Below are 87,760 nucleotides of genomic sequence, written 5' to 3'. Positions count from 1 at the left end.
AAAAGTTCTATTTCGCTTTCAAATACAAAAAGATGTTTATAGTGTTTAGCTAAATTTTTAATCAGTAAAGCATTGCCTATACCATAAATACATATAAAAGGATATCTAGGAGTTTTTTCTAAAATACTTTGATAGAAAAAATTTAATTCTTCTTCTAAATTTTCATACATAAAAACATTATGAGTTTTATCATAGATATTTAAATTTTCATCTATATTAAAACGAGAACAAGTTTTATTTTGTATGAAATTTAAAAGTTTATTTCCTAAGGGTTCATTTACTCCACTTAATAAAGCTTGTATGTTTTTTTCTAGTATGGTCATTAGGTTTCCTTAAATTTTATCTATCTTTAACAATATTTTGTCATCTTTTTCGCTAAATTGATACAACAAATCCTCACAAGGATAAGAGATACATTTTTCTTTACAATCTTTTTTTGAATTTTGTTTTATTTTTTCTAGCATTAAAGGAAGTTCTTTCTTAATCAAAAGTTTTACCGGAATTCCCATGCCATGATTTAAGTTTTTAATAAATTTTCCATCAACTTGAGATTCTTTAGTAATAGAATGCAAAGTTGCATCAAAACCAAGTTTCTCAAGCTCTTTATAAAGCATAGTTTTTTCTTTTAAAGAAACATACTCATCATACAATGAATGATAACTTATAAAGCAAGTTTTTAAACATTTTGATTGTTCTAAAAGATGATCTTCCTCTAAAAGATTTCGAATTTTTCTTCTTGCGGGAGAAAAAAAATGAGGTGATGAAGAATTACTTGTCCAAAAAGTTTTTGTCGAACAATGTGTTTTAATATGATGAAAAAAATCAAAAGTAGCAAATTCGCTATACTGCATAAAATCTATTTCCTTTCCAAAACCGACAACTCTCCATAAAAACTTAGCATATGCAGAATTATCCAACACTCCATCTATTAGCCAAGGTGCAATTTTAGCGGCTAAATGTGCTAAATATCCCCCATGAGAACTACCTATCATAATAACTGGTATACCCCCCCCCATAGTGTCAAAAGGAGCATTTTTCTTAAGATAAAGTGCAACATTTAAAAGATCTTGAGCTTGCATGATCCCAAAATTTTGATATTCATTTTTTGCTGGTTGCAAACTTACATGTAAATTTAAAAAATAATTTGGTGTAAAATTACCTTTTTGCTTGCCTTCTATTATTTTATTATTTACAAAATGAAAAATTTCACTCATTTGTTCATAGTTTGAAATTTTATCAACATCATAAGGAAGCTTGATATCCGCAGCTTCACAACTTACTTTTAAAATAAGCTTGTCTATATCATCTAAATAAAAAGTTGATCCAGTTTGAGGACGATTACCAATACAATGATAATTTACTCCAACTACAGCAGTATTAAATTGTCTTACCATATAATCACCAACATATTGGATCGATGATATATCATCGCCCATACCTTGCACCACAAACACCAAAGCTTTGGGTGTTTTTTCATTATCATACCAAAGCTTAAATTCAAGCTTTGATTCTCTTTTTATACCAAGTTCTGCATCATCACAAGAATCAATCTCATAAGTTTTACTCACTATCATTACATTCCCCCTATTAAAAGATAAGTTTTGCTCGCTAGGTTTTTAAAATTTTCATTCTTACTTAAAATCACACAAGCTTTATTACTAGAAGAGCTTGTAAAGTCTATATTTTCTAAATCTTCATGAGTCTGATTGGCTGCGTTGATGATAGCATTTTTACTTGCCTCATTGCTTGAAATTCCCATGAGTATAAAATCAGCTTTATTTATAAAAACAAGTTTTAAGCATTCTTTATCATCGCCTACGCGAAAATTTACTTCTTTTGTGCCGTTAAAATTGCCAAGATCAGCATTTTCAACCCCGCTTACATTACTCATCGTTTTTATGGAGCTTAAATGATCATTTTTTAAAGTATAAATGCTTATATCATTGATCAAAGTTTTAAGGTTGTTTAAAGACTTGCTAACTTCAGCTTCATCCTTGCTTGAACTCATTTTTGGTAAAGCAATAGCAGCTAAAATTCCCAAAATAACAATCACAAAAACAAGTTCTAATATAGTAAAAGCTTTTCTCATCTATATCCTTGAAAAATTTTTATTTTTAGGGCTTAAAATATCTTCTTCTATACTTACAAATTCCTTTTTTTCATAAGCATCAACTGCGGCTCTTGCTATCATCAAAGCATTATCGGAGCAGAATTTTAAAGGAGCTAGTTTTAAATTTGCATTATATTTTTGACATAAATTTTGCAAACGCGAACGCAAGTGAAGGTTTGCACTAGCTCCACCTACAACGCCAAAATTTTTAAATTTATAAACATTAAAAATTTTTTCTAATTTATCCATGATATGATCACAAGCTGTATTTTCAAAGGCATAGGCTATTTCTGCTTTTGTGTCTTCATTTAAATTTTCATGCTTTAAAATTTCCAAACGCACTGCATTTTTAAGTCCTGAAAAACTGAAAGCAAGTTCTTTAGAATGCTTTAAAGGTATGTTAAAAGAGATATTTTTAAGTTTGGCATTTTTTGCTAAATTTTCTATGATGACCCCACCAGGATAACCTAAATTCATCATTTTGGCCACTTTATCAAAACTTTCTCCAAAGCTATCATCATTTGTGCTTGCTAAAAGCTCTAAGTTTGCATCATCTTTAAGATAAAGCACCATAGTATGCCCGCCACTAACAAGCAAAATTCCCATATCTAAAGAAATTTTTTCTTCTAAAAAAAGACTATAAATATGACCTTTAAGATGATTTATAGGGATTAAGGGTAAATTTAGAGCACTTGCTAAGGTTTTTGCCATAGAAATTCCACTGAGCAAAGAAACGCTAAGCCCAGGTTCATTTGTCACAGCTATGGCACAAAGATTTTTAAAATGCTCTTTGCATTGCCTAAGTATCTTTGGCAAAGCTTCGCTATGAAGTCTTGCAGCAAGTTCAGGCACCACTCCCCCATAGATACTATGATCTAATTCTTGGGAAATTTTTTTATGAAATTTACACTCTAAGGTATTTTTATCAATGATAGCTATAGAACTATCATCGCAAGAACTTTCTATAGCTAGGATAAGATTTTTCATTCAAATTCCACTAAAATAGAACCTAAGAATTTATCTTTTGATCTTGCCATTTTAAGAGTGTTTAAATCCAAATTTTTAGCATTTTTGATCAACTTGCTATTGGTATTTGCCTCTAAAAGTTGTTGCAAATTTACCCCTCTTAACTCATAAAATTCCACTCTATAAATTTTACCTGCCATATCTAAAGAGTATTGTGTTTGCATATTTTTTTTATGAACTAAAATACCACTTTCATCTTTTCCATGATCAAAGCCTATGATATTTACGCGTACATTAGCTATCTTTGGGATAAGAAAATTCTCTTTTACTTTTACCTTACTTCCAAAAGAAGCTGTGGTTTCATTACCATCAACTTGAAAAGTTATTTCATTAAAAGCATCGCTAAATTCTAAATACTCAGGATATAATCTTGTTTGAAAACGATTGCCATACTGGATATAAAAAGAATTTCCTTCTGCGATAACAGCGGTAAGTTCATTACTTGTATTATAATTTAACTCTTTATTTACCGGAAAAGGCACATAATTGATAACCTTTCTTGGATTTTTTAAAGAAAGTAAAATTCTATCATCAAAAAGTTTCACTTCAAGCTCTTTATTTATGGCTTTATCAACCCCTTGTGGAGTGAGTTCAAAATCTCTGCTAAATTCAATTCCTGCGGTTTTTAGATAATTTTCAATTGCCAAAAGATGATAATAAGCTCTTAAATTTACAGGCAGATTTTTACTCGCTTCATTTGCAAAAGCAGCTTTGTGATTTGAAATCACAAAATAAGTCAAAGCTTTAAGCATTTCCGTATCGCCAAGCTCTTGGGTTTTGGTATTTTTAAGATGATAAGCATGCTTTGGATCAGCAAGTGAAGAATTGACACTATTTACGGTTTGAGTAGCGATATTTTCAAGATCAGGGTATTTGCTTGCATTGATTTCGCTTGTGTCAATCACGCTTGAATTTCCCCAACGCTTAGGATTTTGCATCGCATCGATATAAGTGGGTTTATAAAAACCCCAACCATCGTGAAGATTGATCACCATACTAACTTCAGGAAGTAAAATAAGCTCTTTAATGCGTTGAACGGTTTTATAATCAGGATCTTTTGGGCTAATGCTTGCAAATTTACGGTTTAAATCCCCATTATTCCCACGAGAACGCTTTATAATGCTATCAAAAGCTAAATTTGGAGCCACTATAATCTTACCCTTAGTGATATTATAATCACTCAAAAGCAAACTTGCCGCATGAAATCCACCAGGCTCATCGCCTTGAATTCCACCAAAAATCAAAACTGTATTATTATCATCTAGGCTTTTTCCATTTTCTCCTACGCTAAAGTCTAGCTCTAAGGCAAAAATACTTGTTATAAAAAATAAAATTATTAAAAAAAATTTCATTTTAACTCCTTAAATACTCTCTTGTTTTAAAATCATACTCAAAAACTTCTTCTATACTTGAAATTTTAGGCACTCCAAAGTGATCAAGAGCTTTAAAAATGCATTTAGCAATGTCTAAAAATCTACTTTTATTTTCTAAAAAATTATAAACACCAACTTCATTAGCAGCATTGATGATAACACCTAAATTTGGCTCTTTTAAAAATGCATTTTTAAGCTTAAAAATAGGATATTTTTTTGTGCTAATTTTATGAAATTTTAAAGCGGGCATTTTGCTAAAATCAACAGCCTCTAAAATAGGCATATCTTGTTTTTCAAATATAGCATCTGAAATAGCTAATTTCATATCTGCTTTTGAAAAATACGCCGTGCTAGCTCCATTTTTAAATTCACACATTGCATGCACTAAAGATCTTGGTTCTATTAAAGCATCAATTTCTTTAAAATCATATAAATGATAAGCCTCTATAATCTCAAAAAGCTTATTTGCCATAGTCGCACTATCTATAGTGATCTTTGCCCCCATGTTCCAATTAGGATGTTTTAAAGCATCTTTGACACTGACTTGATTTAAATCTTTGATTTTATACCTATAAAAAGCTCCACCACTTGCTGTGATATAAAGTTTTGCTATATTTTTTTTGTCTTCGAGTAAAAATTTTAAAGCCGCATGCTCACTATCAACGGGTAAAAATTTAGCCCCTTTTAAAAAACTCCCAGCCACAACAAGACTTTCTTTGTTAGCTAAGGCTATGTTTTTGCCAAGTTCTTTAGCCTTTAAAGTGCTTTTAAGTCCTGCAAAACCTACAATAGCATTGAGTAAAAGCTTGTCTTGGCATTCTGTTAAAATTTGCTCTAAACCTTCTTGTCCTATAAAAACTCTATCGTGTTTAACTAAATACTTATTTTTTGAATCTTTTATGGCAACAAATTTGGGCTTAAATCTTGCGATTTGCTCATTTAAAAGAGTGATGTTATCCCCACAAGCTAAAGCAGAAATGGGAATGTTTTTTAAAGCAGCAAGTTTAAGAGCATTTACTCCTATACTACCCGTACTTCCAAAAAGTATCATAAAAGAGCAACCATCACAAAAGCAGCAATGATCACCGCATCGATCCTATCGAGCACACCCCCATGACCAGGGATAAGATCTCCACTATCTTTTACACCTGCTTCTCTTTTAAAATAACTCTCAAGCAAATCCCCAATCACTGCAAAAATCGCTACAAAAAACGAACAAAGCAAAGAAAGCCAAAAACTATAAACAAAAACTCCCAAAATAGTTCCAATAATACTCGCACAAATCAAGCCGCCTATAACACCTTCTAAGGTTTTGTTTGGACTTGTTGGAGAAAAAGGAGTTTTACCCATAAGTTTTCCGATAAAATACGCCCCACTATCACAAGCTGCAACAATAATGATAAGCCAAAAAAGTGCAAACATACCCTGATCTAAATACACTTGCCAAAGTGCTAAAATAGGCAAACTAGGATAAATATAAATAAGAGCTGGTTTTAAGGAAGCCTTTTTATAAACCAAATATCCAACGACTAATAACAAAGCTAAAATCCCAAAAAGCAAAGCTTTATGCGATAAACTTCCCAAAATAAAAGCTATAGCCAAAGGGATAATAGAAATATTTTCTAAAGCAAAAAGTTTTTTTGCTTCACTAAAAGATAGATACAATAAAACCGCAAAAACGATAAAATTGATAAAAAATTGATCAATCAACGCGATAATAATAATAGCCCCTATCATCACAAGAGCTGAAATAATTCTAGTTGTATTAAACATATTTTTCCTTATATACTAATATCTAAGCGATGAATGCTTTGTGCGTCTTTAAAATTTGGATCTTTAGACTCATCTTCTTCATTTTTCTCATCATCGCTGGTTTTAGCTTCTTGATTGTGTTTTTTCTTTTTTTCTTCTTGTTCGGCTTTTTCTTTGATCTCTTCTTTGATTTCATGAGTCTCATTGACTTTTTCAAGCTTGTTTAAAGTTTTTTCTTTTTCATTAAATTCAGCCATATTTAGCGTAGCTGCAAAACCTTCTTTTGCAAGCTCATTGCTTGCTTGTGTAGCTGGATAAGCCATATTTTGATTTATATAATTGACATTTCCTAATGGGCTAACTGGCATTTTAATCCTTCGTGATATTAATACTTTTAAAATTTGTATAATTTACAAACGCCTTTTGCTGAACCTTAACAAAATTTTTTAAGGTATAATCGACCCAATACGAACCTTTCTTTAACTTAGAAAAGCTTACACAAAGCCTTGCAGCAAATTCTATCACATCAAGGCTGATTTTTTGCTTGTTTGATACAATCAAAGTATGTGCACTAGGAATATCCCTTACATGAAGCCACAAATCATCTTTTTTAGCATTTTTAAGTAAAAATTCATTGCCTTTTTCATTTTTACCCACGCAAATTTTAAACTCATTAAAATAAAAATTTGCCACAAGATCTTCTTGTTTATGATCTTGATTTTTTTTGCTATTTTTTTTAGGTAGTAAAATTTCAAGCTCTATCTCACTCTTAGCTTGAAGCAATAATTCTTTTAAACTCAAGGTAAAATCTAACTTTTCTTTTAAATTTTGCCTTTGTATGTTTAAATTTTTAGCTTTTTGTTCTAATTTTTTGGCATTTTTATAGTATAAATTAGCACTTTGCTTAGGACTAAATTCAAGCTTAAATTCAAGCTCTTTGCCTTCAAAATCATCAAGCTTAAATTCCCTTTCATAATCTTTTAAAACACTCAAATTTGCAAACAATACATCAGCCCTTTTTCTGTATTCTAAAGCTTTTAAGAGTAAAGAATTTTCTTCATCTAAACTAGAAAAAAGTTCTTGTAAATTTTGTATTTTTTTATCCACTTGTGCAAGTTTTAAATTTTTTATTTGTTTGATTTTACTCTCATAAATGCTTGTAAATTTGCGAGAAAAATAATCTGCAAAGTCTTTAATTTCCTCAAAATTTTCATCCATTTTATAAGGCTTTAAAGACTCTAAAATCACATTAGGTTTTACAACACGATAACTTTTATCAATATGCCTTAAAGCCTCTATGATCAAATCTTTTTCATCTGTAAGAATAACATTGGTATTTTTACCCGTAAATTCAAAATAAATTTTGCTCTCATAGCTTTTATAAGCCTTATTAGCTTTTACACTAAAACATAAAATACGATTGCCTTCAAGGACTTTAACTTCCTTTATAAAAGCATTGCTAAAATACTTTTTAAGCATAAAATCAAAAGGTGCATTATAGTTTTTTGCATTAAATTTAGCTGTATAAATCGCACTCATTGCACGAGTGAGATCAAAAATAAATCTTTCTCTGTCAAAGCTTAATTCCAAAATATTGTCATTGATACGCTTGATAAAATCGATTTTTTTAAACTGAGAAAAAAAAGTTTGCAATTGTAAAAGTTCTGTGTATTTCATAAAAGAAATTATAAAATATTTTAGCGAATTTGTGGTAGAATTAAACTAAAAAAGGAAATTTGTGCAGCTTAATGAGCTAAATTGCGTGATTTTATGTGGTGGTAAATCTAGTCGTATGGGACAAGATAAAAGCAAATTGATTCTTAAAAATCAAAATTTAACTCAATTTCAAGTAAATAAATTTTCTAAAATTTTTAAAAATGTCTATGTGAGTGCAAAAGAAGACAAATTTGAAAACCATTTTAGCTTGATAAAAGATTCTTTAGAATTTGAAGTTTACTCTCCTATGCTTGCGCTTTACTCTATACTTTCAAATTTTAAAAATGAATTTGTTTTTGTTTTAAGTGTAGATAGTCCTAAAGTAGGTGAAAATGAGCTTTTAAAAATGCTTCCTTTTTTAGAGCAAAACTATAAAATAATCATAGCCAAAACTCCTTTACATAAACATCCCTTGTGTGGCTTTTATCACAGCTCTTTAGCTCAAACTTGTAAAAATTTCTTAGAAAAAAATGAACAAAAAATAGGACTTTTATTTTCTGAGATTAAAACCAAATTTGTAGAATTTGAAGATGAAGATGCTTTTTTAAATCTTAATTTTTATGAAGAATATGAAAAATTTAAAAGTGAGTTAAAATGAGAAAAATTGCTTTATTTTTAAGCTTATGTGTTTTTATATGGGCTAGTGATTTACAACAAGCTTTAGAGTATGAAAAACAAGGCGATTATAAAAAAGCTATGGAAATTTACAAAAAACTCGCTTTAAAAAATTCATCTGTTTTAATCCCTCAAGAACAAAATAAAACTAAACAAACTACTCAAAATGAAAAATCTATTATTGCAGCCAAAGAAGAAAGACAAGATTTTGCTCGTCTTGCCTTGGCAAATTATCTTGAAGAAGATGAATACTTTAACCCTCTTGGCATTAGTGCTTATAAAATGAATTATTTTCTACCTTTGGCTTATAGTTTTAACTCTCTAGAAGAAAATCACAATAAAAGTGAAGCTAAATTTCAACTTAGCATTAAAAAAAGGCTTTTTGAAAATTTGCTAGGATTGGATGAAAAATATTATATAGCCTATACTCAAACTTCTTGGTGGCAAATTTATGAACATTCTTCTCCTTTTAGAGAAACCAACTATCAGCCAGAATTTTTTATAGATTTTCCTTTGTATCTTAAAGATTATGAATTTTTTAACAACCTACGCGTAGGTATATTGCATGAAAGCAATGGTAAGGGAGATGAGAATTTGCAATCTCGCTCATGGAATAGAATTTATGTATCTACAACTATTTTATATAATAAATTTTTATTTGTCCCACGCCTTTGGTATAGAATTCCTGAAAGCAAAAAAGATGATGATAATCCTGCCATCTTGCATTATATGGGAAATTTTGATGTGAATTTAGCGTATTTAGGCGATGATTATTTTATCAATCTTATGCTAAGAAACAATCTTAAATTCCGCAATAACAAAGGCGCTATACAAGTTGATCTAGGATATGATATTTTTAATAACGGAATTTATTGGTATTTACAATACTTTAATGGCTATGGAGAAAGCCTTATAGACTATAACAAACACTTGCAAAGACTTTCCACTGGATTTTTGATTTCTTACTAAAATATCCTTTGTTGTTTTATCATTTCTTAAAACAAATTTCATTACAATTTCATTTTTGATAATTATTATTACTATAAGGAAAGATTTGTTTTTTAAGCATATATTGAGTTTAAAAGTGCTTATAGCTTTACTTTTATTCTTTGGAATGATAAGTTTATTTATAGGAGTTATCAGTATCAATGTAAAAGATATTCTTAATCTTGACTCCACTCAACTAGAAATCATAACTCTCACAAGAATTCCTAGACTTATAGCGATTTTACTCACGGGAATGAGTCTTAGTATATGCGGGCTTATCATGCAACAACTCACGCAAAATAAATTCGTTTCCCCAACTACAGCAGGAACTATGGATTGTGCTAAATTTGGCATACTTGTTTCTTTAATATTTTTTGCTGGAGCGTCTTTTTTCACTCAAGCTATCATTGCATCTGTATTTGCGCTTTTGGGTTCTTTTATATTTATCCAAATTTTAAGAAAAATCAAACTCAAAGATGTGATTTTTGTACCTTTGATAGGCTTGATGTTTGGAGGCATTATTAGTGCTATAACCACTTTTTTTGCCTATGCTTTAAATTATATACAAAATATCCAAGGCTGGTTACAAGGCAGTATGGCAAATGTTATGCAGGGAAATTATGAATTGCTCTACATTTCTTTACCACTTTTTATACTTGCTTATTTTTTAGCTCATAAAATCACCATAGTTGGCATGGGCGAAGATATAGCTTTAAATCTTGGAATTTCTTATAATGGTATATTATTTTTAGGCTTGATGATTGTAAGCATTATCACTAGTTTAGTGATTGTAAGCGTTGGGATTATCCCTTTTTTAGGGCTAATTATCCCAAATTTAGTAGCTCTTTATCTAGGTGATAATCTTAGAAAAAATCTTATCTATATAGCACTTTGTGGAGCTTTGTTTTTACTTGTTTGCGATATCATTTCAAGACTTGTCATCTTTCCTTTTGAAATGCCTTTAAGTATCACTACAGGTGTTTTAGGATCTTTAATCTTTATCTTTCTTTTGTTAAAAAGGAAAGTTTATGTGTAAAAAAATGCTGATTTTAAGCTTTTTAACACTTGGTATGATAGGGATTTTTATACTTGTGGGTTTAAACGGCTTTGATGAGTACGCCTTAAAAAGTCGTTTTTTACAAATTGCAGCTATTATCATAGTAGCTATTTGTATCGCTGTTTCAACAGTAATTTTTCAAACTTTATGCAATAACAAAATTCTAACCCCTGCTATCATAGGATTAGATTCTTTATATATGTTACTTCAAAGTGCTCTTATCTTTTCTTTTGGTGCGGCTAATTTAAGTGTTTATAAAAACGATATTAATTTTTTAGTTACTCTGGTTTGTATGGTAGTTTTTTCACTAGGACTTTATAAAATTTTATTTAGTAGCGACAGAAGCATTTATCTTATCATGCTTTTAGGCTTAGTTTTTGGAACACTTTTTAGCACTTTAAGCTCTTTTTTTGAAGTATTAATCGACCCTGATGAATTCATGGTAATACAAGGAAGAATGTTTGCTAACTTTGATAATATTGCTTTTGATGTTTTAATTCTTGCTTATATTATTAGCTTTTTAAGTTTTATATGGATTTTTCGCTATATGAAATTTTTGGATCCTTTAAATTTAGGCAAAGATTTAGCGATAAATTTAGGGATAAATTATCAAAAAATTTCAAAACAATTGATGATTATCATAGCTATTTTAACTTCTATTAGCACCGCACTTGTAGGTCCTATAACCTTTTTAGGACTTTTGGTAGTAAATATCACTTATGAGCTATTTAAAACTGCAAAGCATAGTATTTTGCTAAGTGCTTGTATACTCATTAGCATTTTAGCTTTGCTTGGAGGGGTATTTTTTGTCTCTAGAGTTTTTGATTATAATGCCACTATAAGCGTGGTTATTAATTTCTTAGGTGGGATATATTTTATCTATCTTGTATTAAAGGGTAATAAATTATGATTAAACTAAAAAATATCACCAAATTTTATGACAATAAAGCCATTATTTCAGATCTTAGCCTTGATTTTCATAAAGGCAAAATCACTTCTATAATAGGAGCCAACGGTGCTGGAAAATCCACTCTTTTAGCTCTAGCAAGTCGTTTGATAAAACCTAGTAGCGGAGAAATTTATATCGATGGAATGAATTTAAAAGACTATAAAGAGCAAATCTTAGCACAAAAAATTTCCATTCTCAAACAACAAAACAATATCAATTTAAGATTAAAAGTTGAAGAATTAGTCGCTTTTGGGCGTTTTCCGCATTCTCAAGGAAGACTTAATGCAAACGATAAAATCAAAATCAATGAAGCTTTAGAATACATGGGGCTTAGTAACTTAAGAAATGAATTTTTAGATACATTAAGCGGCGGACAAAAACAAAGAACTTTTATAGCCATGATCATCGCTCAAGATACTGAATTTATAATGTTTGATGAACCTTTAAACAATCTTGATATGAAGCATAGCGTACAAATCATGCAACTAATGAAAAATTTAGTCAAAGACTTTAACAAAAGTATAGCTGTTGTATTGCATGATATTAATTTTGCTTCGATTTATTCTGATGAAATCATAGCCTTAAAAGATGGGAAGCTTTTAAAACAAGGTTCAAAAGATGAAATCATCAATCAAGAAAATTTAAAACAAATTTATGATATGGATATACCCGTAAGTCAAATTGATGGTAAGAAAATTTGTATTTATTTTTAAAAAGGAGAAAATATGAAAAAATCTTTAGTTTTTGCATTTTTTGCATTTTTTTTAAGTCTATTCTTAACTGCTTGTAATTCAAACTCAAATGAAAACAACGCAAGCTCTACAACAAAAACCAACACTGCTACGGTGAAAATTTTGCCTATCAGCATGAGCGATGAAGGTGATAGTTTTTTAGTAAAGGATAGCCTAGGAGAAAATAAAATCCCTAAAAATCCTTCTAAGGTAGTGATCTTGGATCTTGGAATTTTAGATACTTTTGATGCTTTAAAATTAAACGATAAAGTCGCAGGCGTTCCTGCTAAAAATTTACCAAAATACCTACAACAATTTAAAAACAAACCTAGTGTAGGTGGAGTGCAACAAGTTGATTTTGAAGCCATTAATGCTTTAAAACCTGATCTTATCATCATTTCTGGACGCCAAAGTAAATTTTATGATAAGTTAAAAGAAATAGCTCCAACTTTATTTGTAGGTCTTGATAATGCAAATTTTTTAAGCTCTTTTGAAAATAATGTTTTAAGCATTGCAAAACTTTATGGTTTAGAAAAAGAAGCTTTAGAAAAAATTTCAGATATTAAAAATGAAATTGAAAAAGCCAAAAGCATAGTTAATGAAGATAAAAAAGCTCTTATCATTCTTACAAATTCTAACAAAATTTCAGCCTTTGGTCCTCAATCTCGCTTTGGGATTATTCACGATGTTTTAGGGATTAACGCAGTAGATGAGAATATAAAAGTAGGCACACATGGCAAAAGTATCAATTCTGAATTTATACTAGAAAAAAATCCTGATTATATTTTTGTTGTTGATAGAAATATCATTGTAGGCAACAAAGAACGCGCTCAAGGCATACTCGATAATGCGCTTGTCGCTAAAACCAAAGCAGCACAAAACAAAAAAATCATCTATCTTGATCCAGAATACTGGTATTTAGCAAGTGGAAATGGACTAGAGTCTTTAAAAACTATGATTTTAGAAATCAAAAACGCTGTAAAATAATACAATCTCGCAAGGGCTAGTCTCTTGCTTTGATGCTTAATAAAATACTTGGAATTTTCAAGAAAGTTTTAGTGGCGGACAGAGAGGGATTTGAACCCTTTTTTTAAATAAAAAATGTTTTTATGTTATAATAAATCTTTAAAAAAGAGTAACAAATGAACTTAGAATTTTCAAAAGAAACTCAACATTTTTTAACCAATTATTGTAAAGATAACAATTTAAGTGAAAAAGAAGTTTTAGAACTTGCTTTAAGTTATTTAGAACATAAAATAAGAATTGATGGTTATAAAAAGGATATAGAACTTTACAAGCAAGATAAATTAAAGACTTTAGATTTTGATGAAACTTTTAATGATATTAGAAAAGATTTAGAATAAATGAAAATTGTTCCAACTCCTAAATTTAAAAATGAGCTTAGGTATATTGTTAATTTTATAAAATTTAGATAGTTCTTTTTATGCTAAAGAATTTCTTAATGATATTAATTCAATTTGTAAAAATCTTTCTTTTATGCCTTATAAAAATAGAAAATCTTTGTCTTTTGATAATGAAAATATAAGAGATTTGATTTTTAAAGGTTATATTATCCCTTATCTTATCGATAAAAGTAAAAATGAAATTGTGATTTTAGGCATATATAAAAGTAATCTTTGGGATTGATTTTATATTTTATTTTTTTAGAATTCTTACTTCCATATTAGCATTCTTTTTCATCTAATTTCTTAAATAATTCCAAAATATCTTATTTTCTAATGGATTATTTTCCAATTTTAGAATAATATTTATTTATTATAGTTCTAGATTATTCTTTTTTTTCAAATATATAATGTTGATATATAAATACTTGGAATTTTCAAGAAAGTTTTAGTGGCGGACAGAGAGGGATTTGAACCCTCGAGACCCGTTAAGATCTGCACCCTTAGCAGGGGTGTGGTTTCAGCCACTCACCCATCTGTCCAATAAAGTAAAGTATGATTATACAAAAAAATAAATAATACCTAGCTTAAAAAGCTAGGAAAAATCAAAGGCTAAGATAAGCCAAAAGCAAAGTTACAACAACCCCTACTCCAAGAACTGCAAATTGTTTACTTCTATCTTTTTTATTTGCAAACAAAGTAATCATAAGCCCTGAAATATAAAGCATAAATAAAGTAATACCAAAGCCTACGCTAAGCACAGAAAAATACCAAGCACCCTTATCTTTATGAAGCATAATCATATCTCCAAGTAAAGATCTTGTTTTTAAGGTAATGTTGTATTCATTAGTAGAATTTTGAGTTATATTAGCACTATAATGAGTTCCGCCTATTGTTATGCCTTTATCTTTACTTTTAATGATATCTGTATTAGATGGCACTTTTAAACCATTTGTTTTTAAGTACTCTATTAAGGCTTCTCTTTCTTTACCACTTTCTATAACTTTTGACAATTGATACTGCTCAACTTTCAAACCCACATCTTGATTAATACCAAAAATATATGCTATACCCGTTAAAGCAAAAAGCAAAGCGCAAGGCAAGAAGAACAAACTAAGATAGATATGAACCTGTCTAAACAATTTATTTTTATTGATCATTTTAAATCCTTTTTGATTATCAAAATTTGTGATATTTTGACAAAACAAAGTGAAGTAAAAGTGAACTTCAAATAAAAAGTTTATATTTTTTAAAACAAATAAAAGAAAAAGCCCTATGATTTATAGGGCTTAAGAATTATTTTTTATCAATCACTTGATAATTATAAGGAACAAGCTCTTTATCATGCTCTAAAAGTTCTTTTGGAGGATTACCATTAACATCTTTTTCATCTGCATAGTAACGCTCTCCAGCTTTATGGCCATTAACATCTACTTTATAGTAAAGCTCTCCTGGATTAAATTTTTGAATATCTTCAAAACCTAAATTTGAAGTTTTAAAATCTTTAATTCCGTTTGCTGTCGCAATTTCTACAAGTTTAGTTTGTCCCATTCTTGCCATATCAACAGCTTGCAATAACATTCTTGAAGCTTCGCGAGGATTATGGAAACCAGTTGAGTTTTCAGCATTAACAAAATCCGCTCTCATTTGGGCTTTACGATGAAGTTCTAAAACTTCTTTTAGTTCTTCGCTAATTTTTTTCGCATCAGCTTTTCCATCGCTTTGGAATTTTTCCATATTGCCTAATTCATCGCGTAGTTTTTTAGTATCCATAATCAAACTAACAATTGCGTACTCTGCAGTTCTTTGATCATGTGCAACGCTATTTTGTATGTCAAGTACTTGAGCTTTTAAATAATCTTCGCTTTGTTTATGACAAGACTTACAAGCAGAGTTAATATCTCTTAAAGGAGAAGTGATATTGTGTTGAGTAACCTTTTTAGCCCCTTCTCTAACATAAGGCATATGACAATCCACGCAACTTACTCCATTTGCAGCATGCACACCGCCACTATAAAGTTCACTTTCTGGGTGTTGAATTTTAATAATTTGTGCCCCTGTTAATTTATGAGTAAAATCAGCTCCAAATACTCCACGAATTTTATCATAATAATCATCTAGCATTTCAATTCTAAATGGTTGTCCTTTTTTCCACTCACTCCAAGGAAAAGTTAAAACTATACCATCGGTTTCAATCTCTTTAGCTTTATTTCCATCTCTCCAAAATTCATACTCATCATAATTTTTCTGAGTTCCATTCCACCATTTTTTAGAACTATCATCTACAATAGTTTCACCCATTACTTTTACTTTTTCCCCTGTTGGTTTAAAATAGTATTCAACATGGCATTGAGAGCAAACTAAAGTTCTCATTTCTTCCCTTGTAGCTTTTACGCCTTGTACCGGATCTTTTTCATATCCCCTAGAAACTAAAGCATTAATAGCTGCTGGACGAGTAAGTCTTAAACTCATATCATTTGGATTGTGACAATCTGCACAAGTTACGCCCATTCTTTTACCACCATGTGGGCCTGCATGTTCAGGTGAATTTTCTACTATACCATCAACAGCTGGGATATTTTTAATCATAGTCCAATAATTTGTAGAATTAAAAGCAGTAAAATCCCCTTTAGCAACATTTTTTATAAGCCATGGAGTCCATCCACTATGACAATTCATACAAGCTGCAGGTTGACCTTTAAAAGCAGCAAGTCCATGGGCATTAAGAAAATCTTTGTTGTTTCTTGCTGTTTTCATTTGATCTACTTGAACCCAAAAATGCCCTCTTTCTTCATTGAAATCAAGGCTAAAAGGATATCCTGCCCAAAGTATGGTTAATTGAGGAAAGCGAATCAATTTTGAATAAGCTAAATTACCACCAAACTCAGTAGCCTTAGGCTCTTCTTTTTCAACTGTTAAATACATTTTTAGTTGCTCTGGGAAAACCTTACCCCATTTTTCAAAATTTGGATCATCATCGCTAAGCAAAGAAAAATCAGCATTTGCTGCAATAGCATTTTTATTTGCTTCATCTTCTTTTTTTTGATTGATATCATTATTTAGCCATAAAACTCCCGCTATAAGTAAAACCAAAACAACAATACCCAAGCGTAAAATATTTTTTTTCATTCATCTTCTCCTTATTAAATTCCGTGTTTATGTCCAACATCTTTATGACAAGAAGCACAATTTAATGACTTGTCTGCATGTGGATTTGTTGTAGCATTGATAGCTGTTTGAGCAAAATCTGCATGACAGCGTATGCAGTTTTCTTGCACCATTTTTCTGCTTTTTTCAGTCGCACTCAAATTTGTAGGCAACTCATCAAGTTTAAAAGTAAAAGCATAAGCATGCCCTAAACCACTTTGAGCTTTAGCTATCCATTTAGCTACAAAATTATGTGGCAAATGGCAATCCACGCAAGTTGCCCTAGGTTCGCCTTTGACTTTTTGAGAGTGCGGCCCTGCCATGTATTCATTATAAACTTCATTCATAATATGGCAGTTATTACAAGATTCGCTTGCATTGCTTAAATAAGATGTGCCCTTAGCGTTATAAAAAGTATAAAACCCAACCGCAAAGAAAACAAAAAGCAAAACAAGAAAAATAGTAAAAAGATTCGAAGTTTTCTTCAAAATTTTCCTCCTTAAAATTATCATTTCTTAAAATCTTCAATAGAACAATAATGTCACAGAATTTCCCAGAAATAAATTTTGTAATTTTAACATAGATGAATTTAATATAATTTTAAAGATATATTTACTCTTAATTAACCTAAAAAATTTGAAACTTTTATTCAATAATTTTAAAATAAATGATAAAATATAACAAAAAAAGGAAAAATTAATGCAAATAAGTCCTGATATGTTTATCAATCGCGAACTTTCTTGGCTTCGCTTTAATTCTCGTGTTTTAGACCAATGTTCTAAAAATTTACCCTTATTAGAAAAATTAAAATTTATAGCTATATATTGCACTAATTTAGATGAATTTTATATGATACGCGTTGCAGGCTTAAAACAACTTTTTTCAGCTGGAGTTAATGCAAGCAGTAGCGATGAAATGACCCCTTTACAACAATTAAAAGCCATACGCAAATATTTACACCAAGAAAAAGAGCTTTTGGAGCATTATTTTAATGAAATCACAAGTGAATTAGAAAAAGAAAATCTTTTCATAAAGCATTATGAGAATTTAGATGAAAATTTAAAACAAAAATGTGATGAGTATTTTTTCTCTAATATTTTTCCTGTTATTGTTCCAATAGCTGTTGATGCGACTCACCCTTTTCCGCATTTAAACAACTTATCTTTTTCACTAGCGGTTAAAATTTGTGATAAAGCACATCCTGAACTTGTAAAATTTGGAATGATTAGAATTCCAAGAGTTTTACCTCGTTTTTATGAAGTAAGTGCAAATATTTATGTTCCTATAGAAAGTATAGTCCATCAACACGCAGAAGAAATTTTTCCAGGCTATAAACTCTTAGCTTCAGCAGCATTTAGAGTGACTAGAAATGCAGATATAGTAATAGAAGAGGAAGAAGCTGATGATTTTATGATGATTTTAGAGCAAGGCTTGAAGCTTCGCAGAAAAGGAGCTTTTGTAAGATTGCAAATTCAAAAAGATGCAGATGAGCAAATCGTAGAATTTCTTAATACTCACATGAAAATTTTTCATAAAGATGTTTATGAATATTCTATTTTACTCAATCTCCCTAGCCTTTGGCAAATCGCAGGAAATAAAACCTTTACACATCTTTTAAGCCCACTTTACACGCCTAAAACTTTACCACCTTTTGATGAGAATTTATCTATTTTTGATGCTGTAGAAAAAGAAGATATACTCATCATACAACCTTTTGAAAGTTTTGATCCAGTTTATAAATTTATCAAAGAAGCAAGCAAAGATCCTGAAGTAATTTCCATAAGAATGACACTTTATAGAGTTGAAAAAAATTCCAATATAGTTCAAGCTTTAATTGATGCTGCAAGCGATGGAAAACAAGTAACTGTGATGGTAGAATTAAAAGCACGTTTTGATGAAGAAAATAATCTTCATTGGGCGAAAGCTTTAGAAAATGCCGGAGCTCATGTTATTTATGGCATTACAGGTTTTAAAGTCCACGCTAAGGTTTCTCAAGTCATACGCAAACAAGGGGATAAGCTTAAATTTTATATGCATTTAAGCACAGGAAATTACAATGCAAGCAGTGCTAAAATCTATACTGATGTGAGTTATTTTACAAGCAAAGTAGAATTTGCAAGAGATACGACAAAATTTTTTCATATCTTATCAGGCTTTAGTAAAAACCGTCGTCTTCAAACTCTTTCAATGAGTCCAAATCAAATCAAAGAAAAAGTTTTAGAAATGATACGCATTGAAACAAGCAAGAAAAATGAAGGTGTGATTGTAGCTAAAATGAACTCTCTTGTAGATAGTGATATCATACAAGCTCTTTATGAAGCAAGTATGGAAGGAGTGCAAATCGATCTTATCATACGCGGAATTTGTTGCTTAAAACCTGATGAAGAATACAGCAAAAACATACGCGTTAGAAGCATCATAGGAAAATACTTAGAACATGCTAGAGTATTTTATTTTAAACATAGTGAGCCAAATTATTTTATATCGAGTGCAGATTGGATGCCAAGAAATTTAGAGCGTCGCTTAGAACTTATGACTCCTATATATGATGAAAGAAGCAAAGCTAAATTAGCTCAATTTTTACGCTTACAGCTTAGCGATAATGTTTTAGCTTATGAGCTTAAAAACAATGGAGAATATGAAAAAATTCCTTCTTCTGAAAAAACCATAGATTCTCAACAAACCTTAGAAGAATATGTAAGTAAAATTTATAAAACACTTAAAAAAGATACAGATCAAAGTCGTGCAACGCACTTAGCTTCCAAACTTTTCAAAGAAAACTAAAAGTTTTTAGGGTTTTATACCTTAAAAACTTTAAACTATGAATTTTTATTAATCTTCAAATTTCAATAAATATTAATTTTAAAACTGGTGGAAGCGAGGGGAATCGAACCCCTGTCCAAAAATAATCCCACAAAGATCTCTACATGCTTAGCAAAGATGACTACTTCACCCTACTTCGCTCATCTTCCAAAACTCAAAAGCAAGGCTAAGACTTTATTTCACCTCAACGCTTGTCAAACGCAAGGCTACACTATCAAAAATGACCGAAAATTAAGCTAGATAGTATGACTTAAATTTCAGGCTCAACTGAACTTACGCAGCTTTAGCGTAAGCAGGAGCGAATTTAACGTTGTTTGCGTTTAATTTTATTTGGGCTTTTTACGCTTTGCCCAAAGCGACATGCCATCTAAGCAGACTTACTCCTGTCGAAGCCAAGTCGCTCCCTTATTTAGAAATAATATTTGGAACATTAACAATTAAAGGATTAAAAACCGCTAAAACAGAATCATCATTTTCATATGAACGACAATATTTTTCAAACTGATCGCTCATCAAAAGCATCCAATCCGTAAATTCATCACTAGCAGGTCCGTTAAAGCGATTTGCTTGCGCCATCATCTCTTCACAAAATACACAAAAATCAGTCACTTCTTCAAGATTTAAACGTCTTGCTGCCCAAGCGGTATTGTGTGCTAAAGTTTCAAGCTCTTTTATAGCTTCTTTATAACGCACACTATCGCTTCCAAGCTTGATGATTAAAGGTTCAAACCTATCGCACATGGTTCTAAAAAATTGTAAAAATTTTTCTATATCGTCAATTTCATAATCTAATTCTAATTTTGTTAAAATTCCCATTTTTAAACCATAATCATTAAAGTTTAATGTAAATTCTAGCAAATTTTAGCTAAAATCTTATTTTAATTTTTCCAAAATATAAGCAAAGATATGGATAGAATAGTAGAAATAGAAAAATACTCCTTTGATGAAACTTACGAAACTTCGTTGCGTCCTTCAAATTTTGATGGTTATATAGGTCAAGAAAGCATTAAAAAAAATTTAAATGTCTTTATAGCTGCAGCTAAAAAACGCAATGAATGTTTAGATCATATACTTTTTAGCGGTCCTGCAGGACTTGGAAAAACAACACTAGCTAATATCATCTCCTATGAAATGGGTGCAAATATCAAAACAACCGCCGCTCCTATGATAGAAAAAAGCGGGGATTTAGCCGCTATTTTAACTAATCTTAGTGAAGGAGATATACTTTTTATCGATGAAATTCATCGCTTAAGCCCTGCTATCGAAGAAGTGCTTTACCCTGCGATGGAGGATTACCGCCTTGATATTATCATAGGTAGTGGCCCAGCTGCTCAAACCATAAAAATCGATTTGCCAAAATTTACTCTTATAGGGGCTACAACACGTGCAGGTATGCTTAGTAATCCTTTGCGAGATCGTTTTGGCATGCAATTTAGATTAGAATTTTACAAAGATAGCGAACTTGCTCTCATCTTGCAAAAAGCAGCTTTAAAACTTAATAAAACTTGCGAAGAAAAAGCCGCACTTGAGATCGCTAAAAGAAGTCGTTCAACCCCTAGAATAGCTCTAAGGCTTTTAAAAAGGGTAAGAGATTTTGCTGATGTTAATGATGAAGAGATTATCACAGAAAAAAGGGCTAATGAGGCCTTAAATTCTTTAGGAGTTAATGAGCTTGGTTTTGATGCGATGGATTTAAGATATCTTGAACTTTTAACCGCTGCTAAGCAAAAACCTATCGGGCTTGCAAGTATTGCTGCGGCTTTAAGCGAAGATGAAAATACCATAGAAGATGTAATCGAGCCTTATTTGCTTGCTAATGGCTATATAGAACGCACTGCAAAAGGGCGTATAGCTAGCACAAAAAGCTATAGTGCTTTAAAATTAAACTATGAAAAAACTTTATTTGAGGAGTAAATTTTGCAAAATGGAAAAATCTTTCTTATAAGCTTTATTTTAGTTATTTTATTTCTTTTGCTTTATCTTTTTAAAGGTTTTTTACTTGTGATTATCATAGCTAGTTTAATGGCGGTAGCTACCTCAAACATCAATGCAAAATTTTTAAATCTTACTAAAGGACATAAATTTTTAGCTTCCATTTTTACAACAGCTTGCATGGTTTTGCTTTTCTTTGCACCTTTTGTTTATGCCATGATAGAACTTGCCAAAGCTTTAAAGAATTTTGATATCAATTTAGTCACACAAACACTTGATTATGTCAAAAACTATCAATTTACCTTGCCTGAAAGCTTTAATTTTTTAGAACCTAAAATCAAAGAATTTTTAGCTTCTATAGATTTAAATAGCATTTCTAAACAAATTCTAAGTTATGCTTCAAGTTTTACAAAATCAGGAGCTAAATTTCTTATAGATATGGTTTTAATTTGTGTGTTTTACTTCTTTGCAAATTTATATGGAACAGAACTTGTTATCTATCTTAAATCCATCATTCCTATTGATAAAAAAGAACTCGATGATGTTTTAAGTGAAGTGGGTAATGTTATGGCTGTTGTGCTTTACTCTATGGTGATTGTAGCGATATTTCAAGGTGCACTTTTTGGTTTAATCACAATGTTTTATGGTTATGATGGAATTTTAATGGGAGTAATTTTTGCTGTAAGTTCTCTCATACCTGCTATAGGAGGAGCTTTAATTTATGTGCCTGTAAGTCTTTATGAATTTGCCTCAAACAATCTTAACTCAGCTCTTGTTATTTTTATTTATTCTGTAATTGTAATTTCTTTTATAGCAGATACTTTAATCAAACCTTTAATCATCAAATGGATCAACAAAAAACTTGTAAAAACCCCAACCAAAATCAACGAACTTTTAATTTTCTTGGCTATGATAGCAGGAATTTCTACCTTTGGTTTTTGGGGTATTATACTAGGTCCTGCGATTTTAACCTTTTTTGTATCAACTTTAAGAATGTATGTGATTTTAAAAGATAAGAATTTAATTTAACTTGCCTTAAAAAAGGCAAGTTTTATGTTCTAAGCTTTTGGGCCTATCATTTTAGTAGGATCAACAAATTTATTGAAATCTTCTTCGCTAACCAAACCAAGCTCCATTGCACTTTCTTTTAAAGAAATACCTTTTTTATGGGCATTTTTGGCTACTTTAGCAGCATTTTCATAACCTATGTGTGGATTTAGAGCGGTAACTAGCATTAAAGAATTATGAAGATTATGATCGATTTTTGCACGATTTGGTTCTATACCTACAGCACAATGGATATTGAATGAATGCATAGAATCAGCCAACAAATCAAGACTTTGCAAGAAATTATAAATAATCACAGGCTTAAACACATTAAGTTCAAAATTTCCTTGACTTGCTGCAAATCCGATAGCTGCATCATTTCCCATCACTTGTACAGCAACCATAGTAACAGCTTCACACTGAGTAGGATTTACCTTACCTGGCATAATCGAACTTCCTGGCTCATTTTCAGGGATGATAAGCTCACCAAGACCGCATCTTGGACCTGAAGCTAACCATCTTATATCATTTGCAATTTTCATTAAATTTGCAGCCAAACCTTTCATAGCTCCATGAGTGAAATTGATCGCATCATGACTTGTTAAAGCATGAAATTTATTTGGACTTGAAACAAATTTCGTACCTATAAGTTGAGTTAGTTCTTCACTTACTTTTTGGCTTAATTCTGGATGCGCATTAAGTCCTGTTCCTACTGCGGTTCCTCCTATAGCAAGTTCTCTTAAAGTTGGTAAAGAAGCGATGATTTGCTCTTTTGAATGCAAAAGCATAGAAAGATATCCACTAAATTCTTGTGCTAGAGTAAGTGGCGTAGCATCTTGTAAATGCGTGCGTCCTATCTTGATAATACCATCAAATTCTTTTACTTTTTTTTCAAAAGTTGCAATAAGCTCATCAAGCGCAGGGATGAGCTTTTTCTCTACTTGCTCAACCGCAACGATACTCATAGCAGTTGGAAAAGTATCATTTGAACTTTGACTCATATTAACATGATCATTTGGATGTACAAGCTTTTCTTTTCGAAAATCTCCGCCCATGATTTCAGTGGCACGATTTGCAATAACTTCATTCATATTCATATTGCTTTGCGTACCTGAACCTGTTTGCCAAATCGCAAGTGGAAAATTATCATCAAATTTACCTGCGATAATCTCATCACAAGCTTGAACTATAGCATTTTTTTTAGCATCATCAAGTTTGCCAAGTTTGTTATTGACTAAAGCTAAAGATTTTTTAAGATTTGCAAAAGCATAGATTAAAACCTTTGGCATTTTCTCACAACCGATTTTGAAATTTTCAAAACTTCTTTCAGTTTGCGCTCCCCAATATTTGTCATTTGGGACCTTAACTTCACCCATGGTATCATGTTCAACTCTGTATTCCATAGTGTTTCCTTTCTAGAAATATTGTTAGAATTATTTAAGCAAAAATAAGCATAAAATTAGCTTATAATTTAAAATTTATTTATAATTTTTGAAGTATTTGAAAGTTATGTGCAGTTTCTTTAAACTGCACGGATTATTCGACTGTTACGCTTTTAGCCAAATTTCTTGGCATATCCACATCATTGCCAAGTCTTATAGAAATTTCCATTGCTAAAAGTTGAGTAATTACCATCATTTCAAAAAATTCACACATATAGTGATCTTGCTCATTGGTTTTTATAAAATCATCACTCAAATCAAATTCTAAAGGCGAAATGCTAAGCACTGTAGAATCCCTAGCTATAAGCTCTTCAACATTTGATTTTGTTTTTTCATAAAGCATATGCTTTGGCATTAAAGCTATAGTATAAAGTTTAGAATCAGCCAGAGCAATAGGGCCATGTTTCATCTCTCCTGCGGGATAACCCTCAGCATGAAGATAAGATAATTCTTTAAGTTTTAAAGCTCCTTCTAAGGCCAAAGGATAAAACACATCTCTACCTATAAAGAAAAAGCCATGTCCATCTAAATAACGCTTGGATAAACGATGAATTTTTTCATGTAAAGTTTGTTTTACACTCACACAATTTGGAGTATGCAAAAGCGCTTTAATTTCAGCAGAAACATTTAAATTTCTTTTTTGCGCCATAAAAATAGCAAGCATCCAAAGTGTTAAAACCTGAGTGGCAAAAGCTTTAGTTGAAGCAACTCCTTTTTCTATACCCGCACGAGTTAAAAGACTTAGATGTGCTAAACGCACTATATTAGAATTATCCACATTACAAATTGCAAAAGTCTTAGCACCCTGCTCTTTTGCAATCTTTAAAGCCTCTAAAGTGTCTGCTGTTTCTCCACTTTGAGAAATAACGATAAATAAAGAATCTTTTTTTATAATTGCTTCACGGTATCGAAATTCACTTGCAATTTCTACCTTAGCTTTAACTTTAGCAATTCTTTCAAACAAATAAGCACTTGCCATTGCAGCATGATAGCTTGTTCCACAAGCACAAAGCGTGATTTCATCTACTTGACTTAAATCTTCATTGTTTAGCTCATCAAAAACGACTTCATCGCCTTGAATACGTCCCATTAAAACTTCACTCATAACGCGACTTTGTTCATAAATTTCTTTTTCCATAAAAAAGCGGAAGCCATCTTTTTTTGCATAAGCCTTATCACCTGAAAGCTTAGAAAAACAAAGTGATTTTAAAACGTCATTTTCATAAACAACGAGCTCATCTTTACTCGCATAGCCTAAACTTAAATCTTCAAGATACATTACTTCATCACAACTTCCTATCAAAGGTGCATCACCCGAAGAAAAATACCATTCTTTATTTGCATTTTTACCGATAATCAAAGGAGCAGCATTTTTTGCAAAATACACATGATGGGGATCTTTTTTTGTTACTAACAAAGTAGCAAAAGCACCGCGAAGTTCTTTGATGGTTTTTTGCCAAGCTTCAAAAACTCCCAAATTTCTTGCATAAAATTCAAAAAGCTGGACAATAACTTCAGTATCTGTTTGGCTTAAAAAACTCACGCCTTCTTTTTCAAGTTTATCTTTGATTTCTTTATAATTTTCTATGATGCCATTGTGAATTACGCAAGAGTACTGTCCTAAATGAGGGTGTGCGTTGATTTCAGTAGGCTTACCATGAGTTGCCCATCTTGTATGACCTATAGCAAAACCATAACCTTGACTTTCAAAATCCATGCATTTATTCGCCAAATTTTCAAGTTTTCCTACAGCTTTAAAAAAACTAAGTTCGCCTTCTTGCATCACTGCCATACCCGCACTATCATAGCCACGATATTCTAATTCTTTAAGTCCATTTAGTATAATTTGTTTTTTTTCATTATTTCCTATATAGCCTACGATTCCACACATTTTTTACTCACTTATTAATAAATTAACTAGCTTTTGCTCGCTATGTTCTAATTTTTCATTCTTTTGAAAAATAAAAATATTGCGCGTCCTTTGTCTTATGGTTTGAATTTTTGCTGCGCATAAAACAAGTTCAAGTTCATTAAAAACATTCATCAAATACGCCATTAAACCCTGCTGATCTTTAGTATTAAGACCTAATTTGGCATACATTTTAGAATAATTTAAGTCTAATTTTAACTCATCTTTTTTAATGACTGGCTTTTTAATTTTTTTCAAATTAAAACCAGAAAGATTTGAATTTAAAAGCTCGCAAAGTTTTAGTTTTTGCTCATCACTGATAATATTATCATATTCAAACCTTAAATAAATTTTATCATCAAAAAGTTCAAAAAAATTCATGAAAATAAGATTTAAATTTGTTAAAGAACTTAAAATAATAGCGATATTAAAATGAAGTGGTGCAACAATTTGCAAACTAAGATTTGTTTCATTACTAAACCAAAATTTAAAATCATTTTCTTTGGCTAATTTAGAAATCATAACAATATCTTCAAAAGTATTTTTTATAATAAAAAGATTTGATTTGATATGTATGATTTTATCTTGCAAAATTTCATCTTGCTCTAAAAAAATCTTACTTCTTTTAAGTGTTAATTCTTTTTTTACTCTTCTTGCACTTTCTTCAAGTAGATTTTCATCTTCAAAACCTTGTTTTGCATTTTCTAAAAGTTTATCAAGAACCCTAAAATAAAAAGCATTGTAATTTAAAGCCTTAGCCTTTAGCCAAGTTAAAGTGTATAAAAGCTCTAAATTTTTTAAATTTTCTAGTTTAGAAACCAAGCTACTTACAACAATAGGATTATATATATCTTCTTTTTCTACAAGATCTTTTAAGGCATTATTGTTTTTAAATATTTTAAGACCCCATTCTAAAATTTCATTCTTTAAATCAAATTTGGAGCAATACGCTCTATATATGCCTGCTAAAGAAATTTCATTTTCACTTTCTATAGCGCTTAAAAGTATCACAAGCTTTAAAATCATTTTTTCATCGGTTTTAAGTTTTTGGAGTATCTCAAGCTCATCTTCGTATTTTTCAAATTCACTTAACATAAGAAAAACTTGCTCATCAAAACTATAATTTCCTTCTTCATCACTTAAAAAACGAACTGTCCAAAAAGGCTTGCATAAATCTTTTAAAATTCCACTATCAAGCAAAAGCTTTAAAACACAAAAACTATGCCTTTTATAAAAAATTTTCTCAAAAAGCATTAAAGCTTTTTCTATATCTTTTTTACCGTATTTCAATCTTCTTAGGGCAAAAACCAAGTTAAGATCGAAAATAACCTGTTTATCTTCAAGTTTTAATAAGTATTCTAAAACTTCCACAAGAGTTTTAAATTTATATTCTTGTTTAAGAGTATGATTTAATCCATCTTGAATTTGCTTTGCTAAAAAGTGTGTATAAAAACCTATAGTATGCATACTTTGCAAAGCCTTTTGAACCAACAACTCATTTGCTCCAAAATGTTTTTTAGCTTTTTTATACATTAATTCACTCAAGTCATGAACATTAATAAGTAAAAACTCATCCTCATCTTTAGCACTTAATAAATTCATCGCTGATTTTAAAGAAAGTAAAAAGTCTCCAGCTAAACGTAACTCGCTTAAATTTTTTTCATCTATAAAATTTAAAGCATAATTTTTTGGAGAAGTCTTAAAAAGAACAAGCAAACCCTCTAAGGATCTTAAATGATTTAATCCGCCAAAATCTTTTAAGATATTAAATTCTTGCTTTATAAATGGAATATCAAATTCTTTAAAATTTTCTAACAAAAGCTTGGCAAAATCATTTTTATTTTCTTCTAAAATACTCTCAAATTTCGTCTTAATCCCTTTAAATAAAATCCTAGAACCACATATAAAACGAGTTTGTATTATAGAAGTCTTAAGCTCATTGCTAGCATTATAAAGTCCATTAAATTCTAAGATAACAGAGTCAATTTGCAAATGCGCATCATTTAAAATTTCGATAAAAGCCTTAATCATAGGTTTTAAATGAAAAGCCTTAATATCTTTATAAACAAAAATCAAAGAAATACTTTCATTAAAACAAAGACTATTGTTTGCATATGCTTTGCTTGCTAAAACACAAAAAGGGATATTATCACTTGGAGGTGAAAAATCATCAAAATAATCTTTAAGAACTATATCATAAGCTTTTTTTATGAAATTATCCATATTTTTAGAATGATATAAGCTAAACGCCCCTTGCTTAAGAAAAAATTTTCTACAACTTTGGGTATAGGAACTAAGATTTTTTTTAAAAATTTCTAATTCTTTATTTAACAAAATTTCCACTCTCTTTAAATTTTAATATTTTAATAATAATCTTAACAAAAATATCTTTTATTTTGGCTTTTTCTATAAACTCTTTTTCAGTAAGCAAAAATTATAATGCTTTATTTAAAAACAGCAAAAGAGTAAAATTAAAATGAAAAATTTAATTACCAAACTAGAAAATGAAGAAAGATTAAACCAAGAAGAAGCCAATGCACTTTGGGATTTAGATCTTTTTACCCTAGGCAAATACGCTCACAAAAAACGCACCAAACTTCATGGAAAAAAAGTTTATTTTAATATTAATCGCCATATCAATCCAACCAATATCTGTGCAGATACCTGTAAATTTTGCGCCTTTTCAGCACACCGAAAAAATCCTAATCCTTATTTGATGACTCATGAAGAAATCATGAAAATTGTTGATGAAACCGTAAAACGAGAAACCAAAGAAGTGCATATCGTTTCAGCTCACAACAAAGATACAACTTGGCAATGGTACTTAGGAATTTTTAAAATGATAAAAGAAAAATATCCCAATCTTCATGTGAAAGCTATGACTGCTGCTGAGATTGATTTTTTACATCGTCGTTTTAAAATGAGCTATGAAGAAGTGATAGAAAAAATGCTTGAATACGGCGTTGATTCCATGCCAGGCGGTGGAGCTGAAATTTTTGATGAAGAAGTGCGTAAGAAAATTTGCCATGGAAAAGTTAGCAGTGAAAATTGGCTTAAAATTCATAAACTTTGGCATGAAAAAGGCAAGCAAAGTAATGCTACCATGCTTTTTGGGCATATAGAAGAAAGACTTCACAGGATCGATCATATGTTAAGACTGCGTGATCTTCAGGATCAAACTGGTGGTTTTAATGCTTTTATCCCTCTAGTTTGGCAAAGGAATAATAGCTTTATACAAATTGATAAAATCATGGATAGTGAAGAAATTTTAAAAACCATTGCCATTGCTCGTTTAGTGCTTGATAATATTAAAAATATCAAAGCTTACTGGGCAACAATGACTTTAAATTTAGCCATGGTAGCACAAGAATTTGGGGCTAATGATTTAGATGGCACTATAGAAAAAGAAAGCATACAAAGCGCAGGTGGTGCAAAATCTGCCAAAGGCACAAGTTTAAAAACTTTTATCGATATGATAAAAACTTCAAATCTTATTCCTGTAGAACGCGATAGTTTATATAACGAGCTAAAAACCTACTAAGGAGAAAAAATGGACTTTTTTAAACTCAAAGAAAACAATACGAGTTTTAAAACTGAAGTTATAGCAGGGCTTACTACTTTTTTGGCTATGGTTTATATTATCCCTGTAAATTCTAGCATAGTAGGAAATACAGGAATGCCTATAGAAGCTTTAATCACCGCAACAGCTTTAATCACCATAGTTGCAAGTGCTTTTAATGCTTTTTTCGCCAATACTCCTGTAGCTATGAGTGTGGGAATGGGTTTAAATGCTTATTTTACCTTTGCGGTTTGTTTAGGTCAAAACATAGCTTGGCAAAGTGCCTTAGGAGCTGTTTTTATTTCAAGTATTATTTTTCTCATACTTTCTTTTACACATTTTCGCCTTTGGGTAATCCGCAATATCCCAAAAGATTTACGCCTTGCAATTTGTGCGGGCATAGGTTGTTTTATTGCATTTTTAGGTTTAAGTCAAATGGGTGTGATAATGCATAATAAAGATACTTTAGTCAGCATAGGAAATTTCAAAAGCCCTCATGTGCTTTTTGGAATTTTTACCCTAGCTTTAATCATCTTTTTTTGGGCTATAAAACTTCGCGGAGCTTTTATTTTGGGGGTATTAGTAAGCTCTATTATCGCTTGGATTTTTCATTTAGATAATGCAAGTTTTCCTGTGCAAATCTTTTCTTTGCCAAATTTTAGCATGGAAAATGGTTTAGGAGCCATCTTTTTACAACTTGATATCAAAAGCGCCTTAAATATTACTATGATACCTATAATTCTTACTTTTTTCATCACTCAACTTTTTGATAGTATAGGAACTATCACAGGTGTGGGTGAAAGAGGAAAGATTTTTGATGATCCAAAAAATGGAGAAAAAAAACTAAGCAAAACCTTAATGGCAGATGCAACAGGATCAGCCTTAGGAGCTATGACAGGCACTTCTACAGTTACTGCTTTTGTAGAAAGCACTACAGGTGTTGAAAGTGGAGGAAGAACGGGGCTTACAGCTTTAGTTGTAGCTATTTGTTTTGCTTTTACACTTTTTTTACTGCCACTTTTTAAAGCCATTCCTGCAAATGCAATATACCCCGTACTTATAATGGTTGGAATTTTAATGTTTATGGAAGTTAAAAATATAGATTTTAAAGATAATGCTATAGCTGTAGCAAGCTTTTTTACTATTATCATGATGCCTTTTACTTACTCCATTACCACAGGTTTTGCTTTTGGTTTTCTTTCTTATTTACTTGTAAGAATTTTTAAACGCGAATGGGATAAAATCAATCTTGGCATTATAGTTTTAAGTTTATTATCTTTGGGTAATTTTTTACTTATGGCACTACAATAAATTAAGGATATATAATGATATTTTACTCCTATGAAGAATTTAAAGAAGATGTAAAAATTCTTGCTAAAGAAATTAAAAAAGATTTTAACCCTGATGCACTTTTAGCTATAGCAAGAGGAGGAATGAGTTTAGGACACTCTTTAGCAGTAGCTTTAAAAACACGTCAGCTTTTTGCTTTAAACTCAATTCATTACGATGATACAAAAAAACTTGATACTATTGAAATTTTTAATATTCCTGATTTAAGCAAGCACAAAAAAATTCTACTCATTGATGATATAGTAGATAGCGGAGAAAGTTTAGTAGAAATAAAAAAAGTTTTGCTTGAAAAATTTCCTCATATAGAACTTAAAATTGCAACCATTTTTTACAAAAAAACCGCTCTTTTGGAGCCTGATTTTAAAGTAAAAGAAGCTACTGAATGGGTGGATTTTTACTGGGATATAAATCTTGATTAAAAATTTGCTATAATCTTACTTTTAAAATTTTTAGGAGTTTTTGTTTGAGAATAAAATTTATATCTTTTATTTTAATTTTTTTTACTATTTTTGCTTTTGCTAAAGAACAAAATTTAGATGATTTTGAACAAGAATACCAAAACTATCAAGTAAACGATCCGCTTTCAGGATATAACAAAGCTATGACAAGCTTTAATGTGGCTTTATATGATTATGGTTTGCGTCCCGTTCTTAAGGGCTATAACGCCATCACCCCTGAATTTATAAGATTAGGAGTAAGAAATTTCTTTGATAATTTACTTGCTCCTTTGCGTTTTATAAGCAATGTTTTGCAGTTTAAATTTAAAGAAGCGGGAGAAGAATTTAAAAGATTTACCGCCAATACCATTATGGGCTTTGGTGGACTTATGGATGTGGCATCAAAAATGGGTCTTAAAAAACATCCCGCGGACTTAGGAACCGTTTTGGCTCACTGGGGCGTAGGAAGCGGTTTTCATATTGTCTTACCTATACTTGGCCCTAGTAATCTTAGAGACACTCTTGCTTTACCTGCAACTTGGTATGCAAGTTTTACCGCTTACATTGATCCTACTTGGGCAAGTATAGCTATAAGCGCTTATGGATTTGGCAATGAACTTAGTTTTAGACTTGATGAAATTGATGAAATTTATCACAACACGCCTAATTTATATCCATTCTTGCGTGATGCTTACGAGCAAAGACGCAATGAACTTAGCAAATAAAGGAAAATAATGAAAAAAATATTTCTAATCTTGGCTTTATTTTTTAATGCTTTTGCCTTACAGCTAGATGAAATTTCTAGTACTATGCAAAAAAACATTGATGCAAGCTTAAAACTTTTACAAGATAGCAAAGAAGATAAAAAACAAGCTGCTGATGGAATTTTTAAACTTTTTGATAGTATAATAGATTATAAACTCATGGCAAAACTCAGTCTTTCAAAAAATTATTCTAAATTAACCCCAAAAGAACAAGAAAAATTTACCACAGCCTTTGAAGCAAGTCTTAAAAAAAGTTTTACCGATAAACTCAGTCTTTATAAAGATCAGGTTTTAAAGGTCAAAAATGGTGAGTTAAAAAATGAAAAACGCTATTTTTTAACCACTTCTATGGTAGTAGATGGGGAAGAAAAAAATATCATTTTCAAATTTTACAATGATAATAACAACTGGCTTATTTATGATGTAGATGTTTTAGGTGTGAGTATAATACAAACTTATAGATCACAATTTGGAGATATTTTAGCCAACCAAGGCTTTGATGCCCTACTTCAAAAACTTGAAAGCATTGTCATAGAATAATGTTTGCAAAGCTTTTAAAGTTTTTTATTTCTCGTCCAAAAAGTACTTTTTTTGGAACCTTATTTATATGCCTGTTTTTAAGCTTTTTTGCTTTTAAGCTTAGCGTAGATGCAAGTGCTGAAAGTTTGCTTTTAGAAGATGATGCGGATTTAAAAACTTTTAGAGAAATTTCAAAACATTATAAAAGTGATAATTTTTTACTTTTAGCCTTCAAACCCTATGATGAAAAACCTTTTTCAAATGAAAATTTAGCCAAATTAAAAAAACTTCATGAAGAATTAGAAAAAGCCCCTTTAGTAGAACGCGTTTTTAGTATCATCAATGCCCCTTTGCTTCAAAGTTCGCAAAATACGGATTTAAAAGAACTTTTAAAAAATATCCCAAATATAGAAAGCCAAGATATAAACCGCACAAAAGCCCAAAATGAAATTTTAAATAGTCCCTTTTATAAAAATAATATCATCTCAAAAGATGGAAAAGTAACAGGGCTTATTATTTACTTAAAGCCTGATACAGTTTATAATAATCTTATAGAAAAACGCGATCTTGCTACCGATGAAAAAGAAAAAGATCAAATTCGTCTTGCCATAAAAGAACATCAAGACAAGCAAAAAGTTATCACGAAACAAAGTCTAGATACTATTAAAAGCATAGCTCGCACTTATGAAAAAAACAAAGATACGCTCTACCTTGGTGGCGTAAGCATGATCGCTGATGATATGATAGCTTATATAAAATCTGATCTTGTGCTTTATGGTGTTTCTCTTGTATTTTTACTAGGACTTGCACTTTATTATTTTTTCCGTTCATGGCGCTTTGTTTTTTTACCTCTTTTTATTTGTTTTATAAGCCTAAGTGCGGCTAGTGGAGTTTTTGCACTTTTAAATTTTCAAATCACGGTTATTTCATCAAATTATGTTGCTTTGGTTTTAATTATCACCTTAAGTGTAGTTGTTCATTTGATCACGCATTTTATCGAAAGCACCCAAAATCATCCCAAAGCTAAAGTTGAGCGCATAGTGCTTCAAACCTTACTAGCCAAAGCAAATCCTAGCCTTTATGCCATTGTTACAACGATGATAGGATTTTTTTCTTTAATCCTATCAAATATCGAACCTATCATAAAACTTGGCATTATGATGAGTATAGGTATAGGTTTAGCTCTTATCTTTAGTTATTTGTTTTTAGCAAGTATCTTAGTTCTTTTAAAACCAAAAAATTATCATAAAAAAGAGTTTAAATTTAATCTTTTAGCCTTTTGTGCTAAAACCGCTCTTGATCCTAAAAAGCGTCGCATGATTTATGGAATTTCAGTTCTTGCTATAATCTTAGCTTTAATAGGCATTTCAAAACTCAGAGTTGAAAATTCTTTTGTCAATTATTTCAAAGATGGTAGTGAAATCAAAAAAGGACTTTTGGTTATTGATAAAAATCTAGGTGGAACCTTGCCTTTAGAAGTAATCATTCGTTTTCAAAATAATAAAAACGATCAAAATACAAGCGATACTCTTGATAGTTTTGAAAGTGAATTTGAAAATTTAGCCACACAAGAAACTTATTGGTTTGACTCTAAAAAAACACGCATTGCAAAAAAAGTTCATGAATTTTTAGAAAACAAAGAATTTGTAGGTTCGGTTTTAAGTCTTAATAGTCTTTTAACCCTAGGGAAAAATATCAACGATGGAAAAGAGTTAAATGATTTTGCCCTTGCATTTTTAAATGAGAATTTACCTGCTAAATTTAAACAAGACTTGCTTTCGCCTTTTGTAAGTATAGAAAATAACGAGTTAAGATTTAGTATGCGTATTGTTGACTCTGATCCGAATTTAAGACGTAATGAGTTTTTAATAGATCTTAAAAAACAGCTCAACGAGCTTGTAAAAAACGATGGAGTAGAAGTACAAATCACAGGTATAATGGTGCTTTATAATAATATGCTTCAAAGTCTTTTTTCATCGCAATTTGATACTCTTATATTTGTAATTTTAACTATTTTTATACTTTTTATCATTGTTTTTAGAGATTTAAAATTTTCAGTTGCGGCTATATTAGTAAATGTTATTCCTTTAAGCGTGGTTTTTGCTCTTATGGGACTTTTAGGTATTCCTTTGGATATGATGAGTATTACTATAGCTGCTATTGCTATAGGCATAGGCGTTGATGATGCCCTGCACTATATTTATCGTTTTAGGGAAGAAATTAAAAACAAAAGCCTAGAAGAAGCCATTATGATTTCTCACCTTAGTATAGGTTCGGCACTTTATTATACCACAATTAGCATAGTTTTAGGTTTTAGCGTGATGATGAGTAGCAATTTCATTCCAACAATTTATTTTGGAATTTTAACCGTTTTTGTAATGATTTTGCTTTTAAGTGGAAGTTTGTTCTTGTTACCAAGCTTTTTAATTACTATTTATTCTAAGAAAACCAAGTTTCCAAACCAACATAAAGAGCATATATTAAAACAATAATAGCTATATATTTTAAAAAATTTTTCATTTTTATCCTTTATTTAAAATCTTTAAAATGATTTTTGCAAGCTCTAAGGCTTTAAAACGATGAGAGATATTATTCTTCTCATCCACGCTAAGTTGGGCTAAGGTTTTATCAAAACCCTTTGGAATAAAAAGACTATCATAACCAAAACCATTTTCACCTTTTTCTGTATCTATTACTTTTCCATGCATGCTTCCATGCGTGCTAAACTCCCCCATCAAACCCACCATAGCAATAGCAGCAACATAATGCGCCTTACTTTGTTTAAAACCTTTTTTTACCATTTCATTGACAAGTTTATCACGGTTATTTTTATCATCGCTTTTACCACTAAATCGAGCAGAATAAATTCCTGGATTTCCTTCTAAAACATCTACACAAATGCCACTATCATCACTTAAAGCGATAAAATCTTTTTTTTGTTTTTCATCTAAAGCATTAAAAACCGCTCTTGCTTTAATCAAGGCGTTTTCTTTAAAAGTTTTTCCATTTTCTTCAATCTCAAAAGGCATTAAAACTTCATCAAAAGCATAAATTTCAAAATCTTTTAAAATTTCTTTAAGTTCTAAAACTTTATGCTTATTGCTCGTAGCTAGGATAATCTTCATAACAAAAGCTCCAAAATAATATCAAAAACAAAAATATGATTTTATAAAATTTATCCTTGTGCGTAGCTTTTAAATATCAAATGATAAAACGATGTTAATCAACGCTTAATACATTTCATAGTAAAATTATCCTAATTTAAATTTCAAATTTAATAGGAAATTGATAATGCTAAATAATGTCTTACCCTTATCTTTCATAGTTGGAACAAGATTTTTTGGGCTGTTTATAGTTTTGCCAGTTCTAAGTCTTTATGCTTTAAAACTTGAAGGTGCTAATGAATTTTTAGTGGGACTTTTAGTTGGTGTTTACGCCTTAACCCAAATGATTTTACAAATGCCTTTTGGAATTTTAAGTGATAAAATTGGTCGTAAAAAAACCATGTTCATTGGACTGATTATTTTTATAATAGGCTCTTTAATCTGTTCTTTTGCGGAAAATATCTACATCATGCTTTTAGGAAGAATGCTCCAAGGTGCAGGAGCTATTGGAGCAGTAGCTACAGCAATGATAAGTGATTTTATCACAGAAGAAAATCGTGGTAAAGCCATGGCGGTAATGGGTTCTTTTATAGGACTTAGTTTTGCAGCTTCTATGGTGATCTCTCCTTTAATGAGTGCAAAATGGGGTTTATCTAGCCTTTTTGATCTTAGTGCAGCTTTGTCTCTTTTATGTATAATTTTACTTTATACCGTTATACCTAAAGAAAATAAAATCACTCATGAAAATGAAAAAACTCCTTTTTTCCATCTTATTAAACAAAAAAATTTAGCCCTTATGAATCTTACTAATTTCATGCAAAAAATGCTTATGAGTATAGCATTTTTAAGTATTCCTATTATTCTAGTAAAACATTTAGGCTTTGCTTCTGATAAACTTTGGATTGTTTATAGCGCTTCTATGGTAGCAGGTTTTATCGCTATGGGCTTTGCTGGAAGTTTAGGTGAAAAAAGAGGTTTAGCTAAACAAATTTTACTCTTAGGAATTGTTTTTTTCATACTTTCTTATCTTTTTTTTGCTTTTAGTAATTCTATGGATTTTTTTATCATAGCAGTTGTGATTTTTTTTATAGGTTTTAATTTACACGAACCTATTATGCAAAGTTGTGCATCAAAATTTTGTAAAGTTCATGAAAAAGGTGCGGCATTAGGGTTGTTTAATGCTTTTGGATATGGTGGAAGTTTTATAGGTGGTATTATCGGAGGGATATTTTTACATCTAGATGCCTTAAATCTTTTGGCTATTATTTTAGTAATTTTAGCCCTAATTTGGCTTGTGGCATTATTTTTCTTAAAAAATCCAGCTGATTTTAAAAACCTTTATCTACCTTTAGACACACCTTTAAATTTTAGTAGTTTTAGTGAAAATTTAGGGGTTGTAGATATTTATAAAAACTCTAAAAATCTTGTTGTTAAATTTGATAGCAAACTTACAAATAAAAAAGAATTAGAAGAAAAATTATGAAAAAAATATTATTTTTATTCTGTTCTTTTTTTCTAGCTTTTGCAAAACCAAGTCTAGAGATACCCAAGCTCTCAAAACAAGCAAAACAAAACTTTATTTTAGAAAATGTCAAATTTAATTATAATGACACAATATATAAAATTTTTATAGCTAAAAACAAGAATGAAAACTCAAATTATAAATATAAAATCATTTATTTACTCGATGGAAATGCTTTTTTTCCTCTTTTTTTAAATCTTTTCAACACTCCTGTCAAAGAAAATCTTTTAATTATTGGAATAGGTTATGATAATAATTTAGCTTTTGACACACAAAAACGCACTAAAGATTATACGCCTGCAACAAATTTAAATAAACAAGGTGGAGGTAGTAAAGAATTTAGAAATTTTTTAATAACCCAACTCATCCCTTATATCAACAAAATGTATCCTATTGATTTTAGCCATCGAATTCTCTTTGGACATTCTTTTGGAGGACTTTTTGCCATTGATACACTTCTTTATGATAGTAAGATTTTTAGTCATTATTTTATTATTTCTCCTTCTTTATGGTGGGATAATAGTGAGTTTTTACCTAACATCATAAAATTACAAACTTGCCCTAAAATTTACATCGGATTAGGTTCATTGGAAACAAATTCAAGTATTATCAAAGGTGTAGCTAAGCTCAATGCTCAAAAACTTAGCGAAAAAATATCCAAAGAAACTAATTGTAAAACTCATTTTAAACTTTTTAAAAATGAAACTCATGGAAGTATCATATCTAAAGCTATGCTGTGGATGAAAAAGCTTCTTGATCTTAATTAATCATTGCTTTTATCATCACTTTTGCCTTGCAATCTGCACAACAATAAAGTGTTTTGATTTTATTCTCATCATTACCAAATTTAGGTTTCATTAAATTGGCTATTTTTTCTACAGCTTTTTTGGTCGCAAATTCTTTACCGCATTCTATACAGGAAAAAAGCTCATCTTTTGCCATGGTTTGATATTCAAAATAAGAAGCTCTAAACTCCATTCCACTACGAAATAATTTTAAAGTATCTTTTTCAGCACAACTTAACTCACAATACCCACAAGTCGTACAAAGAGAAGCATTGAATTTCAAAGCATTTTCTTGTTTATCAGCGATTAAAGCTCCTACATTACAGGCACCCACACAAGAAAGACAAAGCGTACAGGTATTAGGATTGATTTCTACCTTACCATAACGCAACCATTCGCCACTTTCTATACTACCAAAATCTTCATTTTTTATCATTTCTTGCATTCTTTTGGCAAAATTTTCTCTTGTAGTTAAGGTGTTATTATGAAAATCATATTTTAAATCTTGTATGAATTCTTGCTCTTTTAAAACATTTTGCAATTCTTTTTCATCTTTAGCAACAAAAATAGCTTTTTTTTGAAATTTTCTCTCAAAAAAAGTATTTAAAAGCGTAATGGCTTCATTGCTACCACGAGATACAAAGTCCGTATAAAAAACCAAATTTGCACCACTATTTTGCAAAAGTGTTAAAAAATGCATAGAAGAAAGCCATTTTTCACCCTCTATCATAAAGGGTAAAACATCTTTTGGTAAAGCAAGATTTAAATTTTCTAAAGACATTTTTTTAGGAATGATTAAAATTTTTTTATCTTTATAAAACTCACAAAGGGTAAAAAAACTTTCTCTTGGCATAGGAGCATAATCAAGCGATCCGCTAGGACACACACTAATACATCCTCCACAACCCAAACAATCCACTTGAGAAAATTCTAAATGCTTTTTTTCATCATCTTTTAAAATCGCCACAGTAGGACAAATTTCAGCACATTTTGCACAATGCTCACTGCGTCTTTCGTGGTATTGACACACGCTAGCATTATAGCTAATATAAGTTTTATAGTGATATTTTGGACTTTTGCTTTGTAAAAACTCCAACAATACTTCAAGATTTTCAAAATTTAAAAGATTATAACATCCACTTTGTCTTGTAAAATCTTTACGCATAACGCTTAAATCCTCAGCTTTAAAAAGTAAAAAATCAAAATCTATTTCAACTTCTTCGCCTTGATTTTTAACCACAGCACAAAGCTCCCCTACACTTCCAAAAACAGCTAAAATTTCTGCACTACTTAAAGCAATAACCTTAAATCCATGTTCTTTTAAAAAATCTACAGTTTGAGTATCGCTATCTGCTAAAACCAAACGATTTTGCACTTCTTTGCTTTGTTCTAAATCAAGCCCTAAATCATAAACACTAGCTCTTGCTTCATAAAGCGTTAAAACATTTTTACTTTGCTCTAAAATTTCATCTTGAGAATTTTTAAGATAAAAATTAATCTCAGGGGCATAAATTTGTGCTTTTTGATTTTTATCATTGCAAATTAATGCTTCTTTATCATTTGCCTGATCTAAAATTTCAATAGCATCAGGCAAAGGGATTAAAACATCATTTTTTATATAAACAAAATCTTGCATTATCTTCCTTAATCTCTTTAAAACATCATTTTATAAATTCTATGTTAAAATAACCAAATATTTTCTTAAGGCTTAAGATGAACAAATTTAGAACTTTTCCACAGATTAACACTCTTATTGAAGATGAGAGTTTAAAATCCTATCCTTTTTATATCAAAGCATTTTTTTGTAAAAAAGTTGTCGCAAAACTAAAAGAAAATTTTTCCCAAGATGAAATTTCTAAAGATAAACTACTTTTAGAAATCAAAAAAGAAATCAAAACTTTTTACCGCAAAGATTTACAAAGTGTGATTAATGCAAGCGGAGTGGTTATACACACAAACCTTGGCAGAAGTGTAATCCATGAAGAACTTTATGAAGCGTGTAAAGATATCATTTGTAATTATTCTAATGTAGAGTTTGATTTAGAAAATGGAAAAAGAGGCTCTCGCTATGCTTTGGTGTTGGAAAAACTTAAAATGCTTTTTGAATGCGAAGATGCTTTAGTAGTCAATAACAACGCTGCGGCAGTTTTTTTAGTGCTTAATTCTCTTTGTTATGATAAAGAAGTCATAAGCTCAAGAGGAGAACTTGTAGAAATTGGCGGAAGTTTTCGTGTGCCTGAAGTGATAAAAGCTGCAGGTGTAAAGCTTTGCGAAGTTGGAACTAGCAACAAAACACACTTAAAAGACTATGAACAAGCTATCAGCGAAAATACCGCTCTAATTTTAAAAACCCACAAATCTAATTTCGCTCTTATGGGTTTTCACAGTGAAGTAAATATAAAAGATCTACATGAACTAGCAAAAGAAAAAGGACTTTTGAGTTATTATGATCTAGGTTCTGGCTGGTGTGAAAATTTAAATGAAAAACTGATTAAAAATGAACCTAAAATCAAAAAACTCGTGCAAGAATGTGATATTTTAAGTTTTAGTGGAGATAAACTTTTTGGTAGTGTGCAAGCGGGCATTATACTTGGAAAAAAAGAACTCATAGAAAAGCTTAAACAAAATCAACTTTTAAGAATGCTAAGAGTGGATAAATTAACTCTATCTTTTTTAAACGAAAGCTTAAAAGCTTATTTGCAAAAAGATTATGAAAAAATTATTACCTTAAAACTTTTAAATGATGACTTATCCTTTATAGAAAAAAAAGCTTTAAGAGTACAAAAAGAATTAAATTTTCAAACCCAGCTTAAAAAAAGCAAAAGTTTAGTAGGTGGAGGTTCTATGCCTGATAAAAGTTTAGATACTTATATACTAACTTTTCAAGGAGATGCTTTAAAACTACAAACTCGATTTAGAAAAGAAAATATCATAGGACGCATTGAAAATGATGAATTTGTTCTTGATTTTAGAACTATACAAGAAAGTGAACTTCAAAAACTTATTCTTACAATCAATCAAATGGAAAACTTATGAAATCTGTTATTATAGGAACTGCAGGACATATTGATCATGGAAAAACTTCACTCATTAAAGCTTTAAATGGTTTTGAAGGCGATAGTTTAAAAGAAGAACAAGAAAGACAAATCACCATTAATTTAAGTTTTTCAAATCTTAAATTAAAAGATAAAAACATTTCTTTTATCGATGTTCCAGGACATAAAGATTTGGTTAAAACTATGGTAAGTGGAGCTTTTGGCTTTAGTGTTTGTTTGTTTGTTGTAGATATTAACGAGGGTTTAAAAGAACAAAGTTTAGAACATTTAGAAATTTTAAAAATTCTTGATATTAAAAATATTATTTTAGTACTTAGCAAATGCGATCTTTGTGAAAATATAGAGCAAAAAAGTGTAGAAATTTTAGAAGAGTTAAAAAATTTAGATTATCCCATTTTAAAAGTATTTCACACCAGTATAAAAAATAATCAAGGCATAGAAGAATTAAAAAATTATCTTTATACCATAGAAAACAAAGAAAACGATGAAGAACTGATTTTTCATTATTATATCGATAGAGTTTTTTCTCTAAAAGGCATAGGAACTGTCGTTACAGGCAGTCTTAATGAAGGAAGCATCACTTTAAATGAAAAAATCATCTGTTTAGACACTCAAAAAGAACTCATTGTTAAAAATATACAAAACCACGATACTAATTTAGAGCAAATCAAAGCTTGTAACCGTGTGGCTTTAAGTTTAAATTGTGATTATAAAGAGTTAAAAAAAGGTTATTTACTAAGTAAAAAAGGTTATTTTAAAGCCTTTAAAGAATGCGATGCTTTAGTTAAAGCAAAAAATTTACAAAATAGCAAAATGATTTTTTGCGTGGGTTCAAGACAAATAGAATGCAAAATAAATATATTAAAAAAACTAGAAAATGATGAATTTTTTGTGCATTTTAGTTTTGATAAAAATGTATTTTTAAGTTTTGATGAGGCTTTTATTTTATTACAAAACAATCGTGTTATAGGTGGTGGTAAGGTTTTAAATCCTTTAAGCGAACCTTTAAAAAAAGAACAAAAAAATAAATTTTTAATGTTTTTGAAAAATAAAGATTTTAAAGCAGCTTTTTCTTTCTTAAAAGACGCACATAAATACGGCTTTGGTTTGCTTTCAAGCTATCAAAGATTTAAACTCTCTCATCAAAAAGCATTGAAATTAGCAAAAGAATTAAATCAAGTATTTGTTGATGAAAAAAATCTTAATGTATATCATTTACAAAGTCTAGAAGAAATTAAAAATTTCATCAAATTCATACTTGAAAAAAATCCTTATGCCATGCTTTCAGCACATTCTTTAGCTTTAAGGATTACTTGGGCAAGTGAAAATTTTTGCGAACTCGGACTTAAAGAAATGTCAAATTTATTGGATTTTCAAAATGGAATTTATTTTAAAAAAGGCATAGATTTTGAAAAACTTCAAGAAAAAAATAATAATCAATTATATGAAATTTTAAAAAAACAAGGTATTAAACCCGAAGCTCCTTATAATCTTTATGATTTTTTAGAACTTGATAGAAAAAGCGGAGATAATATACTCAAAAAACTTACCCAAAAAGGCTTGGTTGTAAGACTTTCACACAATCTTTTTATAGAAAAACAAGCTCTTGAAAAACTTATGCAAGAATGTTTAAATTTATTAAAAAATCAAAGTCTTGATGTGCAAAGTATGAAAGAATATTTCAATCTTTCAAGAAAATATGCTATTGCTTATTTAGAATACTTAGACAAATTTCCTCAAGTAAGCAAAGAAGCTGAAAAAAGATTTTTAACAAACATTTAGAAAATCATTATAGAATTAAACATAATTTATTTAAAGGATTTATAAACTATGAAAAAATTAAGTTTAATTCTTGCCTGTTCAGCATCTTTGTTTGCTGCAAGTAATTCAGAAATTAGTGATTTTTATTCAAAAAGCATTAAAGCACAATTTCCAAATGCTACCGTTAGTGTATCAAATCGTCAAAAGGTTGGTAATACGGGTTTTGAAAGTGTTATTGTAAGCGTTGAATTAAATGGACAAAAACAAGAAAACATTCTTTTTACAAAAGATAGTCTTATTACCCCTGATCTTATCGACTTGAAAACGGGAATTTCTTATGCTCAAGAATATGAAATGAAAAAATTTCAAGAAGCAAGAGAAAATTTTACAAAAAATGCTAAAGCTGTAGCACAAAAAGAAACCATGGTAATAGCTTTGGGAGATAAAAATAAACCTACAATTTATGTTTTTTCAGATCCTGAATGCCCTTATTGTAGAGAACATTTAGCTCAAATTGATGATGAACTTAAAAACTATCAAGTTAATTATATTTTAACTCCAGTACATGGAAAATCTGCTTTTGAAAAATCCGCTCTAATCTACAAAGAAGCAAAAAAAGCAAAAAATGATAAAGAAAAAATCGCAATTTTAAACAAATACTATGATGCAAATATCAAAAATTATCCAAAAGTAAGTGATGCAGAATTAAAAGAAGTTTTTTCCTTATATGAAAAATATCGCTCATTAGGTCTTAGCGCTACTCCAACTATTATTAAATAAACCTAATGTCTAAATTTGCTTTAATTTTAAGCTTTTTTATAGCACTCTTTATGAGTGCTTGCACCAATGCAACTTTCATACAAAGCTTTATTCAAACAAGCAATGAAGGCATTTTTATCAGATCGCAAAAACAACAAAGTTTTAAAATTTCCTTTCAAAATCCTAGCCAACTTCGAACTACTTTGGATAGAGATTTGGCTTTAAAACTTAAAAATTTAGGCTTAAAAGAAGTAAAAGAGAATGCAGATTATGAAATTTTAATCAATCTTGTAGATATGAAAAAGCGTTCTTATGCTCAAAAAATCACAACTTCAGCAAGATTTTTTTACGATTTTGATCCTTTCGAAAGTGATGGAGAATGGATGGTAGAAAACTACTATACTATGCAAGTTAATTTACAAATCAACTCTAAAAATTACAATTCTCAAAAAACAAGTCTTCTTGCAAGAACAGCTTATCTTGGAAATAAAGAACGCTGTCAATTATCTTTAGAAAATAAAATTATAAATCAAATAGTGAGTTTTTTTTATTTTTAAGAAAAGACAATCAAGAGTATAAAAACTCTTGATTTTAAGAATTATTAAGCAAAATAAGGTTTGATTTGTTCTACCCAAGCATCAATTCTTGATTCAGTTTGATCTTCTTGATTATCATTGTCAAGAGCAAGTCCAACAAATTTACCATCTACAACCGCATCGCTTGCTTCAAATGTATAACCATCAGTTGAAACTTCTCCTACCAAATTTGCACCTGCATCTTTTAAATTTTGAGCTAATTTACCCATGCCGCCACAAAAAGTGTCAGAATAACTTTCACTATCACCCATACCAAATACAGCTACAGTTTTTCCACCAAGACTAAGCCCTGAAAAATCAAAACCATCCCAATCATCTTGTAAATCACCACTTCCCCAAGTTGAAGTTCCACAAATTAATTTATCGTAAGAATTCATTTTAGCCGCATCAATATCTGAGATATTAAAAACATCGCTAATTCCAAGTTTTGAAGCAATTGTATTAGCCGCTCCTTCTGTATTTCCCATAGCACTACCATAGATTACTGCTACTGACATTATTTTCTCCTTATAATTTGATTTGATATTTTATACGGAACTAATTTTAACATAGTTTTGTTTAAATCACACAAAAAATGTTTTATTTCAATAAAATGTGTGAAATTTTTGTTACGCGGACAAACAATATAAAATTTTTCAAAATTATTTTCTTTTATTAAATCCAATAATCCATGAATTTCATTTTCAATTTTTAAATTATGTATATTAATCTCTTTGCAAAGTGGTAAAATTGCAAATTTCTTATCTATTATAATAAGATCACCATCTTGATCTATATTTTTTCCATTATTTTGAAAAGAAACCTTATCATAAACATAAGAGCTAAATAAAATTTGCGCATCAAAACAAATGCCATAAAGATAAATTCTTAAAAGTCTTAAAAGATCGATATTCTTAGATATTTTAGTATTAAAAATTAAGCTTTTTCTTTTTTGAAAATAGAAAGCGTATGTATTAAGCTTGATATTTATATTTTGAATCTTACCAAATGAAACATGCATTATATCATGTAAAAAATTTCCAAATATCATTTTTAAACTCTTGGTATTTTTTGCATATAAAAGAGGAATTTTTAGAGCGCTATCAACACTCGCATTATATTGAGTTAAAAAAGTCAACATAAGCTCTTGATTGTTTAAATAGCGATAAATTTGCGGTATAAATTCTTGCTTATCATCAAATCCAAATAACATCTTTAACCTTTATAGCAAGAAAATTCTTTATTAAGATTAAAAATTTTACAATATTCACAATACACACAACTTACACTTCTTTTTGCACAAACTAATGGAATTTTACGCTTTTTAGCTTCACTTTTGATTTTTTTCATAGTATTATGATTTAAAAAGCTTGTTAACATTACTATACATTCTGTATCACAAGGAATCGGCTTGCGATTAACTCTATTTTCATTACGCGCATCCCAGTGTTCTATTTTTTTAGCACCTAAATCATGTAAAACAGCTCTAATAGGAGTGATTTCATCTGCACCAATAACCAAAACTGACATAAATTCTCCTTTGTGATTTTTAAAATATATTTTGATAATTATTATTATAATATAAAAAAACTAAATTTATTTTGAAATTTATTATTAATAAAATGCAATTATTCAGTTAATTTTAATTTTTAATAGATATAATTTACTAATTAATAAATTTTATTATTTAGGAGAAAACAATGAAAAAATTGACTAACGATTTTGGAAACATTATAGCTGATAACCAAAATTCATTAAGCGCAGGCGCAAAAGGACCTTTACTTATGCAAGATTATCTTTTACTTGAAAAACTTGCTCATCAAAATAGAGAAAGAATTCCAGAAAGAACCGTTCATGCTAAGGGAAGTGGAGCTTATGGCGAAATAAAAATTACAGCAGACTTAAGTGCTTATACCAAAGCTAAAATTTTTCAAAAAGGCGAAGTTACTCCATTATTTTTACGCTTTTCAACAGTAGCAGGTGAAGCAGGTGCAGCAGATGCTGAACGCGATGTGAGAGGTTTTGCTATTAAATTTTACACCAAAGAAGGAAACTGGGACTTGGTAGGAAATAACACTCCGACATTCTTCATCCGTGATGCTTATAAATTCCCTGATTTTATCCATACTCAAAAAAGAGATCCAAGAACACATTTAAGAAGCAATAATGCTGCTTGGGATTTTTGGAGTTTATGTCCTGAAAGCTTACATCAAGTAACCATTCTTATGAGTGATAGAGGAATTCCTGCAAGTTATCGTCATATGCATGGATTTGGAAGCCATACTTATAGTTTTATTAATGATAAAAATGAAAGATTTTGGGTGAAATTCCATTTTAAAACCCAACAAGGGATTAAAAATCTTACCAACCAAGAAGCTGCTGAGCTTATAGCAAAAGACAGAGAAAGCCATCAAAGAGATCTCTATAATGCTATAGAAAATAAAGATTTTCCAAAATGGAAAGTTCAAGTTCAAATTCTTGCTGAAAAAGATATAGAAAAACTTGGATTTAATCCTTTTGATTTAACAAAAATTTGGCCTCATAGTCTTGTACCTTTGATGGATATAGGCGAAATGATTCTAAACAAAAATCCTCAAAATTATTTCAATGAAGTTGAACAAGCTGCCTTTAGTCCAAGCAATATCGTTCCTGGAATTGGCTTTAGCCCTGATAAAATGTTGCAAGCTAGAATTTTTTCATATCCTGATGCACAAAGATATAGAATAGGAACTAATTATCATCTTTTGCCCGTAAATCGTGCAAAAAGCGAAGTGAATACTTACAATGTCGCTGGTGCTATGAATTTTGATAGTTATAAAAATGATGCAGCTTATTATGAACCAAACAGCTATGATAATAGCCCAAAAGAAGACAAAAGCTATCTTGAACCTGATTTAGTCTTAGAAAGCGTAGCACAAAGATATGCTCCACTAGATAATGACTTTTATACTCAACCAAGAGCTTTATTTAATCTTATGAATGATGATCAAAAAACTCAACTTTTTCATAATATCGCCGCTTCTATGGAGGGAGTTGATGAAAAAATTATCACTAGAGCTTTAGAACATTTTGAAAAAATTTCACCTGATTATGCAATAGGAATTAAAAAAGCTTTAGAAAAATAATTTTTACTTGCCACTTTTGGTGGCAAACTAAAGATTATAATAATTAAGGAAAAACAATGACAACTCTTAGCTTAGAAGAAGAAAAAAGATTTGAAGAGCTTTGCAAAATGGCTTTTAATTTTGCAAGAAATAATGAATGCGAAAATCTTAAAATCATGATAGAAGCAGGTTTAAATGTAAATTTAAAAACTCATAAAGGAGATAGCTTGCTTATGCTTGCAGCTTATAATAATTCTTATGAAAGTGCTAAAATGCTTTTAGAAAAAGGTGCAAAAGTAGATGAAAAAAACGATCGTGGACAAACCCCATTAGCAGGAGTTTGTTTTAAAGGATATTTACCTATGTGTGAACTTTTAGTTAAATATGGAGCAAATATTGACGAAAACAATGGTTTAGGAATGACACCTTATACTTTTGCTATTATGTTTGGACGCAAAGATGTGGCAGAATTTTTACTCAAAAAATCTAAAAATAATTTTTTAAAGAAAATGAGCCTAAAAATACTAAAATTTATCAAAAAATTTTAGTATTTTTTAAATTTCTTCAGATACCTATAAACACTAGGTTCTGAAATTTTTAAAAATTTTGCTACGATAGGAACCGCTCCTTTTATATTAAAAATACCTTTTTCATATAGCTTTTCAGCAATTTCTTCTTTTTGAGTAATACTTAATTGATAATCAGAATTTAAATAACTAGAATCTACACTTTGAACTAAAATATCCTCTATCGAGTGACTTAATGTTTCTATGTTTGAATCATTTTGAGAAAAACTAATATTTCCTAAAATATCACCCATATCTCCAATTTTTTCTAAATCAATCATCTTGCATATTAAATCTCTCATAATGCTAGTATCATGATTGATACACAAAATACCTACTAATTTATCATGATTTTTAATAAAAAAAGTAGATCCTCTAATTAATTTTGATTTTCCAACAAGAGCCTTATAATCACATAAAAAATCTTTTTCTAAATATTTTTTATTTTGCATAAGCTCACTTGCAAAAGCAGTCAAGGGAGAATCTAAACTTCTCCCACTAATGTGATTATTAGCAATTGCCGCAATATAAGCTCCATCTTCAGTAATTACATGAAACACTATCTCATATTGCTCACCTAGGACTTCTCCTAAAAAATATGTCAACTTTATAAATTGTTGTTTTTGTCCCTCATCCATAAAACCGCCTTCAATAAAAATTAATATAATATTAAATTCTACTCTTTATACTTTAAAACATTTCTTAAAAATAAAATTTTATTATTATAATAATAAACTATTGACAAGTTATTATTGTAGTGATAAAATTCACTCTGCTTAATCTATATTCAACAAAGGAGAATTCATGTCAAACTATCCAAAAGCTATTGGTCCATACTCAGCTTACAGAGAAGCAAATGGACTTTTATTTATATCAGGACAACTTCCTATCAACCCTGATTCAGGCGAAATAGAAAGCCATGATATCAAAGAACAAACCAAACAATCTTTGAAAAATATCGGTGCTATTTTAGAAGAAAATGGTATCAGTTATGATAAAGTGATTAAAACCACTTGCTTTTTAGCTGATATTAATGATTTTATAGCATTTAATGAAATTTATGCTGAATTTTTTAAAGATCCTTATCCAGCAAGAAGTGCTTTTGCGGTAAAAGATCTGCCAAAAAAAGCTAAAGTAGAGATAGAGATTATCGCTCAAAAAGGCTAAAATATGCTAGGTATTGTTTTATCTCTATTTAGCATTTTTTTACTTGTTTTTATGCTTTATAAAAAAATCAATGCTCACATGGCATTGCTTTTAAGTGGCTTGCTTTTACTTTCCTTAGCTGCTATTTTTGGACTTTCTCCACACATTGTTACCAAAGATTCTTTAAATTTAGGTTTTTTTGATATTTTTCAAGTTTTTAATCAAACCATGTCAAGTACATTAGCAGGGCTTGGACTTACACTTATGACTATAGCAGGTTTTTCTGCTTATATGGATCATGTAGGGGCTTCTTATGCACTTTTTAAAGTTTTTGAAAAACCTTTAAAAGCCGTAAAATCTCCTTATGTTTTACTCATAGTTGCTTATTTTATCGTGCAATTTTTAGTTCTTTTCATCCCTTCTCACGCAGGCTTGGCACTTTTACTTATGGTTACTATGTATCCTATACTTGTACGCTCTGGTGTTTCAAAACTTTCTGCCTTAAGTGTGATTGCTATTTGTCAATATATCGATCATGGACCTGGAAGTGGAAATGTGATCATGGCCTCAGAAAAAGCTGAAGTTGATCCTGCAATTTATTTTGTTCATTATCAACTCCCTACAACCTTGCCTATCATTATAGCTGTAGGTATTGCAATATATCTTTGCAATAAATTTTTTGACAAAAAAGATAATTTTGTCTTCAATGCACAAGAAATTGAAAAAGAACTAAATGAAAATGAAGGCAAAGAAAAAGAACTTAAAAAGCCTCCTAGAATTTATGCGATTTTACCTATAATTCCTTTGGTTTTAATCCTAGGATTTAGCTCCGTGCTTGATAGCATCTTGGTTTTAATGGGAATAAGTAGCGCTGAAGAAGTTAAAGCAGCTGCTAGTACCGCAATTAAAATGAATGTTCCAGTAGCAATGGTGATTTCAACTTTTGTGGCTATTATTTTTGAAATGATACGCTATAAAAGTATAGTAGAAACTCTTAATTCTATTATGATTTTCTTTAAAGGAATGGGACATTTATTTGTTATCACAGTTTCACTCATCGTTTGTGGTCAAGTATTTGCAAGTGGTCTTTTATCTGTAGGTTTTGTAGATACTTTAATAGAATTTTGCAAAAATGCAGGATTTGGAGTTTTGGCTATTATTATCGTCGTTTCAATCTTGCTTGCAGTTTGTGCTTTCTTAATGGGTTCAGGAAATGCAGCATTTTTTAGTTTTGCTCCACTTATCCCAAATATAGCAAAACACTTTGGAGTTGAAACTATCACCATGATAGCACCAATTCAAATCATGACGGGCTTTGGAAGATGTGTTAGTCCTATTGCACCAGCGATCTTAGCTATCTCAGCTATTGCAAGAGTAAGTCCTTTTGCCGTGGTTAAAAGAACAGCTATTCCTATGCTTGTAGCAGCTATTGTAAATGTTATTATGACTTATATCTATCTTTAAAAAGGATAAAAAATGAACTCAAAAACTAAACTTATTCATTGTGGCAGAGGCGATCAAGGCGCTGAAGTAAGATCAGTCAATCCTACACTTATGCGTGCATCAACCATACTTTTTAAAGATCACGCAACTTGGCAAAAATACAGAGAATTAAGAAAAACAGATCGTGTTTTAAGTTATGGAGCTAGAGGAACAACAACTAATTTTGAACTTGAAAAACTTATTTGCACTCTAGAGGGTGGCTATAGAGCACAACTTTTCCCAACAGGACTTGCAGCATTAGCTATGGTGCTTTTAAACTATGCAAGCAAAGATGCACATTTTTTAATTACTGATGCAATTTATGGGCCTGTAAGAACGATTTGCGAATTATTTTTAAAAAAAATAGGTGTTGAAATTGATTTTTTAAAAGCTGATGCAAGTGATGTAGAAGAAAAAATCAAACCTAATACCAAGCTTATCTTATGTGAAAGTCCAGGTTCTATACTTTATGAAATCATAGATTTACCAAAACTTTGCAAAATTGCCCATGCGCATAATATCCCTGTAGCCATTGATAATACTTATTCTAGTGGATATTTTCTAAATCCTTTAGAACTTGGAGTGGATATTTCAGTTATCGCCGCTACAAAATATCTTAGCGGACACTCTGATGTAACCATGGGTATAGTAGTAATCAACGAAAAAGAATGGAAAAATTTTGACAAACTTCCAGAAGCTTTAGGCTTTACAACAAGTCCTGATGATGCTTACTTAGTACTTCGTGGTATGAGAACACTAGATGTGAGAATGAAAGCTCATGAAAAAAGTGCTGATGAAATTGTAGAGTTTTTACAAAACAGAAAAGAAATTAAAACAATTTTCTATCCAAAACTTAAATCCCACCTAAATCATGAAATTTTCATGCGTGATCATAAAGGTACAAATGGTATGATTACCATAGAATTTGCAGAAGGTTATAGCAAAGAGGATGCTATTAAATTTGTAGATAAACTAGAATACTTTTCAATTGGTGCTAGCTGGGGTGGATATGAAAGCTTAGCCACCGTAACTACTCCACCTAGAACTGCAACAAATTGGAATGCAAGAGGGCCATTTGTAAGATTTCATATAGGTCTTGAAGATACTAAAGATTTAATTGCTGATTTAACACAAGCTTTTGATAGTATTAAAAAATAAGGAGATAAGATGACAGGAATTAGCGTATTTGATCATAGATTACTAGCAGACTCATGGAGCACGCAGGAAATGCGTGCTATTTTTTGCGAACAAAACCGCATACAAAAATGGCTCGATGTTGAAGCAGCTTTAGCAAAAGCACAAGCAAAACTTAAAATTATCCCGAAAAAAGCAGCTGATGAGATCGCAAAAAAAGCTCATTATAAATTTATGGATATGGACTTTATCTTTGCTGAATTTAAAAAGACTAAACACCCTTTAGTTCCTACTGTAAGAGGATTAGAAAAAGCTTGCGATAATAATTTAGGAGAATATGTACATTTTGGAGTAACCACTCAAGATATCATCGATACAGGACTGGTTTTACAATTTAAAGAAGCAATGACTCTTATAAAAAGCGAATTAAAAGCTATCGCAAAAGCCCTAGCAAAACTAGCTAAAACCCATAAAAATACTGCTATGATGGGAAGAACTTTAGCACTTCAGGCTTTGCCTATTACTTTCGGACATAAAGTGGCTATTTGGTTAAGCGAACTTGAGCGTCATTTTGAAAGAATACTTGAGCTTGAAAAAAGACTTTATGTAGGCAGTATAGTAGGCGCTGTAGGAACTAAAGCAAGTTTAAGTGATGAGTGCAATGAGGTAGAAAAACTCACTTTAGAAAATTTAGGACTTGATGTGCCTAATATTTCTTGGCAGAGCGCACGTGATCGCTTTATAGAACTTGGTTTTGTACTAGGTAATATCAACGCAACCTTTAACAAAATCGCTCATGAAATTTTAATCCTTTCGCATAATGAAATTGATGAAGTTGCTGAACCTTTTGGTAAAGGACAAGTAGGATCAAGCACTATGCCACACAAAAGAAATCCTGCAGTAAGCGAAAATGCAGTTACAGTAAGCAATGCCTTTAAAGCAAATTTAGCCATTTTAAGCGATATTGAAAGACATGAACATGAAAGAGATGGTCAAGTTTGGAAAATGGAATGGAAGCTTTTACCTGAAATGTTTTTAATGCTTTCTGTGGTTTTAGCAAACATGAAATTCGCTTTTAGCGATTTAGAAGTAAAAAAAGATAAAATGCTTAAAAATTTAAATACTCTTAATGGTTTTGTTTTAGCAGAGCGTGTTATGTTTGCATTAAGCGATCATTATGGAAAACAACATGCCCATGAAATTGTTTATGAAAATGCTATGCTAGGTATCGAAAAACAAAAAACCTTTAAAGAAGTTTTACTTACAGATAAAAGAGTATCTAAGGTATTGAAAGAAAAAGAAATCGATGCTTTACTTGATGCAACAACCTATGTAGGATATGCACCAAAACTTGTAGATGAATTTTTGGCAAAAATCAAAAATAGCGCTATCTTAAAATAGGAAAAATCATGTTCTATAGTGAAATTTTAGCGGATTTTATTTTCAATCTTAAATATGAAAATATCCCTAATACAGTTGTTCAAAGGGCTAAAGAGCTTATGCTTGATAGCCTTGGAACAGCTATAGCAGCAAGCAAAGAAGAATGTGTTTTAAATGCTTTTAAAGCTTTTGAAAATTTAAGCACAGAAAAAAATACTCCTATTTGGGTAAATGATCAAAAATTAGATCCTATATACGCAGCCATGCTAGATGGCATTGCTTCTCATGCGTTAGATTTTGACGATACACATACAGAAGCGATTTTGCATGCAAGTGCAATTTTAACTCCACTTTGTTTAAGTTATGGTTTTCATGTTAGCAAAGATGCAAAAAAAATCATCAAAGCTTTTATAGTAGGCTGGGAAATTGCAGCTAGAGTAGGTATTGCAAGTAAAGGTACTTTTCATAAACGTGGTTTTCATACTACTGCTATTGCAGGAATTTTTGGAAGCGTGAGTGCAAGTGCAATCTTGCTAGATCTTAACAAAGAACAAATCATCAATGCTTTAGGACTTGCAGGAAGTTTTGCAAGTGGGGTTAATGAGTTTTTATCCAATGGATCCAATTCAAAAGTTTTACATATTGCCAATGCTATTAAAAACGGCATTATGGTAGCTCATTTTGCTAAAAACAATATGAGTGGACCTTTGAGTATTTTTGAAGGTAGGGATAATATCTTTAAATGTTTTGGTATAGAAGAAGAATGCGATAAAACAGAACTTAGCAAAGCCTTAGGAGAAATTTGGCAAACTATGCAAGTTTCAATCAAGCCTTATCCAAGTTGTCATTTTGCTCATGGGCTTATTGATTGTGCCATTGCTTTAAAAAATGATGGTTTAAAAGCTGATGAAATTAAAAGTATTCATTGTTTTGTAGATGAAGTTCCTATTTCTTTTATCTGCGATCCTTTGGAAGTAAAATACACTCCAAATAGTGCTTATGAAGCTAAATTTTCGATGCCTTTTTTAATGGCTCTAGGATTCTTTGATGGTAAAATCACTCTTGAATCTTATGAAAATTTAAAGCGTGAAGAAGTACTAGAATTTGCTAAAAAAATCAGTTACGAAAAAAGAAAATCTCAAGGCTTTCCAAAATATTTTCCAGGACATTTAGAAGCCAGTTTGCAAGATGGACGTATAATCCAAAAAGATGTTTTTATCAATAAAGGTAATTTTGATAATCCACTAAGTTTTGAAGAATTAAAAGCTAAATTTTTAGCCAATGCACAAATTTACCTTGATAATGCTAAAGCTAACAAAATTCTAGATCAAATCATCAATCTAGAAAATTTAAACCGCTTTTCTTTTTAAATATTAATCCTTCTTTTTACAAGAAGGATATTTCATTACACTTTTTTATTATAATATTTATTATTAATTTAGGAATTACAATGACTTTAAACGAGTTAAAAGATGGACAAAAGGCTATTATTGTCAATTTAAACGCTCACAAAGAACTCAAAAATAGACTTTTAAGCTTTGGATTTATTAAAAATAAAAACTTGAAAAAAATTCACTCCTCTTTAAAAAATGCCACCATAATGGTAGAACTTGATACAAGTTGTGTTATCCTAAGATCTGATGAAGCTAAAACCATAGAAGTGAATCTTATATGAAAAAAATCAAAATAGCCCTTGTAGGTCAGCCTAATGTAGGCAAAAGTCTTCTTATTAATGCGCTTTGCAAAGCTAATATGAAAGTAGGAAATTTTAGCGGAGTTACTATAGAAAAAGCAAGCGCAAAAACTTTTTACAAAAACTATGAATTTGAAGTCATTGATTTACCAGGAACTTATTCTTTAGATGGATATAGCGAAGAAGAAAAAATCACACGTCATTTTTTAAATCAAAATGACTATGATGTTATTGTTAATGTTTTAGATGCCACCAATTTAGAACGTAATCTTATCCTTAGTGCAGAACTTTTAAGCCTTAATAAAAAAATGCTTTTAGCTTTAAATATGTGCGATGAAGCCAAAAAAAGAAGGTATAGAGCTTGACACTTCTGTTTTAAGCCAAGAATTTCAAAGTCAAGTTGTTGAAATTTCAGCAAAAACAAAAGAAAATTTAGAACTTTTGCTGCAAAAAATTATTATTTTATTTGAAAATAAATTTATTCCAAGATCCCAATTTTATACTCCGCTTTGCGAAAAAAGTCCAGAAAAAGAAGATTTATTATATTTTATTAATGAACTTTCAAAAAAAATTATTACACACAAAAAAGAAGAAAGAAATTTAACCAAAAAAATCGATGCCTTACTTATCCATAAATTCTTTGGCTTGCCTATATTTTTATTTTTAATGTGGCTTTTATTTCAACTCACCTTTAGCTTAGGACAAATTCCTATGGATTATATAGAATCAGGCTTTAATGCCTTAGGTGAATTTGTTAAAAACAATATTTCTAATACCTTTATCGCTTCAGCTTTGGCTGATGGGATTATCGCAGGTGTTGGCGCTGTGATACTTTTTTTACCTAATATAATGATTTTATTTTTAGGCATAGCTCTTTTAGAAACCACAGGCTATATGTCAAGAGTAGCTTTTTTACTTGATGGGATTTTACATAAATTTGGTTTGCATGGTAAAAGTTTTATTCCACTAATCACTGGCTTTGGTTGTTCGGTACCTGCTTTTATGGCTACACGCACTCTTAAGAACAAAAGAGATAGGCTTTTAACTCTTTTTGTGATCAATTTTATGAGTTGCGGGGCAAGACTTCCTGTATATGTGCTTTTTATCGGTGCTTTTTTTCCAAGTGAAAAAGCAGGAAATTATCTTTTTGGAATTTATATTTTAGGTGCGATTTTAGGACTTTGTGCTGCAAAATTTTTAAGAATGACAGCATTTCGTGGACTTGATGAACCTTTTGTTATGGAAATGCCAAAATATCGTATGCCAAATTGGCATTTAGTTTGGTTTATGGTTTATAATAAAGCCAAAATGTATCTTAAAAAAGCAGGAACTTTCATACTTTTGGCCTCTTTGCTTATATGGTTTGCTAGTAATTTTCCAAAAAGTGAAGAAAATTTAAATGATTTTAATACTCAAGAAAGAGCTATAGAACAAAGCTATTTAGGACAATTTGGCAAAGGTATAGAACCTATTTTTAAACCCCTTGAGTTAGATTGGAAATTAAGCGTATCTTTAATCAGTGGTTTGGCTGCTAAAGAAGTGATGATTTCAACTATGGGAGTGCTTTATTCACTAGGAAAAGATGTAGATGAAACAAATAATGATTTAAAAGGAATTATCGCTAAAAACATACCTATACCAAGTGCAGTGGCTTTTATTTTATTTGTAATGATTTATAATCCCTGCTTTGCAGCAACTATAGTTTTTTCAAAAGAAAGTGGAAAGCTAAAATACACTCTCTTTCTCTTTCTTTTTACCTGCACAAGTGCTTATATAGTAGCTTTTATAGGGCTTCATATTGCTAAAATTTTATTAAATTAACTTGCTTTTAATGATGAAATTTTAGTAATATTATCTTCAAAAGCTTTTAAAATACTATAAGCAATACCTTCAAAATCAAGCCCACCGCAAAGATAGATTAAAGTCATACGAAAAGATTTACTCACATCAAGCTTTGGTTTTTCAGCGTTTATATTTAACTTAAAATCATAAGGACTTGCATGTTTAAAAGCATAATTTTTTGCCGCAATTAAAAAATCATTCTTATCTTTTAAAAATGCGCCTTTAACCAAAATAAAACTCATCTCAAGATATTTCCAAAAATCTTTTGAAGGCATAGGATTTTCATCAAAATTTTGTTCTATAAAAGCATAGTTTTTTTCAAAGGATTTTTTATAATTTTCTACAAGCAAAGCACCTAATTTATTTTTAGCTATATTTTGTAAAATAAGTTTTATATTGCTTTCAAATTCAAAATCTATTTGTTCTAAAATTTTAATTTGCTCTTCTAGAAAAAATTCTTGTTTTAACTCTTCATTGCAAAGTTTAGCGTAAGAAAAAATATTTGCCATAGGCTTTTCATAATTCCCAAACTCATCCCAAAAATTTTTCTCACTACAGGCTATACAACCATGTCCTGCAGCCACTGGCCAAGAAGTTTTAGCATTGAATTTCACTTTAGGACAGTTGTTGTAAGTATAAGGTCCTTTACAACCTATCTTAAATAAACAAGCTCCATTCTTTGCAGCTTCATCGTCAAAATGTTCAGCAAAAATCCCACTTTCAAATTTCGCCTTTCTTTCACACATATCATGCAAACATTTACCATAAGCCCACACAGGACGATTTTGCTCATCAAGTTCAGGCAAAACTCCAAATAAAGCAAAAAAACTTAAAGTCGCAATGATATTTACATCACTTGGAGGACAACCTGGGATATTTACTACTTTTTGACTTAAGACTTCACTAATACCACAGGTTTTACTAGGATTTGGATAAGCAGCCTGAATACCACCATAACTTGAACAAGTACCCACTGCAAAGATAGCCTTGGCTTTAGCAGCTAGTTTTTCTAAAATTTCATAGCCACTCTCTCCTTGTGCTCCTATAGTAAGAAAAAAGGTATCAATGGCTGCAACACCACCTTCAACCGCTAAAATAAAATCTTCTTCTAAAACATGCTCTAAAAGTTCTTCAGCCTTAGTGCCATTTGCCGCCATTAAAGTTTCATGATATTCTAAAGAAAAAAAATCAAAAATAAGCTCATCAAAACTTGGCAACTTAGAACGCAACAAACTCTCGCTACACCCTGTACATTCACAAAGATGAAGCCATACTAACTTTGTTTTAGGTGTGATTTGAAAAAATCTTTGAGCAAGAGCTGGAATTTCATTGCCTAAAGATAAATGCCTAGCAAGAATTTTTACACTTTCTTCATTGATAACCTTGTCCTCTTTTAAAGTAGAATTCTCAAGTTTTTTAATGCGATCTTCAAGTATATTTTTTAATTCTTCATTGCTAAGCTTTGCCATTTTTTATCCTTTTTGATTATCCCAACAAAGAACAGTTTGCCCTTCTTCATTTTTTTCAACATCACCCATGCCCATGATGTTGTATCCTGCATCAACATAATGTATTTCACCTGTAACACCATTTGCTAAATCGCTAAGTAAATACATAGCCGAATTTCCTACATCTTCTATACTAACATTGCGTTTTAAAGGAGAATTGATTTCATTGTATTTTAAAATCATTCTAAAATCCCCTATTCCACTTGCTGCCAAAGTTTTAATAGGACCTGCTGAAATAGCATTAACACGAATTCCTTTTACCCCTAAATCTCTTGCTAAATAACGCACAGAACTTTCAAGTGCAGCTTTTGCTACACCCATAACATTATAATGAGGCACATATTTAACCCCACCAAGATAACTTAAAGTCAAAATCGAACCCTTATCTTTTAAAATAGGTAAAACCGCACGTGTTAAAGAAAGTAAAGAATACACAGAAGTTTGCATAGCTATATCAAAAGCATCTTTTGAAGTTTCTAAAAAAGAATTTTCTAAAGCTTCTTTTGGAGCAAAAGCAACCGCATGTACTACAAAATCAATCTCACCTAAATCTTTTTTGATTTTTTCAGCGATAGAATCTAAATGCTCGTTATTATTTACATCAAGCTCATAAATAAAATCAGAATTAAACTCTTGTGCTATAGGTTCTACGCGTTTTTTTAAAGCATCATTTAAAAAAGTAAAAGCGAGCTGGGCTCCTTGATCAAAACATGCTTTTGCTATGCCATAAGCAATAGATTTATTATTTGCAACCCCTACAATAAGGCCTTTTTTACCCTTCATAATCATCTTTTATCCTTTGATTAATTTTATAAAATTTTCTACTTTTAACGCTGCAGAGCCTATTAAAACTCCACCACAATGTTTTACACTTAAAATTTCTTTGATATTATTTTCATTCACACTTCCACCATAAAGCAAAGGTGCCTTAGTTAAACTCGCTAAAAATTCAAGCACTTTAGCGATATCTGTACTTTGTGCACTCACTCCCGTTCCTATAGAATAAATAGGCTCATAAGCGATGATGAGTTTTTCATAATTTAAATCAATAATTTCAAGTTGTTTTTTTAAAAACTCTAAAGTCTTGCCTGAATTTTTTGTATCTAAATTTTCACCTATACAAAAAACAATTTTATAACCATGCTCTTTAGCAAAATCAAATTTAGCCTTAATAAATTCTTCATCTCCTAAAGCTCTTCTTTCAGAATGCCCAATTAAAACACATTTGATCCCAAATTCGTCCAAATGCTCTTTTCCAAGCTCTCCTGTAAAAGCACCATTAACACAAGGATAAAAATTTTGCGCTCCTTGTATGAAGTTATTTTCATTTTCTAAAAATGCTACACTAGGTGGGAAAACGATAATATCATCACATTTTGCTCCCATAGTTTTATTTAAAATTTCAGCATAAATTTTAAAGCTTGCTCTTGTGTGATTGCATTTTAAATTTGCAGCAAAGATCATTCATTTTCCTTAGATCTTAAAGCTTTTACGCCTGGAAGTTCTTTACCTTCTATAAGTTCAAGAGAAGCGCCACCTCCAGTGGAAATAAAAGTCATCTCATCTGCATCGCCTGCGCGCGCAACCACATCAGCCGTATCACCGCCTCCAACAACAGAAGTTGCATGTCCTTCGCTGATATAATGACTCATTTTAATACTGCCTTTTGAAAATTTATCAATTTCAAAAACACCCATAGGTCCATTCCACCAAATCGTTTGCGCATCAGAAATCACCTCTTTAAAAAGTCTCACACTTGCAGGTCCTATATCTAAACCCATCCAACCATTTGGAATTTCTTGCGCTGGAACAAATTTCATCGGCGCATCTTGTGAGCACGCAGGAGCGGCTACAACGTCTACTGGAAGATAAATTTTCACTCCTAAATTTTTACCCTTGGTAAGAATTTTATTAGCTTCTTCTAAAAGTTCTTCTTCTAAAAGCGAATTTCCTATATCATAACCTAAAGCTTTTAAAAAAGTAAATGCCATACCTCCGCCTATGATTAATTTATCTACCTTTGGTAATAAATTTGTCAATGCTTGAAGTTTTCCACTTACCTTTGAACCTCCAACAACAGCAACAAAAGGACGTGCTGGATGTTTGATAAGATTGCTTGCAAAATCAATTTCTTTTTGGAGTAAAAATCCTGCACCTTTGTGTTTTTCATCAAAGAATTTAGTAATAGCCTCCACACTAGAATGTGCTCTATGACATACTCCAAAAGCATCATTGACATAAACTTGAGCCATAGAGGCAAGTTCTTTGGCTAAATTTTCATCATTTTTAGTTTCGCCTTTTTCAAAACGCAAATTTTCAAGAAGTAAAATTTCACCCGCTTTTAAATTCATAGCTTTGGTTTTTGCATCTTCGCCGATAACATCTTTTGCCATAATAATTTCTTTATCTAAAAGTCTAGCAAGACGCTTAGCCACAGGTTCTAAAGAATATTTAGAGCTAATTTCTTTTGGACGCCCTAAATGAGAGGCTAAAATCACACTACAACCATTATCCAAACAGTATCTTATCGTAGGAATAGCTGATCTTATGCGTCTATCATCAGTGATGTTTAAAAAATCATCTTGAGGAACATTAAAATCACATCTTATAAAAACTTTTTTCTTAGCTAAATCAATATCTTTTATAGAAATAATATCACTCATGATTAAGCCCTATTTGCAATATATACTGCCATATCTACTAGACGACTTGAATAGCCCCATTCATTATCATACCAAGCAATTACCTTGATGAAATCATCCATAATCGCTTGAGTTAAATCACTTGCCACAATTGCTCCATAAGAACAAGTGATAAAATCACTTGAAACTCTTTCATCATCATCTACCATTAAAATGCCTTTTAAATTTGTAGTTGCAGCTTTTCTAAAAGCTTCATTGATTTCATCTTTGCTGACTTTGCGGCTTAGTTGCGCAGTTAAATCCACGCTTGATACATCAATCACTGGCACACGCATACTTTGTCCGTGAAGTTTGCCATTAAGTTCAGGCATAACAAGTTTCATAGCTTTTGCTGCACCTGTAGAAGTTGGAATGATATTTTGTGCTGCAGCACGAGAACGGCGTTTATCTTTAGCTTTAGCATCAATAATACTTTGTCCATTTGTATAAGCATGTATTGTTGTCATAAGTCCTTTTTCGATGCCAAAATTATCTTGTAAAACACGACAAACAGGACCTAAACAATTTGTTGTACAACTTGCATTAGAAATAATGCTTTCACCCTTGTAAAGTTCTGAATTTACTCCTAAAACATAAGTAGGTGTATCATCTTTTGCAGGAGCACTCATGATCACTTTTTGCACTCCCATATCTATAAATTCTTGACATTTTGCGATGGTTAAATGCGCCCCTGTGCATTCTAAAACAATTTGTGCCCCGTATTTTGCAAAGTCAAGATCTTTTACATTGCGACTTTTAAATACTTTGATTTTTTTACCATTTACCACTAAATCATCGCCTTCACTATCAACACTGCCTTTAAATTCACCATGTACTGTATCGTATTTAAAAAGGTATTTTGTAAGTTCAATATCCGTAGTATCATTTATCGCCACAAGCTCAATATCATTTCTTTCTAAGATGATTCTTGCAACACATCTGCCTATGCGTCCAAAACCATTTATAGCAACTTTTACAGCCATTTAATTTCCTTTTGCAAAATATAATGTTAATATTCTACAAAAAAAAGGTTAAAATTTTAATGAAGATAGCACTTTTTGGTGGCAGTTTTGATCCGCCGCATAATGGTCATAATAGCGTTGTTTTAGAGGCTTTGGAAAAATTAGATATTGATAAGCTTATTATTATGCCTACTTATATCAATCCTTTTAAACAAAGTTTTAGTGCTGATGAAAAGCAAAGATTCTTATGGGTTAAAAAACTTTGGGGGCATTTGCCAAAAGTTGAAATTTGTGATTTTGAAACCAAGCAAAAACGCCCTGTTCCTAGTATAGAAAGCGTTAAGTATCTTTATAAGCTTTATAATCCTAGTAAATTTTATCTTTTAATCGGAGCAGATCATTTAGAAAAACTTCATCTTTGGCATGATTTTGAAAAACTTAATTCTTTAGTAGAATTTGTTATTGCCAATCGCAATGATATAGAAATTCCTAAGAATTTCAAAGATTTAAAAACCGATAAAAAAATCGCTTCTTCTTTTATACGCAATACTTTAAATACAAATGAAGTTTGTGAAGAAATTAAAGATGAAGTAAAAAAATATTATGAAAAATTACAAAAAAATTGATACAATTTCAAAAATTAAAGGAAAAGAATGCAAGAAAGAATAGATTTAATCGTTAAAATTTTAGATGAAAAAAAAGCTGAAGATATCAAAACCATTGACATGAGTGAGCAAGAATACTTTGTAAAATATGTCATTATCGCAGCTACTTTAGGAGAAAGACACGCTCTATCTTTGATCGATGAGCTTAAAACACAACTTAAAACCAAAGGTGAGGAATTTTTAAACATAGATAGTAGTGAAGAATGGAGCGTGATTGATCTTGGTGATATTTTAATCCATCTTTTAACACCAGAACACAGAGGAATTTATAATATAGAAGAATTATTAGAAAATCTTAAAAAAGGTAGGGTTTAAAAAGGCTAAATTTAATTAGCCTTTTAATTTTTAGAGATTATCAATATATTCTTTAATTTCTTTTTTGATTTTCTCTTTTTGTTCTTTTAAAGCTTCTTTTTTAGCTTTATACTCGGTCTTACTCATATAATCTTTTTGTTCTTTTAAAGCATCAAGTTCTTTTTCGATTTTTTCCACTTCTTGTTCTTTAAGTTTTTTAGCTTCTAACTTTTTATCATAAAACATAGGATCTTTAGCACAATCATTTTGCACTTGTTTTAAAGCAAGCTCCAAGCTTAAAGTTCTAGCTGTATCATTATGCGCTTTAGAAAAACTGATTTCTTTATTAATACGATCAATTTTTTTATCGCATTCACTTACACCAAAAGCAAAGGCACATAGCGTAAGTAGAATAAGTATTTTTTTCATTTTTAATTCCTTTTTAAAATAAATTTAAATCGCGAAATATTATCTCATCAATTCTTAAGCCTAGCTTTTATCTCATTAAACAAACTGAATACCATACTTTCAAGCTCTTTTGCTCTTTCTAAAGAAGTTGCTTCAAAACGTGTGATAAGATAAGGGCTGGTATTAGATGCACGAAGCAAAGCCCATCCATCGCCAAAATCTATCCTAGCTCCATCAATTTCACAAAGACTTTTAACACCTTTTAAAGCTCCTTTTTCGATCTCTTTTTGAAATTCTTCCACAAGTTTAAATTTTTCTTCTTCATTTACAGGAATTTTAATTTCAAGCGTAGTATAAAGTTTTGGTAAAGCTTTAATCATACTTTCTAAATCAAAACCCTTATAAACAAGTTCTAAGGCTCTTAAAAATGCGTAAATTCCATCATCATAACCAAAATATCTATGTTTAAAGAAAATATGTCCGCTCACTTCAGCAGCTAAATCAATATCTTTTTCTTTCATCATTTTTTTGATATTAGAATGTCCTGTTTTTCCCATAAAAATAGTTCCAAATTTAGCCACTTCATCAAAAAGATTTTTAGAACATTTTACCTCACCTAAAATGCGTGGATTAGGAATATTTTTAGCAAACAAATAACAAAGCTCATCCCCACAAAATACATGAGTTTTACTCAAAGCAACCATTCTATCAGCATCCCCATCAAAAGCAAAAGCTAAAGAATAATCTTGATTTTGATTTAAAAACTCTCTAATCGCACTTAAGTTTTCTTCTTCTGTAGGATCTGGAGCATGGTTTGGAAACTGTCCATCAGGCTTTGCAAACATTACATGAGCTTTTAAATTTAAAGCCTTAATTAAAGGCTTTATCACCACTCCAGCCGCACCATTTGTGCAATCAACACCAAATTTATAATTAAAATCCTTTAAAAAGCTAAATTGCTCGCACATAAATTTCACATAAAGGTTTAAAATATCATATTTTTCTACTTCTAAATTTTCTTCAATCTCATCATCTAAATGCTTATAAACTTCTTTTGAAAACTCTTTTAATTCCACGCCAAAAAAACTTTCTTTATTGATAGTGATTTTAAAACCATTATAATCTTTTGGGTTATGAGAGCCTGTTATCATAACATTTGCATCAAATTTCAAGCCCTCATAAAGACTAAAATATCCCAATGGAGTTGGTACAAGCCCTATATCATAGATTTTTATTCCTGCTTTGTTAAGTCCACTCACTAGATAATTAAAAAGTTCATTTGCACTATATCTTGCATCATAGCCCACGCTTACATTTTTACAGCCTTTATTTAGCATGGTTTTTCCCAAGCAAAAACCTATAGCCTTAACACTTTTTTCATTTAGTTCTTTGCCATAAAGCCCTCTTATATCATATTCCCTAAAAATCACATCTAACATTTTTTTCCTTCAAATTCATCTCTTCTTTAACCTAAAATTTATCGTTTTTCTAAAGCAAATTTGGATAGAAAAGAAATTTTTGCTACAATTTTACATTAATTTCACTAAATGAAGGAAAATTTATGGATGAAGAATTAGAAAACGAAGAAACGAAAAAGAAAAAAGGCGGTTCACTTGTAATTATTATTGTTATTTTACTTTTTGTTTTACTTCTTAGTATTATGGGAGTGATTGCTTGGCTTATTTCAAGCAGTTCAAGTGATGAAAGTGAAGTCAAAGAAGCTCCAAAAGAAGAGGCAAAAGCCGATAAACCTAAAGTTTCAGCTCCTGCTCAGCGAGGTAGTGATTTTGCTAATATAGGTCCTATGTATCCACTTGATCCTTTTACCCTAAATTTACTTAGCGATAGCGGCTCAAGATATGTAAAATGCACTATAGAACTAGAACAAAATAGCGAACTTTTAAAACCTGAACTTGATAAAAAAGTCCCAGTCATTCGTGATATTATTATTCGTACATTAACAGCTAAAACTTTTGAAGAAGTAAGTACACAAAAAGGCAAAGAACGTTTAAAAGATGAGCTAGTTGGAAAAATCAATGAAATTTTAACCGATGGCTTTATTAAAAATGTTTATTTTACGGATTTTGTAGTTTCTTAATGCGTGTAGGCTGTGATATCATCGCCATTTCTAGAATAGAAAAAATTCATTCTAGACATGGCAAAAATTTTTTGGATAAATTTCTAAGCCCAAAAGAACAAATACTCATTAAAAATCCAGCAACTCTAGCAGGTCTTTGGGCTGCTAAAGAAGCCGCTAGCAAGGCTTTGGGTGTTGGAATTTGTGAATTATGCAGTTTTTTTGATATTGAAATATCAAAAGATGAAAAAAACGCGCCTAAATTAAAATATTCTCAAAAAATTACAAAAGATTTTAATATCACTCAAACTTCCCTAAGTATTTCTCATGATAATGGTTTTGCTATAGCCATAGTGGCTGTAGTTTGATTATTTTCCTATAGTTTGCTTGTCTAAATTTCTTGAAAGTATGAAATCCACCACAGGTTGTTCTCTTTTGTTTGCTCTTTTACAATGATCTTTTTGAAAAAAATCTGTGATTTTTATAACAATCCTTGCCCATTTTTTGCGATTTCTTTCACGCCACGCATGAGAAGAAACGCTCTCCCAAGCATAGCCATTAAACAAGCTTGCATTTACAAAATGATCTAAGGCTCTAACACCCTGTCTTGCTCGTGCGGTATTAAAAAAAGTTCCTATAATCACGATAAAAAGATATCCTAAAACTGCTAAAGGTACTATCGCACAAAGCAGAATAGTCCCTGCTAATTTTTCTTTTAAGCTTCCTTTTAAGGTGCGTTTTACACGACGACGAAAATTGGCGCGAATTTTAGTTCTAACTCTTTTCATAGCTTTCTTTTGCCAAATTTTATCCTCATACCATTAGCCGAACGCACTGTTAAACGCCCTACTACATCAGGTACAAAACCTTCTTCAAGTTCTAGTTTGTAAGTTTTTAAAATATTAGCCAAAATCAAAATCGCTTCTTGCATAGCAAAACCTTGTCCTATACAAATTCTTTCCCCTACCCCAAAAGGCAAATAAGCATCTTTTTTGTACTCTCCTTCAAAACGAGAAGGATTAAATCCATGCGGATTTGTCCAAAATTCTTCATGTCTGTGTATCAGCCAAGGAGCAATCACCACCCCAGAACCTTTTTTAATAAGCTTATCTCTAACTTGAGTATCTTTTTTTGCCTCTCTTGCAAAAAATCCAACAGGAGGATAAAGTCTTAAAGATTCTTTAAAAATATTTGTTAAGTATTTAAACTGTCTTAGATGCGAAATTTCAATGGCTCCACCCTGTAAAACCTGAGTAATCTCCTCATAAGCTTTTTCTTGCTCCTTAGGATAAAGACTAAGCAAATAAAGCGTCCATGTCAAAGAACTTGCTGTGGTTTCATGTCCTGCTAAAAAAAGCATAGCCACTTGATCTAAAATTTCCTCAAAAGAAAAACGCTTATTCGTATCCGCATCCACTACTAAAAGCAAAGATCCTAAAATATCTTCAAATTCTGCATTATCTGCCATATCATATCTTGGTTTTATGATGTCACTTAAAACCTGTCTGATCACATCTCCAGCCTTAGCACGCTTACGATCTCCTAATACATAAGAAAGCCATTTTGGAAAACGAAACATACGACGCATGGCTGTATGCACACTTTGCTCTTGAAAAGTCACAAAGGCATTTAAGATTTTTCTACCTTTTTCCTCATCGAGTTTTGAAGACATAATGGTGCGAAAAATCACATCAGCGGTAATAAAAGTCATAGCTTCATCTACTTCAATAACAGCATGATTTGGATACTTGCTAAAACGATCCATCATATCTGCCACAGCTTCACTCATAAGATTAAACACTTTATTGATACGAGTCATTTCAAAACTTGGACGCAAAAGCTCTCTTTGCTTTTTCCAAACTTCACCATTTGTAGTAAAAATACTCTCCCCTAAAAGCGGACTTAAAAGCTCATGCAAAAATGCACTTTTAGGAAATTCTCTAACCTCATCAACCATCATTCTTTTAACTTCTTTAGTGTCATTTATAACATAAAGATCAAAATTTGGCATCTTCACATAGCCTGTTTGCATTTTATAACTACGCTCATAAAGCCCATCAAGCCAAGATCTACGCTTTAACAAAAAAGTTAAAAGTGTAGAAGCCTTATTTTTATAAGGTTTTGGAAAAAAGGGACATTCACTCATATTTTTACCTTTTCTTCTAAAAATTTAGGCATTATGATGAAAGAAAAAAAATCATAATCACCTTTAACACTAATACTATAAAGATATAAAAAGTGCGCTTTGTTTTTATCTCTTTTTATTTTTTTATACTCATGTTTTTCATATAAAGTGTGAAATTTAGCACTTAAAAATGGGGGTGTAAATTTAGCATTTACACCACTCGTGCGGAAAAAATCCACTTGAGGAAAACATGCTCCATCAATAATCGATGTGTAATCATACCATTTTAAATCAAACCTTGAAACAAATTCAAGCTGCTTTCTAAATTCATCTGCTTTTTTTTGATAACTCACTAAAGGTATGCATTCTCCTAAAGTAAGAATTTTTAATTTACAAAGTAAAGATAAATCTAAATGTTGTCTTAAAATACACTCCAAAACTTCTATACAAACTATAGTTCCAACACTATGCGCTACTAAAATAAGCTCATAATCTTGTTTGCTTTCGTTTTGTTTTAGCTTATCTACTATAGTATTTGCAAAAAGCTTGATTCTTTCTTGCATAGTACCTATTTTTTTATCTTGCCAAGTAGCACAAAAAGCACAAATTCTTGCTATCCAAAATACAGCTAATTTCTTACCTAATTTAAATAAAAAATGATTTAGCAAAAATCCTAAAAAACATCCTATGATGATAGCTAAAGAAAAATGCATATAATTTTGCAAAAAAGCAAAACTTCCAAAAGCTAAAACCAAAGAAAATAGTAAAGAAAATAACACATAAAAAAAAGGATAATAACCTGTGATAAGTTGATAAATCGACTCTTTACCAAATTTGATAAAAAGTCCTGTGATAGTATAAATTCTAAAAAAACTGTAACAATCTACTAAGGCATCTTTATAATTTTCTGACCAATTTTTCTTAACAATATCATTCCATGTTAAAAAATGATATTTAGTTTGCACTCCCTCGCAAGAAATTTTAAAAAAAGGAAATTGCTCATTTTTTTCAATTTTACTTAAATCAGCTTTAATATTAAAAGTATGAGAATAATCTTTTAGGTTTTTTTTAAATAAATCATAATAAAATCTATAACTTTTAGGATCATATCCTGCTATATAAAATACTTCCCTATCCATACAATAATTTCTTTTTACTTTTAATTATAACAACTTTGCTTTAAAAGCTCTCTTAATCAAAGCTTTTTAGTCTTATTTGTCTAAAAAGAAATTTTTATAAAAATTGCCGTTGAATTGGTTAGTTTGTAAAAGATATTTCTTAAAATTACACACCAAAACAGGATTGGGTTTATAAGCATGAGCTTCACGCCAAAAAAATTGAAGTTTTTTTGGATAAGATAAGCCTTCAAAATCATAAAAAGCATTGCCACAAACCTTAGTCGGACAGCCTTCTAAAATAGCACTAAGGCCTACTGTTGAATTTATAGTAATACAACCTAAAGCCTTTCTTAAAAGAACTGGCAAGTGGGTATCATGAACATATAAAACCCTTCCCTCTACATGATATTTTTGACTTAAATCGTTTATGAGTTTAGAATAATTCTTATAACCCCTATCCATGGGATGGTGTTTAAAAACTAGATAAGATTTAACTCTTGCATGATTTGCAAAAGAAAGTATGGTTTCCTCTATAAAGTGCTCTATGCTTTTTTTGTAATGATATTTAATTTGCGTATCGCTATAAACTTGTAAAATCGCCAAAAAGTACTTTTTTTCTAAATTATAAATCTTTTCATTTAGTTTTTTTTCTGTAATCTTATAAAGATACTTTCTATACAATGATCTAAACCAAAATAAAAATTCAAAAGGATATAAAGTACGATGATGAAGTTTGTTGTTAAAAAATGGAGCCAAAATAAAAGCAAACAACCAATACAAAAAAGCATCAAAAGCCATAAATTTAAATCCACCTGGAATTTCTTTTATGCTTTCTTTGGTAAAAATATTTTGAGAAAGATAAAAATTTTTATCACGCGGTAAAGAAGAATTTGCATTCACCCCATCTTTTTCCAAAGTAATACAATAAGGCCTTAAATATCCTTCTTCAAAAATCCATATTTCAATTCCTAATTCTTTAGCCACTTTAATAGCCTTAGCATGAATAATACGACAATCATTATACATTAAAATAGCATCGATTTTTTTGCTTTGAAAAAAATCTCTATAGAAATTTTCAAGATCTTTTTCATCGCACTTACACCTCGTTCCACTAGGATAGAAAAAAAAATCTCCACCGTTAAAATTGAGTTTAAAAACTTTGGTTTGTTTTTTTTTCATTTTTATTGCAAGATGATGAAAAAAATTTCCCACAGGCCCTTGCAAGAGTAAAACATTTTTACCGCTAAATTCTTTTTTAATTTTAGTGTTAAATCTCATTTCTTTGCTAAAAATTCATAAAATCTTCTTATTTTTCTAAGCATAAAAGTTTTAAAATCTATTGCCAATTTTATATATTTTTTTGAAAAATAAGCTTTTTGTAAATTTAGCATTATATCTAAACAAACTTCAATTTCACATAAAGTTTTTGTTTTAGGATTTATATATCTTGGATATGTGATCAAAGCACCTGCTACAAGCTCCTCTAGACTTAGTTTTCTTGTTCTTCTTTTGCATTTATGTTTATCTTTTGTTAAACCCCAGCCCGCATAAAAAGGCATACCATAAGTAAAAACTTTTTTAGCTCTTAAAAGAGCATCAAAACCACTTGTAGAAGTAATGGTGTGAATTTCATCAGCAATTTTTATAGCACTATCAATACTGCAATCTTTTACAATCTCATCACAAAATTCCAAGATGCGTGTTTCATCTTTTAAACCCACACGGTTGCCACTTAACACATCAGGATGGGGTTTAAAGATGATATAAGCATCTTGATTTTTAGAACGCACCTCCTTAAGCAAATCAAGAGTAGATAAACCAAACCCCCCTAAAATCATCGAAGCATCATCTTCAACTTGAGCAGGGATTAAAATAATCTTTTGTCCTATTTTGGCATTGATCTTTAAATTTTCATGCTTTAAGCCATTATATTTTGAAAAGCGGTTCTCAAGTAAGATTTTTATAATATTTTTTGCCCTATTTAGCATATTTTCATCAAAAATTTCATTTTGCAAAAGCTCTTCTAATTTGCTTGCTTTATTTGAATCTATGTAAAGTCCTTTATCATCAACGATTAAAGAAAAAGGGCGCGTAAGATCAGAACCTAGTGAAATTGAGCGGATAAAACCATCTTCCACTAAAGAAATTTTAGGAGTAAAATGAAGCAAATTCTCATCTTGTGCTTTTTTTATAAGAGTAGTTTTAAGAGTATTATAATCTATCCTTTTACCCCAAATGAAAAATTTATCATTTTCTTTTAATTGTATATTCTTTAAACAATCTAAGAAATCTAGAAATATGATTTCATTGTTTTTAGCTATAAAAAAAGGTTTTACAAATTTCCTTTTCCATTTTGAAAATCCAAAGAAAAAAAGTCTATTAGAATTTGCCTTTTCTATATCTTTATATTTTGCTAAAGTTTGAATAGTATCAAAAATATTACTTTTTTGATTTAAATAAGGATTAAAATACTCAGTATAAAGTATATAAGCAGCATAGAAAACTTCTTCTAAGTTTCTTTTTCGTATCCTTCTTTTACACTCTAATTTATCTTTTGTTAGACCCCAGCCCGCATAAAAAGGCATGCCATAACAAATACACTCACATTCTTGCATCAAAGCTTCAAAACCCATACCAGAAGTTTTGGTATAAACCTTATCAAAAAACTCAAGCAAGGCTATGGGATTAAAATTTTCAGTGATTAAAATACATTCTTTAGGTAAGGAATTTAAATCTAAATCACTTTGTTTTTTACCACTTAAAACATCTGGATGGGTTTTTATATAAATTTTAGATTTAGGATTTTCTTTTATGGCATCTTTTATCATATCAAGAGTTTTAAAATCTTTAGCAAGCCCAAATTCAAGAGAGGCATCATTGGCCGTTTGGGTGATAATTAAAACCCTTTTTTCATCTTTTTGAAAATAATCATCTGGGATATCAAGATTGTTATTATACTTGCTAATTTTATATTTTTTAATAAGCTCTATAGCTTTTTTAGCTTGCTTGATTTCTTCATCTTTAAATTCATAAGTATTTAAAAGATTTTCAAGCTTTGAAGGCATTGTTGCATCATAATAAATGCCTATATCATCTTTAACCATAGAAAAACTTGGGCTATTTTCAACCCCTAAGTTTAATGAGCGGATAAATCCATCTTCTAAAAGTATGAATTTAGTCTTATATTTTTTAGCAAAATTCATAGCTTTTAAACCTGATTTTTTGCGTCCCCAGCCAAAGAAAAGGTCATCTTTGTTGATTTTTAAATTTTTCTTATATAAAGAAATGATATAAAAATTTCTAACATTAGCGATAAGTTTTTTTGATGTTGAGTAATACTTCACAATGCCAATTTCTTTATTATAAGTTCAACTTTTTCTTCTAAATTATTTCGACAAGAATTATTGATCACTAAATCAGCCCCTGGTTTATCAAATTCTATATCAACACCAACTACATTATCAATTTCTTTATTTAAAGCCTTAGTATAAAGCCCTTTTTGATCTCTTTGCATTAATTCATGCATATCGCATTCTATATAAATTTCATAATAATTTTTTAATTGCTTTCTATTGTAATCATAAATCTCATTAAACATTGAAATCGTAGTGACAATAACTATCATACCTTGATCGTTTAAAAATTTTGCAAATTTAGCTCTTTTCAAAGCCATATCTATGCGACCTTGTCTATCGTATGCATAATGTCCTAATATTTCTCTTAACTCATCTCCATCGAGATAAATAAGGTTTTTATATTTTAGCTTTAATTTTTCATACAAAGCTTGACCTATAGTTGTTTTTCCGCTTCCAGCTAAACCAGTAAGCCAAATAATATAAGGACTATTTATCAATTTGCACCTCTAAATCACTCATAAAATCAATTTCACACCAATTGCCATCAATTTCCACTGCTTTTGCGTTGTTGTATTTTTCAATTAAAACCTGCAAAAAACTTGTCATATACATATTTTCAAAATTTTTATTATCATATAAAATATCTCGGTCGAGCATTTCATAAAAAGCAATAACTTCAGAAAGAAATTGATAAGAAAATTTAAAAAGTCCTATATATTGAGCTTCTATCTCATCATAGGCATTAGCTTTTTTTCCAAGTTCTATAATATAACCATTTGTCATCTTTAATGTTTCAGCATCTTCTAAAGGATTTGTAAAGCGTTTGCTCCAAAGCTTACACCAAGACTTATCAACTACTATAGCAAGTTCTTCTTTGGCATTTATAAGCTTTTGCACGCAATCTTGAAAATAAACAATATCCGCATAAGAAATAATCAAATCTTGTTTTTCTTCGATGCATTTTAACATAAAATCTTTAGCGCAAAAAAAAGTATGAACCATATTGGTTTTATCATATTTTGAATTAATAAAAAAATGCTCAATATCATATTTATTAAGATAATTTTTTAGCACATCGTTTAAATATCCACCCACAACAGCTATTTCGTTTATACCTGCTGATTTTAAAGCTTCGATTTCATAATCTATTATTTTTTTATTCTTATACTCAACCATACACTTTGGTTGATCTTTTGTTAAAGGCATCAGCCTTGATCCAAAACCTGCTGCTAAGATAATTGCATTCATATTATTCCTTGATTAAACTAAACCACTCTTTTAAAATTTGAATATTATTAAGTCCATTTTCTCTTTCAATATGCCACATTATACCAAAAATATTTTCATATTTATGTTTAAAAGCTTCTATAGTATTATCTTTTGCTAAGCAAAGTTCTACAAGATCTTCACCTAATTTTTCAATAGCAAAATTATGAAAAGAATTACTTATAAATTTTTCTTTTGAGAAAAATATTTTATGTTTGCCTATATGATTTTCACAAGGACTTATATGGCTGTTAAAATAATGAGCTATCATCTGAGCTCCTCTGCAAATTCCTAAAAGTGGTATTTTTTCTTTTAAACAAATTTCTATAACTTGCTTTTCGTATAAATCTCTCTTTTTAGATAAAACATTAGGACTATAAAAACTTAAATCATTGCCACCGCTTAATATCACAGCTTTTATTAGATGTTTATAATGAGAAAAATCTATTTCATAGCTAAGAGGAAGAGGAGTAAAATTTTTAAATAAATCTTTATTAAATAATTTTCCCCAATCCAAAGCCAAACATTCTCTTTCTTCATGATAACTTTCGTTGCAAATAAGCCTTTGAGTAATACCTATAAACAAAATATTTGCTCACTTTCACATTCTATATTTATTTTTTTAGCTTTTAAATATTTTTCAAAATTTTCTTCTCCAACTCCTATAACAGCAGGCATTCCAAGTTCTGAGGCACGAATGGCCATATGTGAATTAGCACCCCCATAACATGTAATAAGTCCTGCTATATTTTTTGTAAATAAATAATCATATCCAGGATCTGCTGCATAAATTAAAACAATCTTTCCTTCTAAATCTTTATCATTTTCCTTCGCCGTAAATGCAGTAATGCTCTTTTGTGTAATAAAATTTGGAATAATACTATGATTATAAAAAGAAAAAATTTCATCGGCATTGCAAAGCAAAGAAGGAAGTTTTATAGCTTGTGTAAGTTCATATTGTTTTTTATTGCGATTAATTTCTTCCATAAACTGCTCTTTTGGATTTATAGAATAAAGACTAGAATAAAGATTTAAAATGCTTTTTATATCAAGATGAGCCAAATCTTCTTTTTCAATACCATAATATTTGCCTAATTCTTCTATATAAACTATAGCCTTAGAAAGCAATCTAGTGAATTCAAATTTAACAAGCTCTCTACCCTCGATAGCCTGCTTTAAAAAATCAAAAAATTCACAAGCATTAATCTCTAGTCCATGTTCTCTAAGTAAAGCATTTAAAGCTTTTATCTTTTCTTCTGAAAAAACAAAAGCTTTATCTTGTAAATAAACTTTACTATCTTTTTGATCCACATCAAAATAAAGTTCAAAATCTTCATCATATCTTGGAGATAAAATATTATAAGTTCCTGCTCTTAAGTGTCCAAAATCTTTCAAAAATTGATCCTTGTTGTGAAAGTTAAGATGGTTTGTTTGTTTGCTTAAATTTTTACTCACTGTATTGAGTGAATTTAAAAAATCATCTTTTTCCTCTTTAGTTATAAAATCAATCTCAACTAAAGAATTTAAAAGTTGCATTGCTACAAATGCAGCCCTAGCCACTCCCGCAAAAGGCAAGGTTCCATAACGCTTGCATTCTTCAATAAGCCAATAAATTTTATCAATTAAAGAAAAATTAGAATTAATAATGCCATCATATCTTTCTTTTAGCTTATAAGCTTTTTGTATGTCTTTTAAATAAAGCCCTGATCTAGGATTAATAATCTTATTTGTAAGTTCTAATAATGAAAATTCTAATCTTTTGATTTCATTTTCATTAAAACCATGATTTAAAAGTTCTTCTAATTTTTTAGAACTATTAAAGTCATAACAAGAATAAACAATATTAAATTCAATCTTATCGTGCAATTCATGATTTTTATTAAGCTTATCTAAGTAAAAATTGACAAGTTTTTGCGCGATATTTTCATCTAATTTTTTTGGTATAAAAGAATTAAAAGATAATCTTACATCTACATAAGGAATGCCTAAAAAAGAATGGATTAAAGGATGGGATCTTAAATCTCTATAACCATAATTATCTCTTTGATACGCCCAGATATTATCCGTAATGATTTCTTTATATAAACTAAAAGCTAAACGCTTAGGTCTTAACCCTATGATTTCAGCTGGATTCCAATCAGGCATTACCCCAAAAATGGCTTTATCTCCCAAAACTCTAGATCTTGATTCTTTTAAAGACTCAAAACGTTTATAAAATCTATATAAAGCTTCTTTTGGTAAAGAGTGAAATAAATTATTTTTTTCATGCATAACCAAAGGACGCACTTGCAAGCAAAAAAGTTCTTCCTCATCATCTTGAATAGCAAATGCAAATTCAACATCTAAAAAACAACAGTTATATAAAACTTCTAATTCTTTTATAAGTTCTATAATTTTTTGAAGTCTAATATCTTTAAATTCTAAATAATCTCTGTAATGATAGTAAGTTTTTGCACTCTTACTACTTCCATCTGTAATAGAGCTATTTGAACCATTTTCATCATATTGAAGACAAAAATAAGGGGAAAAATTATCCTTATCAACACTAAAACCAACACCGCAAAGAGTAATGTTTTCAAGCATAGGTTGAACTAAAATTTCATCGCTTTTTGATGGCATAGAATTGGCAACTTCATATAAAGCTTTTAATAATTCATCTTTAGAATCAGCTTTAATATTTGCCAAAGAAAGAAAAGCACCTGCATTGGAGTTTTTCATACTATCTTCACTTAAAGAAGAACTTCTTATAATGAGTCTATTAGCCTTTAAAGTTTGAATATCCTGTAAAACTTTATCTTCATTTGATATTAATTCTTCAAGCGAAGTTAAAACCAAAGGTAGAACTTTTGCTTTTTTTAATTTTGTTTGTAAATTTTTTAAATTTTGCGCTTTGGTTTTAAATTTTAACTCCGCCATGTTTTTCCTTAGTTTTATATTTTTTTAGCACTCCAACAACGAGTGGTATATTTTATGCTAAATTCCTTAGGAAGTCTTTGTGAAATTTTATCACTAATTTTATTAAAAAGTTCATTTCCTTCATCAGTCTCCAAATCCCAGTAAGGATTTTTAACACTTTTCCATGCATTAATATAATTTTCAATGCTTTGATGAAAATAAAAATCCTCTTCAATATAAACAATATTATCAAAAAGATCCTTTCGACTCTCTATAATTGGTCTTTGATCTTCTCTTCTTGTTCCCCTTGTATAATTTGGTACAAATTCTACAATAGTATCTTCAGCTATTTTTTGTACAGGATCGTTTAAATCCCTGTGATTCCACATACAAGAAAAATATCCCTCTGATTTTAATAAGCGATGTGCTTCCTCTAAGGCTTCATTTCTATCCATTACATTAAAACTACTACCAAAAGTCACCCAATCAAATTCACTATTTTGGAGTGTTGAGTTTAAGCCTGTTGCTCTAACCCAGTCAATCTTTTGATCCTTGGTTCTTTCTATCCCGATCTCACGCATCGCATCATTTGGTTCTACAGATACCACCTTACATCCTCTTTCTAAAAGCATAATGCTTAAATTTCCAGTTCCTGCACCGATATCAGCAACTTTAATATCTTTTTTTCCAACTAAACTAATAAGCATATCTATAGTTTTTGGAGCATAATTTGGTCTATAGCTATAAAATTTAGCATGCTTGGTATAATCCCACACTTGTTCTACTAGTTTTTGCATTTTATTTCCTTTTTTCATCTTTGACAAGCTTGATGAAAAAAAGGAGGTATTTTATGCTTTTCTAGCTGTCCATGCTCTTATTTTATAAGGAATCTCTATACTTTGCATATGAGAAATTTTAGCTTCTATCATCTCTAAAATTTCCTTCCATCTTTTTTCACCTGCTTGTGCTTGTATATCATTTACAGAATGCCAAGCTCCAAGATAACGCTCTTTATCCCAAAACTCTTTATAGTCACACTCCATAAAAAAGCAGTCTGTGAAATCTCCTGTTGAAACAAGAATTTCTTCCCATTTTTTAACATTTTGAGTGCCACTGCTTACACGAGCAAGATCTGGAACAATATGTTTAATCTCCTTTTCAATTTCATCAAAAACCGAACCCTCTACAATGTGGCGAGGATTCCAAATCGCAGTAAAATACCCCCCCCTGTCAATATACGATTAAATTCTGGGAGAGATTTTTTAGGATCTGTCCAATGGAAAGAACTAGCCATGATGACCCAATCAGCTTGACTATTGCTCATGCAGGTTTCTTCGCCACTCCCTTTATGCCAAGAAATATTTGATAAATTTTGTGTAAATTTTTGCCCTTCTTCGCGCATATTATCGTTTGGTTCCACAGCACTAATTTGGCATCCAAACATTTCTCCCAACATCTTAGTAAGTTTTCCAGTTCCAGCTCCTACTTCAACAATATTTAAATCTTTAAAATTTTTATTTTTATCATTGATACAAGCTACAAGTTTTTCAAGTAAAAATGGACTATAAGCAGGCCTATTATGATAATGCTTTGCAACCTCTGTAAAATCCCCTTGTTTCATATTGATTCCTTTCTCTAATTTTAAACACAATTATATCTTTTTTTTATTAATTTACAAATCTTTCTCCTAAATATTACCATCCAACTCCTTGCACATTTTTTCAAATTCTTGATAGTATTTCCAAGAAGCTACTATATCCGGACGATGTTGTTTAATATGAACAAGTTCTTTATCTAATTTGTTCTTGTATTTCATTAAAATATCAGGATTTATTCTCATAAAATTTAAAATTTCGCATTCATTAATTATTTTTTTTCTTTCTTCTTTATAAAACTCCTCTAAATTAAATATGAATTTTTTAAAATAATTTATTACTTTAATATTTATGTCTTGGTTGCAATGTAAATATTTAACATTATTTTTGCTTAAATATATATTAACTCCAATATCTTGCAATAAAAATGGACTATCTATAAAATATTTCGTATAATCCAAATATTCATCTGAAGATAATTTATATTTTGTAACTTCAAATTCTATTCTATTTCCTTCATACTCCATATAAAATGTCTTTGGAAAAAACAAATAATCAACATGATTATCAGACGAATTTAACTTTGAACTAAACAAAACAGAAGACTCTGGCGGATTAAAATGAAGTATTTGAGACAACCGAGTTAAAGTTTTGAAAGAATTTTCAGGCATGATATCAATCATATCTAAATAATATATTTTCTTAATTACATTTTGCAATTCTTTAATTTTAATATTTAGAATATAAAAATTTCCATATTTATCATCTGCATATTCTTTAACGGTATTCAAGGTTGGCTTACCATTCTCATCTGGATATGCGTAAGGGACTTGAATATTAAAAATTTTCTCTATAGGATAATTATCTATATCTATATAATTACAAATTTTATCTTTAGGATGTTTTAAATTTCCATAATGATTTACAATAGGTCTTAAAACTGATATGGGATCTCTCATAACACAAATTGCAGGAATTTTCTTTTGAATCAAATTATAAAACTTAATTCCAAAATTGAAACTATACTTATTTAAACATCCAGCAAGAATAATTGCATTATAAGCCTTTGAGTTCACAAGCATACGATAAGAATCTATATACTGAAATAACGGATCTCCCCAATGTCTATTAACATTAATGTCACATAACCTTAAGTATCTTGTCATAGCAGTTGTTCCAGCACCATGAACCAACAAAAACACAAATTCATAATTATCAGGTAAAGGTAGATTCATTTCCCAAGCAAGTTCAGCTGATATGTTTTTATAGTTTATTTTTTCTTTTTCATCATTTAGTTTTTTAGGATCAAATAATGAAGGGTAAGGATGGTTTTCTTTTTTATATTTTTCATTAAAATCATTTGATAATAGCCATTCTTCTATAAGATCAAAATTTTGTATAAAATAATTAAAATTATAGAAAATATTATCAAGTATAGGTTGATAATCTTGATGAATTTTTAATATATTTTGTATTCTTGAAAATTCTTTTAAAAAGAGTTGTTTATTTTTAGAAATTACTTTAACGATATTTGGACTTAATTTCGCAAAATCATTAAAAATTTCTTTAAATATTTTAAATTCTCTATTGGCTTTTTTAATATTTTTAGCTAATTTAAACATACTTCCTTTATGTAAATTTTGAAAAGTTTGTATAAGAACTTCACCAAGCATATAAGATAAATGAAATTTATATTTTAAAGCCTGCTCATAATCGCTGCATGTTTCTAAATTTGGATATTTGAGTTGAGGAAAAACTTGTATGGTTTGTTGATAAATTTTTTGTTCTTTTTTGTGTTGTTTGTTTATTTGATAAAGTTTTTTAAATAATGCTATATACCCCCCCCCATATTTATAATTATTTCTTTGATGACTAAAGTCAATCATAACTTTGCCTAATTTATAAGCTAAATGATTTTTTATTCTTTCTATGGCTGAGTTTGGGTTATGCATAAGGGGCATCCTTTAAATAAAGTCAAATGGTAAAATGTTAATTTTATATTGAAATTAATCTTTCGTAATCTTCTGGAGTTCCGCAAAATATAATTTCATCTAATGAAATTTTATGATATTTTATATGTAAGCCTTTTTTTATAAGATAATTATACATAGGAGCTATATACAATTCTCCCTTGCTGAAATCATTTTCAGCCTTCATTCTATCAAAAATTTCTTTAAAATCTTTTATTTTTTTAAAATAATAAAGTCCGCTGCTGCAAAGATTTGAAATTCTTTCTTTCTCAGCAGTTTTAATCACATTGTCATTTTCATCAGCTAAAACAAAACTCCATTGTTCTCCATCTGCCTCAAATACCTCTAAATAGCCATCAATTTTACAAAAATCTAGAATAGTAGGTAAAGAAAAATTTGGCCTAAAGGTATCGATGTTAAAAATTAAAACACTCTCATCATCTTTAATATTTGCCCTTTCTAATCCAAGTCTTACTGTATGGGCTTGACCTAAAGTTTCTTGTTCTAATCTTACACTTTCGTAAGATTTTATTCCTAGTTTTTTACATTCTTCTTTTATAAAATTGCTAGTATTCTCAATATCTCTATATATAAAAAGAAATTTAAAGTCTTTAAAATATTTTTTAAAACTATTTACGGCATGAAAAAAAACACTATTTCCTTTTAAATCAAGCATATATTTAGGTTTATCATAGCCAGCCTTTGTAAAACGACTACTAAGTCCTGCCATAGGAAAGATTATAATCATTTACTCTCCTTAAAAAAATTATCATAAAGCATAAAAGTATTTGCCAAAAAAGCCATTTGTTTTTCTTTAAAATCATTATGCAAAGGTAACATAGATAAAAACAAATGCAAAGTCAAAGCTTTAATATTATCATCTATATCAAACACATCTAAAAATTCTTTTTGAATATCCAAAATATTTTTATCTTCTTCTATAAAAAACTCTATATTATCGTTATTAACTTTACACTCAAAAAATCCTGCAATAATAAAATCATAAAGCCCAAAAACAGAATGAACTAATTTTGCAAAATCATATTTTTTATCTCCATAAGGGGTAATTTTTCCATTAAAATCAAACCCTCTTGGATCAAAGGTTTTTATGGCACCAGCTCTAAAATCATACATAATATTTGAAAAACAAAAATCTCCATGTATTAATGAAAATTCATCAATATCGTTCATATAAAAATCAAGCTTATCTACTAAAGTCAAAATACTTGGATAAGATTTTGAATTGATAACAATATTTTTGTGCAAATCAATTCCACTTTGCATGCTAAATTCTTGCAATCTTTTTAAAGTTTTTTCCTTACAATTAAAATTTATATCTTTATCATTGCTTTTAAAAGAATGCAACTTATCTAAAAATTCTTTTAAAGACTTAAATATTCTTTTCCAAACATAACTAGGTAATTTTCCAAAAACATACAATTCTGCTAAAGTATTATTGCAAATATATTCTATTTCATAACTATCCTCATAAGTTATAACTTTAGGGGTATAGATAAATAGTTCTTTGGGCAAATTATCAAACCAATTAATCTCTGCTTTTATTTTTTCTTGCCAAGAAGAAGACTTTTTTATATAGCCATTTGAAATATCTATATTGTTAAAATTTCTTTGTGTGCTTACAGCTTTTTTAGAGTGGAAATAACTTGTTATAAGACCAAAATCAAGCCAAGTATCATTTTTTATAATATCAAAAGCATAAGCTTTAGAATAAGATTTTATACCGTCTACAAAAGAATAACTACTTTCAACTATACATTTTATCAAAAACTGAGGATGAGAAAAACTATAAGCTCCTGCTAAAATCAAATCATCTTCTATTGTTTTTAACGGTGTATGAAATTCATTATCCAAATAAGCCCAATCATAATTTTCCTTAACTTTTGCAACCTGTAAAGAATTTTCTTTGAATGCAAGTTCTTTGAAAAAAGTATCCCCGTGTAAAATATAAAGTTTTTCATCAAAAGCACAACAAACATTTAAACAATAAACCACAGATTCACCTAAAGATAAATTATTTGGCACAAATAAAATTTCAACATTAAGTTCTTTTAATTTTTTCTCATCAAATTTACTTAACTTAAAATCGCTGGGTAAAGATAAAAAAACTTTTTGATTACAATTTTTAAAAAGCTCTATTTGATATTCATACAATCTTTTATTACCAAGCGGTAAAAAAGATGGAGGAATTTTTCCAAATTCTAAAGTAAAATCAGAAGATGAATATTTCGCAGAAGTTATGAGTATCATTTATTACCGCCATCTTTATGAGGATTTTCTTTTTTTAAAAGTTCTTTAATTTGCTCATAATTTAAACTTATAAATTCGGACGGACGAATGGCTTTATCATCAACATAAAATCCTTCATACCCACACCAAGGTTTACCTATGATTATTTCATCATACGGTACATCATGTTTTTTAAGCCAAGAAATAATGATAGGCAAAGTATGAAATTTAATTTTTTCAAGATCGCCATTAAATGTACGCATGTTACGACTTGTGAAAATATTGATTTTAAAGCCTTGTTTTTTATACTCTTTTAAAGTTTGAATTAAATCAAAATTTGGCTTTTTATCAATATAATCAACATTCTCTTCATCAATTGTTAAAGTTCCATCCAAATCAATAAGTAGAGTTTTCATGATTTTACACTTAGTTTTTTATAATTTCATATTTATTTTCTATACAAAAAGAACAATATTAACATATTTTATATAATATATGGAAAAATCTAAAAGAATTTTATAAAAAAGGAAAATTATGCACTGTCCATTATGTCAAAACAAAAACAATCAAAAAGAACTTTTTAAGACTTTAAATGCTTTTACTTCAACTGTAAAGTTTGATACTAAACAATTTATTAACAACCTTGATGATAGCAATAGTAGCTGCGGGGGGGGGTATTGTAAAGGTAACAATATTATAACTCTAGTGCAATGTCAAAATTGTGGCTATGTATTTAATTCTACATTTGACTTAAATAAAATCTCACAAGAATATCAAAACAAAACCTACCTTTCTAGAAAAATAGTATCAAAAGCTATGAATAATACGACAAAATTAATCAAAGAAAATTTGTTAAAATATATCGACAAAAACAGTACTTGCTTAGAAATCGCTCCAGGAAGCGGAGATATGGTAAATGCTCTCATACATGATATAAAATTTATGTACACCATTGACCCATCTTTAATTTCTTTAGAAATGGAAAATATAAATAATCTTAAACATATACAAGGGTTTTTTAATTTTAATACATTAAAAACAACATTAAAAGATAAAATTGATTTAATAATTTTTAGACATTTATTAGAACATATTAATACTCCATTTCATTTCTTAAGCGATGTTGCAAAACTACTGAAAAATGATGGATTAGTATATATAGAAATTCCAAATTTTTCAAAATCGGTTCAATACTCTAGGTTTTATGATATTTATAATGATCATTGTGGATACTACTCAAAAAACACAATTATTAATGTGATGTTAAAACTTAATTTTACTTTACTAGAAGATATAATTTTACATAATGGCGATATATTAGGCTTAATTTTTAAAAAAGAGTTATCTAAACCACAAAATACCATATATCCAATAGAATTATTTGATAATACTGCCGAGAAATTTAGTTTAAACATTCAAAAATTAAATAATTTATTAAATAACCATAACTCTATAGGAATCTATGGAGCTGGTTCTCAAGGTTGCTCTTTGCCTTGCTATATCAATCAAGCAAATTGTATTAAAATTAAAAAATGTTTTGATCTTGATGCAAGAAAACATGGGATGTATTTGCAAAATTCTTCAATTATCATTCAAGAACCAAATATAGAAAATTTTAAAGACCTTAAAGCCATTATCATAGCAGCGCCTTTATATGAAGAAGAAATTATAAAATCTTTGAGAAAAAAAGGATATAAAGGAGATATTATTACCATGGAAAAAGAAATTTTTATTATAAAATAAAAAATACTCGAACTAAAAAGAACGCCTAATCCAATTTCCTCTTCAATCTAGGCACATCTTTGAATATAAATTTGATATACCCACCTTTATACCAATTTTTGCTTGCTTTAATAAAAGCTTCACCTAATTTATATGAAAAATAATTCTTAATTTTTAATGCCTCTTCATAATCAGAACAATCTTCCAAAGGAGGTAAAACTAACTCTGGATTTATTTTTCTTCTTTGAATATAATCAAGCTGTTCTTTTTGATGCTTGTATCGTATATAGAATAAGACAAAAGGCATTTTTATATATCCCCATATACTTTTTGAATTATCTATTATGGCTTGACCTAATTTATATGCTAAGTGATTTTGTATTTTTGTTTTTGCTAAATTACTGTGATTTTTAGAAATTATTTTATATTTCTTAGCAATTAAATCAAAAAAATCAATAATTTTACCAATCTGAACTTCATTAAATATCTTATTTTTTTTAATATGCCAAATATCTTTATTTAGTTCATTCTTTACATCTGGAAAACTTATATTATCAAATAAAAAATTATTAAGATATGAAAATTTTATATTCATTTTCACTACTCTTAGTTTTAAAAAATCTACCCATTGGCTTAAAAAATAATGCGATAAAAATCCATTTCCTGGACTCATACAAGTTTGCGGAAAATTTTTAAGAAATGTATTAAAATAAGGATTTTCTTTATTTTCTTTAGCATATGCCCAAGTTTTCATATAAATTTCCATTGCATTTCTTCTACCTATTTGCAAACTTCCATCTAGACCACAAAAATACCTTGCATCATAGATATCATTTAACTCTAATAAATGCAAGTCTTCAATTTTTATATCATTCTTTTCTATAACATAATCAGGTCTAACACGTATAATAAAATCATATTTAAAATTATTTTGCTTTTCATATTCTTCCATACTTTTATAAACTTGGTAGATTCCATAATATATTTTAGAATCATTTTTTAATTCCCCTAAACGATTAACAACTTTAGAATATGATTCTAAAGTCACTTTTTTTATTTTATTATTTAAAATCAATATATCTTTAATAGAAATTGTTTTATTCAATTCTTTTGAAATTACATTAAAAACATTCGGAAATTTCTTAGAAAAATCGATATTAGACATTATGAGTTCAGGAGGACATCTATGAAGCATAGGATGAAAAAATCTTCTAATCCATCCTATACCATTTCCACCAGAACCTGGCCATAGATTTTCCATATTCCAAGAGTATATAAAAACATCAATATTGCCAAGATGAGAGAAAGAATCAATTAACGCTTTAATACTATCACGCCAACCAGGTCTTAACTGCCCATTTAGACATAAAGCTATCCTACTTCCTGAATAAGATTTTTTTTGATAAAAATATTCTCCTGCAATAACTCTTAATTTATCATAATACAATCTTCCACCTAAAGTATTTAAAAAATTACTGTATATAATTTCTAGCATAATAAAATAAATTCCATCTCTAAAAAAAATATTACTTGAATTGATGTAAAAAAAATCTATTGAATTTTTTAAAAAAAAAGACTGTAAGATTAAATCTTGAGAATTTCTTACTTCATTTAAAATTTTTAAAAATAGTTGGCAATCTTCATAATTTATAATATCTAAACGAGAAGATAAAAATCCTATATATGAAGTCTTATATTTACCAGATAAGAAATTCTCATTTATAGACTTTTGCTTTAAACATAAAGACATAAAATCATATAAGTCTTTAGAATCAATACCTAAAAATAATGATAATTTATTAATATAATCAAAATTTTGTAATAAAAAATCATATTTCCCTAATTTATATACTAAAAGTAAATATTCATCAGATAAATTTTCTTTATTTAAAAATTTGTCAATAAATTCATAACTCCAATTATCTATAGCTTTTTTAACTAAACTGTCCACATTATTTATATTTAACATTTTATAATCTCTACATTACTATTAATGTTTCTTATAATATCCTTTTCTATCTCATCATTATAAATACCAGCATTTAAAATAACTAAACAATTATCATTATGTTTTAAATTTTTTGGACATTCAACCATAAAGCTAGTACCATATAGTCTTTTTCCTTGTTTATTTAAGTCATTGTCTAAAATATTCACAATTTTATTGGTTTTTAACCCTTTAAAAATTAGGTACTGGGAGAATAAATGCGCCCCAAAAAGATAGACTTTTTTAGTAGTATTTTCTAGAACTTTATTTAACTCAACAATTTTTTCTCGATAATATTCTTTCATATCCAAAAATAATTTTTTATTTTCTTCGTACTGATTTTTCAAAGTTGCTTTCTCATTATTAATACTTTCATCTTTACAAATACAATAAAAAATACTATGTTCCTTAAAATATTTTTTATCAAGAATTTTAAATTTGTATTTATGCAACAAAAATTCTAAAACACATTCACTTAGAAGTATAGTATGCTCAAAATTAAAACAATTGGAAAATTTATTTCTAAGCCATTTTTGCATATTTGGTAAAGAAAATATCATTTTATCACCATTTGCTAAAATAAAAGAAATTTCTTCTAAAAATTTACATGGATCATAAATATGTTCAAAGGTATGACTATGAACAATAGTATCAAATTTTTTATTATTAAAAATTTCCTTACAAAAAAATCCATCTATATAGTCAACATTTTCATATTTATTTTTAGAATTTGGTTCAACTATAGTCCAATTTAAATCCAATAAATTTAAGCAATTCTGTGAAAGCTTTCCATGTCCTCCGCCTATTTCTAAAATACTTTTAGGATTATTTTCTACAATAAAATCTGCGAATTTTTTATGATGTTCTTCCCAAAGTTCTCCAATCGTTCCAGAATTATGTCCATTTTTATACAATAATTCTAGTGGAATAAGATTTTTAAGTTGAATTACGCCATATTTTGAAATAGCCCATTCTTGTTCACAAATCAAATCATCTTTCAAATCAGTTTCAACACAGCCGCAAAATAAAGGAAATGTATCTTTAGATAAAAACTCTAATTCTGTATTGCTAATAACACATTTTTTTCGCGAAATATATTTTATACTATTCATATAATGCACCTTCTATGCATTTTTTACAAATAGGATTCTTGGCATAATCGCATTTTTTATGCAATTCTCTTAATTGTTTTATTTTAGCATGACTCCAAAAATATTTTAAGATATTCCCATCTTCTATCTGATTTTCTCTTAAAAAATCATAAATATTCCCCAATGGCATCTCTTCACCATAAAAATTACAACAAGGGAGAACTTTCCCTTCTGCTGTAAATACTAATAATTTATATGGCTGAGAACATTGAAATTTCTTTTTTCTTTCAGTTGTCCTACTAAATAATTCTTGTGTACTTTTTGGCGGCTTAACCATTTCTTGAACACCTATCATATCTACTTTATTTTTCCAAAAATCAATAAAATTATCTAATTCATGTTCATTAATTTCTGTACGAACAAAGTTTACCCTTACTAGAGGAGTTAAACTTTTCATCTCTTTTTTTAACTCCACTAAAGTTAAAATATTAGAAAGAACTTGATTATAATTTCCACCAGGTCTAATTTTTTTGTAAAGTTTTTCAGAGTTTGCATCAATAGAAATTTGAATTCTATCTAGACCCACTGCTATAAGAGACTTTATTCTTTCCTTGTTAAGAAGCATACCATTTGTTGAAAAATAAATATCTTGAACACCTTTGTTTTTTGCATAAAAAATAAAATCCTCCAAATCATCTCTTAAAAGTGGCTCGTTTAAATAGTTTAATCTTACAGCCTCTAGTCCGTATTTTACTCCTTCGTCAATAATTTTACAAAATAATTCAAACGGAAATTTATATTGTTTTTTTTCACTATTTAACTCGACAGATAATGGGCACATTGGACATCTAAGATTACAAGTAGCATTAAGTTCAAAATCAATCTGAATAGGAAAATTTTGAATTATCTCTAATCTGGAAAGTTTCTCATATCTTTCTCTATAATCGTTCCATTTCCTTTCATTTTTAATTTTACAAAGATCATTTATTTTTTCACTCCCAACAATTCCTGTAAATGAAGTTATATTTCTTTTTAATTCGCTAGTCATAATTATCTCCCTTTGTTAAGATATCATCTTGATTTATAAACATTTTAACAAATTTTACATTAAGAAATCTATTATTACGATTTCTTAATGTTTTGCGAAGATTTGAAATTTTTATTTCATCCCTTCTTCCTAAACTCCCTCTTCAACCTAGGAACATCTTTGAATATAAATTTGATATACCCCCCCCC

The 87,760-nt window shown here is 29.7% G+C and carries 79 protein-coding genes, 1 tRNA gene, 1 other RNA gene and 5 pseudogenes; 37 read left to right on the top strand and 49 right to left on the bottom strand.

Features of this window, described 5'->3' with window-relative positions; all coding sequences use genetic code 11:
- The 9 genes and pseudogenes from AJN64_RS06660 to AJN64_RS06620 form a co-directional block, all read right to left on the bottom strand.
- A pseudogene (locus tag AJN64_RS06660) lies at positions 1-323 on the bottom strand (motility associated factor glycosyltransferase family protein); the annotation flags it as partial.
- Positions 324-332: 9 nt separating this feature from the next.
- Complete coding sequence (locus tag AJN64_RS06655) at positions 333-1,574, bottom strand: DUF2920 family protein (protein WP_053872553.1); 1,242 nt, start codon at positions 1,572-1,574, stop codon at positions 333-335.
- Entirely contained in the window at positions 1,574-2,089 is a 516-nt protein-coding gene (locus AJN64_RS06650) for a type II secretion system protein (RefSeq protein WP_044794258.1), read from the bottom strand. Before AJN64_RS06650 ends, AJN64_RS06655 begins: the two co-directional genes overlap by 1 nt.
- A complete protein-coding gene (gene tsaD / locus AJN64_RS06645) occupies positions 2,090-3,097 on the bottom strand; it encodes a tRNA (adenosine(37)-N6)-threonylcarbamoyltransferase complex transferase subunit TsaD (RefSeq protein WP_070292828.1) in 1,008 nt (335 codons plus the stop codon). It abuts the gene before it with no gap.
- On the bottom strand, positions 3,094-4,488 hold the full coding sequence (locus AJN64_RS06640) for a M99 family carboxypeptidase catalytic domain-containing protein (RefSeq protein WP_070292827.1): 1,395 nt from the start codon (positions 4,486-4,488) through the stop codon (positions 3,094-3,096). Before AJN64_RS06640 ends, tsaD begins: the two co-directional genes overlap by 4 nt.
- Before the next feature lies 1 nt (position 4,489).
- Positions 4,490-5,560 (bottom strand): 1-deoxy-D-xylulose-5-phosphate reductoisomerase, encoded by a 1,071-nt coding sequence (dxr, locus tag AJN64_RS06635; protein ID WP_070292826.1) that lies wholly within the window; start codon positions 5,558-5,560, stop codon positions 4,490-4,492.
- The gene (locus AJN64_RS06630) at positions 5,557-6,282 is read right to left on the bottom strand and encodes a phosphatidate cytidylyltransferase (protein ID WP_002898671.1); all 726 of its coding nucleotides are present in this window, start codon (positions 6,280-6,282) and stop codon (positions 5,557-5,559) included. Before AJN64_RS06630 ends, dxr begins: the two co-directional genes overlap by 4 nt.
- An 8-nt stretch (positions 6,283-6,290) precedes the next feature.
- Complete coding sequence (locus AJN64_RS06625) at positions 6,291-6,629, bottom strand: hypothetical protein (RefSeq protein ID WP_002855905.1); 339 nt, start codon at positions 6,627-6,629, stop codon at positions 6,291-6,293.
- 1 nt (position 6,630) lies between these two features.
- Positions 6,631-7,938 (bottom strand): NFACT RNA binding domain-containing protein, encoded by a 1,308-nt coding sequence (locus AJN64_RS06620; RefSeq protein WP_002905937.1) that lies wholly within the window; start codon positions 7,936-7,938, stop codon positions 6,631-6,633.
- 61 nt (positions 7,939-7,999) lie between these two features.
- Here AJN64_RS06620 and AJN64_RS06615 point away from each other — a divergent pair, with 61 nt between their 5' ends.
- The 8 genes and pseudogenes from AJN64_RS06615 to AJN64_RS06580 all read left to right on the top strand — a co-directional run bounded on the left by AJN64_RS06615 (position 8,000) and on the right by AJN64_RS06580 (position 13,963).
- Positions 8,000-8,575, top strand: a complete 576-nt coding sequence (locus AJN64_RS06615; protein WP_002855734.1) for a molybdenum cofactor guanylyltransferase — start codon at positions 8,000-8,002, stop codon at positions 8,573-8,575.
- A complete protein-coding gene (locus tag AJN64_RS06610; protein WP_053872549.1) occupies positions 8,572-9,561 on the top strand; it encodes a phospholipase A in 990 nt (329 codons plus the stop codon). The genes AJN64_RS06615 and AJN64_RS06610 overlap by 4 nt, the downstream gene beginning before the upstream one ends.
- A gap of 85 nt (positions 9,562-9,646) precedes the next feature.
- Positions 9,647-10,615 (top strand): ABC transporter permease, encoded by a 969-nt coding sequence (locus tag AJN64_RS06605; RefSeq protein WP_053872548.1) that lies wholly within the window; start codon positions 9,647-9,649, stop codon positions 10,613-10,615.
- Positions 10,608-11,546 carry an iron chelate uptake ABC transporter family permease subunit gene (locus tag AJN64_RS06600; protein ID WP_044780297.1) on the top strand — a complete coding sequence of 313 codons (939 nt, stop codon included), beginning with the start codon at positions 10,608-10,610 and terminating at the stop codon, positions 11,544-11,546. The genes AJN64_RS06605 and AJN64_RS06600 overlap by 8 nt, the downstream gene beginning before the upstream one ends.
- On the top strand, positions 11,543-12,298 hold the full coding sequence (locus AJN64_RS06595; RefSeq protein WP_044780298.1) for an ABC transporter ATP-binding protein: 756 nt from the start codon (positions 11,543-11,545) through the stop codon (positions 12,296-12,298). Before AJN64_RS06600 ends, AJN64_RS06595 begins: the two co-directional genes overlap by 4 nt.
- A gap of 12 nt (positions 12,299-12,310) precedes the next feature.
- Entirely contained in the window at positions 12,311-13,303 is a 993-nt protein-coding gene (ceuB, locus tag AJN64_RS06590; protein ID WP_053872858.1) for an enterochelin ABC transporter substrate-binding protein CeuB, read from the top strand.
- 155 nt (positions 13,304-13,458) lie between these two features.
- Positions 13,459-13,680, top strand: coding sequence for a hypothetical protein (locus AJN64_RS06585; RefSeq protein ID WP_002853781.1), 222 nt, complete (start codon positions 13,459-13,461; stop codon positions 13,678-13,680).
- Positions 13,681-13,963 (top strand): annotated as a pseudogene (locus AJN64_RS06580) (type II toxin-antitoxin system RelE/ParE family toxin).
- A 208-nt stretch (positions 13,964-14,171) separates the two neighbouring features.
- Here AJN64_RS06580 and AJN64_RS06575 read toward each other — a convergent pair.
- The 4 genes from AJN64_RS06575 to nrfH form a co-directional block, all read right to left on the bottom strand.
- A tRNA-Ser gene (locus AJN64_RS06575) sits at positions 14,172-14,261 on the bottom strand.
- Positions 14,262-14,324: 63 nt separating this feature from the next.
- Complete coding sequence (locus tag AJN64_RS06570; protein ID WP_002892921.1) at positions 14,325-14,879, bottom strand: membrane protein; 555 nt, start codon at positions 14,877-14,879, stop codon at positions 14,325-14,327.
- Between the two features lie 136 nt (positions 14,880-15,015).
- Positions 15,016-16,848 carry an ammonia-forming cytochrome c nitrite reductase subunit c552 gene (locus AJN64_RS06565; protein WP_070240329.1) on the bottom strand — a complete coding sequence of 611 codons (1,833 nt, stop codon included), beginning with the start codon at positions 16,846-16,848 and terminating at the stop codon, positions 15,016-15,018.
- A gap of 14 nt (positions 16,849-16,862) precedes the next feature.
- Entirely contained in the window at positions 16,863-17,378 is a 516-nt protein-coding gene (gene nrfH, locus AJN64_RS06560) for a cytochrome c nitrite reductase small subunit (protein ID WP_010891930.1), read from the bottom strand.
- Positions 17,379-17,565: 187 nt separating this feature from the next.
- Here nrfH and AJN64_RS06555 point away from each other — a divergent pair, with 187 nt between their 5' ends.
- The gene (locus tag AJN64_RS06555) at positions 17,566-19,650 is read left to right on the top strand and encodes an RNA degradosome polyphosphate kinase (protein ID WP_053872787.1); all 2,085 of its coding nucleotides are present in this window, start codon (positions 17,566-17,568) and stop codon (positions 19,648-19,650) included.
- 85 nt (positions 19,651-19,735) lie between these two features.
- Here AJN64_RS06555 and ssrA read toward each other — a convergent pair.
- Together ssrA and AJN64_RS06545 are read right to left on the bottom strand one after the other, a co-directional pair.
- Positions 19,736-20,094, bottom strand: a transfer-messenger RNA (tmRNA) gene (gene ssrA, locus AJN64_RS06550).
- Entirely contained in the window at positions 20,095-20,505 is a 411-nt protein-coding gene (locus tag AJN64_RS06545; protein ID WP_002783915.1) for a hypothetical protein, read from the bottom strand. It abuts the tmRNA gene before it with no gap.
- Positions 20,506-20,595: 90 nt separating this feature from the next.
- Between AJN64_RS06545 and ruvB the strand changes: the two genes are divergently transcribed.
- Together ruvB and AJN64_RS06535 are read left to right on the top strand one after the other, a co-directional pair.
- On the top strand, positions 20,596-21,603 hold the full coding sequence (ruvB, locus tag AJN64_RS06540) for a Holliday junction branch migration DNA helicase RuvB (protein ID WP_002862037.1): 1,008 nt from the start codon (positions 20,596-20,598) through the stop codon (positions 21,601-21,603).
- A gap of 3 nt (positions 21,604-21,606) precedes the next feature.
- Complete coding sequence (locus AJN64_RS06535; protein ID WP_002881482.1) at positions 21,607-22,650, top strand: AI-2E family transporter; 1,044 nt, start codon at positions 21,607-21,609, stop codon at positions 22,648-22,650.
- A gap of 29 nt (positions 22,651-22,679) precedes the next feature.
- Here the strand turns inward: AJN64_RS06535 and fumC are convergent, their stop codons facing one another.
- The 3 genes from fumC to AJN64_RS06520 all read right to left on the bottom strand — a co-directional run bounded on the left by fumC (position 22,680) and on the right by AJN64_RS06520 (position 28,353).
- Positions 22,680-24,071, bottom strand: coding sequence for a class II fumarate hydratase (gene fumC / locus AJN64_RS06530; RefSeq protein ID WP_002854099.1), 1,392 nt, complete (start codon positions 24,069-24,071; stop codon positions 22,680-22,682).
- 133 nt (positions 24,072-24,204) lie between these two features.
- Positions 24,205-26,001 (bottom strand): glutamine--fructose-6-phosphate transaminase (isomerizing), encoded by a 1,797-nt coding sequence (gene glmS / locus AJN64_RS06525; protein ID WP_053872481.1) that lies wholly within the window; start codon positions 25,999-26,001, stop codon positions 24,205-24,207.
- A 3-nt stretch (positions 26,002-26,004) separates the two neighbouring features.
- Positions 26,005-28,353 carry a nucleotidyltransferase gene (locus AJN64_RS06520; protein ID WP_053872482.1) on the bottom strand — a complete coding sequence of 783 codons (2,349 nt, stop codon included), beginning with the start codon at positions 28,351-28,353 and terminating at the stop codon, positions 26,005-26,007.
- Positions 28,354-28,495: 142 nt separating this feature from the next.
- Here AJN64_RS06520 and mqnE point away from each other — a divergent pair, with 142 nt between their 5' ends.
- Genes mqnE through AJN64_RS06490 form a run of 6 tightly spaced genes read left to right on the top strand, consistent with a single transcriptional unit; the run spans position 28,496 to position 35,140 of the window.
- Positions 28,496-29,560: an aminofutalosine synthase MqnE gene (gene mqnE, locus AJN64_RS06515; protein WP_053872483.1), complete on the top strand. Its 1,065-nt coding sequence runs from the start codon at positions 28,496-28,498 to the stop codon at positions 29,558-29,560.
- 9 nt (positions 29,561-29,569) lie between these two features.
- The gene (locus tag AJN64_RS06510) at positions 29,570-30,889 is read left to right on the top strand and encodes an NCS2 family permease (RefSeq protein WP_053872484.1); all 1,320 of its coding nucleotides are present in this window, start codon (positions 29,570-29,572) and stop codon (positions 30,887-30,889) included.
- A 14-nt stretch (positions 30,890-30,903) separates the two neighbouring features.
- Positions 30,904-31,347 (top strand): phosphoribosyltransferase, encoded by a 444-nt coding sequence (locus AJN64_RS06505; RefSeq protein ID WP_002870634.1) that lies wholly within the window; start codon positions 30,904-30,906, stop codon positions 31,345-31,347.
- Positions 31,348-31,391: 44 nt separating this feature from the next.
- A complete protein-coding gene (locus tag AJN64_RS06500) occupies positions 31,392-32,090 on the top strand; it encodes a VacJ family lipoprotein (RefSeq protein WP_052950137.1) in 699 nt (232 codons plus the stop codon).
- A gap of 9 nt (positions 32,091-32,099) precedes the next feature.
- Entirely contained in the window at positions 32,100-32,669 is a 570-nt protein-coding gene (locus AJN64_RS06495) for an ABC transporter substrate-binding protein (protein WP_053872485.1), read from the top strand.
- Positions 32,669-35,140: an efflux RND transporter permease subunit gene (locus AJN64_RS06490; protein ID WP_002881492.1), complete on the top strand. Its 2,472-nt coding sequence runs from the start codon at positions 32,669-32,671 to the stop codon at positions 35,138-35,140. Before AJN64_RS06495 ends, AJN64_RS06490 begins: the two co-directional genes overlap by 1 nt.
- Positions 35,141-35,170: 30 nt before the next feature.
- Here AJN64_RS06490 and rdgB read toward each other — a convergent pair whose 3' ends face one another.
- Positions 35,171-35,773 (bottom strand): RdgB/HAM1 family non-canonical purine NTP pyrophosphatase, encoded by a 603-nt coding sequence (gene rdgB, locus AJN64_RS06485; protein WP_002881493.1) that lies wholly within the window; start codon positions 35,771-35,773, stop codon positions 35,171-35,173.
- A 166-nt stretch (positions 35,774-35,939) separates the two neighbouring features.
- On the opposite strand from rdgB, the gene AJN64_RS06480 reads away from it, so the two are divergent.
- Positions 35,940-37,235 carry an MFS transporter gene (locus AJN64_RS06480; protein WP_002881494.1) on the top strand — a complete coding sequence of 432 codons (1,296 nt, stop codon included), beginning with the start codon at positions 35,940-35,942 and terminating at the stop codon, positions 37,233-37,235.
- Positions 37,232-38,041: an alpha/beta hydrolase gene (locus tag AJN64_RS06475; protein ID WP_002881495.1), complete on the top strand. Its 810-nt coding sequence runs from the start codon at positions 37,232-37,234 to the stop codon at positions 38,039-38,041. Before AJN64_RS06480 ends, AJN64_RS06475 begins: the two co-directional genes overlap by 4 nt.
- On the opposite strand, the gene AJN64_RS06470 is transcribed toward AJN64_RS06475, so the two are convergent.
- The gene (locus AJN64_RS06470; RefSeq protein WP_070292825.1) at positions 38,034-39,695 is read right to left on the bottom strand and encodes a 4Fe-4S dicluster domain-containing protein; all 1,662 of its coding nucleotides are present in this window, start codon (positions 39,693-39,695) and stop codon (positions 38,034-38,036) included. The genes AJN64_RS06475 and AJN64_RS06470 overlap by 8 nt on opposite strands.
- A 77-nt stretch (positions 39,696-39,772) precedes the next feature.
- Here AJN64_RS06470 and selA point away from each other — a divergent pair, with 77 nt between their 5' ends.
- The 4 genes from selA to AJN64_RS06450 are packed head-to-tail and all read left to right on the top strand — an operon-like array spanning position 39,773 to position 44,192.
- Positions 39,773-41,095, top strand: a complete 1,323-nt coding sequence (gene selA / locus AJN64_RS06465) for an L-seryl-tRNA(Sec) selenium transferase (RefSeq protein WP_070274868.1) — start codon at positions 39,773-39,775, stop codon at positions 41,093-41,095.
- On the top strand, positions 41,092-42,897 hold the full coding sequence (gene selB, locus AJN64_RS06460) for a selenocysteine-specific translation elongation factor (protein WP_002893949.1): 1,806 nt from the start codon (positions 41,092-41,094) through the stop codon (positions 42,895-42,897). Before selA ends, selB begins: the two co-directional genes overlap by 4 nt.
- Before the next feature lie 48 nt (positions 42,898-42,945).
- Positions 42,946-43,656 carry a thioredoxin fold domain-containing protein gene (locus AJN64_RS06455; RefSeq protein WP_053872851.1) on the top strand — a complete coding sequence of 237 codons (711 nt, stop codon included), beginning with the start codon at positions 42,946-42,948 and terminating at the stop codon, positions 43,654-43,656.
- 5 nt (positions 43,657-43,661) lie between these two features.
- Positions 43,662-44,192, top strand: a complete 531-nt coding sequence (locus AJN64_RS06450; protein ID WP_070209801.1) for a hypothetical protein — start codon at positions 43,662-43,664, stop codon at positions 44,190-44,192.
- A gap of 44 nt (positions 44,193-44,236) precedes the next feature.
- Here the strand turns inward: AJN64_RS06450 and fldA are convergent, their stop codons facing one another.
- Genes fldA through AJN64_RS06435 form a run of 3 tightly spaced genes read right to left on the bottom strand, consistent with a single transcriptional unit; the run spans position 44,237 to position 45,740 of the window.
- A complete protein-coding gene (gene fldA, locus AJN64_RS06445; RefSeq protein WP_002855629.1) occupies positions 44,237-44,728 on the bottom strand; it encodes a flavodoxin FldA in 492 nt (163 codons plus the stop codon).
- The gene (locus AJN64_RS06440) at positions 44,728-45,423 is read right to left on the bottom strand and encodes a hypothetical protein (protein WP_070243133.1); all 696 of its coding nucleotides are present in this window, start codon (positions 45,421-45,423) and stop codon (positions 44,728-44,730) included. The genes fldA and AJN64_RS06440 overlap by 1 nt, the downstream gene beginning before the upstream one ends.
- 2 nt (positions 45,424-45,425) lie before the next feature.
- A complete protein-coding gene (locus AJN64_RS06435) occupies positions 45,426-45,740 on the bottom strand; it encodes a DUF2325 domain-containing protein (RefSeq protein ID WP_002870622.1) in 315 nt (104 codons plus the stop codon).
- 170 nt (positions 45,741-45,910) lie between these two features.
- Here AJN64_RS06435 and AJN64_RS06430 point away from each other — a divergent pair, with 170 nt between their 5' ends.
- Positions 45,911-47,335, top strand: a complete 1,425-nt coding sequence (locus AJN64_RS06430) for a catalase (RefSeq protein WP_070292824.1) — start codon at positions 45,911-45,913, stop codon at positions 47,333-47,335.
- A 56-nt stretch (positions 47,336-47,391) separates the two neighbouring features.
- Positions 47,392-47,862 (top strand): Cj1386 family hemin-binding protein, encoded by a 471-nt coding sequence (locus tag AJN64_RS06425; RefSeq protein WP_002862058.1) that lies wholly within the window; start codon positions 47,392-47,394, stop codon positions 47,860-47,862.
- On the opposite strand, the gene AJN64_RS06420 is transcribed toward AJN64_RS06425, so the two are convergent.
- Positions 47,859-48,518: a transcriptional regulator gene (locus tag AJN64_RS06420; RefSeq protein WP_002862059.1), complete on the bottom strand. Its 660-nt coding sequence runs from the start codon at positions 48,516-48,518 to the stop codon at positions 47,859-47,861. The genes AJN64_RS06425 and AJN64_RS06420 overlap by 4 nt on opposite strands.
- Positions 48,519-48,684: 166 nt before the next feature.
- On the opposite strand from AJN64_RS06420, the gene AJN64_RS06415 reads away from it, so the two are divergent.
- The 7 genes and pseudogenes from AJN64_RS06415 to feoB all read left to right on the top strand — a co-directional run bounded on the left by AJN64_RS06415 (position 48,685) and on the right by feoB (position 56,536).
- Positions 48,685-49,047 carry a RidA family protein gene (locus tag AJN64_RS06415; RefSeq protein ID WP_002862060.1) on the top strand — a complete coding sequence of 121 codons (363 nt, stop codon included), beginning with the start codon at positions 48,685-48,687 and terminating at the stop codon, positions 49,045-49,047.
- 3 nt (positions 49,048-49,050) lie between these two features.
- Positions 49,051-50,490 (top strand): C4-dicarboxylate transporter DcuC, encoded by a 1,440-nt coding sequence (dcuC, locus tag AJN64_RS06410; RefSeq protein WP_053872847.1) that lies wholly within the window; start codon positions 49,051-49,053, stop codon positions 50,488-50,490.
- A gap of 12 nt (positions 50,491-50,502) precedes the next feature.
- Complete coding sequence (locus AJN64_RS06405) at positions 50,503-51,666, top strand: trans-sulfuration enzyme family protein (protein ID WP_053872846.1); 1,164 nt, start codon at positions 50,503-50,505, stop codon at positions 51,664-51,666.
- 9 nt (positions 51,667-51,675) lie between these two features.
- Complete coding sequence (gene purB, locus AJN64_RS06400) at positions 51,676-53,043, top strand: adenylosuccinate lyase (protein WP_070292823.1); 1,368 nt, start codon at positions 51,676-51,678, stop codon at positions 53,041-53,043.
- 8 nt (positions 53,044-53,051) lie between these two features.
- On the top strand, positions 53,052-54,392 hold the full coding sequence (locus tag AJN64_RS06395; protein ID WP_053872844.1) for an MmgE/PrpD family protein: 1,341 nt from the start codon (positions 53,052-53,054) through the stop codon (positions 54,390-54,392).
- A gap of 80 nt (positions 54,393-54,472) precedes the next feature.
- Positions 54,473-54,697: a ferrous iron transport protein A gene (locus AJN64_RS06390; RefSeq protein ID WP_002779147.1), complete on the top strand. Its 225-nt coding sequence runs from the start codon at positions 54,473-54,475 to the stop codon at positions 54,695-54,697.
- Positions 54,694-56,536: pseudogene (feoB, locus tag AJN64_RS06385) on the top strand (ferrous iron transport protein B). Before AJN64_RS06390 ends, feoB begins: the two are co-directional and overlap by 4 nt.
- Here the strand turns inward: feoB and AJN64_RS06380 are convergent.
- Genes AJN64_RS06380 through gap form a run of 5 tightly spaced genes read right to left on the bottom strand, consistent with a single transcriptional unit; the run spans position 56,533 to position 61,729 of the window.
- Positions 56,533-58,026 (bottom strand): hydrogenase small subunit, encoded by a 1,494-nt coding sequence (locus tag AJN64_RS06380; RefSeq protein ID WP_070292822.1) that lies wholly within the window; start codon positions 58,024-58,026, stop codon positions 56,533-56,535. The pseudogene feoB and the gene AJN64_RS06380 sit on opposite strands and share 4 nt — an antisense overlap.
- A gap of 3 nt (positions 58,027-58,029) precedes the next feature.
- Positions 58,030-58,854, bottom strand: a complete 825-nt coding sequence (fabI, locus tag AJN64_RS06375) for an enoyl-ACP reductase FabI (protein WP_053872841.1) — start codon at positions 58,852-58,854, stop codon at positions 58,030-58,032.
- 3 nt (positions 58,855-58,857) lie between these two features.
- Positions 58,858-59,529 (bottom strand): triose-phosphate isomerase, encoded by a 672-nt coding sequence (locus AJN64_RS06370; RefSeq protein WP_053872840.1) that lies wholly within the window; start codon positions 59,527-59,529, stop codon positions 58,858-58,860.
- Positions 59,526-60,728 carry a phosphoglycerate kinase gene (locus tag AJN64_RS06365; protein WP_002922780.1) on the bottom strand — a complete coding sequence of 401 codons (1,203 nt, stop codon included), beginning with the start codon at positions 60,726-60,728 and terminating at the stop codon, positions 59,526-59,528. Before AJN64_RS06365 ends, AJN64_RS06370 begins: the two co-directional genes overlap by 4 nt.
- A gap of 2 nt (positions 60,729-60,730) precedes the next feature.
- Positions 60,731-61,729 (bottom strand): type I glyceraldehyde-3-phosphate dehydrogenase, encoded by a 999-nt coding sequence (gene gap / locus AJN64_RS06360; protein ID WP_053872839.1) that lies wholly within the window; start codon positions 61,727-61,729, stop codon positions 60,731-60,733.
- Between the two features lie 59 nt (positions 61,730-61,788).
- Between gap and nadD the strand changes: the two genes are divergently transcribed.
- On the top strand, positions 61,789-62,334 hold the full coding sequence (gene nadD / locus AJN64_RS09400; protein WP_002862071.1) for a nicotinate (nicotinamide) nucleotide adenylyltransferase: 546 nt from the start codon (positions 61,789-61,791) through the stop codon (positions 62,332-62,334).
- A gap of 27 nt (positions 62,335-62,361) precedes the next feature.
- A complete protein-coding gene (rsfS, locus tag AJN64_RS09395; protein WP_052804812.1) occupies positions 62,362-62,688 on the top strand; it encodes a ribosome silencing factor in 327 nt (108 codons plus the stop codon).
- A gap of 30 nt (positions 62,689-62,718) precedes the next feature.
- Here rsfS and AJN64_RS06345 read toward each other — a convergent pair whose 3' ends face one another.
- Both AJN64_RS06345 and pgmL read right to left on the bottom strand, forming a co-directional pair.
- Positions 62,719-63,096: a DUF1090 family protein gene (locus tag AJN64_RS06345; protein ID WP_053872838.1), complete on the bottom strand. Its 378-nt coding sequence runs from the start codon at positions 63,094-63,096 to the stop codon at positions 62,719-62,721.
- A gap of 47 nt (positions 63,097-63,143) precedes the next feature.
- Positions 63,144-64,533 (bottom strand): annotated as a pseudogene (gene pgmL, locus AJN64_RS06340) (phosphoglucosamine mutase PgmL).
- A gap of 103 nt (positions 64,534-64,636) precedes the next feature.
- Between pgmL and fliL the strand changes: the two are divergent.
- Together fliL and acpS are read left to right on the top strand one after the other, a co-directional pair.
- Complete coding sequence (gene fliL, locus AJN64_RS06335; protein ID WP_002780442.1) at positions 64,637-65,173, top strand: flagellar basal body-associated protein FliL; 537 nt, start codon at positions 64,637-64,639, stop codon at positions 65,171-65,173.
- Entirely contained in the window at positions 65,173-65,520 is a 348-nt protein-coding gene (acpS, locus tag AJN64_RS06330) for a holo-ACP synthase (RefSeq protein ID WP_002780441.1), read from the top strand. Before fliL ends, acpS begins: the two co-directional genes overlap by 1 nt.
- Here the strand turns inward: acpS and AJN64_RS06325 are convergent, their stop codons facing one another.
- The 15 genes and pseudogenes from AJN64_RS06325 to AJN64_RS06255 form a co-directional block, all read right to left on the bottom strand.
- Positions 65,521-65,940: a hypothetical protein gene (locus tag AJN64_RS06325; RefSeq protein WP_002862076.1), complete on the bottom strand. Its 420-nt coding sequence runs from the start codon at positions 65,938-65,940 to the stop codon at positions 65,521-65,523.
- Complete coding sequence (locus tag AJN64_RS06320; protein WP_070292820.1) at positions 65,937-67,298, bottom strand: cytochrome P450; 1,362 nt, start codon at positions 67,296-67,298, stop codon at positions 65,937-65,939. Before AJN64_RS06320 ends, AJN64_RS06325 begins: the two co-directional genes overlap by 4 nt.
- Positions 67,295-68,416, bottom strand: a complete 1,122-nt coding sequence (locus tag AJN64_RS06315; RefSeq protein WP_053872835.1) for a hypothetical protein — start codon at positions 68,414-68,416, stop codon at positions 67,295-67,297. Before AJN64_RS06315 ends, AJN64_RS06320 begins: the two co-directional genes overlap by 4 nt.
- A gap of 72 nt (positions 68,417-68,488) precedes the next feature.
- Positions 68,489-69,673: a capsule polysaccharide modification protein KpsS gene (gene kpsS, locus AJN64_RS06310; RefSeq protein WP_053872834.1), complete on the bottom strand. Its 1,185-nt coding sequence runs from the start codon at positions 69,671-69,673 to the stop codon at positions 68,489-68,491.
- Positions 69,670-71,739, bottom strand: coding sequence for a capsular polysaccharide biosynthesis protein (locus tag AJN64_RS06305; RefSeq protein ID WP_053872833.1), 2,070 nt, complete (start codon positions 71,737-71,739; stop codon positions 69,670-69,672). Before AJN64_RS06305 ends, kpsS begins: the two co-directional genes overlap by 4 nt.
- The gene (locus tag AJN64_RS06300) at positions 71,736-72,248 is read right to left on the bottom strand and encodes a cytidine diphosphoramidate kinase (RefSeq protein WP_002932548.1); all 513 of its coding nucleotides are present in this window, start codon (positions 72,246-72,248) and stop codon (positions 71,736-71,738) included. The genes AJN64_RS06305 and AJN64_RS06300 overlap by 4 nt, the downstream gene beginning before the upstream one ends.
- The gene (locus AJN64_RS06295; RefSeq protein WP_053872832.1) at positions 72,238-72,999 is read right to left on the bottom strand and encodes a CTP:phosphoglutamine cytidylyltransferase; all 762 of its coding nucleotides are present in this window, start codon (positions 72,997-72,999) and stop codon (positions 72,238-72,240) included. The genes AJN64_RS06300 and AJN64_RS06295 overlap by 11 nt, the downstream gene beginning before the upstream one ends.
- Position 73,000: 1 nt before the next feature.
- A complete protein-coding gene (locus tag AJN64_RS06290) occupies positions 73,001-73,603 on the bottom strand; it encodes a gamma-glutamyl-CDP-amidate hydrolase (RefSeq protein WP_053872831.1) in 603 nt (200 codons plus the stop codon).
- A complete protein-coding gene (locus AJN64_RS06285; protein WP_070292819.1) occupies positions 73,594-75,933 on the bottom strand; it encodes a PEP-utilizing enzyme in 2,340 nt (779 codons plus the stop codon). The genes AJN64_RS06290 and AJN64_RS06285 overlap by 10 nt, the downstream gene beginning before the upstream one ends.
- A gap of 14 nt (positions 75,934-75,947) precedes the next feature.
- Positions 75,948-76,709: a class I SAM-dependent methyltransferase gene (locus AJN64_RS06280; RefSeq protein ID WP_002875996.1), complete on the bottom strand. Its 762-nt coding sequence runs from the start codon at positions 76,707-76,709 to the stop codon at positions 75,948-75,950.
- Between the two features lie 51 nt (positions 76,710-76,760).
- Positions 76,761-77,533, bottom strand: a pseudogene (locus AJN64_RS06275) (class I SAM-dependent methyltransferase).
- A 66-nt stretch (positions 77,534-77,599) separates the two neighbouring features.
- The gene (locus AJN64_RS06270) at positions 77,600-79,459 is read right to left on the bottom strand and encodes a DUF2972 domain-containing protein (RefSeq protein ID WP_070292818.1); all 1,860 of its coding nucleotides are present in this window, start codon (positions 79,457-79,459) and stop codon (positions 77,600-77,602) included.
- Positions 79,460-79,502: 43 nt separating this feature from the next.
- A complete protein-coding gene (locus AJN64_RS06265) occupies positions 79,503-80,225 on the bottom strand; it encodes a glycosyltransferase family 2 protein (RefSeq protein ID WP_002917465.1) in 723 nt (240 codons plus the stop codon).
- Positions 80,222-81,745: a capsular polysaccharide biosynthesis protein gene (locus tag AJN64_RS06260; protein ID WP_002917464.1), complete on the bottom strand. Its 1,524-nt coding sequence runs from the start codon at positions 81,743-81,745 to the stop codon at positions 80,222-80,224. Before AJN64_RS06260 ends, AJN64_RS06265 begins: the two co-directional genes overlap by 4 nt.
- Positions 81,742-82,140: an HAD-IIIC family phosphatase gene (locus AJN64_RS06255; RefSeq protein WP_002917463.1), complete on the bottom strand. Its 399-nt coding sequence runs from the start codon at positions 82,138-82,140 to the stop codon at positions 81,742-81,744. The genes AJN64_RS06260 and AJN64_RS06255 overlap by 4 nt, the downstream gene beginning before the upstream one ends.
- Positions 82,141-82,258: 118 nt before the next feature.
- Here AJN64_RS06255 and AJN64_RS06250 point away from each other — a divergent pair, with 118 nt between their 5' ends.
- A complete protein-coding gene (locus AJN64_RS06250) occupies positions 82,259-83,467 on the top strand; it encodes a class I SAM-dependent methyltransferase (RefSeq protein WP_052800160.1) in 1,209 nt (402 codons plus the stop codon).
- A gap of 25 nt (positions 83,468-83,492) precedes the next feature.
- Here AJN64_RS06250 and AJN64_RS06245 read toward each other — a convergent pair whose 3' ends face one another.
- The 3 genes from AJN64_RS06245 to AJN64_RS06235 are packed head-to-tail and all read right to left on the bottom strand — an operon-like array spanning position 83,493 to position 87,572.
- Complete coding sequence (locus AJN64_RS06245) at positions 83,493-85,415, bottom strand: hypothetical protein (protein WP_052791390.1); 1,923 nt, start codon at positions 85,413-85,415, stop codon at positions 83,493-83,495.
- Complete coding sequence (locus AJN64_RS06240; protein WP_070292817.1) at positions 85,409-86,545, bottom strand: class I SAM-dependent methyltransferase; 1,137 nt, start codon at positions 86,543-86,545, stop codon at positions 85,409-85,411. Before AJN64_RS06240 ends, AJN64_RS06245 begins: the two co-directional genes overlap by 7 nt.
- Positions 86,538-87,572 (bottom strand): radical SAM/SPASM domain-containing protein, encoded by a 1,035-nt coding sequence (locus tag AJN64_RS06235; RefSeq protein WP_002891091.1) that lies wholly within the window; start codon positions 87,570-87,572, stop codon positions 86,538-86,540. Before AJN64_RS06235 ends, AJN64_RS06240 begins: the two co-directional genes overlap by 8 nt.
- Between the last annotated feature and the right edge of the window lie 188 nt (positions 87,573-87,760).

It is taken from the genome of Campylobacter sp. BCW_4332 (genome assembly GCF_001763175.1).
In the GTDB taxonomy this organism is placed as follows: Bacteria; Campylobacterota; Campylobacteria; order Campylobacterales; family Campylobacteraceae; genus Campylobacter_D; species Campylobacter_D jejuni.
This window is presented reverse-complemented; position numbering and strand designations above follow the sequence as displayed.

Excerpts from the sequence above, each read along its gene's own strand:
- AJN64_RS06655 (WP_053872553.1), bottom strand. The coding sequence starts at position 1,574 with ATGATAGTGAGTAAAACTTATGAGATTGATTCTTGTGATGATGCAGAA.
- AJN64_RS06650 (WP_044794258.1), bottom strand. The coding sequence starts at position 2,089 with ATGAGAAAAGCTTTTACTATATTAGAACTTGTTTTTGTGATTGTTATT.
- tsaD (WP_070292828.1), bottom strand. The coding sequence starts at position 3,097 with ATGAAAAATCTTATCCTAGCTATAGAAAGTTCTTGCGATGATAGTTCT.
- AJN64_RS06640 (WP_070292827.1), bottom strand. The coding sequence starts at position 4,488 with ATGAAATTTTTTTTAATAATTTTATTTTTTATAACAAGTATTTTTGCC.
- dxr (WP_070292826.1), bottom strand. The coding sequence starts at position 5,560 with ATGATACTTTTTGGAAGTACGGGTAGTATAGGAGTAAATGCTCTTAAA.
- AJN64_RS06630 (WP_002898671.1), bottom strand. The coding sequence starts at position 6,282 with ATGTTTAATACAACTAGAATTATTTCAGCTCTTGTGATGATAGGGGCT.
- AJN64_RS06625 (WP_002855905.1), bottom strand. The coding sequence starts at position 6,629 with ATGCCAGTTAGCCCATTAGGAAATGTCAATTATATAAATCAAAATATG.
- AJN64_RS06620 (WP_002905937.1), bottom strand. The coding sequence starts at position 7,938 with ATGAAATACACAGAACTTTTACAATTGCAAACTTTTTTTTCTCAGTTT.
- AJN64_RS06610 (WP_053872549.1), top strand. The coding sequence starts at position 8,572 with ATGAGAAAAATTGCTTTATTTTTAAGCTTATGTGTTTTTATATGGGCT.
- AJN64_RS06600 (WP_044780297.1), top strand. The coding sequence starts at position 10,608 with ATGTGTAAAAAAATGCTGATTTTAAGCTTTTTAACACTTGGTATGATA.
- AJN64_RS06595 (WP_044780298.1), top strand. The coding sequence starts at position 11,543 with ATGATTAAACTAAAAAATATCACCAAATTTTATGACAATAAAGCCATT.
- ceuB (WP_053872858.1), top strand. The coding sequence starts at position 12,311 with ATGAAAAAATCTTTAGTTTTTGCATTTTTTGCATTTTTTTTAAGTCTA.
- AJN64_RS06585 (WP_002853781.1), top strand. The coding sequence starts at position 13,459 with ATGAACTTAGAATTTTCAAAAGAAACTCAACATTTTTTAACCAATTAT.
- AJN64_RS06570 (WP_002892921.1), bottom strand. The coding sequence starts at position 14,879 with ATGATCAATAAAAATAAATTGTTTAGACAGGTTCATATCTATCTTAGT.
- AJN64_RS06565 (WP_070240329.1), bottom strand. The coding sequence starts at position 16,848 with ATGAAAAAAAATATTTTACGCTTGGGTATTGTTGTTTTGGTTTTACTT.
- nrfH (WP_010891930.1), bottom strand. The coding sequence starts at position 17,378 with ATGATAATTTTAAGGAGGAAAATTTTGAAGAAAACTTCGAATCTTTTT.
- AJN64_RS06555 (WP_053872787.1), top strand. The coding sequence starts at position 17,566 with ATGCAAATAAGTCCTGATATGTTTATCAATCGCGAACTTTCTTGGCTT.
- AJN64_RS06545 (WP_002783915.1), bottom strand. The coding sequence starts at position 20,505 with ATGGGAATTTTAACAAAATTAGAATTAGATTATGAAATTGACGATATA.
- ruvB (WP_002862037.1), top strand. The coding sequence starts at position 20,596 with ATGGATAGAATAGTAGAAATAGAAAAATACTCCTTTGATGAAACTTAC.
- fumC (WP_002854099.1), bottom strand. The coding sequence starts at position 24,071 with ATGGAATACAGAGTTGAACATGATACCATGGGTGAAGTTAAGGTCCCA.
- glmS (WP_053872481.1), bottom strand. The coding sequence starts at position 26,001 with ATGTGTGGAATCGTAGGCTATATAGGAAATAATGAAAAAAAACAAATT.
- mqnE (WP_053872483.1), top strand. The coding sequence starts at position 28,496 with ATGAAAAATTTAATTACCAAACTAGAAAATGAAGAAAGATTAAACCAA.
- AJN64_RS06510 (WP_053872484.1), top strand. The coding sequence starts at position 29,570 with ATGGACTTTTTTAAACTCAAAGAAAACAATACGAGTTTTAAAACTGAA.
- AJN64_RS06505 (WP_002870634.1), top strand. The coding sequence starts at position 30,904 with ATGATATTTTACTCCTATGAAGAATTTAAAGAAGATGTAAAAATTCTT.
- AJN64_RS06495 (WP_053872485.1), top strand. The coding sequence starts at position 32,100 with ATGAAAAAAATATTTCTAATCTTGGCTTTATTTTTTAATGCTTTTGCC.
- AJN64_RS06490 (WP_002881492.1), top strand. The coding sequence starts at position 32,669 with ATGTTTGCAAAGCTTTTAAAGTTTTTTATTTCTCGTCCAAAAAGTACT.
- rdgB (WP_002881493.1), bottom strand. The coding sequence starts at position 35,773 with ATGAAGATTATCCTAGCTACGAGCAATAAGCATAAAGTTTTAGAACTT.
- AJN64_RS06480 (WP_002881494.1), top strand. The coding sequence starts at position 35,940 with ATGCTAAATAATGTCTTACCCTTATCTTTCATAGTTGGAACAAGATTT.
- AJN64_RS06475 (WP_002881495.1), top strand. The coding sequence starts at position 37,232 with ATGAAAAAAATATTATTTTTATTCTGTTCTTTTTTTCTAGCTTTTGCA.
- AJN64_RS06470 (WP_070292825.1), bottom strand. The coding sequence starts at position 39,695 with ATGCAAGATTTTGTTTATATAAAAAATGATGTTTTAATCCCTTTGCCT.
- selA (WP_070274868.1), top strand. The coding sequence starts at position 39,773 with ATGAACAAATTTAGAACTTTTCCACAGATTAACACTCTTATTGAAGAT.
- selB (WP_002893949.1), top strand. The coding sequence starts at position 41,092 with ATGAAATCTGTTATTATAGGAACTGCAGGACATATTGATCATGGAAAA.
- AJN64_RS06455 (WP_053872851.1), top strand. The coding sequence starts at position 42,946 with ATGAAAAAATTAAGTTTAATTCTTGCCTGTTCAGCATCTTTGTTTGCT.
- AJN64_RS06450 (WP_070209801.1), top strand. The coding sequence starts at position 43,662 with ATGTCTAAATTTGCTTTAATTTTAAGCTTTTTTATAGCACTCTTTATG.
- fldA (WP_002855629.1), bottom strand. The coding sequence starts at position 44,728 with ATGTCAGTAGCAGTAATCTATGGTAGTGCTATGGGAAATACAGAAGGA.
- AJN64_RS06440 (WP_070243133.1), bottom strand. The coding sequence starts at position 45,423 with ATGTTATTTGGATTTGATGATAAGCAAGAATTTATACCGCAAATTTAT.
- AJN64_RS06435 (WP_002870622.1), bottom strand. The coding sequence starts at position 45,740 with ATGTCAGTTTTGGTTATTGGTGCAGATGAAATCACTCCTATTAGAGCT.
- AJN64_RS06430 (WP_070292824.1), top strand. The coding sequence starts at position 45,911 with ATGAAAAAATTGACTAACGATTTTGGAAACATTATAGCTGATAACCAA.
- AJN64_RS06425 (WP_002862058.1), top strand. The coding sequence starts at position 47,392 with ATGACAACTCTTAGCTTAGAAGAAGAAAAAAGATTTGAAGAGCTTTGC.
- AJN64_RS06420 (WP_002862059.1), bottom strand. The coding sequence starts at position 48,518 with ATGGATGAGGGACAAAAACAACAATTTATAAAGTTGACATATTTTTTA.
- AJN64_RS06415 (WP_002862060.1), top strand. The coding sequence starts at position 48,685 with ATGTCAAACTATCCAAAAGCTATTGGTCCATACTCAGCTTACAGAGAA.
- dcuC (WP_053872847.1), top strand. The coding sequence starts at position 49,051 with ATGCTAGGTATTGTTTTATCTCTATTTAGCATTTTTTTACTTGTTTTT.
- AJN64_RS06405 (WP_053872846.1), top strand. The coding sequence starts at position 50,503 with ATGAACTCAAAAACTAAACTTATTCATTGTGGCAGAGGCGATCAAGGC.
- purB (WP_070292823.1), top strand. The coding sequence starts at position 51,676 with ATGACAGGAATTAGCGTATTTGATCATAGATTACTAGCAGACTCATGG.
- AJN64_RS06395 (WP_053872844.1), top strand. The coding sequence starts at position 53,052 with ATGTTCTATAGTGAAATTTTAGCGGATTTTATTTTCAATCTTAAATAT.
- AJN64_RS06390 (WP_002779147.1), top strand. The coding sequence starts at position 54,473 with ATGACTTTAAACGAGTTAAAAGATGGACAAAAGGCTATTATTGTCAAT.
- AJN64_RS06380 (WP_070292822.1), bottom strand. The coding sequence starts at position 58,026 with ATGGCAAAGCTTAGCAATGAAGAATTAAAAAATATACTTGAAGATCGC.
- fabI (WP_053872841.1), bottom strand. The coding sequence starts at position 58,854 with ATGATTATGAAGGGTAAAAAAGGCCTTATTGTAGGGGTTGCAAATAAT.
- AJN64_RS06370 (WP_053872840.1), bottom strand. The coding sequence starts at position 59,529 with ATGATCTTTGCTGCAAATTTAAAATGCAATCACACAAGAGCAAGCTTT.
- AJN64_RS06365 (WP_002922780.1), bottom strand. The coding sequence starts at position 60,728 with ATGAGTGATATTATTTCTATAAAAGATATTGATTTAGCTAAGAAAAAA.
- gap (WP_053872839.1), bottom strand. The coding sequence starts at position 61,729 with ATGGCTGTAAAAGTTGCTATAAATGGTTTTGGACGCATAGGCAGATGT.
- nadD (WP_002862071.1), top strand. The coding sequence starts at position 61,789 with ATGAAGATAGCACTTTTTGGTGGCAGTTTTGATCCGCCGCATAATGGT.
- rsfS (WP_052804812.1), top strand. The coding sequence starts at position 62,362 with ATGCAAGAAAGAATAGATTTAATCGTTAAAATTTTAGATGAAAAAAAA.
- AJN64_RS06345 (WP_053872838.1), bottom strand. The coding sequence starts at position 63,096 with ATGAAAAAAATACTTATTCTACTTACGCTATGTGCCTTTGCTTTTGGT.
- fliL (WP_002780442.1), top strand. The coding sequence starts at position 64,637 with ATGGATGAAGAATTAGAAAACGAAGAAACGAAAAAGAAAAAAGGCGGT.
- acpS (WP_002780441.1), top strand. The coding sequence starts at position 65,173 with ATGCGTGTAGGCTGTGATATCATCGCCATTTCTAGAATAGAAAAAATT.
- AJN64_RS06325 (WP_002862076.1), bottom strand. The coding sequence starts at position 65,940 with ATGAAAAGAGTTAGAACTAAAATTCGCGCCAATTTTCGTCGTCGTGTA.
- AJN64_RS06320 (WP_070292820.1), bottom strand. The coding sequence starts at position 67,298 with ATGAGTGAATGTCCCTTTTTTCCAAAACCTTATAAAAATAAGGCTTCT.
- AJN64_RS06315 (WP_053872835.1), bottom strand. The coding sequence starts at position 68,416 with ATGGATAGGGAAGTATTTTATATAGCAGGATATGATCCTAAAAGTTAT.
- kpsS (WP_053872834.1), bottom strand. The coding sequence starts at position 69,673 with ATGAGATTTAACACTAAAATTAAAAAAGAATTTAGCGGTAAAAATGTT.
- AJN64_RS06295 (WP_053872832.1), bottom strand. The coding sequence starts at position 72,999 with ATGAATGCAATTATCTTAGCAGCAGGTTTTGGATCAAGGCTGATGCCT.
- AJN64_RS06285 (WP_070292819.1), bottom strand. The coding sequence starts at position 75,933 with ATGGCGGAGTTAAAATTTAAAACCAAAGCGCAAAATTTAAAAAATTTA.
- AJN64_RS06280 (WP_002875996.1), bottom strand. The coding sequence starts at position 76,709 with ATGCAAAAACTAGTAGAACAAGTGTGGGATTATACCAAGCATGCTAAA.
- AJN64_RS06270 (WP_070292818.1), bottom strand. The coding sequence starts at position 79,459 with ATGCATAACCCAAACTCAGCCATAGAAAGAATAAAAAATCATTTAGCT.
- AJN64_RS06265 (WP_002917465.1), bottom strand. The coding sequence starts at position 80,225 with ATGATTATAATCTTTCCTATGGCAGGACTTAGTAGTCGTTTTACAAAG.
- AJN64_RS06260 (WP_002917464.1), bottom strand. The coding sequence starts at position 81,745 with ATGATACTCATAACTTCTGCGAAATATTCATCTTCTGATTTTACTTTA.
- AJN64_RS06255 (WP_002917463.1), bottom strand. The coding sequence starts at position 82,140 with ATGAAAACTCTACTTATTGATTTGGATGGAACTTTAACAATTGATGAA.
- AJN64_RS06250 (WP_052800160.1), top strand. The coding sequence starts at position 82,259 with ATGCACTGTCCATTATGTCAAAACAAAAACAATCAAAAAGAACTTTTT.
- AJN64_RS06245 (WP_052791390.1), bottom strand. The coding sequence starts at position 85,415 with ATGTTAAATATAAATAATGTGGACAGTTTAGTTAAAAAAGCTATAGAT.
- AJN64_RS06240 (WP_070292817.1), bottom strand. The coding sequence starts at position 86,545 with ATGAATAGTATAAAATATATTTCGCGAAAAAAATGTGTTATTAGCAAT.
- AJN64_RS06235 (WP_002891091.1), bottom strand. The coding sequence starts at position 87,572 with ATGACTAGCGAATTAAAAAGAAATATAACTTCATTTACAGGAATTGTT.